General features: G+C 53.3%; 109 protein-coding genes, 1 rRNA gene and 1 riboswitch (1 of these 111 running past the window's edge). Of the genes, 54 read left to right on the top strand and 56 right to left on the bottom strand.

Features of this window, described 5'->3' with window-relative positions; genetic code table 11:
• The 5 genes in view from recG to gmk are tightly spaced (at most 54 nt apart) and all read right to left on the bottom strand, a layout consistent with a single transcriptional unit that may run on beyond the window.
• A protein-coding gene (gene recG, locus JWF83_RS23155; RefSeq protein WP_413653043.1) for an ATP-dependent DNA helicase RecG crosses the window boundary here: on the bottom strand, positions 1-463 show its beginning. Its footprint begins 1,619 nt before the window's first position; only the first 463 of its 2,082 coding nucleotides appear in the window; it begins with the start codon at positions 461-463; the stop codon falls past the left edge of the window.
• On the bottom strand, positions 460-1,155 hold the full coding sequence (trmH, locus tag JWF83_RS23150) for a tRNA (guanosine(18)-2'-O)-methyltransferase TrmH (RefSeq protein WP_413652861.1): 696 nt from the start codon (positions 1,153-1,155) through the stop codon (positions 460-462). The genes recG and trmH overlap by 4 nt, the downstream gene beginning before the upstream one ends.
• A gap of 8 nt (positions 1,156-1,163) precedes the next feature.
• Complete coding sequence (gene spoT / locus JWF83_RS23145) at positions 1,164-3,281, bottom strand: bifunctional GTP diphosphokinase/guanosine-3',5'-bis pyrophosphate 3'-pyrophosphohydrolase (protein ID WP_413652860.1); 2,118 nt, start codon at positions 3,279-3,281, stop codon at positions 1,164-1,166.
• Positions 3,282-3,302: 21 nt separating this feature from the next.
• Positions 3,303-3,578, bottom strand: coding sequence for a DNA-directed RNA polymerase subunit omega (gene rpoZ, locus JWF83_RS23140; RefSeq protein WP_413652859.1), 276 nt, complete (start codon positions 3,576-3,578; stop codon positions 3,303-3,305).
• A 54-nt stretch (positions 3,579-3,632) separates the two neighbouring features.
• The gene (gmk, locus tag JWF83_RS23135; protein WP_413652858.1) at positions 3,633-4,256 is read right to left on the bottom strand and encodes a guanylate kinase; all 624 of its coding nucleotides are present in this window, start codon (positions 4,254-4,256) and stop codon (positions 3,633-3,635) included.
• A 251-nt stretch (positions 4,257-4,507) separates the two neighbouring features.
• Here gmk and ligB point away from each other — a divergent pair, with 251 nt between their 5' ends.
• A complete protein-coding gene (ligB, locus tag JWF83_RS23130; RefSeq protein WP_413652857.1) occupies positions 4,508-6,184 on the top strand; it encodes an NAD-dependent DNA ligase LigB in 1,677 nt (558 codons plus the stop codon).
• A 14-nt stretch (positions 6,185-6,198) separates the two neighbouring features.
• Here the strand turns inward: ligB and JWF83_RS23125 are convergent, their stop codons facing one another.
• Complete coding sequence (locus JWF83_RS23125; RefSeq protein WP_413652856.1) at positions 6,199-6,816, bottom strand: trimeric intracellular cation channel family protein; 618 nt, start codon at positions 6,814-6,816, stop codon at positions 6,199-6,201.
• A 503-nt stretch (positions 6,817-7,319) separates the two neighbouring features.
• Between JWF83_RS23125 and JWF83_RS23120 the strand changes: the two genes are divergently transcribed.
• The gene (locus JWF83_RS23120) at positions 7,320-8,024 is read left to right on the top strand and encodes a helix-turn-helix transcriptional regulator (protein WP_413652855.1); all 705 of its coding nucleotides are present in this window, start codon (positions 7,320-7,322) and stop codon (positions 8,022-8,024) included.
• Between the two features lie 66 nt (positions 8,025-8,090).
• Here the strand turns inward: JWF83_RS23120 and JWF83_RS23115 are convergent, their stop codons facing one another.
• The 3 genes from JWF83_RS23115 to JWF83_RS23105 form a co-directional block, all read right to left on the bottom strand.
• Positions 8,091-9,581: an MOP flippase family protein gene (locus JWF83_RS23115; RefSeq protein ID WP_413652854.1), complete on the bottom strand. Its 1,491-nt coding sequence runs from the start codon at positions 9,579-9,581 to the stop codon at positions 8,091-8,093.
• Between the two features lie 123 nt (positions 9,582-9,704).
• Positions 9,705-9,980 (bottom strand): hypothetical protein, encoded by a 276-nt coding sequence (locus JWF83_RS23110; RefSeq protein WP_413652853.1) that lies wholly within the window; start codon positions 9,978-9,980, stop codon positions 9,705-9,707.
• A gap of 390 nt (positions 9,981-10,370) precedes the next feature.
• On the bottom strand, positions 10,371-10,766 hold the full coding sequence (locus JWF83_RS23105; RefSeq protein ID WP_413652852.1) for a polyketide cyclase: 396 nt from the start codon (positions 10,764-10,766) through the stop codon (positions 10,371-10,373).
• A 1,213-nt stretch (positions 10,767-11,979) separates the two neighbouring features.
• Between JWF83_RS23105 and JWF83_RS23100 the strand changes: the two genes are divergently transcribed.
• Positions 11,980-12,504, top strand: coding sequence for a hypothetical protein (locus tag JWF83_RS23100; RefSeq protein ID WP_413652851.1), 525 nt, complete (start codon positions 11,980-11,982; stop codon positions 12,502-12,504).
• A 79-nt stretch (positions 12,505-12,583) separates the two neighbouring features.
• Here JWF83_RS23100 and yiaJ read toward each other — a convergent pair whose 3' ends face one another.
• Positions 12,584-13,399 carry an IclR family transcriptional regulator YiaJ gene (gene yiaJ, locus JWF83_RS23095; protein ID WP_413652850.1) on the bottom strand — a complete coding sequence of 272 codons (816 nt, stop codon included), beginning with the start codon at positions 13,397-13,399 and terminating at the stop codon, positions 12,584-12,586.
• 230 nt (positions 13,400-13,629) lie between these two features.
• Between yiaJ and yiaK the strand changes: the two genes are divergently transcribed.
• The 8 genes from yiaK to araD are packed head-to-tail and all read left to right on the top strand — an operon-like array spanning position 13,630 to position 21,217.
• Positions 13,630-14,628 carry a 3-dehydro-L-gulonate 2-dehydrogenase gene (gene yiaK / locus JWF83_RS23090; RefSeq protein WP_413652849.1) on the top strand — a complete coding sequence of 333 codons (999 nt, stop codon included), beginning with the start codon at positions 13,630-13,632 and terminating at the stop codon, positions 14,626-14,628.
• An 11-nt stretch (positions 14,629-14,639) separates the two neighbouring features.
• Positions 14,640-15,107, top strand: a complete 468-nt coding sequence (locus JWF83_RS23085) for a YhcH/YjgK/YiaL family protein (protein WP_413652848.1) — start codon at positions 14,640-14,642, stop codon at positions 15,105-15,107.
• 43 nt (positions 15,108-15,150) lie between these two features.
• Positions 15,151-16,083, top strand: a complete 933-nt coding sequence (locus JWF83_RS23080) for a DUF4862 family protein (RefSeq protein WP_413652847.1) — start codon at positions 15,151-15,153, stop codon at positions 16,081-16,083.
• Positions 16,084-16,138: 55 nt separating this feature from the next.
• Positions 16,139-17,461, top strand: a complete 1,323-nt coding sequence (locus tag JWF83_RS23075; RefSeq protein ID WP_413652846.1) for an MFS transporter — start codon at positions 16,139-16,141, stop codon at positions 17,459-17,461.
• A gap of 48 nt (positions 17,462-17,509) precedes the next feature.
• Complete coding sequence (locus tag JWF83_RS23070) at positions 17,510-19,015, top strand: FGGY-family carbohydrate kinase (RefSeq protein ID WP_413652845.1); 1,506 nt, start codon at positions 17,510-17,512, stop codon at positions 19,013-19,015.
• The gene (gene ulaD / locus JWF83_RS23065) at positions 19,012-19,668 is read left to right on the top strand and encodes a 3-keto-L-gulonate-6-phosphate decarboxylase UlaD (RefSeq protein WP_413652844.1); all 657 of its coding nucleotides are present in this window, start codon (positions 19,012-19,014) and stop codon (positions 19,666-19,668) included. The genes JWF83_RS23070 and ulaD overlap by 4 nt, the downstream gene beginning before the upstream one ends.
• Positions 19,668-20,528, top strand: coding sequence for an L-ribulose-5-phosphate 3-epimerase (locus JWF83_RS23060; protein ID WP_413652843.1), 861 nt, complete (start codon positions 19,668-19,670; stop codon positions 20,526-20,528). Before ulaD ends, JWF83_RS23060 begins: the two co-directional genes overlap by 1 nt.
• On the top strand, positions 20,522-21,217 hold the full coding sequence (araD, locus tag JWF83_RS23055) for an L-ribulose-5-phosphate 4-epimerase (protein WP_413652842.1): 696 nt from the start codon (positions 20,522-20,524) through the stop codon (positions 21,215-21,217). Before JWF83_RS23060 ends, araD begins: the two co-directional genes overlap by 7 nt.
• Before the next feature lie 72 nt (positions 21,218-21,289).
• Here the strand turns inward: araD and JWF83_RS23050 are convergent, their stop codons facing one another.
• Entirely contained in the window at positions 21,290-22,663 is a 1,374-nt protein-coding gene (locus tag JWF83_RS23050; protein ID WP_413652841.1) for a glycoside hydrolase family 28 protein, read from the bottom strand.
• A 284-nt stretch (positions 22,664-22,947) separates the two neighbouring features.
• A complete protein-coding gene (locus JWF83_RS23045) occupies positions 22,948-25,677 on the bottom strand; it encodes a hypothetical protein (protein ID WP_413652840.1) in 2,730 nt (909 codons plus the stop codon).
• Positions 25,678-26,573: 896 nt separating this feature from the next.
• Between JWF83_RS23045 and JWF83_RS23040 the strand changes: the two genes are divergently transcribed.
• Positions 26,574-26,783: a YdgH/BhsA/McbA-like domain containing protein gene (locus JWF83_RS23040; protein ID WP_413652839.1), complete on the top strand. Its 210-nt coding sequence runs from the start codon at positions 26,574-26,576 to the stop codon at positions 26,781-26,783.
• Positions 26,784-26,903: 120 nt separating this feature from the next.
• On the opposite strand, the gene JWF83_RS23035 is transcribed toward JWF83_RS23040, so the two are convergent.
• Complete coding sequence (locus tag JWF83_RS23035; protein ID WP_413652838.1) at positions 26,904-27,359, bottom strand: lysozyme inhibitor LprI family protein; 456 nt, start codon at positions 27,357-27,359, stop codon at positions 26,904-26,906.
• Between the two features lie 611 nt (positions 27,360-27,970).
• Between JWF83_RS23035 and JWF83_RS23030 the strand changes: the two genes are divergently transcribed.
• A complete protein-coding gene (locus JWF83_RS23030) occupies positions 27,971-28,180 on the top strand; it encodes a YdgH/BhsA/McbA-like domain containing protein (protein ID WP_413652837.1) in 210 nt (69 codons plus the stop codon).
• A gap of 322 nt (positions 28,181-28,502) precedes the next feature.
• Here JWF83_RS23030 and JWF83_RS23025 read toward each other — a convergent pair whose 3' ends face one another.
• Positions 28,503-28,754 carry a hypothetical protein gene (locus JWF83_RS23025; RefSeq protein ID WP_413652836.1) on the bottom strand — a complete coding sequence of 84 codons (252 nt, stop codon included), beginning with the start codon at positions 28,752-28,754 and terminating at the stop codon, positions 28,503-28,505.
• A 367-nt stretch (positions 28,755-29,121) separates the two neighbouring features.
• On the opposite strand from JWF83_RS23025, the gene JWF83_RS23020 reads away from it, so the two are divergent.
• Positions 29,122-30,273: a Fic family protein gene (locus tag JWF83_RS23020; protein ID WP_413652835.1), complete on the top strand. Its 1,152-nt coding sequence runs from the start codon at positions 29,122-29,124 to the stop codon at positions 30,271-30,273.
• 133 nt (positions 30,274-30,406) lie between these two features.
• Here the strand turns inward: JWF83_RS23020 and JWF83_RS23015 are convergent, their stop codons facing one another.
• Positions 30,407-31,270 carry a YicC/YloC family endoribonuclease gene (locus JWF83_RS23015; RefSeq protein ID WP_413652834.1) on the bottom strand — a complete coding sequence of 288 codons (864 nt, stop codon included), beginning with the start codon at positions 31,268-31,270 and terminating at the stop codon, positions 30,407-30,409.
• 167 nt (positions 31,271-31,437) lie between these two features.
• Between JWF83_RS23015 and JWF83_RS23010 the strand changes: the two genes are divergently transcribed.
• Entirely contained in the window at positions 31,438-31,884 is a 447-nt protein-coding gene (locus JWF83_RS23010; protein WP_413652833.1) for a DUF3574 domain-containing protein, read from the top strand.
• A gap of 38 nt (positions 31,885-31,922) precedes the next feature.
• Here the strand turns inward: JWF83_RS23010 and JWF83_RS23005 are convergent, their stop codons facing one another.
• A complete protein-coding gene (locus JWF83_RS23005) occupies positions 31,923-33,107 on the bottom strand; it encodes a NupC/NupG family nucleoside CNT transporter (protein ID WP_413652832.1) in 1,185 nt (394 codons plus the stop codon).
• Positions 33,108-33,275: 168 nt separating this feature from the next.
• On the opposite strand from JWF83_RS23005, the gene rph reads away from it, so the two are divergent.
• From rph to JWF83_RS22985, 4 genes are read left to right on the top strand one after another with little or no spacing between them, the layout of a single operon-like run.
• Positions 33,276-33,992, top strand: coding sequence for a ribonuclease PH (rph, locus tag JWF83_RS23000; protein WP_413652831.1), 717 nt, complete (start codon positions 33,276-33,278; stop codon positions 33,990-33,992).
• Between the two features lie 57 nt (positions 33,993-34,049).
• A complete protein-coding gene (gene pyrE, locus JWF83_RS22995; protein ID WP_413652830.1) occupies positions 34,050-34,691 on the top strand; it encodes an orotate phosphoribosyltransferase in 642 nt (213 codons plus the stop codon).
• Positions 34,692-34,723: 32 nt separating this feature from the next.
• Positions 34,724-36,775, top strand: coding sequence for a DUF2157 domain-containing protein (locus tag JWF83_RS22990; RefSeq protein ID WP_413652829.1), 2,052 nt, complete (start codon positions 34,724-34,726; stop codon positions 36,773-36,775).
• Entirely contained in the window at positions 36,762-37,250 is a 489-nt protein-coding gene (locus JWF83_RS22985) for a GDYXXLXY domain-containing protein (protein WP_413652828.1), read from the top strand. The genes JWF83_RS22990 and JWF83_RS22985 overlap by 14 nt, the downstream gene beginning before the upstream one ends.
• A 3-nt stretch (positions 37,251-37,253) precedes the next feature.
• Here the strand turns inward: JWF83_RS22985 and slmA are convergent, their stop codons facing one another.
• The 3 genes from slmA to coaBC all read right to left on the bottom strand — a co-directional run bounded on the left by slmA (position 37,254) and on the right by coaBC (position 39,666).
• A complete protein-coding gene (slmA, locus tag JWF83_RS22980; RefSeq protein WP_413652827.1) occupies positions 37,254-37,850 on the bottom strand; it encodes a nucleoid occlusion factor SlmA in 597 nt (198 codons plus the stop codon).
• Positions 37,851-38,015: 165 nt separating this feature from the next.
• Positions 38,016-38,474, bottom strand: coding sequence for a dUTP diphosphatase (gene dut, locus JWF83_RS22975; RefSeq protein ID WP_413652826.1), 459 nt, complete (start codon positions 38,472-38,474; stop codon positions 38,016-38,018).
• Positions 38,452-39,666: a bifunctional phosphopantothenoylcysteine decarboxylase/phosphopantothenate--cysteine ligase CoaBC gene (gene coaBC / locus JWF83_RS22970; protein ID WP_413652825.1), complete on the bottom strand. Its 1,215-nt coding sequence runs from the start codon at positions 39,664-39,666 to the stop codon at positions 38,452-38,454. The genes dut and coaBC overlap by 23 nt, the downstream gene beginning before the upstream one ends.
• 195 nt (positions 39,667-39,861) lie before the next feature.
• Between coaBC and radC the strand changes: the two genes are divergently transcribed.
• The 4 genes from radC to mutM all read left to right on the top strand — a co-directional run bounded on the left by radC (position 39,862) and on the right by mutM (position 42,115).
• Positions 39,862-40,530 (top strand): RadC family protein, encoded by a 669-nt coding sequence (radC, locus tag JWF83_RS22965; RefSeq protein ID WP_413652824.1) that lies wholly within the window; start codon positions 39,862-39,864, stop codon positions 40,528-40,530.
• Between the two features lie 284 nt (positions 40,531-40,814).
• The gene (gene rpmB / locus JWF83_RS22960; protein WP_413652823.1) at positions 40,815-41,051 is read left to right on the top strand and encodes a 50S ribosomal protein L28; all 237 of its coding nucleotides are present in this window, start codon (positions 40,815-40,817) and stop codon (positions 41,049-41,051) included.
• An 11-nt stretch (positions 41,052-41,062) separates the two neighbouring features.
• On the top strand, positions 41,063-41,230 hold the full coding sequence (gene rpmG / locus JWF83_RS22955; protein ID WP_002208990.1) for a 50S ribosomal protein L33: 168 nt from the start codon (positions 41,063-41,065) through the stop codon (positions 41,228-41,230).
• A 75-nt stretch (positions 41,231-41,305) separates the two neighbouring features.
• The gene (gene mutM / locus JWF83_RS22950; RefSeq protein ID WP_413652822.1) at positions 41,306-42,115 is read left to right on the top strand and encodes a bifunctional DNA-formamidopyrimidine glycosylase/DNA-(apurinic or apyrimidinic site) lyase; all 810 of its coding nucleotides are present in this window, start codon (positions 41,306-41,308) and stop codon (positions 42,113-42,115) included.
• A 54-nt stretch (positions 42,116-42,169) separates the two neighbouring features.
• Here the strand turns inward: mutM and coaD are convergent, their stop codons facing one another.
• The 7 genes from coaD to JWF83_RS22915 all read right to left on the bottom strand — a co-directional run bounded on the left by coaD (position 42,170) and on the right by JWF83_RS22915 (position 49,307).
• Entirely contained in the window at positions 42,170-42,649 is a 480-nt protein-coding gene (gene coaD, locus JWF83_RS22945) for a pantetheine-phosphate adenylyltransferase (protein WP_413652821.1), read from the bottom strand.
• Positions 42,646-43,422: a glycosyltransferase family 2 protein gene (locus JWF83_RS22940; protein WP_413652820.1), complete on the bottom strand. Its 777-nt coding sequence runs from the start codon at positions 43,420-43,422 to the stop codon at positions 42,646-42,648. The genes coaD and JWF83_RS22940 overlap by 4 nt, the downstream gene beginning before the upstream one ends.
• Positions 43,423-44,697, bottom strand: a complete 1,275-nt coding sequence (gene waaA, locus JWF83_RS22935) for a lipid IV(A) 3-deoxy-D-manno-octulosonic acid transferase (RefSeq protein ID WP_413652819.1) — start codon at positions 44,695-44,697, stop codon at positions 43,423-43,425.
• An 89-nt stretch (positions 44,698-44,786) separates the two neighbouring features.
• The gene (locus JWF83_RS22930; RefSeq protein WP_413652818.1) at positions 44,787-45,923 is read right to left on the bottom strand and encodes a glycosyltransferase family 4 protein; all 1,137 of its coding nucleotides are present in this window, start codon (positions 45,921-45,923) and stop codon (positions 44,787-44,789) included.
• A complete protein-coding gene (gene rfaQ, locus JWF83_RS22925; RefSeq protein WP_413652817.1) occupies positions 45,916-46,989 on the bottom strand; it encodes a putative lipopolysaccharide heptosyltransferase III in 1,074 nt (357 codons plus the stop codon). The genes JWF83_RS22930 and rfaQ overlap by 8 nt, the downstream gene beginning before the upstream one ends.
• Before the next feature lie 167 nt (positions 46,990-47,156).
• On the bottom strand, positions 47,157-48,173 hold the full coding sequence (galE, locus tag JWF83_RS22920; protein ID WP_413652816.1) for a UDP-glucose 4-epimerase GalE: 1,017 nt from the start codon (positions 48,171-48,173) through the stop codon (positions 47,157-47,159).
• Positions 48,174-48,203: 30 nt separating this feature from the next.
• On the bottom strand, positions 48,204-49,307 hold the full coding sequence (locus JWF83_RS22915; protein ID WP_413652815.1) for a glycosyltransferase: 1,104 nt from the start codon (positions 49,305-49,307) through the stop codon (positions 48,204-48,206).
• A gap of 166 nt (positions 49,308-49,473) precedes the next feature.
• Between JWF83_RS22915 and JWF83_RS22910 the strand changes: the two genes are divergently transcribed.
• The 3 genes from JWF83_RS22910 to JWF83_RS22900 are packed head-to-tail and all read left to right on the top strand — an operon-like array spanning position 49,474 to position 52,813.
• A complete protein-coding gene (locus JWF83_RS22910) occupies positions 49,474-50,436 on the top strand; it encodes a polysaccharide deacetylase family protein (protein ID WP_413652814.1) in 963 nt (320 codons plus the stop codon).
• Positions 50,433-51,533 (top strand): glycosyltransferase family 9 protein, encoded by a 1,101-nt coding sequence (locus JWF83_RS22905; protein WP_413652813.1) that lies wholly within the window; start codon positions 50,433-50,435, stop codon positions 51,531-51,533. The genes JWF83_RS22910 and JWF83_RS22905 overlap by 4 nt, the downstream gene beginning before the upstream one ends.
• Before the next feature lie 32 nt (positions 51,534-51,565).
• Positions 51,566-52,813 carry an O-antigen ligase family protein gene (locus tag JWF83_RS22900; RefSeq protein WP_413652812.1) on the top strand — a complete coding sequence of 416 codons (1,248 nt, stop codon included), beginning with the start codon at positions 51,566-51,568 and terminating at the stop codon, positions 52,811-52,813.
• A 21-nt stretch (positions 52,814-52,834) separates the two neighbouring features.
• Here the strand turns inward: JWF83_RS22900 and JWF83_RS22895 are convergent, their stop codons facing one another.
• Genes JWF83_RS22895 through rfaD form a run of 4 tightly spaced genes read right to left on the bottom strand, consistent with a single transcriptional unit; the run spans position 52,835 to position 56,747 of the window.
• Entirely contained in the window at positions 52,835-53,758 is a 924-nt protein-coding gene (locus JWF83_RS22895) for a glycosyltransferase family 2 protein (RefSeq protein ID WP_413652811.1), read from the bottom strand.
• A 24-nt stretch (positions 53,759-53,782) separates the two neighbouring features.
• Positions 53,783-54,748, bottom strand: coding sequence for a lipopolysaccharide heptosyltransferase RfaC (gene rfaC, locus JWF83_RS22890; RefSeq protein WP_413652810.1), 966 nt, complete (start codon positions 54,746-54,748; stop codon positions 53,783-53,785).
• Positions 54,748-55,797 carry an ADP-heptose--LPS heptosyltransferase RfaF gene (gene rfaF, locus JWF83_RS22885; protein WP_413652809.1) on the bottom strand — a complete coding sequence of 350 codons (1,050 nt, stop codon included), beginning with the start codon at positions 55,795-55,797 and terminating at the stop codon, positions 54,748-54,750. Before rfaF ends, rfaC begins: the two co-directional genes overlap by 1 nt.
• A 17-nt stretch (positions 55,798-55,814) precedes the next feature.
• The gene (gene rfaD / locus JWF83_RS22880) at positions 55,815-56,747 is read right to left on the bottom strand and encodes an ADP-glyceromanno-heptose 6-epimerase (RefSeq protein ID WP_413652808.1); all 933 of its coding nucleotides are present in this window, start codon (positions 56,745-56,747) and stop codon (positions 55,815-55,817) included.
• A 235-nt stretch (positions 56,748-56,982) separates the two neighbouring features.
• On the opposite strand from rfaD, the gene JWF83_RS22875 reads away from it, so the two are divergent.
• Both JWF83_RS22875 and tdh read left to right on the top strand, forming a co-directional pair.
• Positions 56,983-58,179 (top strand): glycine C-acetyltransferase, encoded by a 1,197-nt coding sequence (locus JWF83_RS22875; RefSeq protein ID WP_413652807.1) that lies wholly within the window; start codon positions 56,983-56,985, stop codon positions 58,177-58,179.
• An 11-nt stretch (positions 58,180-58,190) separates the two neighbouring features.
• Complete coding sequence (gene tdh, locus JWF83_RS22870; RefSeq protein WP_413652806.1) at positions 58,191-59,216, top strand: L-threonine 3-dehydrogenase; 1,026 nt, start codon at positions 58,191-58,193, stop codon at positions 59,214-59,216.
• 48 nt (positions 59,217-59,264) lie between these two features.
• Here the strand turns inward: tdh and JWF83_RS22865 are convergent, their stop codons facing one another.
• From JWF83_RS22865 to gpmM, 3 genes are read right to left on the bottom strand one after another with little or no spacing between them, the layout of a single operon-like run.
• Positions 59,265-60,182 (bottom strand): divergent polysaccharide deacetylase family protein, encoded by a 918-nt coding sequence (locus JWF83_RS22865; protein WP_413652805.1) that lies wholly within the window; start codon positions 60,180-60,182, stop codon positions 59,265-59,267.
• A gap of 3 nt (positions 60,183-60,185) precedes the next feature.
• Positions 60,186-61,493, bottom strand: coding sequence for a murein hydrolase activator EnvC (envC, locus tag JWF83_RS22860; protein WP_413652804.1), 1,308 nt, complete (start codon positions 61,491-61,493; stop codon positions 60,186-60,188).
• 9 nt (positions 61,494-61,502) lie between these two features.
• A complete protein-coding gene (gpmM, locus tag JWF83_RS22855) occupies positions 61,503-63,047 on the bottom strand; it encodes a 2,3-bisphosphoglycerate-independent phosphoglycerate mutase (protein ID WP_413652803.1) in 1,545 nt (514 codons plus the stop codon).
• A gap of 249 nt (positions 63,048-63,296) precedes the next feature.
• On the opposite strand from gpmM, the gene JWF83_RS22850 reads away from it, so the two are divergent.
• From JWF83_RS22850 to cysE, 5 genes are all read left to right on the top strand, one after another.
• On the top strand, positions 63,297-63,728 hold the full coding sequence (locus tag JWF83_RS22850; protein WP_413652802.1) for a rhodanese-like domain-containing protein: 432 nt from the start codon (positions 63,297-63,299) through the stop codon (positions 63,726-63,728).
• 19 nt (positions 63,729-63,747) lie between these two features.
• Positions 63,748-63,999: a glutaredoxin 3 gene (grxC, locus tag JWF83_RS22845; protein ID WP_267142876.1), complete on the top strand. Its 252-nt coding sequence runs from the start codon at positions 63,748-63,750 to the stop codon at positions 63,997-63,999.
• 48 nt (positions 64,000-64,047) lie between these two features.
• A complete protein-coding gene (secB, locus tag JWF83_RS22840; protein ID WP_413652801.1) occupies positions 64,048-64,512 on the top strand; it encodes a protein-export chaperone SecB in 465 nt (154 codons plus the stop codon).
• Positions 64,512-65,531: an NAD(P)H-dependent glycerol-3-phosphate dehydrogenase gene (gene gpsA / locus JWF83_RS22835; protein WP_413652800.1), complete on the top strand. Its 1,020-nt coding sequence runs from the start codon at positions 64,512-64,514 to the stop codon at positions 65,529-65,531. Before secB ends, gpsA begins: the two co-directional genes overlap by 1 nt.
• Positions 65,532-65,604: 73 nt before the next feature.
• Positions 65,605-66,426: a serine O-acetyltransferase gene (gene cysE / locus JWF83_RS22830; protein ID WP_413652799.1), complete on the top strand. Its 822-nt coding sequence runs from the start codon at positions 65,605-65,607 to the stop codon at positions 66,424-66,426.
• Between the two features lie 41 nt (positions 66,427-66,467).
• Here the strand turns inward: cysE and trmL are convergent, their stop codons facing one another.
• Genes trmL through cpxR form a run of 3 tightly spaced genes read right to left on the bottom strand, consistent with a single transcriptional unit; the run spans position 66,468 to position 69,050 of the window.
• Positions 66,468-66,938 carry a tRNA (uridine(34)/cytosine(34)/5-carboxymethylaminomethyluridine(34)-2'-O)-methyltransferase TrmL gene (trmL, locus tag JWF83_RS22825; RefSeq protein ID WP_413652798.1) on the bottom strand — a complete coding sequence of 157 codons (471 nt, stop codon included), beginning with the start codon at positions 66,936-66,938 and terminating at the stop codon, positions 66,468-66,470.
• A 43-nt stretch (positions 66,939-66,981) separates the two neighbouring features.
• Entirely contained in the window at positions 66,982-68,355 is a 1,374-nt protein-coding gene (cpxA, locus tag JWF83_RS22820) for an envelope stress sensor histidine kinase CpxA (protein ID WP_413652797.1), read from the bottom strand.
• A complete protein-coding gene (cpxR, locus tag JWF83_RS22815) occupies positions 68,352-69,050 on the bottom strand; it encodes an envelope stress response regulator transcription factor CpxR (RefSeq protein ID WP_413652796.1) in 699 nt (232 codons plus the stop codon). Before cpxR ends, cpxA begins: the two co-directional genes overlap by 4 nt.
• Before the next feature lie 151 nt (positions 69,051-69,201).
• Between cpxR and cpxP the strand changes: the two genes are divergently transcribed.
• A complete protein-coding gene (gene cpxP / locus JWF83_RS22810) occupies positions 69,202-69,717 on the top strand; it encodes a cell-envelope stress modulator CpxP (RefSeq protein ID WP_413652795.1) in 516 nt (171 codons plus the stop codon).
• An 86-nt stretch (positions 69,718-69,803) separates the two neighbouring features.
• Here the strand turns inward: cpxP and JWF83_RS22805 are convergent, their stop codons facing one another.
• A complete protein-coding gene (locus JWF83_RS22805) occupies positions 69,804-70,922 on the bottom strand; it encodes a diguanylate cyclase (protein WP_413653042.1) in 1,119 nt (372 codons plus the stop codon).
• Positions 70,923-71,149: 227 nt separating this feature from the next.
• Here JWF83_RS22805 and fieF point away from each other — a divergent pair, with 227 nt between their 5' ends.
• The 4 genes from fieF to JWF83_RS22785 all read left to right on the top strand — a co-directional run bounded on the left by fieF (position 71,150) and on the right by JWF83_RS22785 (position 75,238).
• Positions 71,150-72,052, top strand: a complete 903-nt coding sequence (gene fieF, locus JWF83_RS22800; RefSeq protein WP_413652794.1) for a CDF family cation-efflux transporter FieF — start codon at positions 71,150-71,152, stop codon at positions 72,050-72,052.
• 218 nt (positions 72,053-72,270) lie between these two features.
• Positions 72,271-73,233 (top strand): 6-phosphofructokinase, encoded by a 963-nt coding sequence (gene pfkA, locus JWF83_RS22795; protein WP_413652793.1) that lies wholly within the window; start codon positions 72,271-72,273, stop codon positions 73,231-73,233.
• Positions 73,234-73,380: 147 nt separating this feature from the next.
• Positions 73,381-74,370, top strand: coding sequence for a sulfate ABC transporter substrate-binding protein (locus tag JWF83_RS22790; protein ID WP_413652792.1), 990 nt, complete (start codon positions 73,381-73,383; stop codon positions 74,368-74,370).
• Between the two features lie 115 nt (positions 74,371-74,485).
• Positions 74,486-75,238 (top strand): CDP-diacylglycerol diphosphatase, encoded by a 753-nt coding sequence (locus JWF83_RS22785; protein WP_413652791.1) that lies wholly within the window; start codon positions 74,486-74,488, stop codon positions 75,236-75,238.
• Between the two features lie 31 nt (positions 75,239-75,269).
• Here the strand turns inward: JWF83_RS22785 and tpiA are convergent, their stop codons facing one another.
• Positions 75,270-76,034, bottom strand: coding sequence for a triose-phosphate isomerase (tpiA, locus tag JWF83_RS22780; protein ID WP_413653041.1), 765 nt, complete (start codon positions 76,032-76,034; stop codon positions 75,270-75,272).
• Between the two features lie 123 nt (positions 76,035-76,157).
• Positions 76,158-76,748 carry a YiiQ family protein gene (locus JWF83_RS22775; protein ID WP_413652790.1) on the bottom strand — a complete coding sequence of 197 codons (591 nt, stop codon included), beginning with the start codon at positions 76,746-76,748 and terminating at the stop codon, positions 76,158-76,160.
• Positions 76,749-76,852: 104 nt separating this feature from the next.
• Between JWF83_RS22775 and JWF83_RS22770 the strand changes: the two genes are divergently transcribed.
• Complete coding sequence (locus JWF83_RS22770) at positions 76,853-77,290, top strand: DUF805 domain-containing protein (protein WP_413652789.1); 438 nt, start codon at positions 76,853-76,855, stop codon at positions 77,288-77,290.
• On the opposite strand, the gene fpr is transcribed toward JWF83_RS22770, so the two are convergent.
• The 4 genes from fpr to JWF83_RS22750 form a co-directional block, all read right to left on the bottom strand.
• Entirely contained in the window at positions 77,281-78,027 is a 747-nt protein-coding gene (fpr, locus tag JWF83_RS22765) for a ferredoxin--NADP(+) reductase (protein ID WP_413652788.1), read from the bottom strand. The genes JWF83_RS22770 and fpr overlap by 10 nt on opposite strands.
• A gap of 188 nt (positions 78,028-78,215) precedes the next feature.
• Positions 78,216-79,226 (bottom strand): class II fructose-bisphosphatase, encoded by a 1,011-nt coding sequence (glpX, locus tag JWF83_RS22760; protein ID WP_413652787.1) that lies wholly within the window; start codon positions 79,224-79,226, stop codon positions 78,216-78,218.
• Positions 79,227-79,380: 154 nt separating this feature from the next.
• Positions 79,381-80,892 carry a glycerol kinase GlpK gene (glpK, locus tag JWF83_RS22755; RefSeq protein ID WP_413652786.1) on the bottom strand — a complete coding sequence of 504 codons (1,512 nt, stop codon included), beginning with the start codon at positions 80,890-80,892 and terminating at the stop codon, positions 79,381-79,383.
• Positions 80,893-80,926: 34 nt separating this feature from the next.
• The gene (locus JWF83_RS22750) at positions 80,927-81,784 is read right to left on the bottom strand and encodes an MIP/aquaporin family protein (RefSeq protein ID WP_413652785.1); all 858 of its coding nucleotides are present in this window, start codon (positions 81,782-81,784) and stop codon (positions 80,927-80,929) included.
• A gap of 439 nt (positions 81,785-82,223) precedes the next feature.
• On the opposite strand from JWF83_RS22750, the gene zapB reads away from it, so the two are divergent.
• A complete protein-coding gene (gene zapB, locus JWF83_RS22745; protein WP_413652784.1) occupies positions 82,224-82,463 on the top strand; it encodes a cell division protein ZapB in 240 nt (79 codons plus the stop codon).
• 64 nt (positions 82,464-82,527) lie between these two features.
• On the opposite strand, the gene rraA is transcribed toward zapB, so the two are convergent.
• The 7 genes from rraA to priA all read right to left on the bottom strand — a co-directional run bounded on the left by rraA (position 82,528) and on the right by priA (position 90,841).
• Positions 82,528-83,013: a ribonuclease E activity regulator RraA gene (gene rraA / locus JWF83_RS22740; protein WP_413652783.1), complete on the bottom strand. Its 486-nt coding sequence runs from the start codon at positions 83,011-83,013 to the stop codon at positions 82,528-82,530.
• 105 nt (positions 83,014-83,118) lie between these two features.
• Positions 83,119-84,045: a 1,4-dihydroxy-2-naphthoate polyprenyltransferase gene (locus tag JWF83_RS22735; protein ID WP_413652782.1), complete on the bottom strand. Its 927-nt coding sequence runs from the start codon at positions 84,043-84,045 to the stop codon at positions 83,119-83,121.
• A gap of 238 nt (positions 84,046-84,283) precedes the next feature.
• Positions 84,284-85,615, bottom strand: coding sequence for an HslU--HslV peptidase ATPase subunit (gene hslU / locus JWF83_RS22730; RefSeq protein WP_413652781.1), 1,332 nt, complete (start codon positions 85,613-85,615; stop codon positions 84,284-84,286).
• An 11-nt stretch (positions 85,616-85,626) separates the two neighbouring features.
• Positions 85,627-86,157: an ATP-dependent protease subunit HslV gene (gene hslV / locus JWF83_RS22725; protein WP_004154863.1), complete on the bottom strand. Its 531-nt coding sequence runs from the start codon at positions 86,155-86,157 to the stop codon at positions 85,627-85,629.
• Positions 86,158-86,246: 89 nt separating this feature from the next.
• Positions 86,247-87,221, bottom strand: coding sequence for a cell division protein FtsN (ftsN, locus tag JWF83_RS22720; RefSeq protein ID WP_413652780.1), 975 nt, complete (start codon positions 87,219-87,221; stop codon positions 86,247-86,249).
• Positions 87,222-87,403: 182 nt separating this feature from the next.
• Positions 87,404-88,438, bottom strand: coding sequence for a DNA-binding transcriptional regulator CytR (gene cytR / locus JWF83_RS22715; protein WP_413652779.1), 1,035 nt, complete (start codon positions 88,436-88,438; stop codon positions 87,404-87,406).
• 207 nt (positions 88,439-88,645) lie between these two features.
• Positions 88,646-90,841, bottom strand: coding sequence for a primosomal protein N' (gene priA / locus JWF83_RS22710; RefSeq protein ID WP_413652778.1), 2,196 nt, complete (start codon positions 90,839-90,841; stop codon positions 88,646-88,648).
• A 217-nt stretch (positions 90,842-91,058) separates the two neighbouring features.
• On the opposite strand from priA, the gene rpmE reads away from it, so the two are divergent.
• Positions 91,059-91,274, top strand: coding sequence for a 50S ribosomal protein L31 (gene rpmE / locus JWF83_RS22705; protein ID WP_413652777.1), 216 nt, complete (start codon positions 91,059-91,061; stop codon positions 91,272-91,274).
• A gap of 162 nt (positions 91,275-91,436) precedes the next feature.
• Here rpmE and metJ read toward each other — a convergent pair whose 3' ends face one another.
• Positions 91,437-91,754: a met regulon transcriptional regulator MetJ gene (metJ, locus tag JWF83_RS22700; protein ID WP_013200201.1), complete on the bottom strand. Its 318-nt coding sequence runs from the start codon at positions 91,752-91,754 to the stop codon at positions 91,437-91,439.
• A 337-nt stretch (positions 91,755-92,091) separates the two neighbouring features.
• Between metJ and metB the strand changes: the two genes are divergently transcribed.
• From metB to metF, 3 genes are all read left to right on the top strand, one after another.
• Positions 92,092-93,252, top strand: a complete 1,161-nt coding sequence (gene metB / locus JWF83_RS22695) for a cystathionine gamma-synthase (RefSeq protein ID WP_413652776.1) — start codon at positions 92,092-92,094, stop codon at positions 93,250-93,252.
• A gap of 2 nt (positions 93,253-93,254) precedes the next feature.
• Positions 93,255-95,690 carry a bifunctional aspartate kinase/homoserine dehydrogenase II gene (locus JWF83_RS22690; RefSeq protein ID WP_413653040.1) on the top strand — a complete coding sequence of 812 codons (2,436 nt, stop codon included), beginning with the start codon at positions 93,255-93,257 and terminating at the stop codon, positions 95,688-95,690.
• Positions 95,691-95,904: 214 nt separating this feature from the next.
• Entirely contained in the window at positions 95,905-96,801 is an 897-nt protein-coding gene (gene metF / locus JWF83_RS22685; protein WP_413652775.1) for a methylenetetrahydrofolate reductase, read from the top strand.
• An 86-nt stretch (positions 96,802-96,887) separates the two neighbouring features.
• Here metF and ppc read toward each other — a convergent pair whose 3' ends face one another.
• A complete protein-coding gene (gene ppc, locus JWF83_RS22680) occupies positions 96,888-99,539 on the bottom strand; it encodes a phosphoenolpyruvate carboxylase (protein ID WP_413652774.1) in 2,652 nt (883 codons plus the stop codon).
• Positions 99,540-99,777: 238 nt separating this feature from the next.
• Positions 99,778-100,935 carry an acetylornithine deacetylase gene (gene argE / locus JWF83_RS22675; protein ID WP_413652773.1) on the bottom strand — a complete coding sequence of 386 codons (1,158 nt, stop codon included), beginning with the start codon at positions 100,933-100,935 and terminating at the stop codon, positions 99,778-99,780.
• Positions 100,936-101,120: 185 nt separating this feature from the next.
• Between argE and argC the strand changes: the two genes are divergently transcribed.
• From argC to argH, 4 genes are all read left to right on the top strand, one after another.
• Positions 101,121-102,125, top strand: coding sequence for an N-acetyl-gamma-glutamyl-phosphate reductase (gene argC, locus JWF83_RS22670; protein ID WP_413652772.1), 1,005 nt, complete (start codon positions 101,121-101,123; stop codon positions 102,123-102,125).
• A gap of 20 nt (positions 102,126-102,145) precedes the next feature.
• Positions 102,146-102,922: an acetylglutamate kinase gene (gene argB / locus JWF83_RS22665; protein WP_413652771.1), complete on the top strand. Its 777-nt coding sequence runs from the start codon at positions 102,146-102,148 to the stop codon at positions 102,920-102,922.
• Positions 102,923-102,951: 29 nt separating this feature from the next.
• Positions 102,952-104,166: an argininosuccinate synthase gene (locus tag JWF83_RS22660; protein WP_413652770.1), complete on the top strand. Its 1,215-nt coding sequence runs from the start codon at positions 102,952-102,954 to the stop codon at positions 104,164-104,166.
• Between the two features lie 109 nt (positions 104,167-104,275).
• Positions 104,276-105,646 (top strand): argininosuccinate lyase, encoded by a 1,371-nt coding sequence (gene argH / locus JWF83_RS22655; RefSeq protein WP_413652769.1) that lies wholly within the window; start codon positions 104,276-104,278, stop codon positions 105,644-105,646.
• 64 nt (positions 105,647-105,710) lie between these two features.
• Here the strand turns inward: argH and JWF83_RS22650 are convergent, their stop codons facing one another.
• Complete coding sequence (locus tag JWF83_RS22650; protein WP_413652768.1) at positions 105,711-106,445, bottom strand: glutathione peroxidase; 735 nt, start codon at positions 106,443-106,445, stop codon at positions 105,711-105,713.
• 136 nt (positions 106,446-106,581) lie between these two features.
• Between JWF83_RS22650 and oxyR the strand changes: the two genes are divergently transcribed.
• Positions 106,582-107,499 (top strand): DNA-binding transcriptional regulator OxyR, encoded by a 918-nt coding sequence (oxyR, locus tag JWF83_RS22645; protein WP_413652767.1) that lies wholly within the window; start codon positions 106,582-106,584, stop codon positions 107,497-107,499.
• On the opposite strand, the gene sthA is transcribed toward oxyR, so the two are convergent.
• On the bottom strand, positions 107,482-108,882 hold the full coding sequence (gene sthA / locus JWF83_RS22640; RefSeq protein WP_413652766.1) for a Si-specific NAD(P)(+) transhydrogenase: 1,401 nt from the start codon (positions 108,880-108,882) through the stop codon (positions 107,482-107,484). The genes oxyR and sthA overlap by 18 nt on opposite strands.
• A gap of 196 nt (positions 108,883-109,078) precedes the next feature.
• Here sthA and fabR point away from each other — a divergent pair, with 196 nt between their 5' ends.
• Positions 109,079-109,720 carry an HTH-type transcriptional repressor FabR gene (fabR, locus tag JWF83_RS22635; RefSeq protein ID WP_413652765.1) on the top strand — a complete coding sequence of 214 codons (642 nt, stop codon included), beginning with the start codon at positions 109,079-109,081 and terminating at the stop codon, positions 109,718-109,720.
• A gap of 22 nt (positions 109,721-109,742) precedes the next feature.
• Positions 109,743-110,096 (top strand): YijD family membrane protein, encoded by a 354-nt coding sequence (locus JWF83_RS22630; RefSeq protein WP_413652764.1) that lies wholly within the window; start codon positions 109,743-109,745, stop codon positions 110,094-110,096.
• A gap of 91 nt (positions 110,097-110,187) precedes the next feature.
• Here JWF83_RS22630 and trmA read toward each other — a convergent pair whose 3' ends face one another.
• Positions 110,188-111,291 (bottom strand): tRNA (uridine(54)-C5)-methyltransferase TrmA, encoded by a 1,104-nt coding sequence (gene trmA, locus JWF83_RS22625; protein WP_413652763.1) that lies wholly within the window; start codon positions 111,289-111,291, stop codon positions 110,188-110,190.
• Between the two features lie 123 nt (positions 111,292-111,414).
• Positions 111,415-111,596: riboswitch (cobalamin riboswitch) on the top strand.
• 71 nt (positions 111,597-111,667) lie between these two features.
• On the opposite strand from trmA, the gene btuB reads away from it, so the two are divergent.
• The 3 genes from btuB to JWF83_RS22610 all read left to right on the top strand — a co-directional run.
• Complete coding sequence (btuB, locus tag JWF83_RS22620) at positions 111,668-113,551, top strand: TonB-dependent vitamin B12 receptor BtuB (RefSeq protein ID WP_413652762.1); 1,884 nt, start codon at positions 111,668-111,670, stop codon at positions 113,549-113,551.
• The gene (gene murI, locus JWF83_RS22615; protein WP_413652761.1) at positions 113,496-114,347 is read left to right on the top strand and encodes a glutamate racemase; all 852 of its coding nucleotides are present in this window, start codon (positions 113,496-113,498) and stop codon (positions 114,345-114,347) included. Before btuB ends, murI begins: the two co-directional genes overlap by 56 nt.
• A gap of 352 nt (positions 114,348-114,699) precedes the next feature.
• Positions 114,700-114,890 (top strand): 16S ribosomal RNA (locus JWF83_RS22610); the annotation flags it as partial.

Genomic DNA, 114,890 nt, shown 5'->3' with positions numbered 1-114,890 from the left:
TGGTGGAATAGACCGGCGTCAGCGTCTCCTGTAACTCGGTAACACTGTTTTCGCCCTGAACACGGTATTCCGGGTGGATAATCTCTGCGCCGCGCTGGCCGCGTTTAATCTCGCCATAGGCGGTCACGCGGCTACCCGCGGCAAGACTGTTTTTCATCCCGGCATTGAAATTGAAAAAGCGCATGGTCAGTACGCCGCTGCCATCACTGATCTGACAGGTCAGCATGCGTCGACGGCCAAAGCTGATCTCGCTATGCAACACTTCGCCTTCTACCGTGGCATAGATCCCTGGCAGCAGATCGTTTATGGCATAGAGTTGGGTGCGGTCTTCATAACGCATTGGCAGATGAAGCAACAAATCCTGCACGGTATGCAGACCGAGCCTGGCCAGTTTGCCAGCCTGACTGGCGCCAACGCCGGAAAGCGTACTGAGGGGTACGGCATCCAGCAGGCGGCCTTTCATTTTTTCACCGAAGATTGCATGGTCGTCCACCATGCGTCGTCAGCGACTACCTCGCCACTGTCATTGATCCGTGGGTAAGGCAGGCCCTTATGTTTGGCGACGCGAGCCAGTACCGGGTAACCCCCTTCAAACAACAGACGCTGTTGTTCTGCCTCGTCAAGGGTGCTGCTGGTGCGGTTGTACATGCCGGCATTCTGACGCTGGCGCTGCGCTTCATACAGAATTAATGCTGAGGCGACAGAGACATTCAGTGACTGCACCATGCCGATCATGGGAATAATAATGTCCTGATCGGCCAGATCCAGTGCCTGCTGCGTAATGCCGGTTTTCTCCTGACCCATCAGAATGCAGGTGGGGCGCGTGTAATCAATCTCGCGAAAATCCACGGCTTTGTCAGACAGATGTGTTGCCAGGATTTGCATGCCCTGCTGTTTAAGCTGACTGACGGCCTCAGCGATAGTGCGATGGGTTTGCACCTGCACCCAGCTATTGCTGCCCGCTGCGGCAGAGACCATAGTGCGCATGCGGTGGCCGGGCCAGACGGCATGGACTTCATGCACGCCAACGGCGTCTGCCGTACGGATCACGGCAGAGACGTTATGCGGCTTATGAACTTGTTCCATGCAGACGGTCAGATCGTGCTGCCGCGCGGCAAGCATCTCGCGAATACGAGCAAAGCGTTGAGCATTCATATCAGGCGCTAATTACGGTTACGGTGAACTTTAATAACATCCGGCATAACGCGGATTTTACGCATAATATTTGCCAGATGAACGCGGTCACGTGCGGTCAGACGAATAAACGCGCTATACACACGACCATCTTTCTCTTCGGTATTCAGACTCTGAATATTGGAAGCGGCAGTATTGATAGCGGCGGTCAGGTTGGCCAGTGCGCCCTGATGGTTAAACATATCCACCTTAATCTCGGCGACAAACTCCTGCTCGGTCTCTTTATCCCACTCTACCGCCATAAATTTTTCCGGCTCTTTCTGGTAGCCACGGATATTACGGCAGGATTCGTGGTGCACCACCAGCCCTTTGCCCGGGCTGACATGCGCGACAATCGGGTCACCCGGGATCGGTCGGCAGCATTTGGCGAAGGTAATCAACACCCCGTCGGCGCCTTTAATCGGCAGCTTACTGCGCGAGTGGCCGCTGGTGGACGGCACTGGCGCGACCTGCTCATTCTGCTGCAGATTTTTCGCCACCACGACGCTCATCGCGTTACCGAGGCCGATTTCTGCCAGCAGATCGTCCAGAGTGGCGAGTTTCATCCGCTCAAGTTCTTGCTGAACATTTTCCGGCGGGATCTCAGCCAGTTTACGGCTGCCGCCCAGCGCATGGTTCAGCAGGCGACGCCCGAGGCTTACCGAGTCATCACGCTTTAGGTTTTTCAGCAGCTGACGAATTTTCGCCCGCGCCTTCGAGCTGACGACAAAGTTAAGCCATGCGGCATTGGGACGCGCGCCCGGTGCGGTAATGATTTCGACCGTCTGGCCGCTGGTGAGCGGCTGAGACAGGGGATAAGGCTGGCGATCGACGCGCGCGCCTACGCAGGCATGACCGATATCGGTATGCACCGCATAGGCAAAATCGACCGGCGTTGCGCCCGCAGGCAGCTCGACGATGCGGCCTTCCGGGGTGAAAACGTAAATCTCATCCGGGAACAGATCGGATTTCACGCTCTCAATAAATTCAAAGGAACTACCGGCACTCTGCTGCAGCTCCAGCAGGCTCTGTAGCCAGCGCTGGGCGCGAATCTGTGCGGTAGTGCTGCTTTCGCCCTGTTCTTTATAAGCCCAGTGTGCGGCAACACCCATTTCCGCCATCTGATCCATATCTTCCGTGCGGATCTGCACTTCGACCGGCACGCCATGCGGGCCGATCATGGAAGTGTGCAGCGACTGATAGCCGTTGGCTTTGGGAATGGCAATATAGTCTTTCACCCGTCCGGGACGGGGTTTATACAAGCTATGCATCTGACCCAGCACGCGATAACAGGTATCGACATCGCTGACGATCACGCGAAATGCGTAGATATCCATGATCGAGTGAAAGCGCTGCTCTTTCAGATGCATTTTGCAGTAGATCGAGTAGAGGTGTTTTTCCCGACCGCTGACGCGACAGGGAATGCCGGCTTCCTGCAGGCGACCGTCAATTTCTGAGAGGATCTTTTGAATCATCTCTTTACGGTTGCCGCGTGCGGCCTTCACCACTTCTTTGATTACCCGGTAGCGATTAGGGTAGAGCGCTTCAAAACCGAGCTCTTCAAGCTCGGTTTTCAGGTGATGAATACCCAGCCGGTGGGCCAGAGGACTGTAAATCTCCAGCGTTTCCAGCGCAATACGGCGGCGTTTATCCGGGCGCAGTGAGCCCAGGGTGCGCATATTGTGGGTACGGTCGGCCAGCTTGATCAAAATGACGCGGATATCCTGCACCATCGCCATGATCATCTTGCGGAAGTTCTCTGCCTGGGCCTCTTTCTTGTCGCGGAATTTCAGCTTATCCAGTTTGGATACGCCCTCAACCAGTTCGGCAACGCTTTTGCCAAACAGCTGTTCCATATCCTGATAAGTGGCCGGCGTGTCTTCAATGACGTCATGCAGAAGCGCGGCCATCAGTGTCTCATGGTCGAGCTTCATTTCAGCGAGAATGCAGGCGACAGCGACCGGATGGGTGATATAAGGCTCACCACTGGAGCGTGTCTGTCCCTCGTGAGCATCACGTGCGACAAGGTAAGCTTGCTTGAGGCGCTTAATTTGGTCCTCAGGCAAGTATTTTTCAATCAGCTGATTGAGGCTTTCAAACAGATACAAGGCGAGCCTTCCGGCAGCTAATTAACGACGACCTTCAGCGATAGCGGTGACTGCCTGTAATTCAGCGGCTTCCTGCTCTTGCTGTTCCTGACGATCACGCACATCCAGAATCTGGTTAGTGATCAGGCCTTCTTCGATTTCACGAAGAGCGATAACGGTAGCTTTATCGTTTTCTTCGGGAACCAGTGCATCTTTACCGCCAACCTGCATCTGACGTGCGCGACGAGCAGCGACCAGAACCAGGTCAAAGCGGTTGCCAATTTTCTCTACTGCGTCCTGTACGGTTACGCGTGCCATAAATGTGATACTCCACGGGTGACGAAATGACTCGGCATCATACTGAAAGTGTCTTCAGTCTGCCAATAGTTTGCTGATTAAAGCATCATGCCGGGCTTTTTGACGGCCCATGCGCAGACGTTCTGCGCGAATAATGGTTTTCAGGTCTGAAAGTGCCAGATCAAAATCATCATTCACAATTAAATAGTCGTACTCGGCGTAATGGCTCATTTCCGCGACGGCTTGCGCCATACGCTTCGCGATTACCTCTTCGCTGTCCTGCCCGCGACCGCGTAAACGGCGATCGAGTTCATCTTTCGACGGCGGCAGCACGAAAATACTGCGCGCCTGCGGCATCCTCTGACGGATCTGCTGGGCGCCTTGCCAGTCGATATCGAGGAAGACATCCACGCCGGTAGACAGTATCTGCTCTATGGCCTTGCGGGATGTGCCGTAATAATTACCAAAAACTTCAGCATGCTCAAGGAAAGCATCTTCCTGAATCATCGTTTCAAACTCTGCTTTAGAAACGAAGTAGTAGTGCTCACCGTGATGCTCACCCGGCCGGACATTACGCGTGGTATGTGAAATGGACACCTGCGTATCGTACAGCGGCTGCGTTTTCAACAGTGCCTGAATCAGACTGGATTTACCCGCGCCACTTGGGGCGGAAACAATAAAAAGCGTGCCTTGAGCCATGATTATTCTTGAAGTGTCTTAAAGTGCGGAGTCTGTTTCCTGCACAGTATACACAGCTTCAGCCCGCCATGCAGCGTTTGCGCCTTTCCGCTGCGCTTTTTCTTTATTAAGGGAACCGATTACGCAGATTTTTTCGCCGTTTTCATCGTTGCAGTAAAACTTCTGACGCGGCTTTCCGGACTTTCAGCTTGCCGCTGGTGTTTGCTGCCGGGTCGGCATTAACTGACCGCAGGCTAACAGAGGGATTAAACATGGCAGGGATGCGCTGGCTGGTTATCCTGGCATTGCTGTATTGCGCCAGCGGGCAGGCGATCTGTCCGGTCTGGACACCGGCAACCGCCAACGAAGAGATTAAGCAACTGCAAACGCAATTAAACCAATGGGATCAGGCCTATTACCAACAGGGAGAAAGCCCGATCGAAGATACGCTATATGATAGCCTGCACCAGCGGCTACAGCAGTGGCAGCGCTGTTTCCAGCCGGCTGCCGGGCCGCGTGAGCCGCAAAGCGGAGCGGGAAATCTCCCTCATCCGGTGGCGCATACCGGCGTAAAAAAACTGGCGGACAGGCAAGCCGTGGCAAACTGGATGCAGGGTAAAGCGCCTCTCTGGCTACAGCCAAAGGTCGATGGTGTGGCGGTAACGCTGGTCTATCAGCATGGTCAACTGAGTGAAGCCATTAGTCGTGGTAATGGACTGCGGGGTAATGACTGGCTGGATAAAGTGCGCCAAATCAGGGCGGTGCCGCAACAGATTGCCACCGACCTTGATCGGGTGGTACTTCAGGGGGAGCTCTATTTGCCGATGACCGGTCATCAGCAGGCAACCATGGGCGGCGCCAATGCGCGTGCGCAGGTTGCCGGGGCGCTAATGCGCCATCATCACTCGCCATTACTGGAAACGCTGGGCATTTTTATCTGGGCATGGCCGGATGGTCCGGCGTCGATGTCGCAGCGATTAAGCCAGTTAACCGCCTTTGGCTTTGGTGTTTCAGCTCACTGGACGCAAGCGGTGAAGGCGGTAGAAGAGGTGGCGTACTGGCGTGAGCGCTGGTTCCACCAGCCGCTGCCGTTTGTCACCGATGGCGTGGTGATGCAGCGTGAGCAGCGCCCGGCGGGGAAGTACTGGTTGCCAGGGCAGAGTACTGAGGTTGCAGCATGGAAATTTACGCCGCCGCTGGTCAGCAGTGAAGTCCTGTCGGTCGATTTTCCGATTGGCCGCACCGGTAAAATTGCGGTGGTACTCAATCTGGTGCCGGTACAGCTGGATGACAAAGTTGTCCGGCGGGTGAGCCTTGGTTCGCTGCGGCGCTGGCAGGAAGCGAACATTGTGCCGGGGGATCAGGTGGCGATCAGTCTGGCGGGTCAGGGAGTGCCGCGTTTTGAACGGGTGGTCTGGCGGGTAAAACAACGCACGGTTCCGCTGGCGCCCGCCGCACATCAGTACCATTACCTCAGTTGTTTCAGTATGACGCCGGCGTGTCGTGAGCAGTTTCTGGCGCGTCTGAGCTGGCTGAGTCAGAAGCCCGTACTGGATATGGCGGGCATTCAGCGGCGCAACTGGCAGCGACTTCTGCAAATGGATGATTTCAGCCACCTGTTTTCCTGGCTGAATTTTACCCCGCAACAGTTGCAGACGTTACCGGATATCAGTGCGGCAAAAGCGCAGCAGCTCTGGCATCACTTCCAGCTGAGCCGTCAGCAACCTTTTAAACGCTGGGTAACAGCGCTGGGCGTACCGGTGCCGCTGGCGGCGCTGGATGCCTTGCCGGATAGCGACTGGCAGCAGCTCATGGCGCGTGATGAAAAGAGCTGGCAAACGCTTCCCGGCATTGGCGAAGCGCTGGCGACGCGCATCACGCAATTTCTGCGTGATGAACAGGTCAAACAACTGATTACCTTTCTGCAGCAGCAACTGAAGATGCCCTGAACCCGGCCCGGCGATCAGTGTTCAGGGTGAGGATAATTAAAGATTGGCAGACCCAGTTTAAAACGCAGTGCCAGTAATCTGGCAACAAAGCCAGTCAGCAGGGTAATGATAATAATCACTTCATGGGACAAGGGCGTTTTCAGCAACAGGATATAAATCCAGCTGGAAGCGAAGGCGATACCGGCATAAAGCTCTTTCTGGAACACTAAAGGAATGCGGTTACAAAACATATCGCGCAGTACCCCGCCAAAAACGCCGGTGATCACCGCACTGATGGCGGCAATAATTGAGGCATGCCCCATATCCAGCGCCACTTTGGCGCCGATAATGGAGAATACCACCAGGCCTAAGGCATCCAGAACCAGAAAGACTTTACGCAAGTGAGTCATCAGCGGCGCCACCAGCGTTGTGACGACCGCAGCGGCGGCGACAATAATGATGTATTCGGGATGTTTCACCCACCCAAGCGGGTAATGACCCAGCAGCATATCGCGTACCGATCCGCCACCGATAGCGGTAACCGAAGCGATAATGATGACGCCAAACATATCCATTTTGCGGCGTCCTGCCGCCAGGGCTCCGGTCATCGCTTCTGCGGTAATACCAATGATATAGAGAACGGTAAGTAACATGGTTAACTCCTGAAAAACCGCCGGCAAGACTAAGTGCTTTATGCCGCTCAGACGACTGAAATTTTCTAAGGCTAATCAATTAAGATTAGATAAAATAATGTCATTATGGTTATTACATTATAAATAACAATGAGTTGTATGTTGGTCACCCTGAATTATCTATTATTTTATCAGGTTGTTCTTAATGCCTGCCGTTATAGCCGACTGGCAGGTGGAAGGGCTGTGCGTGAGAAGTGGAAGCAGAGTAATACGCAACCTGCTGGCTGACTATGGCTGGGTACACAAAATTATAAAATATCTCATCACCCATTTAGATTCTGTTGAAAAGTGTCGCGTTAATTATATACCACACGGCTGCAGTATTTATCATCCGTAGAAGGTGAGAAACATAATTACCTAATTATTAATATCTTATCATTAATAATTTCATTAGGAGCCGCTGGAGAAGTGGCTCTTTTTATCTTTAGTTTAATCAGGACGATACGCGGGTATTAACAGCGCATATGAAAAACCAAAAATATGACATCATTTTTTTCTCTTCCGATGTCCTGGCGGCGACAGGTCTGAACCAGATCTTGCAGCGTTTACCTGTAAGCCTGAGCGCGCTTGAAGCGAGTACCATGCATGACCTTGCTTTCTATTGTGAAAAATATCGACCCAAACTGGTGGTTTACTTATTTCATGAGAACATGGTGCTCAGCGGTATTCTGCACAGTATCTACATGCACCAGCAAAACTATCCTGATATCCGCCAGCTGGTTATCACCAGCAAATTGATGCCGGTGTTTAGTGCGCTCAGAGAGTATTTAACTTCCATCAACGTTGCTTCGCTGAAGACGCCGCTGGCAGAGCTATCGTGGATAATCACTGCCGAATTGATGGGGGTACGTAGCCAGCTGTTAAAGAGAAGTGATGCTGATGTGATGTTACCCGACAGGCAACTTAAGGTGTTATTGATGCTCTCATGGTCTTACAGTGCCGGGCAGATTGCGCATCGGTTGGGTATCACGGCAAAAACGGTCTATGCGCATAAGCTGAATGCCTTATCGCGCCTGCAGGTCCACAGCAGGCAGGATATTGCCGATCTCTATGCGGTGATTGATGAATTAAGAATGATCGTTACCATGTTACGCCATCAACGCAAAGATAAAGGCATGGAGGAGTTGCATGCTCAACACAGTATGCCGACGCTTACCTGGAAAATATAAAAAAAGCGTGTCGTTAATTTGACACGCTAAATGTAACATTAGAAGTTCCATCAGCAGACTGCATTGTTATAATACCTGATTCCCCTTATTGATTTCGTTGTGCAGTTTGATTCTGCGAAACAGCATTGACTTCGCCTCGGTAATTACCGCTTCCCTGCTGGTTGATATCATCAGAATAAATGCCACTGCGCCGCTGACGATCTGCAAAGCAAGGAGCGTCGTTTGCGGCATCAGCTGATCAAATAAAAAACCGGTCAGATAGCTGACAGCATAGATGGGTAACGTCAGTTTCAACGGCGTCCACAGGCTATACAGATACTGCTTACCACTTTTGCCCAATATTGGCTGCAGCAGATAGAAGTAATTAAGCACGCAAAACAGCACTTGTATGGCCAGGAAGCCGAATGCTGCTCCGATAATACCGTCAGACACTATGCCAAGCCAGAGTACAGGAATGGAGATTAACAGCCGCAGCATATTTAATGTAGCGCTGGCATCCACCAGGGCGGTTGCCATCGCTAAAGTGTTTGCGGGTTTACTGATGGTTTGCAGCAGGCCAGCCACACATAAAATTTGCAGTACCGGGGTAATAAACAGCCACTTTGCGCCGAACATAACAATGACGAAGTTATTCGCAACCGACATCAGCTCCAGCAGTACCGCGAAATTAATCAGCCCAGTCACCGCCAGTATCTTGTAGAAATTCTGGCGCAGGCGCGGTTGATCATCCTGAATTCGTGCGAGCGCCGGAAGCAGTACGCGCGTAAGGATCGGGTTAACCCGCGCGGGTGCTATCACCGCCATGTTGAGAGCCAGATTATAGCCACCGGTTATCACCGCCCCGAAAGCACGTGATAAAATGATGGTCGGCAGATGGATACTAATCTGACCCAATAATTTATCGGCAGTCAAAAAACCACCGTAGCGCAGTCTGGATTTCACACCATCAGGCTGGAAAACCGCTGTGGGCTGGTAAATATCACGACCAAACCAGCAGAACATCAGCATGCGCAGGGAAACAGCAGACAGAAATCCCCAGATAGCACAGAGCGCAACCGGTTTAAACCATGCGCATACCATCGTTACCAGAAAGCCGACCAGCGCTGCGCTAATTTCGACAATACTGATGTGCGTGAATGCCATCTCTTTTTGTAATAAGGCCCGGCATTGCTGCCCTTGCGGCATGATAATAAAAGCTACCGAAAGGGTTTCAATGATGATCGACAGCTCCGGCTGATGCAGCAGCCGGGCTATCGCATCGCTACCAAAGAACAGAAGAACGAAAATACCGATGCTGATAAAATTATTTATCCAGTAGAGTGTGGAAAGTTCTGTTTCGCTAATTTTTTTGCTCTGGATAATAATGTTCGACAAACCGAAGTCAGAATAAGTCTCGACCAGAATTAATATCATTAATGCAATCGTAAGCAAACCGAACTCTTTTGGTTCAATAAGTCTTGCTAACAGGGTTAACTGCAGAATGCTGATGCTAATAGTCGCTATTGATGATAGCGCCAGCCATTTTGTGCCGCTAGCGGTTCTTTCTTTTAGATTCATATCATGCTCCTAATGGCATGACGCCAACGTTCAGGAGTGTAATTTCACTCTATTGGTGTGTGAGGTTTCTTATTATATTCAGATAATAATTAATTTCCTGCTGTGCTAAATAAAATCCGGCTGTCAGCAGGCAACAGGTCGGTTAATTGCTCTATATCCCGGTAGTTCATGTTCTGGCCGCCAGAGTTGAATAATATCTACCATCCTGTTGCCGGTGTTAATATTAAACTCTTGCGGATAGCATATAACATCGGTAGCGACAGGGGGGCCGGAAGCCGGAGCAAGCAGCATTATCGACTTTAAGCGTTGATGAGTCGTCGGCAGTTCTGCTAATGATTTTTTTTCGGTTAATTCAGCAAGTGCTTTTTCAGGAAAATGGTGTACTGAGTTTTTTTCCATTTCGGTCAGTCCTGGAATTTATATTTGGGGAATGCTGTGTGCAAAATGAGTTATACCCCCTTTTATTTAAATGCACACCATAAGGAAACTCTGATATTTTTAATGCCAGGGCCAGTAATTGACAGAAGTTAACCGGGTTATTTCCTGATTAGAAATGGTGGTGTTATTTCTTTCTTCAGCCCGGCAGCATAAAAGGCCGGTTTTTCAGTTCATTTAGATCATCAATGATTATGCTGGCCGGGGGAATAGTCTCTTGCTTCAGCCGGTAGTGGATATGACTAAAATAAAACCTGGCCTTAATAAGACAATAAGGCCGTGAAAGTAGGTCCGCAACCGGAGGGGATTAACTGGCAGACCTGTTCTGGCGGCTGCCTGCGGATGACCGTAATATCAGGAGGTCATCAATGCATAGAGCGCCTGTAAATCGCGTGTTACCCATGCGACATCATGAGCAAACTTCTCATCCGACATCAAAGGCTGACGAAAGACGGTGATCACGACCTCCGCACCTTCCTGATTGGCTATCACCCGCATTGGCACATAGACCTCTTTGCCAAAACCGTTATCAATATAATGATCCATTACGCCCAGAGCGTTGTGCCCGGTGAAGCGGATTTTTACCGGGCCTTCTGGTCCTTTTGCCTTCCACCCGTTGCCTTCGGCTACCAGTGGCGCATGGCTGAGGCCGGAAGCCCATTTGGGGAAGAACTCAGGCTTCCAGATGGTTTCATAGAGATCCAGCCAGTTACGCGGGATAGCCAGGCTGATAGTACGTGATGGCAGCATGTTACCTCCTGAAATACGCCAAAAAAGCGATTTAACCATTGAAGCGTGACATAAGGAAACGGGATTGGCAGATTTAGCAATGAGTAGTGAGCTGGCGCAGATTTTTACCGCTGACCTGTCAATATTAGGCCGCTTTCAGACCTTGCGACCAGGGATGGTGGTCGCCCCGCCGATAAAATTTTGCCTTATTGCTCAAGTCCCGTCGCCGGAAGCCGATAACTTACGATGAAGCAGTGTTGCTGCCCGAACCCGTGGGCCGCCAGTTGATACGCGTTTTGTTGCCGGTGACCGGATGCTAACAGTGGCGTGATGGTTGTGGATCAGGCATCTGTTGAATCGTTAGTGGGCTAACTTCAGACAATGCCCCATTGCGTTGCATGGCGGACTTGAATCATCATTAATAAGTGAAAAACCTTTACATTAAACTGTAGATAATAGTCTGGTAGTCTGATTTTTAACCTATTGTATATGGTAATATTTTGCTTTTATGATTTAAGATGATAATTTATGCTGTGCTTATGGTGATTTTAAGGTTTTTATATAATTAACATCAGGTGTTTTATAGCTGCTTTATCGCCCTATTGTTAAATCTTGTATATGTATTGAAATAATAAATTCACTGTAACTTTACATAAAAAAACTAATGATTTAAGCGTTGTGGTTTAAGGTTTTATTGTTTTACCTGATGAAAAATAAGGTGTTTTTTTAATCTCCCTTCGCTCCACCTCCTTTCATTATAAAGATTTGTTAATGTGAAAAATAAGGTTATTCCTATTTACACAGTTTTGCACATTAACCGCTTTCGCCAGGGCTTGATAAATATTAGCGTGTTAAATATATTCTCACTCGCGATTCACAGCAGGGTAACCAAAATGCAACCATCAATTTTGTTATCATTAGTCATAGTGATGTTTTTGCTGGTTCTTTTCTGCTTCTTTAAGCACATCAGAAAAACAGCAGAAAAAAAGGTCGTGTTCAAAAGGAAAAACAAAGAGATGCGGAGTTAAGGACTGATGACGGTGGATTTGGAATTGTATATTAAAAAAAATATAATGGTGATATAGCTCTCTATGCAAGAATTCAGGGGGTTAGTGTCCTGCATGTTATAAATTTGATAAAAAATGGTGCAATCGTTATTAATGAGAAGGTTTACCTCCCGGTCAGACATGTTAATAATTAGGGATAATGAAATTAATTAGTTCGGGGCGTGAGAATGTATAGCATCTATTCTAATGATAATTTGCTTAAGTTATCTCTTACTTCAATCTTTTCATCATTAAGTTATAACGAAAAAAAACGCGGGTTTAAAAAAAGAATTTTCTTTACCGATCAGTACTATGAGCGTCTGGAAGACGTTGTTAGTGAGTCACTGGAAGATAAAAATGGCATTATCGTCATTTTTACCCACCAGTCACATACACCGATTAATATTGGTAGCCGTATTATTCTTATAAGTCTGAATACGTCATTGACCGCTATCTACCAGTTTTTATCGAATCTGGTAAAGAAAACGCTACTTTTATTGCAGGAAGTTACGCTTTCTAAAACTGAAATGCTGTTTTTATTTTTATATTATAAGAACTGGAGTGTGGAAATGATGTCGAGTTTTCTTGAGATACATGAGAAAACCGTCACCAACACTAAGCATTTTTTAAAGAAAAAATACGGTATTAAAGACGACATCATGTTTGTTACGCTATCGAAAAGTTACTCTTTTTATCTCAATAGCTTCGGCTAAAGCCATATTACCTTCGGTTTTCGCTTTTCCAGCCACTCCGTCCTCAGACAGGGCGAGTGGCTGGCCTTCTCTATCCATATCAGTCGCGTACCTTAAACCCCAGTTCACTGGAAATCGCCTGTGCTGTTTCGCGTAACGGTTTCAGCAGGTTTTTTTCACCGATCTGCTTCAGGCGGGAGGTGGAGAGTGAGATAGAAATCGCATAAGGCACCCGGTGGTGAATATCAAATACCGGTACGGCAATACATGACACTCCCAGTTCGTTCTCTTCTTTGTCCCTCGCCATGCTGCTTTCGCGGATCTGCGACAGTTCATTATACATTTCAGCTAACTCTACGATGGTATTACGGGTCAGTGATTGAATCTCGCTCTGGTGGCTTTCCCAGTAGCTTTCGACAAACTCCTGCTGCCCGTATGCCATATAGATCTTGCCCATTGCGGAACAATAGAGCGGCATATGCTGACCGATATAGGCGCGAGTGCGCAGCATCCCGGTGGTTGGTTCCAGCTTGTAGATCAGAATGGCGTGATCATCTTCACGGCTGGAGAAGTTCACCGTTTCGCCGGTGACGATGTTGAGCGTCTCCAGATGCGGAGCCGCAACATGAATGATATTCAGTGACGATAATGCTTTTTGCCCGACAGCAATAAATTTGGTCGTTAAGCGATAACTACCCGCCGCAGGAGCCGGGGTGACATACCCGCAAGATTGCAGCCCCTGCAGCAAGCGGTGCACGGTACTTTTGTTCAATCCCGCCAGCTCGGATAAATAGGCCAGCGGGCAGCCATTCGGGTAATTACTGAGGATTTCAATCAGCATTAAACCGCGAAACAAGCTCTGGCTGCCTGCGGGCCTCTCTTTATCTTGCGTCATCTCGCTCTCTTTCATGCTCATTGGACTGTTTCCTCCTTTTCGTCGCGTTCTGATGGTAGCGCAAAGTGTGTCTCAGTTCACGATCTCGACAGAAAATTTGTAATTATTTGATTTTAATCGTTTTTGAAAAAATGAGATCCCGTTGCTTTGTTAAAAATTGATCGCTATATTTGAAATCAGATTTCGCATAGTGAAATTTAGTGAGAAAAAAGCACTCAGGTAGTCCTCAAAAAATGAACAGGAGAACAGGGATGAAAGTGACTTTCGAGCAGTTAAAAGAGGCTTTTAATCGTGTGTTGCTGTCGCGCGGCGTGAAAGGAGAAACCGCCAGCGCCTGTGCGGAGATGTTTGCCCGCACCACGGAATCCGGCGTCTATTCCCATGGCGTAAACCGCTTTCCCCGCTTTATTCAGCAGCTGGATGCGGGCGACATCATTCCGGAGGCGCAGCCGAAACGGGTTACCACTCTGGGTGCGATCGAGCAGTGGGATGCACAGCGTTCAATCGGTAACCTGACGGCGAAAAAGATGATGGACCGGGCCATTGAACTGGCGTCGGACCATGGTATTGGTCTGGTGGCATTGCGTAACGCTAACCACTGGATGCGTGGTGGCAGCTATGGCTGGCAGGCGGCGGAGAGAGGCTATATTGGGATTTGCTGGACCAACTCCATCGCCGTGATGCCGCCGTGGGGGGCAAAAGAGTGCCGCATTGGCACCAACCCGCTGATTGTGGCGATTCCTGGCGACCCGATCACCATGGTGGATATGTCGATGTCGATGTTCTCTTACGGCATGCTGGAAGTGAATCGCCTTGCTGGCCGCGAGCTTCCGGTTGATGGTGGTTTTGATGATCGGGGTAACCTGACCAAAGAGCCGGGGGTTATCGAGAAGAATCGTCGTATTTTGCCAATGGGTTACTGGAAAGGTTCTGGTCTCTCAATCGTGCTGGATATGATCGCTACGCTGCTGTCAGACGGCGCGTCGGTGGCGGAAGTCACCCAGGATAATAGCGATGAATATGGTGTTTCACAGATTTTCATCGCCATTGAAGTGGACAAACTGATCGATGGCGCCACGCGTGATGCCAAACTACAGCGCATTATGGATTTTGTCACCACAGCGGAACGTTCTGATGAACAGGTGGCAGTTCGTTTACCTGGCCATGAATTTAAGCGTCTGCTGGAAGAGAACCGCCGCAATGGCATCACCATTGATGACAGTGTCTGGGCCAAAATTCAGGCCTTGTAAGGAGTGGAGTGATGATTTTTGGCCATATTTCTCAACCTGCCCCTTGCAGATTACCGGCAGCGATTGAAAAAGCGCTCGATTTTTTGCGTACCACCGATTTTCGCCAGCTTGAACCTGGCGTAGTCGAAATAGACGGACGTAAAATATTTGCTCAGATACTCGATCTCACAACCCGGCCACGGCAGCAGAATCGCCCGGAAGTCCATCGCCGTTATCTGGATATTCAATTCCTCGCCTGGGGCGAAGAGAAAATCGGTGTAGCGATAGATACCGGGAGAAATGTTATTAGCGAATCGTTACTGGAAGAACGCGATATTATTTTTTTCCAGCAAATGGAAAACGAATCCGTTATTGAAATGACGCCCGGCAGTTATGCCATATTTTTCCCGCAGGATGTCCACCGGCCGGCATGTAATAAAATAAAGGAACACCCTATCCGGAAGATTGTTGTCAAAGTGGCGATTAGCGAACTGAACTAATCTGATGTTTATTTATCTATGCGATAAATAACAGGAGCACAAAATGAAAACGAATAACGCCGGTTATATTATCGGTGCGTACCCCTGTGCACCCTCGTTTCACCAAAAAAGTGAACAGGAAGAGAAGGATTTTTGGCGATTACTCTCTGATACACCACAAATTCGTGGCCTGGAGCAACCCTGCCTGGAAGATTTGCATCCCTACGGTGATGAATGGTTTTTACGCCACACCCCTGGTGAATGGCAAATTGTGGTCACCGCCATTATGGAGACGATGCGTCGCCGCGGGCAACATCCGGGCTTTGGCCTCGCTTCCAGCGATGAAAGCCAGCGCCGCGCATGCGTTGAGTATTACCGTCATTTGCATAACAAAATTAGTGCGGTGAATACCCGCCAGCCCGGCAAAGTAATTGCGCTTGAACTGCAGGCTGCACCGCTGGCAGGTAACCCCTCCGTAGAGCAGGCGACGGATGCTTTTGCCCGCTCGGTCAAAGAGATTGCGGCATGGGACTGGAGCTGTGAGCTGGTGCTTGAACACTGCGACGCGATGACCTCTCCGGCGGCGCGCAAAGGTTTTTTACCGCTGGATCAGGTGCTGGCGGTGCTGGCCGGGTACGATATTAATCTGTGTATTAACTGGGCGCGATCCGCCATTGAAGGCCGTAATACAACGCTTCCGTTGACCCATACGCTGGCGGCAAAGCGGGCGGGAAAACTCAGTGCGCTGATGTTTTCCGGCACCACGCAGCATGGTCCTTACGGCGAATGGCAGGATCTTCATGCTCCTTTTTCTCCGTTCTGCGCGGAAAGCTTATTAACCATCGATCATGCCCAGGCATTATTTAATGTGGCTGATGCTAAAACATTAACTTTTTCAGGTATCAAACTGCTGGAAATTGATGCCAACGCCGATGTCAGCCAGCGTATTGCCATATTACATGATGGTATTGCGGCGATGACCAGGGCAACACAATAAAAATAACGCTTACCTTTAATAAAAGACCCGTTTCCTATTTAAAGAGAAGATAATTATGCATACTTCCTCTAACTCTGTAAGTGCGGATATTCCGCGCCAGCGCTGGTTAAGAATAATTCCCCCCATTCTTATAACCTGCATTATTTCTTATATGGATCGCGTGAATATTGCGTTCGCTATGCCGGGTGGTATGGATACGGAATTAGGTATCTCGGCAACTATGGCTGGCCTGGCGGGGGGGATCTTCTTTATCGGTTATCTCTTCTTACAGGTGCCCGGCGGTAAAATTGCGGTGCATGGTAGTGGCAAAAAATTCATTGGCTGGTCGCTGGTAGCATGGGTAATTATTTCGGTCCTGACGGGTTTTATCACTAATCAGTACCAGCTGTTGATATTACGTTTTTTACTGGGGGTTGCTGAGGGCGGTATGTTACCGGTGGTGCTGACGATGATCAGTAACTGGTTCCCGGATGCCGAACGGGGGCGCGCCAATGCGATTGTTATCATGTTTGTGCCGATTGCCGGCATCATTACCGCTCCGCTTTCCGGCTGGCTTATTACCGCTCTGGACTGGCGCTGGCTGTTTATTATTGAGGGCCTGCTGTCAGTCGCCGTCCTGGTGCTGTGGACGCAGACCATTTATGACCGGCCGCAGGAAGCGCGCTGGATAAGTGATGCTGAAAAGAACTGGCTGATTGATACGCTGGCCGCGGAACAGCAAGAGATAGCCGGAAAGGCGGTAAAAAATGCCTCACTGAGCGCAGTACTTGCTGACAAAACTATCTGGCAATTAATCGCCCTGAACTTCTTCTATCAGACCGGGATCTATGGCTATACCCTGTGGCTGCCCACTATCCTCAAAGAATTGACCCATACCAGTATGGGTCAGGTCGGGATGCTGGCAATTCTGCCCTATATCGGCGCTATCGCCGGAATGTTCCTGATCTCCTCCCTCTCTGACCGTACCGGCAAGCGCAAGCTGTTTGTCGCTCTGCCGCTGATTGGCTTTGCGCTGAGCATGTTCCTGTCTGTGCAGCTGAAAGAGCATATCTGGTTGTCCTATGCCGCGCTGGTTGGCTGCGGATTCTTTCTGCAATCCGCCGCCGGAGTGTTCTGGACGATCCCGGCACGCCTGTTCAGTGCCGAAATGGCTGGCGGCGCACGAGGTGTGATTAATGCACTCGGCAATCTGGGTGGCTTTTGCGGCCCCTACGCGGTAGGCGTGCTGATTACCCTCTACAGCAAGGATGCAGGGGTGTATTGCCTGGCGATTTCACTGGCGCTGGCGGCCCTGCTCGCTCTGTTGCTGCCCGCGAAATGCGATGCGGGTACTGCTCCGGTAAATAATAACCTCAGCGCACGTAAACACGCAGCCTGAGCGCTAAATCGCGCCCTGCGGGGCGCGTCAGCATTAAGAGGCATGAAGATGAGTGAAAAAGAGACCTTCTGGTTAGGTATCGATTGTGGCGGTACTTATCTGAAAGCCGGGTTATATAACCGCCAGGGCGAAGAGTACTGCATTGAACGGCAGTCGTTGCACACACTCAGTCCGCAGCCAGGCTATGCCGAACGTGATATGTCCTCTCTCTGGCGTCACTGCGCCGACACCATCGCCCGGCTGTTAGACCGCGCCGGGGTAAGCGGCTGTCAGGTGCAGGGTGTGGGGATTTCCGCTCAGGGTAAAGGGTTGTTTTTACTCGACAAAAAAGATACCCCGCTGGGCAATGCGATGCTCTCCTCTGACCGGCGCGCGCTGGATATTGTGCGGCGCTGGCAGCAGGATGGTATCCCGGAAAAGCTCTACCCACATACCCGCCAGACACTGTGGACCGGACACCCGGCATCACTTTTACGCTGGGTTAAAGAGAACGAACCCGCGCGTTATCAGCGTATTGGCTGCGTGATGATGGCGCACGATTACCTGCGTTGGTGCCTGACTGGGGTGAAGGGGTGTGAAGAGAGCAATATCTCTGAATCTAACCTCTACAACATGACCAGCGGCCAGTATGACCCGCAACTTACTCACTGGCTGGATATCAGTGAAATTGATGATGCCTTACCGCCGATCGTAGGTTCAGCAACGATTTGCGGGGAAATCACCGCTCAGGCAGCCGCCCTTACCGGTCTTGCGGCGGGCACTCCGGTAGTCGGGGGGTTGTTTGATGTGGTTTCGACCGCGATCTGTGCCGGGCTGCATGACGAGCACACCCTTAATGCGGTAATGGGCACCTGGGCGGTGACCAGTGGTATTGCGCACGGTATCCGTAAAAACGAACCCCATCCCTATGTCTATGGCCGTTATGTCAATGACGGGCAGTACATTGTCCATGAAGCCAGTCCGACCTCCTCCGGCAACCTTGAATGGCTGACCACGCAGTGGGGAAATATCTCGTTTACAGAGATTAATCAACTGGTTGCCAGTTTACCCAAAGCGGGAAGCGATCTCTTTTTCCTGCCGTTTCTCTATGGCAGCAATGCCGGGCTGGATATGACGGCGGGTTTTTATGGTATGCAGGCGTTGCATACCCGCGCTCATCTGTTGCAGGCGGTTTATGAGGGGGTGGTATTCAGCCATATGACCCACCTGACACGCATGCTGGAGCGCTTTACCGATGTCGATGCGCTGCGCGTGACCGGTGGTCCGACACAGTCTGAGGTCTGGATGCAGATGCTGGCGGACGTCAGCGGCATTGCCATCGAACTCCCACAGGTTGAGGAAACCGGCTGTTCAGGCGCGGCGCTTGCCGCTCTGGTCGGTACCGGCATCTACCGGGACTTCCGTCAGGCACAGCAGGTGATTAAACACCAGATGCGCACACTCACTCCGGATATGACGGCCCACGCCGCTTACCAGCGTAAATACCAACGCTACCAGTTATTGATTGCAGCATTACAGGGGTTTCACGCCCAAATTAAGGAGCAAAACGTATGAGCCGACCATTACTGCAACTGGCGCTCGACCACACCAGCCTTGCCGCAGCGCAACGTGATGTCGCGCGCTTACAGGACCATGTGGATATTGTCGAAGCCGGCACCATTCTTTGTCTGGCGGAGGGGCTGAACGCCATTAAGGCATTACGGGCGCAGTGCCCGGAAAAAATCCTTGTCGCCGACTGGAAAGTGGCGGATGCCGGCGAAACGCTGGCACAGCAGGCATTCAATGCCGGTGCTAACTGGATGACGATTATCTGCGCGGCACCGCTGGCTACGGTGGAGAAAGGTCATCAGGTGGCAAGGGCCTGTGGCGGTGAAATCCAGATGGAGTTATTCGGTAACTGGACCTTCGATGATGCCCGTGCCTGGTACCACACCGGGGTTCGTCAGGCCATTTACCATCGCGGGCGCGATGCCCAGGCCAGCGGCCAGCAGTGGGGCGATGCGGATCTGGCACGGATGAAAACCCTGTCAGATATCGGTCTTGCACTCTCCATCACCGGCGGTATCACGCCTGCGGATTTACCGCTGTTTAAACAGATCAATGTTAAAGCCTTTATCGCCGGACGCGCGCTGACTGACGCGGATCGGCCACAGCAGGTGGCGGCTGAGTTTCATGCGCAAATACGTGATATCTGGGGAGACAAATAATGCGGCGTCATCCACTGGGGATTTACGAGAAAGCGTTATCAAAAGATCTTAGCTGGCCGGAGCGTCTGGTTCTGGCGAAGAGCTGCGGGTTTGATTTTGTCGAGATGTCGGTTGATGAGAGCGACGAGCGTTTGTCGCGTCTGGAGTGGACGACCGCACAACGCGCTTCTCTGGTCAGCGCGATGCTGGAAACCGGCGTGTCGATCCCTTCGATGTGTCTGTCTGCCCATCGGCGTTTTCCGTTCGGTAGCCGTGACGAAGCGGTGCGTACTCGTGCGGGCGACATCATGACCAAAGCGATCCGACTGGCCAGAGATCTGGGGATCCGCACCATTCAGCTTGCTGGTTACGATGTCTATTACGAAGCCCATGACGCGGGTACGCAGCAACGTTTTGCGGCAGGACTGGCCTGGGCCGTGGAACAGGCGGCGGCGGCGCAGGTGATGCTGGCGGTGGAGATTATGGACACCGCGTTTATGAACTCCATCAGCAAGTGGAAAAAGTGGGATCAGATGCTCTCTTCACCCTGGTTCAGCGTTTATCCCGATGTCGGCAACCTGAGCGCCTGGGGCAATGATGTGCCCGCTGAATTAGCGCTGGGTATTGACCGCATCGCTGCCATTCATCTGAAAGATACGCAACGGGTTACCGAGCAAAGTCCCGGGCAGTTCCGTGATGTGCCGTTTGGCGAGGGTTGTGTGGACTTTACGGGTGTGTTCCGCACGCTGCAACAACTGAACTATCGTGGTGCATTTCTTATTGAGATGTGGACTGAAAAAGCCAAGGAGCCGGTGCTGGAAATCATCCAGGCCCGACGCTGGATTGAAGCACGTATGCAGGAAGGAGGATTGGTATGTTAGAACAACTTAAAGCTGAGGTATTGGCGGCAAACCTGGCACTGCCGGCACACCAACTGGTGACCTTTACCTGGGGGAATGTCAGTGCGGTGGCGAGAGACCTCGGGTTAATGGTGATTAAACCTTCCGGTGTGGAATACGGGGTAATGACCGCTGACGATATGGTGGTGGTGGATCTGGCTACCGGCAAGGTAGTGGAAGGCAGCAAGAAACCGTCATCCGATACCGCGACGCACCTGGCGCTCTATCGCCACTACTCTGATATCGGCGGTATTGTGCATACGCATTCACGCCATGCCACCATCTGGTCGCAGGCCGGGCTGGACCTGCCCGCCTGGGGCACCACTCATGCCGATTATTTTTATGGCGCTATTCCGTGTACGCGCCTGATGACGCTGGCTGAAATCAATGGCGATTACGAGTACCAGACTGGTGAAGTGATTATCAAAACCTTCGCGGAGCGTGACCTGGACCCGATGCAGATCCCGGCGGTGCTGGTGCATTCACATGGTCCGTTTGCGTGGGGAAAAAACGCCGCTGATGCGGTACATAACGCGGTGGTTCTGGAAGAGTGCGCTTATATGGGGCTGTTCTCGCGCCAGCTGGCGCCACAGTTGCCGTTGATGCAGCAAGAGCTGCTGGATAAACACTACCTGCGTAAGCACGGTGCGCATGCCTATTACGGACAATAGCCCGGCAGGCGCCCTGCTAAAAATGCCCTGGAAACAGGGCATTATGTGTTTTCTGCCGCAGATGGCGGATGATTAATCAATCATGGCTCCCCGATCGAGGATCATTGTCTGCCCCTGATCGATATGAAGTGTTAAGCCACTGGTTTTTAATTGTGCATTACGTATACGGATACCCTGTTGGGCATCAATACGAACATTTTCAAAAGTAAAACCACTCAGTGGTGCTTCCGGCACACCAATAATAAAGGCTGCCGCTTTACTGTTACCGGTTGAGGTCAGATTTGATACGGTAATATTGCTGAAGTGCGGGGTTTTCACGCTATCAAATGGTTGTCTGGCATCACTGTCAGGCGGGTAGATTTGCTCACCCAGAGTAAATCCTCCTTCAGCCACCATTTTATCCACTTCAGCCTGTACGATGGGGGCGGCCTGATAGTAGCCAGAAAAAACCAGCGGAACATCGACATCAACCATGGTTATATTGCGATAGATGATGTTCTTCACTTCTCCGCCTTTTCCACGGGGGGATTTTATCCGGATGCCATACATGGAACCGATAAACTGGTTATTTTCCACCAACACATTATTGACGCCGCCGGAGGTTTCACTGCCGATAGAGATACCCCGTCCCTGCAATAGTTTATTATTAGCTATATAGATATTGTCTGCTGTGCCATCAGGATAGCGGGGAGAGGGTTTTTCCGCTTTAATCGCGATATGGTCATCGTTGCAGTCAATGTAGTTATTGGTGATTCTGATATTCCGGCTGTCAATCGGGTCAATAGCATCGGTATTTGGCGCATGCCATGGAGAGGTGATTCTGGTGTTATTCACATCCACATTGCTGGCATCACGCATCACGATGTGAAAGCTGGGTGAGTTAGTCAGGTGAATACCGTCCACCAGAATATTGTTAGCCCGGGTGATATAGATCAGGCGTGGACGGTCGGTCCCTGCCTTTTTTCCTGTGGCCCGGATATTTTCCCGCCATCTTTCCCACCACACCGCCCCCTGGCCATCAATTGTGCCTTCACCGGTAATGGCGACATTGCTGGCATCGGCGATACTGATAAAGGGTAGCCAGCCATTTTCTGCTTCGGCATATCGGCTTTCCTGACTTGCCCGATATGCACTCACTTCACTGGACGCGACGATGGTTGCATTTTTAGCCAGGTTAAGGCGAATATTACTCTTCAAAAATAACGGATTAACCAGATAATTACCCGCAGGAACCTGTACAGTTCCGCCCCCGGCAGCAGCACAATCATTAATCGCTTGCTGGAATGAATCTGTATTTAACGCAATTTGTAAACGATGACCTTCAGCACCATATTGGGTGACATCGCAGACTTTAGCCGGGAACTGGGTTGCAGTGGCGGCAGAAACGCCCCCAATGCTGGCGAACAGGCAGGAGGCGATAGCAGGTAAGGTAAGGCGAGTAAACATGTTAATTCTTTGCTCCGTAAATTAATGAAACACTGTTTCATTAATTTACGGAGTTCAGCGCATGAGAAGAACTATCATGATCACAGTTCTGGATGACCGGTGATCATGACCAGCAAATTTCAGGCGAATGCCCAAAGAATGAGTGGCTATTGCAACAAGTCATTATCCCGTTAACGGTGTTCTTTTTCGTTAAAGTCGTCCCCTTAGAGCTAAAAGAGCTTCTCAGTAATCGTCCCGGGGGGTATTTCTGTCTGGACGGGACCCGTTTCGTCCAGACAGGCATATTAGCCATTAACCCGCTGCCTCGCTTTCGCTGAATCCAGCCCGTCAACGGGCGGATTGATATCCCTGGTGAAGATAAAAGGGCTATTGATCGGTGCGCTTACGGTCGCCCGGCCGGCAGCAATCCGCTGCAGCTCAGCCATACCTTCCTCACGTTCATGGATACCAAACGCCTGCGCCACTGCAAGGTATGACTCGCCGTTGCGCACGCGTTCCCCGGCCGGTCCGGCGACGGCAATCCTCTTCAGCTCGCGCATGGCTTCCTCATATTCGCGGATGCCAAACGCCCCGGCGACCGTCAGGCACGATTCACCGTTGCGCACGCGTTCGCCTGCGGGTCCGCGTGCGGCGATGCGTTTCAGTTCGCGCATCGCGTCTTCGCGCTCGCGGATGCCGTGCATGCGGGCGACGGTGAGACAGGACTCGCCGTTGCGCACGCGCTCAGCGGCCGGACCGCGGACGGCGATGCGCTTCAGTTCGGTCATGGCGTCCTCACGCTCGCGGATACCGCAGGCGAGGCCAACCGCAACACAGGATTCACCGTTGCGCACCCGTTCACCGGCGGGGCCGGCGACGGCAATTTTCTCCAGTTCGCGCATCGCCTGCTCGCGTTCGCGGATGCCAAACGCCTGGGCGACGGTGAGGCACGATTCACCATTGCGCACCCGTGCTCCGGCCGGCCCCCGCACGGCGATGCGCTTCAGCTCTGCCATCGCTTCATCATACTCGCGAAAGCCAAACGCCTGCGCGACCGTCAGGCATGACTCACCCTGGTTGACGCGTTCCCCGGCAGGCCCCTGCACAGCGATTCGCTTCAGCTCCGCCATGGCCTCCTCACGCTCGCGGATACCCTGTTCGCGGGCGACGGTGAGACAGGACTCGCCGCTGCGGACGCGTTCCCCGGCGGGCCCGGCGACGGCAATCATCTCCAGCTCGCACATCGCCTGTTCACGTTCACGAATGCCAAACGCCTGGGCGACGGTGAGGCATGATTCACCGTTGCGGACACGTTCTCCGGCGCGGCCGCGGACGGCGATGCGCTTCAGTTCGGCCATAACTTCCTCATGTTCGCGAATACCCTGTTCGCCAGCGACGGTGAGACAGGACTCACCGTTATGGACGCGCGCTCCAGCATGCCCGCGAACGGCGATGCGCTTCAGTTCGGTCATCGCCTCCTCACGCTCGCGGATGCCGCAGGCGAGACCAACAGCAATACAGGATTCGCCGTTGCGGACACGTTCCCCGGCGGGTCCGGCGACGGCAATTCTCTCCAGTTCACGCATCGCCTGTTCGCTTTCGCGGATGCCAAATGCCTGGGCGACCGTCAGGCATGACTCACCGTTGCGCACCCGTTCCCCGGCCGGCCCCTGTACGGCGATGCGCTTCAGTTCGGTCATCGCGTCCTCGCGTTCGCGGATGCCGGATGCGAGGCCAACCGTCAGGCATGACTCGCCGTTGCGCACCCGTTCCCCGGCCGGCCCGTAGACGGCGATGTGTTTCAGCGCGGTCATGGCGTCCTCGCGTTCGCGGATACCGGATACCAGGCCAACCGCAAGACATGATTCACCGCAGCGGACGCTTTCGCCGGCGTGGCTCTCTACGGCAATGTTTTCCAGTTCGCGCATCGCCTCTTCACGCTCGCGAATACCAAACGCCAGCGCCACGGCAAGGCATGACTCGCCGTTGCGCACCCGTTCCCCGGCCGGCCCCTGCACGGCGATACGCTTCAGTTCCGCCATGGCTTCCTCACGCTCACGAATGCCAAACGCCAGCGCGACAGTGAGGCAAGACTCGCCGTTGCGCACCCGTTCGCCAGCGGGGCCGGCGACGGCAATCATTTTCAGTGCGGTCATGGCGTCCTCGCGCTCGCGGATACCGGATGCCAGGCCAACGGTCAGGCATGACTCACCGTTGCGAACCCGTTCGCCGGCGGGTCCGGCGACGGCAATATTTTCCAGTTCACGCATCGCCTGCTCGCGCTCGCGGATACCAAACGCCTGGGCGACGCTCAGGCACGATTCGCCGTTGCGCACCCGTTCGCCGGCGGGACCGGCGACGGCAATCATTTTCAGTGCGGCCATCGCTTCTTCACGCTCGCGGATACCAAATGCGAGGCCAACCGTCAGGCATGACTCGCCGTTGCGGACGCGTTTGCCGGCCGGCCCGGCGACGGCAATCCGTTTAAGTGCGTCCATCGCCTGTTCGCGCTCGCGGATACCCTGTTCGCGGGCGACAGTGAGGCATGACTCGCCGTTGCTGACGCGTTTGCCGGCAAGACCGGCGACGGCGATTTTCTCCAGCTCGCGCATTGCCTCTGCGTATTCACCGATGCCATATGCCCGGGCAACGGTGAGACAGGACTCGCCGTTGCGGACACGTTCCCTGGCTGGTGCCGGGACGGTGATCGTTTTCAATCCGGTTATAGCGTCATCTTTTGCCAGGTAAACCGGGTCCTGTTGAAGGAAAAACGGTACCACTGTGTCCGGATCAGGGGGGGCAGGCAACAAGCGGGTACTGGCGCCCGCGGTTGCGGTAAGTGTCGCTACCTGCGGATGGAACCTGTGAACCTGACCTTCATTCCATATGGCGAGAGCCTTACCAATGATATGGCGCTCGGCGATGACATCGCGAATGAATAGTTGCTGCGCTAAAATCAGCCGCAGTTGGGACAGCAACTGATTACCCTGAGTGGACGAGAATCTGTCGTGCTGAGAATGTGCTGGGCGAACCATTTAATGTAGTCCTGAAAAAAACAATTATCGGAAATATGCGTTTTTCGCATCTTTTATCATCTGCCTCTGTTTACCGCGATCCCGCTGCTGTGAAGCGGTTACACCACGGACGGGCGACTGAGTTTTCTTTCTGCCGGCGGCGTGTCTTGTATCCGCAGACATCATCAGTAATCTGACTTTTTTCTGAGTTCTTCGGTTTTAGCGCGTGCTTCGGCGAGTGACGGGTCAGATGGTCGATTCCGAACTGCCCGGGAGAGGGGGTATCAGCTGATGTCCACTATGCTTCTCTGCGTTCGTCTGGCTCCTGCATCATCAGCGTGATAACCACGCCTGTTTGTTCTCTGAGATCACTGCACGGTTAAAACTCAGGCCCACCTTAGTCGGACTCTGTCCGGCATAAAGTCAAATTTTAGGTAGCATATCGCTTATAAAACTAAATTTTTGTTCTAAAAAATGCGATCGGCGCCAATGTACTACAAACCCTATGGTTATTGGGTCGTGGGTATGTAATTTTCCGGTAAAAAATTAATAAAAACAGTGTGTTATTGTATGTTTGTAGTTAATGAAATATTAATTTTATGTTGGGCTGTGTGGGCGGGTTCTTATGCATCCCTGCCTGGTGGCGGGATATATGCGAGGCACAGTTTGCGGGTTCTGCGGCAGGTGTCACCTTGTCATATTTTCCCCGATTCAGGGGGTATCGGAAAATTAGCGCTGGTGGTGGTTGCGCCGAATCCGGTCGTGGATTTCCCACCTGGCCTTATGCACTTATTATTCATATATTTTGAATGATAACAGCAAAATGTTCAGCTTTTCGCCAGCGAGTGACAGGTCTATTATTTATCACATCAGGGCGAGACGCCCTTTCCTGATAAAAATACCTGAGGATTATAACCATGAAATCAGTCAAAACTTTCGTTGTAGTTGCCGCACTCTCCCTGACCTCTTTCGGCAGTTTTGCCCAGAGCATCAGCGCCACCGGCAGCAGCCTGGACGCCGCTGAATCGGCTATTGCCGCCAAAGCTCAGGAAGCAGGCGCAAATTACAAGATCACCAGCGCGCTGGCGAATAATCGCGTGTATATGACGGCTGAACTGACCAAATAAATCTGACGACCTTCCGGAAGAGTCGGGAAAACGACTTTTCCGGGTCAGATGCGATGAAGACCGCCCTGTTAATAGCAGGGCGGTTTTGTTTTGTCAGGGTCAGGCCAGTGGCATGGTATGTCAGGATGCAGAAGGAAGATCCATCATGTTAATCTCCTCAATATGTCGTTGATTCAGGTTAATCTGGCACTGAGCAATATATAACTGGTAATCGTAAGCATCTTCGTCAAGTTCGGTTGCCACTGCGAGGCATAATTCATCCCGGTACTCTTTCCATTTGTTCTGTGCAGCCATAAATCGTCGGCTATAGACCTCTCCGGATGTTTCTTTGGCATCCGCTTTACCATTAAAGGGAGCGAGATTATTTGCTTTTATTCTTTTATTTGTTTCGGAAATTAATGAATCTATTTTTTTATCGCTTTCTTGCCTTTTTTTAAAAAGGCAGTCTTCTTGCGCATAACGGTCTGTGTTATTAAAAAAACAGTCCCTCGCTTCTTTTCCTTCATGTAAAGCAGCAGATCCGGCATCAGGAAAGAGTGAAGATAAGGCGATGGTGGTAATTAGCAAGCATCTCATTGCAGATACCTTATTCTTTTTCTGTGCGATTCAAATCTCATGTAGTACATGTCATTTGGTCTGTTGGTTTCCGGCGTCGATCATCAGATGCTGAAGTGTTTTTACCTCGTCAGGATTACTGGCGGCGCAGGCTCCCACACTGGAAGAAAGGCGGAAGACCCGTGGGGAAGGCGGATGTCGGTGAATCATTTTGCTCTCCTTTGCATTGGCCGCACGGACTTATGCGGCAGATGTCCTTACATCTCAGCGTTCACGCTTAATAAGGCGATAATTCCCCGGAATGATTAAATTAATAATAATTCTATTTATATGTATTTTTTGATGTTATGGCCTGTGCGGAACTATATTTCAGCGCGGTAATAAGTGCAGGCGAATTTTATTTTTTGGTGGCGATTTTGTGCCAGATATCACATTGTCATCTTCTCCCGGTGTCGGCGGTTGTGCGCTGCAGCTGGCCCAGTCTTTCAGTCTGGTGCCTGGTTATGTTTGTTCATATATTTTGAATGACAACAGCAAAATGTTCAGCTTTTCGCCAGCGAGCAACAGGTCTATTATTTATCACATCAGGGCGAAACGCCCTTTCCTGATAAAAATACCTGAGGATTATAACCATGAAATCAGTCAAAACTTTCGTTGTAGTTGCCGCGCTCTCCCTGGCCTCTTTCGGCAGTTTTGCCCAGAGCATCAGCGCCACCGGCAGCAGCCTGGACGCCGCTGAATCGGCTATTGCCGCCAAAGCGCAGGAAGCAGGCGCAAATTACAAGATCACCAGCGCGCTGGCGAATAATCGCGTGTATATGACGGCTGAACTGACCAAATAAATCTGACGACCTTCCGGAAGAGTCGGGAAAACGACTTTTCCGGGTCAGATGCGATGAAGACCGCCCTGTTAATAGCAGGGCGGTTTTGTTTTTTCAGAAACAGAGATACTTTGTTTTGCGCCTGGATGCTCAGGAAAGAGGTAATAAACTATCTGTTATCTACCGGCTAATTTACCGGTATGTACGACTATATTAGTTGCTTTGGTTATAGGCATACAGGCAAATGCTTTTGCCAGTCAGATCCTGAACTGGTCTAAATTCTTTTTCTCCATATACCCTCCGCCGCTGTGGTCAGAGTGTATTGCAATGAGCAAACAGTTGATCAGCCCAATAATTCCCGTAGGTGCTGTGCAAGCTGTTCAGCGGTTTTCTCTTCGGTAGCTGCATCCACAGTCAAATTTTCCAGAGTACGGTCATTATCCTGAATACGGATACCGTTGCGGTTGAGTTTCTTCATTGGCTGATGGTTATCCTGTTTCCAGCGTTCAGCATCTTCCTGAGAAGCTGGGTGGGTGCCAGCATGATCCTTCTCCATGCCAGTAGTCGTTTTATGACGATAGTCTGTTGCCGACATATTCATTTCCCCCATTCTTACATCAGCAGATGACAGTGGCCAATGAGATATGCGTTTTGGTGAGTGAGGAACAGGCCAGCAACTGGCGCTGGACACGCAGCAACCTGTCGGCTGAAAATTGCCTTCTGTGTTGTAAATCGTATTAATAATCATAACCTTATGTTGTGTATTAAGTGGGGGTTTAACAACGATGCCGACTGTTAAAAAGCGGTTTATTTAGCAAAAGCTTTATTAAAGACTTCTTTAATAACTTGTGCTGTATTAAAGTAAAGTTTAATACAGCTGGTTTTATTAAAGAGTTATTTAATAGCGGCAGGCATGATCAAGGGATGCTTTAACAGCATCTACGCCTGTTAAAGGAGTTTAAATGAGCCGTACTTGCGGAAAATTTATCGTGACACAAAGTCACGATGAGACGGTCAATGCGTTTGTACCTGCTCCCTTACCTCCGGCATCCCCCGTTCTGGATCCGGCTTCGTATGTGGAGCTGAATGAAAAAGCAGAAAAGGCGCTGGCAAGATTATCTGGTATGTCGGGACTTGTGGCTTCCAGTGAATGGCTCGTTTATAGCGCCATACGTAAGGAAGCATTGCTGACTTCCCAGCTCGAAGGAACTCAGGCCACCCTCACTGATATTTTCGATGAAGAGGCTGGTCTGGCCGTCACCAATGTTGATGATGTCGGGGAAGTCACAAACTACCTGCAGGCGTTTAAATTCGCTCGTGGTCATCTGAGTTCAGAAAAGGGGCTACCGGTTTGCGTTCGTCTGTTGATGGAGGCTCATCAGGTGCTACTATCCGGTGCCAGAGGGACAACTAAGCAACCAGGCGAAGTTCGGACAACCCAAAACTGGATAGGAGGGACAAGACCAGGTAACGCAGCATATGTTCCACCACCTGCCGACCTGCTGGGAGAACTGTTATCTGATCTCGAAAAATTTATCCATGAGCCGAATCCATCCTTGCCACCTTTGGTGCGAATTGCACTGGTGCATGCTCAGTTCGAAACTATTCACCCTTTCCTCAATGGGAACGGGCGGATTGGCCGCTTGTTGATAGCCATACTGCTGGAAGAGTGGCAGTTGTTGCGGGAACCACTGCTGTACGTTTCAGGGTACTTGAAACAACACCAGGTGCATTATTACCACTGTCTGACAGAAGTCAGGAGTAATGGGAACTGGGAGCAATGGGTTGAATTTTTCCTCGAAACCGTTCAGCTGTCCGCAGAGGAAGCAGAGCAAAACATCATCAGAATTGCCACACTGATTGCTGATGACAGGAAAAAGGCTCTTGCTATGCCTACAACATCACTCCATACCATGCGCCTGTTTGAGTTTTTGCCCACGATGCCAAAGCTGACTGTTGATCATGCCGCTGAATTATTAAGTGTTTCTTTCCCAACAGCTAATGCTGCTGTACAGGGTCTCGTTACTGCCGGAATTTTGCGTGAGACGACGGGAAGAACACGCGGGAGAAGCTACGTGTATCATCATTACGTGGAGATTCTACGTAACGATTAAAAAAACCATCAATGATTTTAGGGCATAGTGTAGTGATACACGATGAGACAATGTGATAAAGAAATAGCCCTATGATACGGGCTATTAGGAGTGATTTTAACTTTGATGAGACAACGCGAGATCGCGTGAAACGTTACTCAATATTCTGAATCTGCTCACGCATCTGCTCGATCAGCACCTTTAACTCGATAGCTGAAGTGGTGATATCGGCATTTATCGATTTAGACGCCAGAGTGTTCGACTCGCGGTTAAACTCCTGCATCATAAAGTCGAGACGACGGCCAACCGCTTCTTTCTTGCTCAGGATGTTATAGGTCTCTTTTACGTGCGCTTCCAGGCGATCCAGCTCTTCCGCCACATCGATGCGCTGCGCCATCATTACCAGTTCCTGCTCCAGACGGTTGTTTTCCAGCTGAACTTCCGCTTCTTCCAGTTTGGCGACCAGGCGTTCACGCTGCCATTTCACGACTTCCGGCATCAGCGCCCGTACTTTGGTCACTTCGCCGCTGACACCTTCCAGCCGCTGTACAATCATCGCTTTCAGCGCGGTACCTTCGCTTTCACGGGCGATGATAAATTCATCAATTGCGCCATCCAGCGCCTGCAGCAGTTCGGCGGTGATCGCATCCAGATCCTGCTCTTTGGCCGACATCACACCAGGCCAGCGCAGAATATCGAGCGGGTTAATCTCGCCTTCATCGCTCTGCATTTTCACCCAGTTGGCCGCCTGTACCAGCTGTTTAGCCAGCGGTTCATTCAGCAGCAGTGAGCTTTGTGCGCTCGGGTCAGCATCGAAACGCAGATTGCATTCGATTTTGCCACGCGTCAGGCGATTACGCAGACGTTCGCGGATCACCGGTTCCAGGCTGCGGAACTGCTCCGGTAAACGAATATAGGTTTCCAGGTAGCGCTGATTAACGGAACGGAGTTCCCAGGCGGCGCTGCCCCATTCGCCTTTGGTTTCACGCCGTGCATAGGCGGTCATACTGCGGATCATTTTGCGTACCTGTGTCAGAGAAATATGGGGGAATTATAGCGATGCCCGCGGATGCATGATAGGTATTCGTTCCTTTAGCGCAATGCCGGTCACTTTGGCTATGGCGTTTTTGCTGCCAGCTTTTATCATGGGTTGGTGATAGCAATTGATTCTAATAAGGGATGGCGATGAAAATAACAACTAATCCGCGTGGTGCAAAAGTGATGATGATTGCCGCCGCACTACTGTTGAGCGGCTGCGTGGCGTCACCAAAAAGCGTGACGGCGCCGCCGGCAGCAGCCTGTGTCAAAGGCGATGCCATGACGCAAACGACACTCTACTTCGGGCTTAATCGCCCATCCGGCCCGGTGATTAGCGCCGCCGAGTGGCAGGCATTTATTGATAATGATGTCACGCCAAAGTTTAAAGATGGATTGTCGGTATTTGAGGCGAAAGGACAATGGCTGGGTAATGATGGCAAACTGGCACGTGAAAACAGCAAAGCACTGCTATTGATTCACGCACCAGATAAAGAGAGCGAAACACGTATTGAACTACTGCGCAGCATCTACAAACAGCGTTTCACCCAGGATTCGGTGATGCGGGTTGATGCGCCGGTTTGCGTCGCGTTCTGATCCAGGCGGGCGGCATAAATGCCGCCCGTACAGACAGGTTACAGCATCAGTCCGGCAAAGGCCGCGGACAGCAGGCTGACCAGTGTGGCGCCGTAGACCAGTTTCAAGCCAAAGCGTGAAACCACGTTGCCTTGCTGCTCGTTCAGACCTTTGATCGCTCCCGCGACAATGCCGATGGATGCAAAGTTAGCAAAGGAGACGAGAAACACCGAAAGGATCCCTAAACCGCGCGGCGTCATTTCCGCAGCGACTTTTTTCAGTTCAATCATGGCGACAAATTCGTTGGCTACCAGCTTGGTTGCCATAATGCTGGCGGCCTGCAGGGCGTCCTGAGCAGGAATACCGACCAGCCAGGCAAACGGGTAAAACACATAGCCGAGAATTTGCTGGAAGCTAACGCCGAATACCGCCGCAAACAGCGCGTTTACCGCGGCGATCAGGGCAATAAAACCCACTAACATCGCCAGAATAATCATCGCTACTTTAAAACCGGCGAGGATATATTCGCCGAGCATTTCAAAGAAACTCTGATCTTCATGCAGCTTATCCAGCCGGATATCGGGTTCATCACCGGCGGGTGTCGGGTTAATTATCGACAGCACAATAAAGGTGCTGAACATATTCAGAATTAACGCCGCAACGACATATTTCGCATCAATCATCGTCATATAGGCGCCGACAATCGACAGGGAAACCGTCGACATCGCGGTGGCCGCCATTGAATAGAGACGACGTGGCGAGATATCCGCAAGAATACCTTTATAGGCGATAAAGTTCTCTGACTGCCCGAGGATCAGGGTGCTGACGGCGTTAAATGACTCCAGCTTACCCATGCCGTTAACCTTCGACAGCAAAGTACCCACCAGGCGAATCAACAGCGGCAGAATCCGCCAGTGCTGCAAAATCCCAATCAGCGCCGAAATAAAGATGATCGGGCAAAGTACGCCAAGGAAGATAAACGCCAGACCTTGTGCGCTCATACCGCCAAAAACGAAATCCGAACCCTGGGCGGCAAAAGTAAGCAGCGTTTCGAAGAAACCGGCAACATGCTGCACTACCCATAAGCCGCTGGCGGCGTGTAAAAAGAACCAGGCCAGCGCAGTTTCAATCACCAGCAGCTGCACGATATAGCGCAGGCGAATTTTTTTGCGGTCAGTGCTGACCAGTAACGCCAGGGCGAAAATAACCACCAGCGCCAGAATAAAATGTAAAAGGTTTGGCATATAAAGTTCAGATTGCGGGGGGAAAGACGCATTTATACATAGTTCGCGGCTTTTTTCATTAACTCTCTGTTTACGGAATTTAAAAAATATTGCGCTAAGCCGTTGGTAGGCAGCAGCGCATGAAGCCCGTATAATGCGCAGCCAATATAAGCAAGCCGGAGAGAAACCATGCGTCCAGCAGGCCGTAGCGCACAACAGGTGCGTCCCGTCACATTGACACGTCACTACACCAAACATGCAGAAGGTTCTGTGCTGGTTGAATTCGGCGATACAAAAGTATTGTGCACCGCCACCATTGAAGAAGGCGTGCCGCGTTTTCTGAAAGGTCAGGGGCAGGGGTGGGTCACCGCGGAATACGGTATGTTACCGCGCGCCACCCATAGCCGTAACGCACGTGAAGCCGCCAAAGGTAAGCAGGGCGGTCGCACCCTTGAGATTCAGCGTCTGATTGCCCGCTCACTGCGCGCAGCCATCGATCTGAAAGCACTGGGTGAATTCACCATCACTCTGGACTGCGATGTGTTGCAGGCCGACGGTGGTACCCGTACCGCATCGATTACCGGCGCCTGCGTTGCGCTGGCCGATGCGCTGAATCATCTGGTGGCGCAAGGCAAACTGAAAGCCAACCCGATGAAAGGGATGGTTGCGGCGATTTCCGTCGGGATTGTTAACGGTGAAGCGCTGTGCGACCTTGAGTATGTGGAAGACTCTGCCGCTGAAACCGATATGAATGTGGTGATGACCGAAGATGGTCGTATGATCGAAGTTCAGGGAACGGCCGAAGGCGAGCCGTTCAGCCACGACGAGCTGCTCAGGCTACTTGAGCTGGCGCGGGGCGGTATTGATAGCTTAATTCAGGCGCAAAAAGCGGCGCTGGCAAGCTGATTTCTACAGGCGACCTGAGAGTCGCCTTTTTTATGCAAAAATGTTGAGGAGAGAGCGATGAAACCCTGGCAGCGTCAATTTATCGAGTTTGCACTAAACAAACAGGTATTAAAGTTTGGTGAATTCACCCTGAAATCAGGCCGTAAAAGCCCTTATTTCTTCAACGCCGGACTGTTTAATACCGGACGCGATCTGGCCCTGCTGGGGCGTTTCTACGCACAGGCGCTGGTTGATGCAAAAATTGATTTTGACCTGCTATTTGGCCCGGCTTACAAAGGTATCCCGATAGCTACCACCACCGCTGTGGCGCTGGCCGATCATCATGAGCGTGATGTGCCATACTGCTTTAATCGTAAAGAAGCCAAAGATCACGGCGAAGGCGGCATGCTGGTTGGTAGCCCCCTGCAGGGCCGTATTATGCTGGTGGATGATGTGATTACCGCTGGCACGGCGATTCGTGAATCAATGGAGATTATTGCCGCCCATGGCGCGACGCTGGCGGGCGTGCTGATTTCACTGGACCGCCAGGAACGCGGACGTGGGGCGATCTCTGCGATTCAGGAAGTTGAGCGCGATTATCAGTGTCAGGTTATCTCCATTATCACCCTGAAGGATTTGATCGCCTATCTCGAAGAGAAGCCGGAAATGGCCGATCATCTGGCGGCGGTACGTGCTTATCAGAAAGAGTACGGTATCTGATCACCAGCCCTGACTGGCGCGGAGAATAACGCGTGGAAAACCATTTATATGCAGGAAAAGCAGCCACCGCAGTCGGTCGTGCGGTGCGACGGTTACAGTCTCAGGGCCTGATTTCCCCCGCGTCGCATCATGCCATTCTGCAGGCGGCAGGCGCGCGGCCGGATGCGCAGGGATGGCTGCTGTTTCTGCGCGCCACCTTTGCGCTGATAGGTACCCTGGCGCTGGTTTGCGGGGTGATGTTCTTTTTTGCCTGGAACTGGCATACGCTGCCGCGTCTGGTGAAATTTGCGCTGGTCGAGGGCATGATTATCGCGCTGGCGGTCGTGGTGTGGTGGCGTTGGGCGCAAAATAGCGCCCGGCTGGCGCTGATCGCCATTGGCATGCTGATCGGCGTACTGTTTGCTGTCTACGGACAGATCTACCAGACCGGGGCCGGGAGCTGGACACTATTCCGTGCCTGGGCGCTGGCGCTGTTTGCCTTAGCCTGTTTTGCCCGGGTCACCGCACTCTGGTTTCTCTGCTGGCTGGTGGCGAATGTCGCCTTCTTATTGCGGCTTGATGGCTGGCAGGATTTCCCTTTTAACGATAATTTCAGCCTGATTTATCAGCTCTTCCTGCTGACCGTTACCGCGGTCTGGTTTGCCCTCACCCGCCGCAACAACGGGTTGTTTCGGGTGATGGTGTTCTGGACGTTGCTCATCCTGACGCTGGCCACCGGCAGTGAACTGTTTGGCGATCGTCATTCCTCCGGGCTGCTTAGCCCGTTACTCTGGCTGGCACTGCTGGCGGCAGGGTATCTGCTGTTTTATCGTCGTCAGCGCGATCTGTTTATTCTCACCTGTGGCTTATTCAGCATCTGTTTTTTACTGGTGGCAGGCGTGATTCGGTTGTTTATTGAGGTCAATATTATTCTGACCTTAGTGGCGGCGCTGGTGGTGCTGTGTCTCTGCGCTGCGCAGGCCAGTCGCTGGATTATGAAGCTGCGTGCGGAAAATCCAGACCAATTGCAACCGGACGACCGTAGCGAGCAGCAGGCGATCTGGCTGCGGTTGCAGCAGCAGTCGTTACTGACGTCGCAACAGATTGAGCTGTTGCAGCAGGATAAAAATGACGAGTTACCCTGGTATGTTCGCGTCGCGCTGATATTAAGCGGCTGGTTTGCCGGCGTAATGGCTTTTGCGCTGCTGGTTGCGGCGTGCTTTCTCTATGGCGTGTTCGATCAGTTTAATGTGGTGACGTTTGTGGTTATCGCGCTGGTCAGCGGTATTCCCGGCTGGCTGTTTTTAGCTAAATCCGGCCTTGCGCAACAGCAGATCGGTCTCTCCTGGGCAATTGCCTGCACCTTTAGCAGCTGTGTGGCGGTGGCGCTGTGGATCGATGACCGCAACTGGATCAGCGGTCAGATGTGTCTGTCATTTGTGCCTGTGCTGGCGCTGCTGTTTATCCTGTTCCGTCATAACTTTTACCGCTTCCTTAATAGCGCGGCGCTGATATTTTTCCTCGTCAGTGGCTTAACCTGGTTTACCAGTAGTCTGCCGGTCGTGGGGACCGCGCTGATCATCCTTGGCGTGGTGCTGGTGGGGGTTGACGATCGCTACAGCTGGCGCTTTCGCCCCAGTCTGTTAGGGATAAGTAGTGGTCTGCTGGCGCTCTGTTTTTATGGTTCACTACCGATGGAAAGTCTGGCGTTGATCGAGGATGTGGCGCCGCGCGGCGGCGATTTTTCCACCCTCAATGAGGGGATTGCGGCCGGATTGCTGATTACCGCCCTGATCCTCGGCCGACGTGAAGGGATGCCGGGCGCCTGGCAGCTGTTGCTGATCGCCACGGTGCTGGCAGCGATGAGCCTGTTTGCCCCGGGTATCGCGCTGGCATGGTTGCTGCTGCTGCTGGCGCGCTATCAGAACAGCAAAGTGCTGATGCTGGTTTCCGCCGTGCTATTGGTGCTGTACACCCTCGACTGGTATTACTTCCTCGGTATTTCACTGCTGGATAAAGCGCTGATGCTGTTTGGCGCCGGGGCGCTGTTGCTGCTGATTGCCATGCTGGCGCACCGACGTTTACAGGCAGGTGACTATGCGTAAGGGGTTGCTGTTTGCCGTACTGCTGTTGACGTTACTGGCAACGAATCTGGCGATTTATCAGAAGGAGCAGCTATTAGCGCATGGCAGCGTGGTGCGGCTGGCACTGGCGCCGGTTGATCCGCGGGCGCTGATGCAGGGCGATTATATGGCGCTGAATTATGCGTTGAATAACCGCTTATCCGCTGATGCGCTGCCGGAAAATCGGCGTTTAATTATCACGCTCAATGGCCAGCAAGTGGCGACTGACGCCGTGTGGGATCACGGTCAGCCGCTCAACGCTGACCAGCATTACCTGCTGGCGCATCGGGGTAATCAGGGGCTCGGTATTGCCAGTGATGCGTGGTTTTTCGAAGAGGGGCATGCGGAGAATTTTGCCGTCGCCCGCTTTGGCGAATTGCGGGTGGCGCAGGATGGTACGGCGCTGCTGGTGGCATTACTGGATGACCAGTTACGCCCCTTACCGACAGCGCCGTAGCAATTACACCAGCTGAGCTGCCAGCAATGGCCAGCGTGCGTCAAAGTCGACGGTAGGGCGATAGCGAAATTCAGAACGGACAAAACGCAACAGCATACCTTCACAATATGCCAGCAGCTGGCTGGCCAGCAGGGTTTCATCGGTGGTGAAAGCCTCGCCTTCGCGCATTTTTCGTTCGCGCATGACCTGGCGTAACTGCACTTCAATCCGCTCAAACAGCTGATTAATGCGCCCCTGCAGGCGATCCTGTTCAAACATCAGCGCATGACCGGTCAGAATTCGGGTCAGACCAGGGTTGCGTTCGCCAAAACCGAGGATCAACTGCACTATCAGGCGCAGGCGCGGCAATGTCTCTTTTTCATCATTTAAGATCAGATTGATACGGGTGATCAGGCTGTCTTCAATAAACTCAATCAGACTGTCAAACATCCGCGTCTTGCTGGGAAAATGCCGGTAAAGCGCTGCTTCGGAGACACCGACATTGGCAGCCAGCTTGGCGGTGGTAATGCGCTGGCTTCCGTCACTGGATTCCAGCATCTGCGCCAGAGACTGCAATATTTCCTCGCGACGATTCCTTTTCGCACTCTTTTTTTCTGCCATGACTTAAAAGACCCCTGAAAATTCACCATAAACGGGCAAACACCCACGTAACATCCGTGAAAGAGCGTCTCACGGTATGGAAGAGTTAAACGGCTTTACCTTTCACACCTGACGCTATAGCGCCAGGTGCTTTGGCGATAAGTTACGAGGGATGTACGTTATGCGTTACTGGCGGCCGGAGTGGCCAAAGCCACCTTCACCACGTGCACTGGCATCAAAATCTTCGACCAGGTTGAACTCCGCCTGCACCACAGGCACAAAGACCATCTGCGCAATGCGTTCACCGGGTTGAATGGTGAAGTTATCCTGACCACGGTTCCAGACGGATACCATCAGTTGCCCCTGATAATCAGAGTCGATCAGGCCGACCAGATTGCCCAGTACCACACCGTGCTTATGACCCAGTCCGGAGCGCGGCAGGATCACTGCCGCCAGTTCAGGGTCAGCAATATGAATGGCTAATCCGGTAGGCACCAGCGTGGTAACGCCGGGCGCCAGTTCAATGGCCTCATCAAGGCAGGCGCGCAGGTCCAGACCGGCAGATCCCGAGGTGGCGTAAGTTGGCAGCGGAAATTCCTTGCCTACGCGCGCATCCATAATCTTAACGTCGATTTTTTTCATCATAACGGCTGACAATCTCGTCTATTAACTGTTGGCCAAGGAGTGACTTATCGCTAAGCGGTAAGGCTTTGTCTCCCTCCTGCCAAAAAAGGTGAAGAGCATTGGTGTCGCTATTGAAACCCTGCCCGGCTTTTGCAACATCATTGGCGCAGATTAAATCCAGATTCTTCCGCGCACGTTTTTGTTGGGCGTATTCTTCCACATTCTGGGTTTCAGCGGCAAATCCTACCACATAGGGCCGGCTGTCGGTCATCGCGCCGACGCCCGCCACAATGTCGGGGTTTTTTACCATGGTGAGCGTCACTTCATCACCCTGTTTTTTGATTTTTTCTGCGGAGATAGTGGCCGCGCGGTAGTCTGCCACGGCTGCGCTGCCAATGAAAATATGCTGACGCGTTATGTGCTCCATCACCGCTTTTTCCATCTCCAGGGCGGTGATGACATCAATGCGTTTCACCCACTGTGGGGTCGGCAGGTTTACCGGGCCGGCCACCAGCGTAACATTGGCACCGCGTGCGGCGGCGGCGGCGGCGATGGCAAAACCCATTTTCCCCGAACTGTGATTGCTGATATAGCGTACCGGATCCAGCGCTTCGCGCGTTGGCCCGGCGGTAATCATAATATTGAGATGTTGCAGGTCGTTGACCGGTGTCGACCATTGTACCGCGCGATCAACAATCGCCAGCGGGTCCAGCATACGTCCCGGGCCAATATCGCCGCAGGCCTGGCTGCCGCTATCCGGTCCCCAGAGCAGTACCCCGCGCCCGGCCAGCACTTTCAGATTGTGCTGAGTCGGTATCGCGCGATACATCTGCTGATTCATAGCCGGTGCAATGGCAATCGGGGCGGCCGTTGCCAGGCAGATGGTGGTCACCAGGTCATTCGCCATACCGGCGGCAAGACGGGCAATCAGATCGGCGGTGGCGGGAGCGAGGATCACTAAATCCGCCCATTTACCCAGCTCGATATGGCCCATTGCCGCTTCTGCCGCCGGGTCAAGCAGGTCATCAGAGACCGGAAAACCGGATACCGCCTGCAGGCTAAGCGGCGTGATAAAAGCTTTTGCCGCTGCGGTCATCACCACCCGCACTTCTGCGCCGCGATCGCGCAGGCGACGTACCAGTTCAGGTGCTTTATAAGCCGCGATACCGCCGCTAACGCCCAGTACGATGTGTTTACCGGTTAATCCCGTCATAGTGTTATCCGTCATCATTACCTTCAGCCAGACGCGCTGCTTCGCGTCACGATTTGCGTATTTTATCACACTCCGCGTGATGAACCCTTTAGCATCCCGCCACCTTTGCGAGGCAGCGCGAAAGCTGACAATTTGCCGCTACTCAGGACGCGCACCGCGAGGCATTCTGCTCCTTTTATCAGGGAGAGGTGTCATATGGAAGTGTCATGGCAGCAATTAATGCCGCGCGAGAAGTTGCAGCAGAGGGGAGCAGAGGCGCTGACCGATGCTGAGTTGTTAGCCATCTTTTTGCGCACCGGCTCCGTCGGGCAACCGGTGATGTCGCTGGCCAGCCAGCTACTGCTCCATTTTGGTTCGCTGTATCAGGTGATGACCGCAGATAAACAGGCGATGTCGGCGGTGAAGGGCGTAGGCGACGCCAAGCTGGCGCAGTTGCATGCGGTGGCTGAACTGGGGCGGCGCTTTTTCCGCGCCAAAATGGCGCGTGAAGATGTGCTGGCGAATCCGCAAGTGACGCATCAATATCTGCTGGGGATGCTGGCGCACCGGGAACGGGAAATTTTTATGGTGATTTTTCTCGATAACCAGCATCGGGTAATCGCCGCGCAGGAAATGTTTGCCGGCAGTATTAACAGCGTGGAGGTACATCCACGTGAAATTATACGTGAAGCGTTAAAAATCAATGCAGCGGCACTGATTCTGGCGCACAATCATCCCTCCGGGATGCCGGAGCCCAGTGCCGCCGATCGGGATATCACCCAACAGATAATCAATGCCGGTTTGTTATTTAATATCAGGATATTAGATCATCTGGTGGTCGGCCATGGCCAATATGTCTCTTTCGCTGAACGCGGTTGGTTATAAACTGTGCAACAATGCGGGGGGAATGGTCTGGATTGCGCTTTTTCTGAACAGTTTCCTGACCGGGTGCGGCTATTTTGCACGATCCGTCGGGATCTTTATCTGTTCGGGACTTGAGCACTGGCGCTACAGGGCGTATACTACGCCACCTTTGAGAATCTCGGGTTTGGCGTTTCGGCCTGCCAGCGGGTTCACATAGAACTCGCCTGGATGGGCTTAGAGCCTGACGAGGCGGCCAAGACCTTATTTTTAAAGCTCGAGCTGAATTTGATTTTTGGAGAATTGACATGTCACGAGTCTGCCAAGTAACTGGCAAGCGTCCGGTGAGCGGTAACAATCGTTCCCACGCAATGAACGCGACGAAACGCCGTTTCCTGCCGAACCTGCACTCTCACCGTTTTTGGGTTGAGAGCGAAAAGCGCTTTGTTACGCTACGTGTATCTGCTAAAGGTATGCGTGTTATTGATAAAAAGGGTATTGATACGGTTCTGGCCGATATCCGCACCCGTGGTGAGAAGTACTAAGGAACTGAATCATGGCTAAAGGTGTTCGCGAGAAAATCAAGCTGGTTTCTTCTGCTGGTACAGGTCATTTTTATACCACCACGAAGAACAAGCGCACTAAGCCGGAAAAACTGGAACTGAAGAAATTCGATCCAGTTGTCCGTCAACACGTGCTCTACAAAGAAGCTAAAATTAAGTAATTTTGGCGACTTAAGAAAAACCCGGCTTCGGCCGGGTTTTTTGTTTTATAAGACAGTAAAACACAAGGAGTTGGCATGCCTGAATTACCTGAGGTAGAAACCAGTCGGCGCGGTATCGAGCCGCATCTGGTGGGTGCAACCATTTTGCATGCAGTGGTGCGTAACAGCCGCCTGCGCTGGCCGGTATCACAGGAAATTCATGCACTGAGCGATCAGCCGGTATTAAGCGTACAGCGCCGCGCCAAGTACCTGCTGCTGGAGCTGCCGACCGGCTGGATTATCATTCACCTCGGGATGTCGGGCAGCCTGCGGGTGTTGCCGGAAGAGATCCCGGCGGCAAAACACGATCATGTCGATTTGGTGATGAGCAACGGCAAAGTGCTGCGCTATACCGATCCGCGCCGCTTTGGCGCCTGGTTATGGAGTGTCGACCCGCAGGCCAGTAATGTACTGGCGCATTTAGGGCCGGAGCCGCTTAGTGAAACCTTTAATGGCGACTATCTGTTTGCGAAGTCACGTGCGAAACGTACGGCGATCAAACCCTGGTTAATGGATAATAAACTGGTGGTTGGCGTCGGGAATATCTATGCCAGCGAATCGCTGTTTGCTGCGGGGATCCTGCCCGATCGTCCGGCAATGTCACTGACATCGGCTGAGTCTGCGCTGCTGGTCGCCACCATTAAGGCGGTGTTGCTGCGTTCGATTGAACAGGGCGGCACTACGCTGCGTGATTTTCTGCAGACCGATGGCAAACCGGGCTATTTTGCTCAGGAGTTGCAGGTCTATGGCCGCGCCGGTGAGGCGTGTCGGGTGTGCGGCACCTTAATTGAAAGCGCCAGACATGGTCAGCGTAGCACCTTCTTCTGTCGCACCTGTCAGAAATAATAGCCGACACGCCCTTCGCGGTGTGGTTGCGGAGCCACTGACGGCGCCGGGCTTCTACACCAGTTTGGCCATCAGCGCCTGATACACCGCCGGCGGCAGAAAGGCCTGCACATCGCCCTGATGGCGCGCCACCTCTTTCACCAGCGATGAAGAGATAAAAGAAAACTCTGCCGACGGCATCAGAAATACGCTTTCCAGCGTCGGCAGCAGATGGCGGTTCATATGCGCCAGCTGCAGTTCGTATTCAAAGTCCGATACCGCGCGTAATCCACGTACCAGCACACTGGCATTTTGCGCTTTAGCAAAGTTCGCCATCAGATCGCTGAACCCGACGACTTCAACATTATCGAGATGCGCAGTGACCTGTTGCGCCAGCGCCACACGCTCATCCAGCGTGAACATCGGTTGCTTACCTGGGCTGGCGGCAATCGCCAGCACGATGTGATCGAACATCAGCGCCGCACGGGTTACGATATCGAGATGACCATTAGTCATCGGGTCGAAAGTACCGGGATAGATCGCTTTCGTGCTCATAAGCTACCTTTCTCTGCTGCCTGATTAAGTGCCCATAGTGCGGCATATTTGTTAAAGGTGTACTGCGCATTGACCATAGCCAGGATCCAGCCCTGCCTGCCATCAAGAAAACCGGCGCGCAGCAGCAAGGTCTTGAGAAAGGCGCTGAAGGTATGGCTGAAGATGGAGAATAGCGAACAGCCTTTGCCCTGCTGATGGCGCTGCCTGGCCCAGGCTTCCGCATAAGCAAACTGCTTGCGCTGAAACGCGGAGAAGTCACGGCAGGTCAGATGTTGCAGATCGCCATGCAGCGCTATCACCTGCGCTTTACGGCTATCCAGTGACTCATGCACCTGATTATCATTGTAGTGGTAGTCGCGCGGATAGAGACGGGTAACGCGGTCAGGATACCAGCCGCTGTGGCGCATAAAGCGACCAAGGAACAGATTGCGTCGGGCGATACTGTAGACGGTATCGGGCTGCGGATGTTCCAGCACCTGTTCAATCGCCGCGCGCAGTTCGGGGGTTACCCGCTCATCGGCATCGATCATCAAAATCATATCGCCAGTGGCGTATTGCTGGGCATGCTGGCGTTGCAGGCCGTAACCGGGCCAGCCTTCAGAGTGATAAACCTGCGCATTATGCTGGCGGGCAATATCGGCGGTGTTATCGCTGCTGCCGGAATCAAGCAGGATGATTTCATCGGCCCAGCTCACTGACGCCAGACAGTCGGCTATTAGCCCGGCCTCATCTTTGGCGATCATCACCACCGAAAGTCGTTGGCGAACGGTCATTTAGTGATTCCGTGGTGGCAAATGGGGTTCGAGTAACTGTAGCAGACGCTGAAGCGCGCCCTGATTTTGATGCAGCACTTCTACCGCGTGACGGCCGTAATAGCGGCGATAATCATCGTCAGTGAGCAGGTTGCCGATCTCTTTATCCAGCGAAGCGACATCGGTCACCGTAATCAGGCCATCAGCCTGCTGGAGTTTGCTACAGATATCTTTGAAGTTGAAGGTATGCGGGCCCATCAGCACCGGAATGGCATGCGCGGCAGGCTCCAGCGGATTATGACCGCCGCGTTCAACCAGGCTGCCGCCGACAAACGCCAGATCGGCGATGCCGTACAACAGCATCAGCTCACCCATGGTGTCCGCAATCACAACTTGGGTGCTACCGGATGGGACTTCACCACTGCTGCGCAGGATATAGCTGAAGCCACCTTTTTGCGCCATATCGCGCGCGTCGGCAAAACGCTCCGGGTGACGTGGCGCCAGAATCAATAACAGATTGGGAAAGCGTTGCAGTAGCTGACGATGGGCAGCATAGATAATGCTCTCTTCGCCCTCATGGGTACTGGTGGCAATCCATACCGGACGACGCGGTGCCCACTGCGTACGCAGCGTGATGGCGCGTGCCGCCAGTTCTGGCGTTACGGAGATATCAAATTTCAGGCTGCCGGTTACCGCGAGGTGCGAACGTTTTAAGCCAAGGCTGACAAAACGTTCACCATCTTCCTGATTTTGTGAGGCAATCAGCGTGATGCGCTGCAGTAAATCGCGCATAAACTTACCCAGCTTCTTATAGCCGGCCGCTGAGCGTTCAGAGAGGCGCGCATTGGCAATAACCAGCGGGATCTTACGATCGTGCAGCGCTTTGATAATATTTGGCCACAGCTCGGTTTCCATAATAATCACCAGTTTCGGGCTGGTAGTATCAAGGAAGCGATGAATGGCGCCCGGCAGGTCGTACGGCAGGTAAACGTGATGGACATCTTTACCAAAGGCGGACTGTGCACGCTCGGAGCCGGTAGGGGTCATGGTGGTGACGGTAATCGGCAATGTCGGGTAGCGATGGCGCAGCGCGCGCACCAGCGGGACCGCCGCGAGGGTTTCGCCGACCGATACCGAGTGCAGTAAAATACCGTCTGGCTTTACTTTCCCTTCACAAAAACCATAGCGCTCCGCCCATCTTTTACGATAGGCAGGCGCTTTTCGACCGCGCAACCAGAGGCGCAGCCAAATCAGCGGCTGAATGAGGTAGAGCAAGGCGGTGTAAATTGTCGTCATACCGATTTTTTTACGACACGAATGCGTCAAATATTATCCCAGAGAACAATCCGGCATGTTAGCAGATAACTTGCCGGCGCTCATCTTACTTAATCATGCGGTTGTAATACTTGTTGATAAAGCGAATGCAATTCTGCGGCAAGACGTTGCGGCGTATAAGGCAGAATTCTGGCGCGCGCAGCCTCACTCATGGCTGAATCCACTACTTTCGCCGGAATGGCATTAACGGCATGCTGCAATGCCCTGATATCTAATGCGTCGCAGACAAAACCTTGCTGACCGTTGGTAATAAATTCCGCTCCGCCGCAACCAAAGCTGGTAATAACCGGCAATCCGCAGGCCATCGCTTCCAGAATCACATTTGGGAAAGGGTCATACAGCGTTGGCAGTATCAGACCGTCAGCGGCATGATAGAACGGGATGACATCCTGCTGAACCCCGACAAAACGGATACGATTCAGGCAATTAAGCTGATTGGCCAGTTGCTGATAGCGGCTCAGTTGCTTGTCCTGGCCGACGACAATCAGATAACGATCGCTACGCGCCACGGCGGTAATGGCGGCGCGCAGGCCTTTACGCTCAAAGCCTGAGCCAACATAGATCAGCGCGCAGGCCTGGTCCGGGATACGCAGTTGCTGGCGTGCAGCGTGACGGCTGGCTTCCGTTGCCGGCTGAAAACGTTGCGAGTCGATGGCGTTATAGATCACGGCAAATTTTGTTTCCGGCACCTGGAAGCAGCGGATGATGTCCTGTTTCACCATCTCAGAGTTACAGATGATTTTTTTCAGTGACGCAGAGCGAAACATCGCTTCTTCCGCCTGCATCACATAGCGATGATAAGGGCTTAAGCTGGTCGCAAGGCGTTGCAACGGTTTAATAATTCGTGCGCGCTGCTCCAGCCAGACCCGATGGACGCCATCGCCGGCGCGAAAAATATCGCAGCCTTCAATGCGCTCATGGCTCTGTACGATATCAAACTTCTCCTGCTGCCAGCAGGCCCGAGCGGCACGGGCAAAACCGCGTTCGCGAGAAATACGGCCCCATTTTTTCGGGTTGCAGATATGCAAATGCCAGTCCGGATTGGGCGTGCCCTGCCAGCTGCGGGTGATAATATTCAGATCGAGCTGGTCGCTCTCCAGCGCTTCCAGTGCGCGTGAGATAAAGCGTTCTGCGCCGCCGTCAGGGCGATATTTCTGTCTGACGATGGCGAGGCGGACTTTATTCATCCAGATAACTCCTTGCGGCTTTCACCACCTCGGTGACCGGAATGGCGGCAAGGTAGCGCTGTTTAGTGTTGGTGTTAATCGAGTCCGGATCGGGCAGCGGCGCGTAGTCGCCTGCCCAGATCACCTGATTATGGTCACCCCATGGCCGCCAGTGCTGCAGTTTGGTCGGACCAAACAGCGCGATACAGGGGGTATTGAGTGCCGCTGCCATATGCATCGGGGCGGAATCGACACCGATAAACAGCCGGGCCTGGGCGATAAGCGCCGCCAGCTGGGGCAGGGTTAATTTACCGGCGCAGGAAACCACATCGCGGCTGTTACACAGCGACAGAATATGATCGATCATCGCCAGTTCCTGGCTGTCCGGCGCGGCGGTTAACACCACTTTCAGATCGGGGCGTGCCAGTTGATCGATAACTGCGGCGACCTTTTCATCTTCCCAGCATTTAAATACCCAGCGCGAGGTAGGTTGGATCACCAGATAAGGTTGATCGAACTGCTGCGCGAGTAGCTGCTGAACCTGTTGCTGGTCAGCTGCGCTGTAATGCATCGACGCACGGATCCCTTTAACCGGAACATCCAGCGGTTGCAGCGCGGCAAGGTTTTGTTCGACGGTATGCAACTGATGGTGGTCGTCGGTTGAGACCAGATAGTTGTGGCAGAAGCGCCAGAGACGATTGCGGCGCTTTTTAAAATCAAAGCCAATGCGTATCGGCGCGCCGGAAAAGCGGGTGATCATGGCGCTGAGCCACTGGTCGGCAAGATTAATCACCACATCATAATGGCGTGAACCTAGCTGGCGGGTGAGGGCCATTTCACGCTTCAGACGTTGCCAGCCGCCCAGTTTTTTCCAGTTTCTGTCGATAGCATAAATTTCGCCAATGGCCGGATGTGCCTGCAACATTGGGCGGGTTTCCGCATACAACAACACATCAATAGTGGCGTGCGGATAACGCTGATGTAAGGCGTTGATCACCGGCGTCGTCAATAGCATGTCGCCATGATGGCGTAACTTGATCAGCAGAATATTACGTGGCGTAAACGTTGAGGGAATCGGGCTTGCCATACTTATGGTTTCTCAAGGTTAAGTAGAGCGATTGTAGGGGAAAGCCATGGCGGGTTAAAGCCACCCGCGCTGAATAAGCCGCAGGTGGTATGTTTTGCTCATACCGGTCAGCAGGCCTGGCAACATGCGCCGCAGTGGCATTACCGACCGCCAGGCTGACTGTTGCCTCAGGCGTTATAGCCGTTTGGATTGTTTGACTGCCAGCGCCAGGCATCACTCATCATGGTATCCAGATCGCGCTTCGCCTCCCACTCCAGCCCGCTTTTCGCCAGCGTTGGGTCGGACCAGCACTCACCGATATCGCCTTCACGTCGCGCCGCGATCTGGTAAGGAATTTTGCGACCGGATGCCCGTTCGAATGCCTGCAGCATCTCCAGTACCGAGTAGCCGATGCCGGTGCCCAGGTTGTACACCGCAACGCCATGATGGCGATCGATAAATTCAATCGCTTTCAAATGACCCTCTGCGAGATCCATCACGTGGATATAATCACGTACTCCGGTACCGTCTTTGGTCGGGTAGTCATCACCAAAGATCGCCACTTTCTCCAGCTTGCCAATTGCCACCTGGGCAATATAAGGCATCAGGTTATTAGGAATGCCATTCGGGTCTTCGCCAATCATGCCTGATGGATGGGCGCCGACCGGGTTAAAATAGCGCAGAATAATAATGGTAAACGTTGGTTCGGCACGCGCGAAGTCTTGCAGAATCTGCTCGATCATTAACTTGGAGGTACCGTAAGGATTCGTGGTGCCGCCAGTGCGTGATGCCTCGGTCAGTGGGATCTGTTCCGGCTGGCCATAGACCGTCGCCGATGAGCTGAAAATTAGCTTTGTCACGCCAGCCCGGCGCATTTCATTGAGTAGGACCAGGGTGCCGGCGAGGTTATTGTGATAGTACTCCAGCGGCTTACGCACCGATTCACCGACAGATTTTAGCCCGGCGAAATGGATCACCGCCGAGATTGTATGGCGGGCAAAAATATCCCTGACCTGTGCGGCATCGCATACATCACCCTGACAGAACGTGACGCTTTTGCCGCTCAGGGCCTCTACCCGGCTGAGGGCCTGCGGGGAGGAATTGACGAGGTTGTCCAGTACTACCACCTCTTCGCCTTGCTCCAGCAGTGTCAGCACCGTATGTGAACCGATGTAGCCTGCCCCTCCGGTGACCAGAATCGCCATATAAATCCCTTCTCTCAATAGGCTATGATGTTATTCGACCGCCAGTTTGAGGTAACGGTCAATAATTAAATTAATCTCGAATTTAGCATACATCGCGGCAGTAATAGTCGGCGGCGCTTGCCAGCCAAGACGCAGTTTTTCCGCCAGCGATGTGGCGCTCAGGTCTGCCTGATAAGCCGCCAGTTCACCCACCATGATTTCCCCTACGCCGCCAGGGCATGCGGTGCTGACAATCGGCGTACCGCAGATCAGTGATTCGATTAATACCCCAGGCAGCCCTTCACTGTCCGAACTTAATGCGAACAGGCGCGCGCCTTTGATCATCGGTAGCGGATTCCTGGCGAAACCGGCCAGAACCACCTGCTGCTGCAGATTCAGTTCGGCGATTTTTGCCTGCAGCTCAGCGGTAGCGGCCGCTTCACCCTGACCGACAATCACCAGTCTGGCCGGTATGCCAGACTGTGCAAAGGCTTCCAGCAGGCGGTCCTGGCGTTTAACCCGGTGAAAGCGCCCGACATGCAGAATATACTCTTCGCCGGCAAACGGGTTCTCTTCCTGCGCGCGCTGCCGTATCTGTGCGACATCAAACGGATTATAAATGGTGATCAGTTCGCGCGGGACAATGCCCATGACTTTTACTAAATCTTCGCCCACCGCGTCGGAGACAGTAATGATATTGCGTCCGCGATACACCTGCTGAATTTTGTTTTTTTTCAGCCAGCGCGCCAGCGGTTTTTTATTGCCAAGGTAGGAGCGCGAATAGATGCCATGAATGCAATGCCAGACATTACAATCGGCTAACTGCTGCGACCTTACGACAATGCGATCGGTTTTATGCAGGCTGGAAATGACCAGCACCGGGCGCCCTTTCTCGGCGAATAAGCGCTCCAGCTGGCGATCAAGGGAGCGGGCACGGCGTGAAAGCTCCGTCAGTTTACGCAGCGGACCGCGGTCATTGTCCTGATCCACACGGTAATCAATATTGGCCGGAATATCGTAATCCAGCCGCTTGCTCAGTGACAGCAGGGTGACAGCGTACCCACGGTCGGCAATACCTTGCGCCAGGGTTAGGGTGACATTTTCAGCCCCCCCGCCCGGTAACCCATCAATGATGAAAAGAATATGCCTGGTCATGGCATTAGCAGCCCTGGATAATAAGTCAGGGGTAAATTCTAATGGAGTCACTATGCTGTGGCTACTTTTGCAGATTTTTCCCTGGCCGGAGCAGACTAAATTTCTTTGCGCTGATAAGGCCTGCTGCGTAACATAACTGCTCAGTTTTTATGAGGTCAGAAAAGATATGGTAAGGCCGGCATTTCTCATCACGATTGACACTGAGGGCGACAACCTCTGGCAGAATCATGACAAAATCGATACGCGCAACGCGGCATTTTTACCGCGATTCCAGTCCCTGTGTGAGAAATATGGTTTTAAACCCACCTGGCTAACCAATTATGAAATGGCTATCGATCCGGCCTATATCGAGTTTGCCAAAGATGTGATTGCCCGTAATCAGGGCGAGGTGGGGATGCATCTCCACGCCTGGAATAGCCCGCCGTTGTACGATCTTACCGGTGACGACTGGCGGCATAAACCTTATCTGATTGAATATCCTGAGGATGTGATCAGAGATAAAGTTGTCTTTATGACCGAACTGCTGGAACAGACTTTTCAGACGAAAATGCTGAGTCACCGCGCGGGTCGCTGGGCGTTTAATGAGTACTACGCATCACTACTGATTGAACTGGGCTACCAGGTCGACTGTTCGGTTACCCCACGCGTCGACTGGCGCCAGTCGCCGGGCGACCCGAATGGGCAAGGCGGTACTGACTATCGCGATTTTCCGCGCCACGCCTACTTTATTGATCAACAAAACATTGCCAGACCCGGCAGTTCGCCGCTGCTGGAAGTGCCGATGAGTATTCAATACAAGTATTCATCACTGATGAATGGCTTTAAGCAGGGCGTGGATCGTCTGCGTGGTAAAAAGCGTGGTCCGTCGGTGAACTGGCTGCGTCCGGCGCGGGGTAATCTTGATAAGATGAAACGCGTGGCTGAACAGTCACTGGCGGAAGGCGCTGATTACGTAGAGTTTATGCTGCACTCCTCCGAATTTATGCCGGGCGGCAGCCCGACATTTAAACATGAAGCCGATATTGACCAGCTTTACGCCGACCTGGAGCAGCTATTTGACTGGTTGCAGTCGCGTACTTTGGGAATGACATTAGCCGGGTATCACCGGCAATTTAAGGACGCCAGATGAGGAAACGTTGGAAGTTCAGGGCAGTCGATCTCTTTCTGCGGCTGTATACCGGACGAAAAGGGTTGTTAGCATCACGCGACAGCTTCTTTCAGGAAAATCAGTTTGCCAACATTGTCATCTACTCCACCACCGCACTGGGGGATTTTATGATGAACACCCCGGCGATCCGCGCAGTACGTCAACGGTTTCCTGACGCCCTGATTACGCTGGTGGCACATCAGAAATTTCGTGATTTTCTGGAGGGGGGTGAAGACTGGGATCGTGTGGTGTACTGGAATAGTAAAGTTAACGCTCTGACGACGTTGCTTAAGCAGTTGAAAGAGAAGGGAAAGCCTGATCTGGCGTTAATTTTGCACTCTCATGAGCCGTATGACTATCTCAGTGCGGTGATGTCCGGGGCAAAATATATCTTCCGCGATAACTATTCCGATGATAATCCGTGGCGCGACCGCTGGCTGACCAATTTTACCTATGGTTTTAAAGGCCATCTGGTGCAGCGTAAGCTGGAATTGGTGGCGCCGCTGGGGTGCGACACCCATAATGGCGCGATGAAGGTGCCACGTCCGCCGACAGCGAAGGTTGCCAAGCCAGATAAGCAAAAGATCCTCGGTTTTCAGATGGGAGCATCCTCGGCTGAGCGTTGCTGGCCAGCGGAAAGTTTTGCCGATGTCGCCAATACTCTGCTGACGGAGAATCCACAGGCCAGCGTGGTGTTAATTGGCGGGCCAGGAGAAAAACATCTGGAAGCTCCGTTTATGGAGAAGATCGAGCCGGCGCTGCGTGCGCGTATTCACAGCCAGATTGGTAAGACCACGCTTCCCGGACTGGTTGAGACGATTAATACTTTCGATGCGATGCTGACCGGCGATACCGGACCTTTGCACGTGGCGATTGCGCTTCAGGTGCCGACGCTCAGTCTGTTTGTTACCGAAGAACCTTCGTCGAGCGGGCCTTATCAGGATCGTGAACTTCATCGGGTTTTATACGGCGTGCGTATGGCACTTAAACCCGGATCGTTGTCTAACGAGGCGATGAAAACTATTACATCAGCGCAAGTTATCGCATGTTTGCGTGCTGACTTTACCATTTTTCGCTGATTCAACGGCCATCGCTGCCAGGCAGGAAAAGAATGTCTTTACTCGTGCAGTTAAAGGATTATCGTCGGACGTTGTTTTACACCGTACTGATGCTGGTTTTACTGTCAAATCTGACCATGTTCTATAGTGTTAAATCAGCCAAAGTAATGTTTTACTGGGCTTTTTATGCTTCATTTTTTGGCGTTATTTATGATTTTCACTGGCTGCAAAAGCGCCACTGGTGGGTCATTGCGCCTATAGCCTTACTGGGGTGCAGCGACCTGATCTGGTTTTCCTGGATCTACATCGGCAGCCCGGATTATGACGAATTTAATGGGTATCTGAATACCGGGAAACGCTTAATCCTGGCAGCGGTGATTGGCTATTATCTGCTGAGCGTAATGCCAAAATATCATGAGATGAGCCGAACAGTGATTAAGGTCACTCTGATCCTGACCTTCGTGATTGCCAGTGGCGTCGGGATTTATCAGCATCTCTATCTGCCTGGTCGGGTAGACTTCTTTCTTGGGCGCGCCACCAATGCCGCCTATGATTACTCCATCCTCTCCGCCGCTTTGATTTTCCTGCTGGTTTACGAAAACGTAAATCGCAAAACCATGTTCTGCAGCCTGCTGATTTTCGCCGTCTCTTACTACATTATCTTCCAGACCGGGACGCGTAACGTGATGGCGACCTTTCCGCTGCTGATTATCTTTGTCGGCATTGTGAAGCTGCGTCATCTGGGCTTTAAGCCGCTTATTTTCGTGGTGTTATGCATTGGCGTGGTGATGGCGCTAAGTTATCAGCATGTGATTAAGCCCAAGTTTGATACCACAATAAACGAGTTCAATCGCTATGAGACCACCAACGGAAATCTTGATGGCTCACTAACCAGTCGTCTGGCGATGTGGAAAATTGGCAGCAGCCTGATTGCCAGACATCCTTTCGGTAATAGCCTGGAAGATCGCTGGCACTATGCGCAAGAGTACGTACAAAAGCATAATGAAGACCGCAGCGCGTTACGCTACATCAATGTGCATCTGCATAACGAAGTGATTGAAGTAGCCAGCCTGATGGGTGTACAGGGCGCAATAGTGCTGTTGTTCTTCTATTTCTCGCTGCTCGGATATGCTTACTACACGCGTAACCCGGCGCTGTTTGCCGTGATGATGGGGATTATTGTCTGTGGGCTGACGGATGTGCTGTTCGGCAGTCGCGAGCAGACCATTATGCTGAGTTTATTAATTATCTCGGTGGTGCTGTGGCATAAGGATCGACTGCCTTCGTCTCAGCGGGCGTGATTGTTGCCCGGGCTGGCGTAATTAGCGCGCCAGCCTGGCAACCTGCAGTAACTTCCGTTTATAGCTAAAACGAATACGCCTGTCGGCCAAAAACGCCAGCTTTCCTACCGCCCTGATCCGCTGCCTGGTGCTTTCCAGCTCTGCTGTTCCCGCCATGTCCTGACCGTAACGATTGAGCAGGTCAATCCAGTGGCAGGCAATAAGATGGCTAAAGCGGGCAGGAAATATGCGATCCATATTTTCCAGCGTCTGAAATAAGTAACGGATTTTATTAGCGTTGATGCGGGCGGAAAGACTGCCGTGGCGCTTGATATAGAGATAAAAACCGCTGCGGGAATAGAGTATTTTCTGACTGCGGGTAAGGAGTGACGGAAACACCCAGCTATCTTCGTAGCAGGTAAAATCAGGAAACGGCGTGGCGACCAGCAGTTCACGGCGGATAAACTGGCCGATAACGTGGGCCTGGAAATCGCGGTGGATCAGGAAACGCTCAATGGCGTTGTCTGATGACAGCGTTTCAGGCGCCGCATTACTCTGCGGCTCAGGGACCGGCGCGTTTTCTTCCATCTCAATCAACTTACAAATCAGCAGATCCGGCCGCTGCTGCTGCAAAATTTGCAGCTTATCTGCGAGCTTACCGGCTAACAGCAGATCATCACCATCCACCATCAGAATATATTCCCCCTGACAGTGGGCAATGGCGAAGTTACGCACTTTACCAATATTGGCGAACTGCGTGACAAAGGTTTTACTGACCGGATAGCTGGCAGCGAAGCGTTCAATGATCTCCTGCGTATTATCACTGGAGTTATCATTGGTAATGATAAATTCGCAGCGCGGCAGCGCGTTGCCGAGCGCATCAGCCACGCTTTGCAGGGTGGCTGATAAGTATGCCTCGCCATTATGCGCGGTGATAATAATGCTTAATAGCGGTGGCATTGGCATAGTTTGCTCTTAATCAGCAGGGAGTTATAAAAGACTATTTAATCTGGCGGCAACGACAGCGGCGGAGATATCACTGATTTCATTGCCGTTATCGGGCTTCAGCACAAACTGATTCTGACCATAGCCGCCAATCAGGCCGGGATCGGTTGGGCCATACAGCGTGATATTCGGGCGGTCGAGGGCGGCGGTTAAATGACTTAAACCGGTATCGACGGAAACCACCGCTTTGGCGCCGGCCAGGGTTCTGGCCACCTGTTCCAGCGTCAGTTTAGGCAGCACATCGGCGTAGTCAAACCCTTCCGCCAGGCGCTGAGCACGCTGGTGTTCATGTTCGGCTCCCCATGGCAATTTGATCCGCAGCCCGCGGTCGGACATCAACGAGATCAGCTCGCGCCAGTGCTCTTCCGGCCAGTGTTTGCTGGCGCGGGTTGTCGCATGCAGGAATACCAGATACGGATGCGTATCGACCGGTGGTTCGGCAAGGAAATGGGATGCGATCGCATAATCGCCCTGCGTGGCCGGTTTTTCGTAGCCCAGACTTTTGGCAAACAGTTCGCGGGTACGTTCTACCGCATGTTGCTGCTTATCGATCTCATGGCGCTTTTCATACCACCAGGTGGCCAGAGGCTCACGCGCACTGCGGCTGTCCAGCCCATGCTTCACCCCTTTGGCGAGACGGGTCACCAGCGCAGCGCTTTTAATCAAACCCTGCGCGTCGATAACCACATCGTAACTGCGCGACTGCAGCTCGCGTTTAAACTGTACGCGCTCTTCGCGCTGCTGGCTGCCAAACCAGTGTTTGCGCCAGCGACGAATTGCTATCGGCAATACGCGGTCCACCGCCGGATGCCATGACGGGATCTGGGCAAAGCCTTCTTCCACCGCCCAGTCAAAACGGATGCCGGGGATGGCATGCATCGCATCGGTCAGCGCGGGAAGCGTATGCAGAACATCGCCCATTGATGATGTTTTAACAATCAGAACCTGCATTAACTCTCCTGGCTCTGTGCGAGCAGGTTGTCCAGCTCGGCGAGGACGCGAGCGGGCTGAATATCAATCAGGCTTTGGTGATAGCCCTGATCGGCATCACCTTTGCGCACTTTGTGATAGCCGGTAATCAGGCGGATAACCCGCGCCTGCTGCGACAATGGCGGCGTAAAGTCCGGGCTGCTGGGACCATACAGCGCAACCAGTGGACGATTGAGTGCGGCGGCAATATGCATCAAACCAGAATCATTGCTGACTACCGCGCGGCAATGCGCTAACAGAATGACCGCCTGTTCCAGCTGCGTTTCACCGGCCAGGTTGCGGCAGAACGGACGTGCCGCTTCCGGCAGGGACTGGATAATCTGTTCGCCGGTGTCATGATCCTTGGCTGAGCCGAACAGGATAATTTGCCGGCCCTGCGCAATCAACTGCTGTGCCAGGGTGGCATAGTGGTAATGCGGCCAGCGCTTGGCCGGACCAAATTCGGCGCCGGGGCAAAAACCGACCGCCGGGCGTTCGCTGTTTAGCGAAAATGCCGCGGCGGTAGCCGTTTTTTCCTGTTCACTGACCTGCAGTTGCGGCCACAGCAGTGGCTGCGGCAGGTCGCGCGCCGACTTAATCCGCTGTTTATCATAAGCCAGCGCGACATAGCGCTCGACCATTAACGGGAAGGCCGGTTTATCCAGCACCCGCAGATCGTTCAGCAGGCCGTAACGCATTTCACCCCGCCAGCCGGTACGCTGTTTGATACCGGCAAAGAACGGCACTAACGCCGATTTAAACGAGTTTGGCAACACATAAGCACGGTCGTAACCCTGCGCGCTCAGCGCTTTGCCAAGGCGACGGCGCTCAGCAATCTCCAGCGCGCCGTGGCCCAGCGGCATCGCCAGCGCCTCGTTGACTTCCGGCATGCGGGACAGCAGGGGACGGCACCATGCAGGCGCCATCACGTCAATCACTGCCTCAGGATAAATGGCCTTCAGCGTGCGATACAGACTTTGCGACATCATCATGTCGCCGACCCATGACGGCCCGATCACCAGAATTTTCATCGACGAAATTGCCTTCCTTAAGCGTCGCGGTTCAGCCATGCCATATATTCAGCCACACCTTCGGCGACGGTTTTAAACGGCTTATCATAGCCCGCAGCGCGCAGTTTGGTCAGATCGGCGAGGGTGAATGCCTGGTAACGGCCTTTCAGTTTTTCCGGGAATGGCACGTACTCGATTTCACCTTTCTGGTGATAATTCAGTGCCGCATCTGCCACTTCCTGGAAGGATTCGGCCCGGCCGGTTCCGCAGTTGAAAATGCCGGAGACGCCATTTTTCCAGAACCACAGATTGACCGCCGCCACGTCTTCCACATACACGAAGTCGCGTTTAAAACTGTCGCTGCCTGCAAACAGTTTCGGGTTCTCGCCGTTATTCAGCTGGGTATTCAGATGAAACGCCACGCTGGCCATGCTGCCTTTATGACCTTCACGCGGACCATAGACGTTAAAGTAGCGGAACCCACAAATCTGCGAGTCGGCTTCCGGCAGGATCTGGCGCACATAGTGGTCAAAAATCATTTTGGAGTAGCCGTAAACGTTCAGCGGCTGCTCATACTGGCGTTCTTCAATAAAGTCGCGGTTGCGGCCGCCGTAAGTGGCGGCGGAAGACGCGTACAGGAACGGGATTTCACGTTCCAGGCAGTAGTGCAGCAGTTCTTTAGAGTACTGATAGTTGTTGTCCATCATGTACTTGCCATCCCACTCGGTGGTGGAGGAGCAGGCACCTTCATGGAATACCGCTTCAATGGTGCCGAAGTCATCACCGGCGACGATGCTGGCGATAAAATCTTCTTTATCCATATAGTCAGTGATATCTAAATCCACCAGATTGACGAACTTGGTGCCGTCTTTCAGGTTATCCACTACCAGGATGTCATTAAAGCCGTCGTTGTTGAGCGCCTTAACAATATTGCTGCCGATAAAGCCGGCGCCGCCAGTCACGATAATCATGAGCTTAACCTTAACCTTGAACAATGGGATGAAACGGGAGGTTTCATACGCTTATAACTCACATCATAACATTTCATTGCCGGGCAGACAGCCAGATGAGTCCGTAACGGAATGTAACTGCGATCTTATGGCGTGATATATGCTGCAAAATTGACAATTGGTATGGCGAAATATCGTTTAATAATTTTCTCTTCAGTAATATGTGCCAGAGAATGGCTGATTATGGAGGATAAACATGAGTGCGAATTTTTATCGTCAAATCAACGATCAACTGGCGCAAAGCCGTCAGGAAGGTCTGTTTAAAGAAGAGCGCATTATTACTTCGGCGCAGCAGGCTGAGATCGAAGTGGGCGAGGGCAATCATGTCATCAACTTTTGCGCCAATAACTATCTCGGGCTGGCAAATCATCCGGCTCTGATCCTGGCGGCAAAAGAGGGAATGGACAGCCACGGCTATGGTATGGCCTCGGTACGTTTTATCTGCGGCACCCAGGATAGCCATAAACAGCTGGAACAGCGGCTGGCGGAATTTCTCGGCATGGAAGATGCCATTCTTTACTCCTCCTGCTTTGATGCCAACGGCGGCCTGTTTGAGACGTTGCTGACGGCCGGGGATGCCATTATTTCTGATGCGCTAAATCACGCTTCGATTATCGACGGCGTGCGTTTATGCAAAGCCCGACGCTACCGCTACGCCAACAACGATATGGGTGAACTGAAAGCCCGGCTGGAGGAGGCGAAAGCCGCGGGGGCGCGCCATATTATGATCGCCACCGATGGCGTGTTTTCCATGGATGGCGTCATCGCCAATCTGCGTGGCGTATGCGATCTGGCCGGGCAGTATGGCGCGCTGGTGATGGTTGATGACTCCCATGCGGTCGGTTTTGTCGGCGCGAACGGTCGCGGCACTCATGAATACTGCGAGGTAATGGGCCGCGTCGACATTATCACCGGCACCTTGGGTAAAGCGCTGGGCGGCGCCTCCGGCGGCTATACCGCCGCAAAAAAAGAGGTCGTGGAGTGGCTGCGTCAGCGCTCACGACCTTATCTGTTCTCCAACTCGCTGGCGCCGGCGATTGTGGCCGCATCAATACGCGTGCTGGATATGCTGGCGGAAGGCGATGGTCTGCGCCAGCGCTTGTGGGATAACGCCCGTTTCTTCCGCGCAGAGATGACCAAAGCCGGCTTTACCCTCGCCGGTGCCGATCACGCCATTATTCCGGTGATGCTGGGCGAAGCGGCGGTGGCGCAGGAGTTTGCGCGCCTGCTGCAACAAGAGGGGATCTATGTCACCGGTTTCTTCTATCCGGTGGTGCCGAAAGGTCAGGCGCGAATTCGTACCCAGATCTCTGCCGGCCATAGCCAGCAGCAGCTGGTACGTGCGGTGGAAGCCTTCACGCGCATTGGTAAGCAACTTAATGTGATCGCCTGAGGGGTGAAACCATGAAAGCACTGGCGAAACTGAAAGCGGAAGCGGGGATCTGGATGACCGGGGCGCCGATTCCGCAGCCCGGGCATAACGATTTACTGATTAAAATTCGTAAAACCGCCATCTGCGGCACCGACGTGCATATCTACAACTGGGATGAATGGTCGCAGAAGACTATTCCGGTGCCGATGATTATCGGCCATGAGTATGTCGGCGAAGTTGTCGCCGTTGGCCAGGAAGTCAGCGGCTACCAGCCTGGTGACCGGGTATCGGGCGAAGGTCATATTACCTGTGGGCACTGCCGTAATTGTCGCGCAGGGCGCACCCATTTGTGCCGTAATAGCGTCGGCGTCGGCGTCAACCGCCAGGGCTGTTTTGCCGAGTATCTGGTGATCCCGGCATTTAACGCGTTTAAAATCCCCGACAATATTTCCGATGAGCTGGCGGCGATCTTCGATCCTTTCGGCAATGCGGTACACACCGCACTCTCTTTTGATTTAGTCGGCGAAGATGTGCTGGTGTCGGGCGCCGGACCAATAGGCATTATGGCGGCAGCGGTGTGTAAACATGTAGGTGCCCGTCATGTGGTGATCACCGACGTAAACGACTATCGTCTGGCGCTGGCGCGCAGTATGGGGGTCACGCGAGCGGTGAACGTTAATCATCAGAACCTCGATCAGGTGATGAGTGAGCTGGGGATGACCGAAGGTTTTGATGTCGGGCTGGAGATGTCCGGCGCGCCACCGGCATTCCGCACGCTGTTGGGCGCGATGAATCACGGCGGCCGTATTGCGTTGCTGGGCATCCCTCCCGCAGAGATGGCCATCGACTGGCATCAGGTAATCTTTAAAGGGCTGTTTATCAAAGGGATTTATGGCCGTGAGATGTTTGAAACCTGGTACAAGATGGCGGCGCTGATTCAGTCCGGCCTGGATTTAACGCCGATAATTACTCATCGCTACAGCATCGACCAGTTTCAGCAGGGTTTTGACGTGATGCGCTCCGGGCAGTCCGGGAAAGTGGTGCTGAGCTGGGATTGATTATTTTAACCGGTGGGCGGCATAGCGCGACATGCCGCCCGTGCCCGGTCAGAACAGGCTTCTCAGGGTTTTCACCACATAACTATTAGCGATACTGTCGCCAAGAATGCTCAGTGCGCGCGTAGCCGGTACCGGCTGCGGTGGGTGTTTCGTCACGCAAAGCTCGCTACCGTGGAATGGATTACGCGGCTTGTCTGGCTGCATCGGCTTACTTTCCGGCGGCAACGGCTGGTTGTTAAGGCGCTGTGGTTCGTTAAGTAGCTGGCTGGGGCGCACCAGCGTAATATCCCCCGGCAGCGTTGGCAGCATCTGCTGCAGCACTTTGACGGTGGTTGGATGCGGGTGGCCGATAGCGATGGCGGAACCATCACGCTGAGCCAGCCGCACCGCGCGGGTAAACTGCTGGCGGATCTCGGCTTCATTCTGGCTGTCATCAAGGAACACGCGGCGTTTAATCACCTTCACGCTGGTTCCCGTCGCCGCACGGGTGGACTGGCTGTTGCCGATGGTCATGCTGTCGAGGAAGTAAAAGTTGTAATGATCCAGTACCTGCATCACTTTCTGCATACCAGACAGGCTGGAGGTCATGGCGCTGCCCATATGATTGTTCAGACCCACCGCATACGGGACATCCTGCGTCGCGTCGCTGATGATCCGTTCAATTTCGGCACTGCTCATATCCGGACGTAGGGTATCTTTTTCCAGCGGTTGCTTGCTGAGCGGCGCCATCGGCAGATGGATCAGAACTTCATGGCCGCGCTGATGAGCTTTGGTCGCCATCTCACGGGCATGGGGGGCGTTAGGCAGCACGGCGACGGAAACTGCCGCCGGCATCTGCAAAACCTGATTTTCCTGAGCGGGTCGATAGCCGAAATCGTCAATAACGATTGCCAGTTTCCCGGCATGGACTGAGCAGGCAAACAGCAGACTGCTCAGCAGCCCGGTAAATTTTACGCGCTGAAACAAGACTTATCTTCCTAACCACGGCAGTGGATTGACGGCCTGTCCCTGTCGTCTGATTTCAAAATAGAGTGAAGGCGTGCCCCGGCCGCCGCTGGTACCGACCAGCGCGATTGGCTCTCCTGCCTTAACCTGGGTTCCCACGCTCACCAGTGCACTTTGGTTGTAACCATACAGGCTCATATCGCCTTTTCCGTGTTCGACCACCACCACCAGACCATAGCCCTGCAGCCAGTCGGCCATTAACACGCGACCATCAGCGATGGCTTTCACTTCGGTGCCTTCTGGTGCGTTAATCACCAGGCCTTTCCAGCGTAGTTCGCCCTGCAGCGTTTCGCCAAAGCGATGCTCAATCCTGCCACGAACCGGCCATATCGCCTGACCACCGGCGCGGCCCAGCCCACCGGTGCGCGATATCAGTGAGCGCTCGCTCTCTGTCGGTTTATAGGTGGTGCCTTTATTCTTCGCCTGCTCCTGACGGGCACGAACGCGTTCGGCTTCCTGCGCTTCACGTTCGGCGCGGGCGCGCGCTTCGCGTTCGGCTTTGGCGATCTTCTCCTGCAGACGGGCCTGGTTCTGACGCATTTCCACTAACTGGGCCTGATCTTTTTCCAGAGAAGACTCCAGCGTGGTAATGGTTTTTTGCCGCGCGACACGCGCCTGTTCGAGCTTCGTTTGCTGGCTTTGCTGCTCGCTGAGCAGTGATTTCTGTTGCGCCTGCTTATCGACCAGTGAGGCTTTCTGCGCCGTCAGTTCGCTGCGCGTTTGTTGCAACTCGTCGATATTTTTTTGCCGCGCCTCATTCAGATAACCGAAATAGGCAAGAATACGTTCGCTGCGCTGGCTCTCTTCGCCGCTCAGTACCAGTTGCAAACCACTATGTTGCCCCTGACGGAAGGCTGCATCCAGCTGTTGCGCCAGCAGTTTTTCCTGCTCAGTTTGTTGTTTCTGCAGTTTGCTAATCGACGCGTTAAGGGCGACGATCTCTGTATCCAGCGCGGTAAGGGAGGTTTGTGTGCTGCGCAGTTTACGGCTGGCCTCGGCGATGGCTTTTTCCTGACTCTGCAATTGAGTGAGCAACTGACTACGCTGCTGCTTTTGCAGTTTGACGCTCTTTTCCTTCTCGGCAATATCCTGCTGGATGGACTGGAGCTGGGATTTGTTATCGTCGGCGGCCTGGCTATAAACGGGCAGCAGTAAAACGCCAGCGCATAACACGCTGGCGGACAGAGTGGACAATCTTGAGTGCAACGGCATGCGTCTGGCTGATCCGTTACCCCGGGTCCTTAGATATGAAACTGCCGCTTTTTCCCTCATGGGAAAGGATTATTCCACGATGAACAGCGGCTTACCAGTCATCTCTGCGGGGATTTCCATTTCCATCAGTGACAACATTGTTGGTGCGATATCGGAGAGTTTGCCATCAGCAGCAGCCGTTACGCTTTTCGGGCCAATATAAATCAGGGGTACTGGCAGGCTGGTGTGTGCGGTATGTGCCTGGCCGGTGCTGGCATCACGCATCTGTTCGGCATTACCGTGATCGGCAGTAATCAGTAATTGACCGCCAACCAGTTTAACGGCGGTCACGATCTGCGACACACAGCCGTCGAGAGCTTCGACCGCGTGGACCGCAGCGTCATAGACCCCGGTATGGCCCACCATATCGCCATTTGGATAATTGCAGATAATGGTGTCGTAATTGCCGCTGGTGATCGCCGTGAGCAGTTTATCCGTCAGTTCTGCCGAGCTCATTTCTGGCTGTAGATCGTAGGTGGCAACGTTCGGCGATTTAATTAAAATACGATCTTCACCCTTAAATGGCTGCTCTACACCGCCGTTAAAGAAGAAGGTGACATGGGCATATTTTTCGGTTTCAGAAATGCGCAGCTGGGTTTTCTCGTGCAGCGTCAGCCACTCACCGAGGGTGTTTACTAATGCAGCGGGTGGGTAAGCGCAAGGGGCGGAAATATCCTCGGCGTACTCAGTTAACATAATAAAATCCGCGTTAACCACTTTTTCGCGCTTGAAAGCGTCGAAATCTTTACTTACAAATGCGCGGCTTATCTGGCGGGCACGGTCGGCGCGGAAGTTCATAAAAATCAGCGCATCGCCATCCTGTAATGCCGCATCACTCTGCTGGTCGTTGCCAATTACCGTCGGTTTCACAAACTCGTCGTTTTCTCCGCGGGCGTAAGCTGCCGCCAGCGCGCTCTGCGCATCAGCCATGCGGAATTCGCCTTTACCCTGGCTAATCAGATCATAGGCCAGCTGCACGCGATCCCAACGGTTGTCGCGATCCATGGCAAAGTAGCGGCCAATCACCGAAGCGATGCGGCCAGTCCCGAGGCGGGCAAACAGCTGGTCGATAGTCGCCAGCGAACTCTGCGCGCTGCGCGGCGGTGTATCACGGCCATCAAGGAAGGCATGCAGGTAAATCGCCGTGGCGCCGCGCGCCGCAGCCAGCTCAATCATTGCCGCGATATGAGCTTCATGGCTGTGCACGCCGCCCGCTGACAGTAATCCCATAATGTGCACCGCTTTACCGGCCTGCACCGCGCCGTCTACCGCCCTGACGAGGGTTGGATTGGTAAAGAAGTCGCCATCAATAATCGCTTTGTCGAGGCGGGTCAGATCCTGATAGACGATGCGTCCGGCGCCCAGATTGACATGACCGACTTCGGAATTGCCCATTTGTCCGTCTGGCAAACCCACATCCAGCCCGGAAGCCTTAATCAGCAGATGCGGTTTGGTTGCCCAGAGTGCATCCATGACCGGCGTATGGGCATTCAGAATGGCGTTATCTTCGCGCGCTTCGCGATAGCCATAACCGTCGAGAATCACTAAAACCAGTGGTTTTTTCTTACCTGACATTGCAACAACCTCTTCTCAGCAAACTAAAAAATTGGCGCGAGTTTACTATGAGGGCGTGCAACAAATAGCCGCTTAAGATCAAAGCAAGGTGGTCTGGAATAATAGTTTTCAGCGTGATGGCACTTTTTTTTGGAATCTACCGCATAAAACGTAACTCTGGCGGCTTCGCGACTGTACATGAGAAGTAGCGCAGGTATACTCAGAAACCTTGTTTTAGCTTATTAACCCTGTCGGGAGTTGTTACCCCTCATGCAAGAAATTATGCAATTCGCAAGCAATCACCCAGTACTCTGTATGGCGTGGGTTGTCTTGCTGGTTTTGGTGATCGTGACCACCGTTAAGGGCATGTTCTCCAATGTAAAAACTATTAGTCGTGGTGAAGCGACACGTCAGATCAACAAAGAAGATGCTGTTGTGGTCGACGTCCGTTCACGTGATGACTATCGTAAAGGTCATATCTCTGGCGCACTGAACGTGGTTGCGGCAGATATTAAGAAGGGCAACCTGGGTGAGCTGGAAAAGCATAAAGCTCAGCCTGTGATTGTCGTTTGTGCCACCGGAACCTCAGCGGCAGAGTCTGCAGCTCAGCTAAGTGCTGCCGGATTTGCGCAGGTATCGGTGCTTAAAGAAGGCGTGGCGGGCTGGAGCGGCGATAATCTGCCCCTCGTTCGTGGAAAATAACCTTTTCGAGGTACTGTAAATGGCTAACGTAGAGATCTATACCAAAGCGACCTGCCCGTTTTGCCATCGTGCAAAAGCACTGCTGAGCGAGAAAGGCGTGGCGTTTCAGGAAATCCCCATTGATGGCGACGCCGATAAGCGGGAAGAGATGATTAAACGTAGCGGCCGGACGACCGTACCTCAAATTTTTATCGATGCGCAGCACATTGGCGGCTGTGACGATTTATATGCGTTGGATGGACGCGCAGGGCTCGACCCGCTGTTGAAATGAAGCTCCGCCAGCGCGATGATGGATTATTAACGAATAGGATTGAGTAAAATGTCAGAACAAAGCTCCAGCGAAATGTCTTTCCAGATTCAGCGTATCTACACTAAAGATATCTCTTTTGAAGCGCCGAACGCACCGCAGGTTTTCCAGAAAGAGTGGGAACCGGAAGTGAAACTGGATCTGGACACGGCATCCAGCCAGCTGGCGGATGGTGTGTTTGAAGTCGTTCTGCGCGTTACCGTAACGGCTACTGTTGAAGAAGATGCGGCGTTCCTGTGTGAAGTACAGCAGGCCGGGATCTTTAGTATTTCCGGTATCGACGGTAATCAGATGGCGCATTGCCTTGGCGCATACTGCCCGAACATCCTGTTCCCGTATGCCCGCGAGTGCATCACCAGCCTGGTTTCTCGCGGTACTTTCCCGCAGTTGAACCTTGCGCCAGTAAACTTTGATGCGCTGTTTATGAACTATCTGCAGCAGCAGGGTGAAGGTGCAGAACCCCGTCAGGATGCCTGATGAAAAATCTTAACGTGTCTATGACCGTTATCGGTGCCGGCTCGTACGGCACCGCCCTGGCTATTACGCTGGCGCGTAATGGTCACCAGGTGTTGATGTGGGGCCATAACCCCCAACATCAGGCGCAGTTGCAAGCCGACCGCTGTAATGTCGCTTTTCTTCCCGATGTCCCTTTCCCCGATACTCTGCTGTTAGAGAGCGATCTCCGGCAGGCGATTGCTGCCAGCCGTGATTTGCTGGTGGTGGTGCCAAGCCATGTCTTCGGAGACGTGTTGCGTCAGATTAAGCCGCTGTTACGTGCTGATTCACGCATTGTCTGGGCGACTAAAGGGCTGGAAAAAGAGACCGGGCGTCTGTTGCAGGATGTGGCGCGTGAGATTCTGGGCGATGCGATTCCGCTGGCGGTGATCTCCGGCCCAACCTTTGCGAAAGAGCTGGCGGCCGGTTTACCCACCGCCATTGCTCTGGCGGCGACGGATCCGCAATTTGCCGAAGATCTGCAGCAGTTATTGCACTGTGGCAAAAGCTTTCGCGTTTATAACAACCCTGACTTTATCGGCGTGCAGCTTGGCGGCGCGGTGAAAAACGTGATTGCTATCGGCGCCGGCATTTCTGACGGTATCGGTTTTGGCGCCAATGCGCGTACTGCGCTAATTACCCGCGGGCTGTCTGAAATGACCCGACTGGGTAGCGCACTGGGTGCTGATCCCACTACCTTTATGGGAATGGCCGGGTTAGGCGATCTGGTGCTGACCTGTACCGACAACCAGTCACGTAACCGACGTTTTGGCATGATGCTGGGGCAGGGTGCGGATGTTGAAAGCGCTCAGACCACCATCGGCCAGGTGGTAGAAGGTTACCGCAATACAAAAGAAGTCAAAGCGTTAGCTGCTCGCTATGGCGTGGAAATGCCAATAACTGAGCAAATTTATCAGGTACTGTATTGCGGAAAAAGTGCCCGCGAGGCAGCATTGACCCTGCTGGGTCGTGCAAGGAAGGATGAAAACAGCCCGCGCTGAGGCAGGAAGCTCAGTACTTTTACCTGTAGCGTACCGGTTTTGCCGGGCGCTGTTTTTTTATCGGGAGAGAGCAATGCCGTCTGAAGAGTTAGAACTGGTCTGGAATAACATCAAAGCAGAAGCCCGTTCACTTGCGGACTGTGAGCCGATGCTGGCCAGTTTTTACCACGCGACATTGCTGAAGCATGAAAACCTCGGCAGTGCGCTGAGTTATATGCTGGCGAATAAACTCGCTAACCCGATTATGCCAGCCATCGCCATTCGCGAAATTATTGAAGAAGCGTACAGCCGGGACCCCTCGATGATCGCTTCGGCGGCCCTGGATATTCAGGCGGTGCGCCAGCGTGACCCGGCGGTGGATAAATACTCTACGCCATTGCTCTATCTGAAGGGTTTTCATGCGTTGCAGGCGTACCGTATTGGCCACTGGTTGTGGAATGAAGGGCGCCGTGCGCTGGCGGTCTATCTGCAAAATGAAATCTCAGTTTCGTTTGCAGTCGATATCCATCCTGCTGCGCGCATCGGCCACGGCATTATGCTCGACCACGCCACCGGTATTGTGATTGGTGAAACAGCGGTGGTGGAAAATGATGTCTCCATTCTGCAGTCGGTTACGCTGGGCGGTACCGGCAAAACCAGCGGCGACCGTCATCCGAAGATCCGTGAAGGGGTGATGATTGGCGCCGGCGCCAAAATTCTTGGCAATATTGAAGTCGGCCGCGGCGCGAAAATTGGCGCCGGTTCGGTAGTGCTACAACCGATCCCGCCGCATACTACCGCAGCCGGCGTACCCGCGCGGATTGTTGGCAAGCCGGGCAGTGAAAAACCATCGATGGAGATGGATCAGCATTTTAATGGTATGGTGTCCGGCTTCGAGTTCGGCGACGGCATCTGAACCTGCCTGTGTCAGTAACGCCCCGGAATTTTTGCGCACGATTATTTAATTAACGCCCCGGCATAGTCTAACTGCCGCCACGCTTCATACACCACCACTGACACTGCGTTCGACAAATTCATGCTGCGACTATCCGGCTGCATCGGGATACGGATTTTGTGTTGCGCCGGCAGGGCATCAAGAATCGTTGCCGGCAAGCCGCGCGTTTCGGGGCCAAACAGCAAATAATCCCCCGCCTGATAGCTTACCGCGCTGTGGGCGGGCGTGCCTTTAGTGGTTAGCGCAAACAGGCGCTGTGGCGCTTCTGCGGTGAGAAAAGCGCTGTAGTCGGCATGGCGTTTAATATGGGTGAACTCATGATAATCCAGACCTGCGCGACGCAGACGCTTATCATCCCAGGCGAAGCCCAGCGGTTCAATCAGATGCAGCAGAAAACCAGTATTGGCGCACAGGCGAATAATGTTGCCGGTATTGGGTGGGATTTCAGGTTCAAATAAAACAATATTTAACATCAGTAGCGACCCTCAAGAGCGAGGGCCGCAGGATAGCAAAATATCAGCGGCTGGAGTACAGCGGCAGCCAAATGGTCAGACGTAAACCACCTAACGGACTGTCATCAGCCTTCACCCAGCCGCGATGCTGCTGAATGGCGGTCTCAACAATTGCCAGACCCAGGCCGGTGCCGCCTGATTCACGATCGCGCGCTTCGTCGGTGCGGTAGAAGGGACGAAAAATTTGTTCGCGATCGTCGGCACTGACGCCCGGGCCGTCGTCGTCAACATGCACCGTAATTCCCTGGTTATCGACCGAGAAGCTGACGGAAATCTTCTCATGTGAGTAACGCAGCGCATTACGTACAATATTTTCCAGCGCGCTATCCAGTGCATTCGGATTACCGTACAGCGGCCAGGGTCCCGGTGGATAAGGGATCTCCAGCGTTTTGCCCATCTGCTCGGCCTCAAATTTCGCGTCGTCCAGCACACCAGCCCAGAGCTGATTAGCTTTCATCGCTTCACTGACCAGCGCATTTTTATGCTGAGTGCGCGACAACACCAGCAGATCATTGATCATGCCATCCAGACGCTGTGCTTCCATCTCAATGCGTTGTAGCTCCTTGCCTTCGCCGTGACGACGACGCATCAGGGCGGTTGCCAGCTGCAGGCGTGTCAGCGGGGTGCGTAACTCATGGGAAATATCGGAAAGCAGACGCTGCTGGGCGCTCATCATTCTTTCCAGCGCGCTCACCATCTGGTTAAAGCTCGATCCGGCAGCGAGGAACTCTTGTGGGCCTGCCTCCAGTTCCGGATGCTGGCGCAGATTGCCGCTGGCCACTTCATCCGCCGCATGTTTTAGCTTGCGCGCGGGTTTTGCCAGACTCCAGGCCAGCCACAGCAGTAACGGAGAGCTGATTAACATGGTGACAATCAGTAGCAGTAACGGACGATCAAACAGCAGATTGATAAAATCCAGTTGTGAACTGCCCGCCGGGCGGATCATATACAGCTGGTAATTATCTTCGCCGTCACGTACCGAAAAGGGACCAACCAGCTCAACGCGGCCATATTTCTTTTTCTGCGGATGATCGGCGTTGTCAGACTGACCGATAAAGTTACGGATAATCTGCATTTCATTGTGCTGGGCGCCAATCACGCGGCCTTCACTGGTGACCAGCAGCAGCCGCTGGCCGGGTGGGGCCCATTTATCAATGGCACGAAACAGCCGACGCCACCACATCAGGTCGTTCGGCGGATCGTGCCCCAGCTCGGCTTCAACATGCTGTTCAATCATGATCCCCTGGCGCTGCTCACTTTCGAGCAGCGAGGTCATCTGGCGGGAATCGAGTTTCGGAACCATCAGTACCAGCATCAACACCAGGGCCAGGGTCAGCCAGAAAATGGCGAAGATGCGGGTGGTCAAACTGCTTATCATGTTGCGGAAACCATTAAATACCCGCGTCCACGTAAGGTTTTAAACCACGGATGCCCGTCACGACGCTCAGGCAATTTGCGGCGAAGATTGGAAATATGCATATCAATGGCGCGATCAAATGGCGTCAGGCGCTTGCCAAGCACTTCCTGACTTAAATGTTCACGCGACACTACCTGACCGAGATGCTGTGCCAGTAAGTAAAGCAGGGTGAACTCCGTGCCGGTTAAATCGAGCGTCACGCCGTCGAAGCTGGCTTCCTGACGGCCTGGATTCAGGCGCAGAAAATCGACTTCCAGCGTCGGGGAGCTATTGTCATGCTGCTGTTGTTGTTCACTCCAGTTTGAACGCCGTAAAATGGCACGTATACGCGCCACCAGTTCACGATCGTTGAATGGCTTAGGCAGATAGTCATCTGCACCGAGCTCAAGCCCCAGAACGCGATCCAGCTCGCTACCGCGCGCGGTCAGCATAATGACCGGCGTTTGATGCTGCTGGCGTAATTCCTTCAACGTGTCGATACCGTTTTTCTTCGGCATCATGACATCAAGTAATAACAGGTCGATGGAGCTGTCCAGAATGTTGAGCGCCTGCTCGCCATCACTGGCAACCACGACTTCGAACCCTTCCATTTCCAGTAATTCTTTCAGTAGCGAAGTTAATTCGCGGTCATCGTCAACCAACAGGATTTTATTCATTTTTATTTCCCTCCGCAGGCAAAATACCTTGATCCCATGGCCTCAATCCATCGCTTTACGTAGTTTTACACCCCCTGACGCTAGTTTGCAGCCACACCCGTACACTGAACCTCGTTGAATCGAAATACGGAAACGTAACCGGGAGTGAACGATGCGCAACTTAACCGCCGTCGTCATTGTTTCAGCGATGGTAGTCAGTTTCTCCAGCGCATGGGCAGCAGACGTAACGACGATTGACGAGATGCATCAGGATGACGATGGATTGACGAATCGCAGTATGACGCAAAATTCGCAAAGTCACATGTTTGATGGCATCAACCTGACAGAACAGCAGCGTCAGCAAATGCGAGATCTGATGCAGCAAGCGCGTCATGAACGTTCTCCCATTAGTATTAGCGACTTAGAAACCATGCATGACTTAGTCATTGCAGACAAATTTAATGAAACGGCCGTCAAGGCTCTGGCAGAAAAGTTAGCACAAGCTCAGGTTGCGCGGCAGGTCGAAATGGCCCGTGTACGTAACCAGATGTATCACCTGCTAACGCCCGGCCAGCAGGACGTTTTAGAAAAGCAACATCAGCAGCGCATGGATGAAATGCGCAAGCTAACGAATATGCAGCAATCCGCACCGCTGCAGGCAGTGAGTAGTACCGGCAGTAACCAGTAACATAGTATCCCTGTTTTCCTTGCCATAGACACCATCCCTGTCTTCCCCCTCATGATGAGGGGTTTTTTTTTGCCGGTAAGAAATGGCTACGCTTCTGTCTCCGGCTCCTGCGTATTGTTTAAGCTGACAAGTCCATCGGACATGCTGAAACCGTTTTTACCCGCTCTTTTGGTTTCATACAGCGCGTGGTCGGCGTAGCGCAGCCATTCCGAAGCCGACGCGGCCGATTTTGCCGAGGTGATACCAATACTGACGGTACAGCGATAGGCCTCATCGCAGGGAAGGCGGATTTTTTCAACTCTTTTCAGTATCTTCCCGGCTAACTGGAAAATCTCGCGCGGATGGCCATTATTGACAATGACTGCCAGCTCATCTCCACCAAACCTTGCCGGAACGTCCTTCACATTGATCACATCCCGCAACGCCTCGGATATTTCTGCCAGCAGAAAATCACCAACTTCATGGCCGTAGGTATCATTCACCTGCTTAAAGTTGTCGACATCCAGCAGCATCAGCCAGGCCGTGAGGGCGCCGCGTTGCGATTGCAGCCAGGCACTGGACAGCCGTTGTTCAAACAACCGACGATTGGGGATATGCAGACGCGGATCCAGCAGCGCCACCCGTTCAAATTCGCGGCTTTTATCGCGTAGTCGCACCGTCAGCTGGCGCGAAAGGACGCTCAGCGCCACCAGGTACAGGGTTGCCAGTGGCAGGGTAAGCCAGACGGTTTGCGGGCTGAAGGTTAACCTGATCGGGTATCCGGTTATTGACCAGACGCTAATAAACGTCAGGGAAAAAGCCAACAGGGCCGGTCGTAGCTGTTTCCAGCCGCCAGCGGCATAGCGATCAGAAATTTGAATCGCAAGGATGATAAACGCGGGCATCGGGCTAATGCCCATCAGGGCGACCCAAAGCCCGCCCCAGACGGCATCGATAGTCAGGCTGCGCTGTTCAACCTTAATCAGATCCTTCGACCGGCTACTTACCAGATAGGCGACGGCCGGCCATAAAAAGGCATTCAGTGCCAGTATGGCTAAGGTTATTTTGGGGGCGCCGTTTTCCAGCAGAACCGACATTATGGGGAAAAAACACAGAAATGTTCCCAGCTGACGCATCAAAAACATGCGACGAACAAAGCGCAAACTGCGGATCCTTAAATATTCGTCATCAGTGGGAAGCAAGGGCATCACTTCAGCCTGCAGCATACGTAGAGTAATGGTCAATTTAGCAAAAAACCGCCGGGGATTGGCATTATTTCAGTTGTGAAACTATCTTATGCTGCTTTTCTCCGCCGGACCCGGCGTGCGATGCCGGTAGCGCGCCGATAAACCCCTCGTGATTATGTCACCTGGCTAAGGCTGGTATCAACGCCGGGGCTTTTTTTTGCCTCATTTTCAGTATACTGGCAGGCAAATATTCTGCGGAGTGCGGCATGAACCCTCAATATGCACGGCTGGTCAACGCGGCCGCTATCGCGGCAACGGTAATGGCTTCGCTGTTGTTAATCATTAAAATCTTTGCCTGGTGGTATACCGGTTCGGTGAGCGTACTTGCCGCGCTGGTGGATTCGCTGGTGGATATCGCCGCATCACTGACTAACCTGCTGGTGGTGCGCTATTCACTGCAGCCGGCAGATGAGGAGCATACTTTTGGCCATGGTAAAGCGGAGTCGCTGGCGGCCCTCGCGCAAAGTATGTTTATCTCGGGGTCGGCGCTGTTCCTGTTTCTTACCGGTATTCAGCATCTTGCGCGTCCTGAAGCCATGCATGCGCCGTTGGTGGGGGTTGTGGTTACCGTGGTTGCGCTGTTCTCCACGCTGGTGCTGGTGACCTTTCAGCGCTGGGTGGTGCGTAAAACCGGCAGTCAGGCGATCCGTGCCGATATGCTGCATTATCAATCTGACGTGATAATGAACGGTGCGATTTTGATTGCGCTGTGGCTAAGCTGGTATGGTTTTTCACGCGCTGATGCGCTGTTTGCGCTGGGTATCGGCGCCTGGATCCTCTACAGTGCGCTGCATATGGGGTATGAAGCAGTACAATCGTTATTAGATCGTGCTTTACCGGATGATGAGCGTAGTGAGATTATTGATATTGTCTCTTCATGGCCTGGGGTCGGCGGCGCCCATGAGCTGCGCACGCGGCAGTCGGGGCCGACCCGCTTTATCCAGCTTCATCTGGAGATGGACGACCGTTTGCCGCTGGTGCAGGCACATATGGTAGCCGAGCAGGTTGAGCAGGCGTTACTGCAACGCTTCCCCGGCGCGGATGTGATTATCCACCAGGACCCGTGCTCCGTGGTGCCCACCGAACAGCAGGGTTTTTTCAAGATATAATCCAGGATTATTAAGCAGATAGTGGGTGAATGGTTCACTGCGCAGAGCTCAGCAAAATTATTTGCCGAAAACTTGTCTGACCTGAATCAATTCAGCCTGAAGTGTTTGATATACTATGTGTCATTATCAGGCGATAAACTCGCTTTCTTTCTTTTACGCGTCGTGGCCTTCCGACGCACTGAATTCATCATTTTGCATCAACAAGTTCAGAGGTTGTCATGATCAAAAAAATCGGTGTACTGACAAGTGGCGGTGACGCCCCGGGAATGAACGCAGCTATCCGTGGGGTAGTCCGCGCGGCACTGAGTGAAGGCCTGGAAGTTTTTGGTATTTATGATGGCTATCTGGGCTTATACGAAGATCGCATGACCAGCCTGGACCGCTATAGCGTTTCCGATATGATCAACCGTGGTGGTACTTTCCTCGGCTCGGCGCGTTTCCCCGAGTTCCGTAATGAAGAAGTACGCGCCGCAGCGATTGATAATATGAAAAAACGTGGTATCGATGCGCTGGTGGTTATTGGCGGCGATGGCTCCTATATGGGTGCTAAACGCCTGACTGAAATGGGGTTCCCGTGTATTGGCCTGCCAGGCACCATTGATAATGACGTTGCCGGAACTGACTACACCATCGGTTATTTCACCGCGCTGGAAACCGTGGTGGAAGCCATTGACCGTCTGCGCGATACCTCATCATCGCACCAGCGTATCTCCATCGTTGAAGTGATGGGTCGTTATTGTGGCGATTTAACCCTGGCGGCAGCAATTGCCGGTGGTTGTGAATTTATCGTGCTGCCGGAAATTCCTTACACCCGTGAAGAGTTGGTGGAAGAGATTAAAGCGGGCATCGCGAAAGGTAAAAAGCATGCGATCGTAGCGATTACCGAGCATATCTGCGATATCGACGATCTGGCGAAATACATAGAAGCAGAAACTAAACGCGAAACCCGTGCTACGGTGCTGGGGCATATTCAGCGTGGCGGTGCGCCGGTGGCGTATGACCGTATTCTGGCCTCGCGGATGGGGGCTTACTCCATCGAACTGCTGCTGCAGGGCTACGGCGGCCGCTGCGTCGGTATTCAGAATGAGAAGATGGTGCATCATGACATCATCGATGCCATCGAGAATATGAAACGTCCGTTTAAAGGCGACTGGCTGGAAACGGCGAAGAAACTCTATTAATTTCTGCTTATCAAAGGCGCTGAACTGCCAGCGCCTTTCTTATGCAACTCTATATTCCTTTATCTTATAAAGGTTACTTTTTAATTCTTTAAATCACAGATGAGTTTGTGTCACGCTTCTCCCATAACAACTTTGGGAGTATGTGCGATGAATAAGTGGAGTGTGGGTTTTACGCTGTTACTGGCCTCAACCAGCGTGCTGGCTAAAGATATTCAGCTGCTGAACGTATCTTATGATCCAACGCGTGAACTGTATGAACAGTACAATAAAGCATTCAGCGCCCACTACAAACAGGAAACCGGCGACAATGTCGTGATCCGCCAGTCGCATGGTGGTTCAGGCAAACAGGCGACCTCAGTGATTAACGGTATTAAAGCCGATGTGGTTACCCTGGCGCTGGCCTCTGATGTTGATGCGATTGCCGAGCGCGGCCGCATTGATAAAAACTGGATCAAACGCCTGCCAGATAACTCCGCTCCTTATACTTCAACCATCGTTTTCCTCGTCCACAAAGGCAACCCAAAACAAATTCACGACTGGCCGGATTTGATTAAACCGGGAGTGTCGGTGATTACGCCAAACCCGAAAACGTCGGGCGGCGCACGCTGGAACTATCTGGCGGCGTGGGGCTATGCGCTGGATAAAAATCATGGCGATCAGGCGAAAGCGCAGGAGTTTGTCAAAGATCTGTTTAAGAATGTTGAGGTGCAGGATTCCGGCGCACGTGGCGCCACCAATACCTTTGTTGAGCGTGGTATCGGCGATGTGCTGATTGCCTGGGAGAACGAAGCTTACCTGGCAGTGAATAAACTGGGCAAAGATAAGTTTGAAATTGTCACGCCGAGTGAATCGATTCTGGCAGAACCCACCGTTTCTGTGGTGGATAAAGTGGTCGACGAGCGCGACTCACGCAAAGTGGCTGATGAATATCTGAAGTATCTCTATTCACCAGAGGGCCAGGAGATAGCGGCGCAGAACTACTATCGTCCGCGTGATGCCGCGGTGGCGAAGAAATATGCCGCGACGTTCCAGCCGGTAAATCTGTTTACCATTGACGGTAAATTCGGTGGCTGGACCGTGGCGCAGAAAACCCACTTTTCTGAAGGCGGCAGCTACGATCAGGTGATGAAGCGCTAATCATTGCCGGCCAGGCGGCAGTCACTGCCGCCTGGTGCGGTAACCCACAATGCGTGACTTTTATCGACACTTCGGCGAATATTTGTCCAGGTGAAAAGATAAAAGGGTGACGCTGATGCAAGGAAGAAATCGCGCGGTTACTATTATCGCGCTGGTGATAGCATTACTGGTGGTGGGGCTGGTTATCGCTGCCCTCCGCTTTCATCATAATGCCGATGCGCTGTGGAAAATTGTCAGCGAACAATGTATTCCCGGCCAGCAGAAAACCGGCAATCCCGCACCCTGTGAAAATGTTGATATCGCTCAGGGGTATGTCACTCTGAAAGATCGCGATGGGCCGCTGCAATATTTACTGATGCCGGTGGCAAAAATCAGCGGTATTGAAAGCCCGCTGGTGCTTAATCCCCGTACCCCCAACTTCTTTTTTCAATCCTGGCAGGAACGTCACTTGATGGCGGAAAAGCGCGGCGCGCCGGTGGCGGATAGTGCGATTTCGCTGGCGATTAATTCGGAATATGGCCGCACGCAGAATCAGCTGCATATCCATATTTCCTGCCTGCGTCCTGATGTGCGGCAGCAGCTGAATCAGCTGGCTCCGTCATTATCTGAGCACTGGCAGCCCGAAACCCTGTTAAATCACCCCTATCTGCTGAGGACACTGACGGTTGAGCAACTGGCACAGCAGAGCGTGTTTATCCGTCTGGCGGATGAAGTGCCAGAGGCGCATGCGGGGATGGGGAAATATGGTTTGTCGCTGGCAGCGCTGCCTGATGGCCGCCTGGTGCTGATGGCGATTGAACGCAACTGGCTGAAGTTAAATCGCGGCTCGGGAGAAGAGGTTCAGGATCATAGCTGTAAGATTTTGTAGGGGCAGCATACAGCCGCCCCTCGATAGCGAGTTATTTCTTAGCTGCAGCAGCTGCTTTCACGATAACGGCAAAAGCGTCCGCTTTCAGAGAAGCTCCGCCTACCAGTGCACCGTCGATGTCTGGCTGGGTAAACAGTTCTGCGGCATTCTTATCGTTAACAGAACCGCCGTACTGAATGATTACCTGATTAGCGATGGCAGCGTCTTTCTTCGCGATATGGTCACGAATAAATTTGTGTACTGCCTGTGCCTGCGCAGGGGTGGCTGATTTGCCGGTGCCGATAGCCCAGACCGGCTCGTAAGCAACTACCACGCCTTCGAACGCTGCTGCGCCCTGAGTTTCCAGCACGGCATCAAGCTGACGTGCGCAAACTTCTTCAGTTTTACCTGCTTCGTTCTCTGCTTCGGTTTCGCCGATGCACAGAACCGGGATCAGGCCAGCTGCTTTCAGCACCGCGAATTTTTTCGCGATAAATTCATCGCTTTCTTTGTGGTAAGTACGACGCTCAGAGTGGCCGATAATGATGTATTTAGCGCCGAGATCTTTCAGCATCTCAGCGGAAACTTCACCGGTGAATGCGCCTGACAGGTTAACGTCGACGTTCTGTGCGCCCAGAGCAATGTGGCTACCAGAAATGGCATGTTTAGCCTGATCCAGATACATCACCGGTGGCGCGATGGCGACGCCGCAACCATCAACGGTGCTGAGCTCTTTACGCAGACCTTCGATCAACTCGTTGACCATATGTTTGTTGCCGTTCAGTTTCCAGTTACCCATCACTAATGGATGTCGCATCATATCCTCCACGCTTAACGTGATACTTTGAAATGGCACTGCCGTGAGGCAGTGTTGTCTGCCAGACAGTATAGAGATCAAAACCCCGAAAGGCTTTGCTTTTCGTCATATTTGCCTGTGGTGCTATGGCGTTGCCAGCGACAGTTTTATCGGTTCAATGGCGAATGTCAGGCCTTTTTCACCATTATCGGCGACCACAAAGCGCAGGGCGCCCTCCGTTTGGGCAAAATAACGCGATCCTTTACCTTTGCTGAGTAAATTATTCAGCCGTTTAGTGGCATCTTCGGCAGAAATGCCCGGCTGAAAAAAGCGTAACATCGCCGTCATATAGGCCAGCGCCTTATCATGGGCGCTCTTCTCTTCCGGTCCCTGAATCGGCAGCCAGGTAATCTGTAACGTTTTTATTTTCCCCGTACCCTGTTCCAGTGCGGTAGAAGCATACAGATTCTCGTTAATTTTACTGGCGGCGCGCGTCAGGTTACTTTTGTCATCGCGGTTATCAATGGCACGGTATTCACTGATCGGTAACTCGGGATTGGCAAGATTATACTTTTCACGAAACTGGCCGATAGTCATATCGAAAGTCGGAGCGCCCGCCAGCAGGTAGGGAGCGGTGGGCATATGTTCGGCGCGATCCTGTGGCTGGGGATCGGCCCAGGCTGTTTGCCACAATAAACACCCTAATATTAACGCTGTGCCGCGCGCTTTCTTCATTTTGTCGACCCTAACCAGTAAACTTAGCCAATGATTAGAACGGTTTTTACCCGCCAAAGTCAAAAGCTGCGGCCTTTAATTCACGCTTTTTCCAGGACTGATTAATGACATTACAACAATGGTGCTTTTCTTATCGTGGCCGTTTGGGGCGGCGCGACTTCTGGATATGGCAGGGGGTGTGGCTGAGCGCGATGGTGCTGTTGTTTAGCCTGGCGGGCAATGGCTGGCTGGATACGCAGATGGCGGCTTTTTGCGTGGTGAGCCTGCTATGGCCGTCAAGCGCGGTAATGGTTAAGCGACTGCATGACCGCAATAAAAAAGGCTACTGGGCGCTGCTGGTGATTGTGGCGTGGATGCTGCTGGCTGGCAACTGGACCATGCTGAACGGCAGCTGGCAGTGGGCATTAGGCCGTTTTATCCCGACGCTGATTTTTATCATGATGCTGCTCGACCTCGGGGTATTTACCGGCACCGCTGGCGAAAACCGCTTTGGCAGCGCAGCGCAGTCGGTAAACTACCTCGGTAAACCTGATTACCAGTAATGCTCGCTGGTCATATGGCCCGGTTTGCGTCGCAGGTGTTTGCGCATCTGGCGGCTATCCTTCAGCAGTTGCTGGGTGTCGCGTACCATCTGCGGATTGCCGCACAGCATAATATGGCTGGTTTCCGCATCTATCTTCAGGCCAACGGCCGCTTCCAGCTGGCCGCTTTCAATCAGCGCAGGGACCCGACCGGTCAGTGAACCGGGCACCTCTTCACGGCTCACAACGGTCTGGATCTGTAGTTTGCCGTTATAGCGTTGCTGAAGTTGTTGCATCAGCGGCAGATAGCTGAGGTCGGCTGCGAAGCGCGCGGCATGCACCAGCACAATATGCCGGAACCGATCCAAACCTTTGCCTTCCTGCAGAATTGACAAATACGGGCCGATGGCGGTGCCGGTTGCCAGCATCCACAGCGTTTCACATTCGGGTATTTCGTCGAGCACAAAAAAACCCGCGGCATCTTTGGTGATCATTAATTCATCGCCTGGCCTTAAGGCAAACAGCCGCGGACTGAGTTTACCTTCCGGCACGGTGACCAGATAGAACTCCAGGTTTTCATCGCTGGGGGCATTTACATAAGAGTAAGCACGCTGTACTCGTTCGCCGTCGACTTCCAGCGCCAGTTTTGCATATTGACCGGCAGTAAACGCCGCCACAGGGGCATTTACCGTGAGACTGAACAAACTATCGGTCCAGTTAGTCACTTTGGTCACTTTACCGGTGATCCATTCAGCCATGCAGACTCCTTAATGGTTGATTTTGGACTGGCTATTTTTATCTGCTTTCATCTTCGCCAGGGTATGATGATTTTTCCAGCCCTGATCGGCGGCAAAGCTCATATCGACAAATTTGTACCGCCATGAAGGATAATGCGCAGGCTAAGCCTGGTTTAACGCGGACCAGGTCCACGTTAAACCCGATGTGGTCACAAAATATATTGATGCAGCTCGGTATCTTTGCGGTCGAGATAGTGGATTGACTGAATACGCCGGATGGTGCGCGATTTGCCGCGGATCAGCAGAGTTTCGGTGGTCGCCATATTGCCGTTACGGGTGATGCCTTTTAACAGGTCGCCGCTGGTAATACCGGTGGCGGCAAAAATGACATTATCATTACGCGCCATTTCACCCAGCTGCAGTACTTTACCGGCAGTAATCCCCATCTGCTGGCAACGCTCCAGCTCCTGTTCGCCGATCCGGCGATTCTCCGGAGTATCGCCTTTCACCACATGCCGCGCCAGTAGGCGGCCCTGCATATCACCATCCAGAGCGCGGATAACCGCCGCTGACACCACACCTTCCGGCGCGCCGCCAATGCCATACAGCACGTCTACTTCGCTGTCCGGCATACAGGTGAGAATTGAGGCGGCAACGTCGCCATCAGGGATGGCGAACACCCGCACGCCCAGCTGTTGCAACTGGCGGATAATCTCATCGTGACGGGGTTTTGCCAGAATAGTGACGGTCAGCGCCGCCAGCGGTTTACCGAGCGCCGCGGCGATGCGCTGTAAATTCTCTGCCATTGGCAGGTTCAGGTCGATGCTGCCTTTGGCGCCCGGACCGACAATCAGTTTTTCCATATACATATCTGGCGCATGCAGAAAAGAGCCTTTATCGCCGACTGCCAGCACCGCCAGCGCATTTGCCTGACCCATTGCCGTCATGCGGGTACCTTCAATCGGATCGACGGCGATATCTACCGCATCCCCATGGCCGGTACCGACCTTTTCACCGATATACAGCATTGGCGCTTCATCAATTTCACCTTCGCCAATCACGATTTGCCCGTCGATATCGACTTTATTCAATGTGATGCGCATGGCGTGTACCGCGGCACCATCTGCGGTGTTTTTATCACCGCGTCCTAACCACTTATAACCAGCCAGCGCGGCGGCTTCGGTAACGCGTGAAAATTCAATGGCGAGCTCTCGTTTCATGATTTGCCTCGGGGAATTGATTAGGCGAAAATTCTATCACAATAGCCTTCATCATTGACGCCGCAGCAGATCAATGAAGGCGGCATAAATGCCGCCTTCAGCCGGGGTATCGGCAACCACTCACGGGAGCCATTGATGACTCCCGTGAGCAATATTACTCTTCGTGATCTTCCCATGCTTTGGCGCGAGCAACCGCTTTCTGCCAGCCGGAGTAACGGTAGTTACGTTCGGTAGTTTCAATGCCTGGGCGGAATTCGCGTTCAATAACCGCTTTAGAGCGGACCTCATCCAGATCTTTCCAGAAGCCAACGGCCAGACCCGCCAGATACGCGGAGCCCAGAGCGGTAACTTCCCGTACTTCCGGGCGTTCCACGCGGGTGCCAAGGATATCGGACTGGAACTGCATCAGGAAGTCATTGGCGACCGCACCGCCATCAACACGCAGCGACTGTAAGCGTGTACCGGCATCCGCCTGCATCGCTTCCAGAACATCACGCGTCTGATAAGCAATAGATTCCAGGGTGGCGCGAATAATATGGTTGGCGTTGGCGCCGCGCGTCAGGCCAAAGATAGCGCCGCGTGCATACGGATCCCAGTATGGCGCGCCCAGACCGGTAAAGGCCGGAACGACATACACGCCATTGGTATCTTTTACTTTGGTGGCGAAATATTCGGAATCTTCAGACTCATTGATCAGTTTCATCTCGTCGCGCAGCCACTGAATCGATGCGCCACCGATAAATACCGCACCTTCCAGCGCATAGTTCACTTCGCCACGTGGGCCGCAGGCGATAGTGGTCAGCAGACCGTGAGTTGACGTCACCGCTTCAGTTCCGGTATTCATCAGCATAAAGCAGCCGGTGCCATAGGTATTTTTCGCCATACCGGCGCTGACACACAGCTGGCCATAGAGTGCCGCCTGCTGGTCACCGGCGATACCGGCGATAGGAATACGCGTACCGCCTTTGCCGCCAATATTGGTCTGGCCATACACTTCGGAAGATTTACGCACCTCAGGCAACATTTCACGCGGGATATCCAGAATATCCAGCATGCGCTGATCCCACTCCAGCTTATGGATGTTAAACATCATGGTCCGGGAGGCATTGGTGAAATCGGTAATATGAACCCGTCCCTGAGTCATTTTCCATACCAGCCAGGTATCCACGGTACCGAACAGCAATTCACCACGTTTTGCCCGCTCGCGCGCGCCTTCCACATGATCGAGGATCCACTTCACTTTCGTGCCGGAGAAGTACGGGTTGATCACCAGCCCGGTGGTGTGGCGGATATACTCTTCCAGACCTTCTTTCTTCAGCTTTTCACAATAGTCGGCGGTACGCGGACACTGCCAGACAATCGCGTTATAGATCGGCTTGCCGGTCTCTTTATCCCAGACAATGGCGGTTTCACGTTGGTTGGTGATACCAATCGCGGCGATTTGGTCAGAGTTGATATCCGCCTTCGCCAGCACTTCCACCAGAGTTGAGCTTTGCGATGCCCAAATTTCCATCGGATCGTGCTCAACCCAGCCAGCTTTAGGATAGATTTGCTGAAACTCGCGCTGCGAGACGGCGACGATATTGGCATCGTGATCCAGCACCACGGCACGTGAGCTGGTAGTGCCCTGGTCAAGCGCGACGATGTATTTTTTCTCTGTAGTCATAATTCAATTCCTGATGGTGTAAGGATGGGCACAATTACGCTTTACGTTGTTCAGTGCGCACGACGGGCTTTTCTGCCTTCTCGTCATCAGCTACGCAAACATCGCATGGCAGGTGACGACCAATCAAGGCACGATAGCCAAATGCGCCCAGGCTGGCGCCGACTAATGGCCCAAAGATCGGTACAAGGAAATAAGGGATATCACGGCCGCCGGTGAAGGCGACCTCACCCCAGCCCGCTAACCAGGCGAACACTTTGGGACCGAAGTCACGCGCCGGGTTCAGGGCAAAGCCGGTGAGTGGACCCATTGATGCGCCAATCACCGCAATCAGCAGGCCGATCAACAGCGGCGCCAGCGGGCCGCGTGGAATGCCGTTGCCATCATCGGTCAGCGCCATAATCAGCGCCATTAACACGGCGGTGATGACTGTTTCCACCAGGAACGCCTGGCCGACGCCAATATGCGGGTTCGGATAGGTGGAGAAAATCCCGGCAAGGTCGAGGCTCTCACTGCTGCCGCGTACCATCTGATGGGTTTGTTCAAAATCGATAAACAGATTGTAGTAAAGGCCATACACCAGGGCGGCGGCGCAGAAGGCGCCGGCGACCTGTGCGACGATATAGGGCAGAACTTTGCGGCGGTCAAAGCAGGCGAACAGCCACAGTGCGACGGTAACGGCCGGGTTGAGGTGGGCGCCGGAAATCGCCGCGCTCATATAGATCGCCATTGAGACGCCGAGGCCCCAGATGATACTGATCTCCCATTGGCCAAAACTGGCGCCTGCCAGTTTCAGTGCTGCGACACAGCCAGCGCCGAAGAAGATAATCAAACCGGTTCCGAGAAACTCGGCGATGCACTGACCTTTAAGCGTGCTAGTTGCTGTCTGGCTCATAGTGAAATTCCTGAGGGCGAGGTTAAATGTTATCTGTCTTTGTTTTCTTTCATTGATCACCCCGATCTAATGTAGGGCTGATGTTAATTTATCGTTAACGAGCATTTTCGAGAAATAGCGAAATCAAAAAATGTGTACCACGTCAAAAAAATGCGCGCTTTCGCGTCTTTTTGCTTTCCAAAAGCATCATGAAAGCGGTTAAAAAAGTTTCGATAAGGCTTTTTTGTTCGCATCCTCATAATGGCATCACTTTCCCTCTGCTATTTTAGGTATAAGCTGAAAATTGTTACAGACTGCGCGCGACAAGGGTTCGTTGCTGGACTTGGGGTGCCTGGCTACATACAATCGGGGAATAGCTGTTATCCGCGGAGTTTTCGACAAATCTCATTGTCTGCGGCTAGCATCATCAACGCCTTGCGATTAAGGAGAGGTCTTAAAGATGTCATTTGAAGTGTTCGAGAAACTGGAAGCGAAAGTACAGCAGGCGATTGATACCATCACCCTGTTGCAGATGGAAATTGAAGAGCTGAAAGAGCAAAACAATACGCTGAAGCAGGAAGTGAGCCAGGCTTCGGGTAACACCGAATCGTTGGTACGTGAAAACCAGCAGCTGAAAGAAGAGCAGCATATCTGGCAGGAACGTCTGCGCGCACTCCTGGGCAAAATGGAAGAAGTCTGATCAACGCGTAATGACAGAACTTAGAACGGGTGCCTCAGGCACCCGTTTTGCCTTGTGGGAAAGGCTATTCGATATCCAGCGGATCTTCCGAGAGGATAATACCGGTGTTGTCGGCATAGAGGTGATCGCCGGAGAAGAAGGTGACGCCGCCGAAATTCACACGAATATCGCTTTCGCCAATGCCTTCACCCGCAGCGCCCACCGGGATTGCGGCGATGGCCTGGATACCGATATCCAGCTCTTCCAGATCGTCGACCTGGCGCACGGAACCATAGACCACAATGCCTTCCCATTCGTTTTGCACCGCCAGACGCGCCAGCGCGGCATCAACCAGTGCACGACGCACCGAGCCGCCGCCATCAATCAGCAGTACACGCCCGCGGCCGTTCTCCTCCAGCAGATCGTAGAGCAGCCCGTTGTCCTCGAAACATTTCACCGTGATGATCTGGCCACCAAAGGAGGTGCGACCACCAAAGTTCGAAAATAGCGGTTCCACAACATTCACTTCTTCATGATAGATGTCGCAGAGTTCGGAAGTATCGTATTTCATAGGAGTTTCGTCTGTTTGCCACAGGAGCGCTAAGTATATCGCTTTATGGCTGATGTTGGCAAAACCATCAATTATTAGAAAATCAGGGACATCAGTCGCCTGCCGTTAACTCAGAATCAGGCCCAGCGCGAACAGGACATTGACCAGTAGCGCCATTTTCACCGTCTTCTCTAACATCGGACGCATCGCCAGCGGGCTGGTTTCCCGCAGGATATAGCGTGATTGTTGGTAAATCAGCGGAGCAGCTAACAGAAACAGCCAGCTACCAGCGGTTTGTGAAGCGAACAAAGCAAAGAGTGCGAAGCACAGCAGCGCCGAAGTTAACAATGCGGCATGATAGCGGCGCGCATTGATCGCGCCCAGTCTTACTGCCAGCGTATATTTACCATTCTGTCGGTCGCTGTCGATATCACGCAGATTATTGACATTCAGCACCGCCGCCGCCAGCAGACCACAGGCGGTGGCCGGCAACAGATCGATAAGATTCAGGCTGTGAGTTTGCAGATACTGGCTACCGTTCACCCCCAGCCAGCCGAAAAAGATCAGTACGGAAGCATCGCCTAACCCCAGATAGCCATAAGGCTTTTTACCGACGGTATAGGCAATCGCCGCCACCATCGCCAGCCCGCCGAGCGCGATAAAACCCAGCATATCGCTCAGGGTGGTACAGGCCAGCAGCACCAGCGCCAGGCCGGAGAAAATGGTGATAACCACGGTCAGCACCAGGGCCGAGCGCATCTGTAGCAGGCTAATAGCGCCTTTCTGCATCCCGCGTAATGGACCAATGCGCTCCGGGGTATCGCTACCTTTTTGCGCATCGCCGTAATCATTAGCCAGATTGGACAGAATTTGCAGCAGAGCGGTCGTCAGCAGCGTCAGCAGCGCGATGCCGGCGGTAAAACTCCCCTGCCAGTAAGCCAGCGCCGAACCGTTGATAATCGAAGCAAAAGCTAACGGCAGGGTACGCAGTCGTAAGCTTTCCAGCCAGGCACGCGATGCATTGAGGCGTGGCGCCAGTTGAACATTTTCCATAGATTTCACCGGATGGTCGCAAAATCGAATCAGGTTGGGGGACACCTGAAAGCTTACACTGAGTGTATCCGTGCGCAACCGGAGAAAAGTTAATCTCTGTCAATTCACGGTGAGAAAGGGCGCCGCGGCCTTAAAAAGCGGGCCGTAGCTTAGGGATGGCAGGGGGCTGAGCGGTACAGGCGGCATTACTGCCGCCTCTGCGCGCGAGCATCTTAAACACTGTCGCGATCGCGATCCGTTACAGAATAAAACGGCTCAGATCTTCGTCAGCAACCAGTTCATCCAGATGCTTACCGACATACTCGGCGTCGATAGTGATGGAATCACCATGGCGATCGCTGGCGTCATAGGAGATATCTTCCATCAGACGCTCCAGCACGGTATGCAGACGACGCGCACCGATATTTTCGGTGGATTCGTTAACCTGCCATGCCGCTTCGGCGATACGACGAATACCGTCGGCGGTAAAATCAACATTAACCCCTTCGGTGCCCATCAGCGCTTTGTACTGTACGGAGATCGAGGCGTTAGGCTCGGTCAGAATACGTTCAAAGTCATTGACGGTCAGCGCCTGCAATTCGACGCGAATCGGCAGACGACCCTGCAGTTCCGGAATCAAATCGGAAGGTTTGGCCACCTGGAAGGCGCCGGAGGCGATAAACAGAATATGATCGGTTTTCACCATGCCGTGTTTGGTCGACACGGTACAGCCTTCCACCAATGGCAGCAGGTCGCGCTGTACACCTTCACGCGAAACATCCGGACCGGAAGACTCACCGCGCTTACAGATTTTGTCGATCTCATCGATAAACACGATCCCGTGCTGTTCGACGGCGTCAATCGCCTCTTGCTTCAGCTCTTCCGGATTCACCAGTTTTGCCGCTTCTTCTTCCACCAATAGCTTCATGGCTTCTTTGATTTTCAGCTTGCGCGCCTTCTGCTTCTGGCCGCCCAGATTCTGAAACATCGACTGTAGCTGATTGGTCATCTCTTCCATACCCGGAGGCGCCATAATCTCTACGCCCATCGGTGAGGCCGCGAGATCGATTTCGATCTCTTTATCGTCCAGCTGGCCTTCGCGCAGCTTTTTACGGAACGACTGGCGCGCAGCGGAGGGTTCTGCTGCAGCTTCAGGCTGACCCCAGTTGTTTTTCGCCGGTGGGATCAGGGCGTCAAGTACGCGTTCTTCTGCCAGCTCTTCAGCACGATAGCGGTTTTTATCAATCGCCTGCATACGCACCATTTTCAGTGCGGCATCGGTCAGATCGCGGATGATCGAATCCACTTCTTTCCCGACATAGCCAACTTCGGTGAATTTGGTCGCTTCAACCTTAATAAAAGGCGCGTGCGCCAGTTTGGCCAGGCGGCGGGCGATTTCAGTTTTACCGACGCCGGTTGGGCCGATCATCAGAATATTTTTTGGCGTCACTTCATGACGTAACTCTTCGTCCAGTTGCATGCGACGCCAGCGGTTACGCAGGGCGATTGCCACAGCACGTTTAGCGCCGTCCTGGCCGATGATAAATCTGTTCAGTTCGCTGACGATTTCGCGCGGAGTCATTTCAGACATAGTTAGGATCCTTACGCTTTGGACGGTAGTTCTTCAATAGTGAGATTGTGGTTGGTGTAAATGCAGATATCACCTGCAATGCCCAACGCTTTTTCCACGATATCGCGTGCGCCAATATCGGTATTTTCCAGCAGCGCACGAGCAGCCGCCTGAGCGTAAGGACCACCTGAACCGATGGCAATAAGATCGTTTTCGGGCTGAATGACGTCGCCGTTACCGGTGATAATCAGTGAGGCGTTTTCGTCGGCGACGGCCAGTAAAGCTTCCAGTTTGCGAAGCATACGGTCGGTACGCCAGTCTTTCGCCAGTTCCACTGCGGCTTTTACCAGATGACCCTGGTGCATTTCCAGTTTACGTTCAAACAGTTCAAACAGGGTGAAGGCATCTGCAGTGCCGCCAGCAAAACCAGCGATGACCTTGTCGTTATAGAGACGACGCACTTTTTTAACGTTGCCTTTCATCACGGTATTGCCGAGAGTAGCCTGGCCATCGCCGCCAATCACTACCTGGCCGTTGCGTCGTACACTTACTATTGTTGTCACGGGCAGACCCCTTGTTGCAGTCGGAAGATGGCCCCGAACATGCGGTACGGGGCATTATGCAACAAGATATGGGGCGAGTTTGACGGGTTTCAACCCCCGATGGCGAGGGGAATACAGTTTGAGTGACCAGAACCACGCAGGCGTTTCAGCGTACTGTCGGCGCTGGCACGATTGTTATACGGACCAACCACCACGCGATTCCAGCCGCCACCGGTGGTTATCCGGCTCTCAAAGCCTTCAAACGCCAGTGCTGCGCGCGCGGACTCAGCCTGGTCGGTGCTTTTGAATGAACCACACTGCACCATCCAGCTTTGCGCTTTCGGTTTTTCTTCTTTCGCTTTCGCCGGTTCCTGCACTTTACTGGTCTGTACCGGCGGTGCCTGACGTACCGGTTCACGCGTGACCGGCGCGACCGGCGCAGCGGATTGCGTCTGTTGCTGTTGCTGCATACGCGACTGCTGCTGCAGTTGGTTTTGCTGCAACATATGTTGTTGCTGCGCCTGCTGTTGCAGCATATGCTGTTGCTGAACTTGTTGCTGTTGCTGCAGTAAACGTTGCTGCTGAACTTGTTGTTGCTGAACTTGTTGCTGTTGCTGATGCTGAATTGTCTGTTGACGTTGCGCCGGCGTTTGCTCGTTCCACGGCACTTCATTCAGCTGGGTTGGCTGCTGGCGCATATCGGCCTGCATCTGTTCCAGTAACTGACGCTGCTCATCGGTCAGCTGCGTTTGCGAATGCACTTCACCACCAGCAGAGGGTTCTGTTGGTGTCGGTACGCCAATCTGACGGTTTTCCAGTTCTTTGATATAGCGCCAGCGCTCTTCCGGTTTTGGCGGCAGGCCATTACCTACGGCTTTATGATCGGGAATAACCGGCGTATCGTCTTTCTTATGGTGAGCGAGAAACCACAGGCCACCGACAAAGCTGATCAATACGGCTGCTGCCAGTACCACCATTAATTTGGAAACACCTGAGCCACTGCTGCGTTTTTTGCTGCGGCTGTTGCTTTTTTTGCGCCGCGTCCCTGTCGAACGCCCGCGGCCTACATAATCTTTTTGTGCCACTATCGTTCCGCTAATATCAAATAAGAAAATGCACGCCGGGCAAAATTCTGCAATGCGCGCGAAAAGTCAGCACTTTATGAGCCCGGCTATTAGCCCGCCATGTTACTCAAGGGCTTGAAGTTTGACCAGCAGTGAGTCGTCCAGGAATAGGCTGAATCTTAAATCCGGCGGAAAGTTACCGGTTATTTCTGACGAGCGGCGCGTGCGCTACTGCCGCGGACTTTTAATTCAAAATCAAGCAGGCGCGAACCATTACTGACAACTTTCCCCTGCAGCTGCTCCAGCAACAGCAGCATCGCTTCACGGCCAATATTAAAACGCGGCTGTGCCACCGTGGTCAGTTGCGGGTCGCTGTAACGTGCCAGCTCGATATCGTCGAAGCCAACCAGCGACAGATCCTGGGGCACGCGCAGGCCGATACTCTTGGCTTGCGACATGGCGCCGAGCGCCATAATGTCGCTATGGCAGAATAGCGCCTCAGGAGGTTTCGGCAGCGCCATTAGCTGTTTTAATGCCGCAGCGCCTGCCTCAAAGGTGAAGTCCCCGCGCACAATATATTCCGGCTCAACCGCCAGACCGTTACGACGTAATGCCTGAATATAGCCTTGCAGGCGATACTGACAGAGCGGCATCTCTTCCGGCCCGGCAATACACGCGATGCGACGATGCCCCAGTTGATGCAGATGATTAACTGCTTCAAAAGCAGCCGTCAGGTTATCAATATGTACCGTCGGCAGTTCCAGCTCCGGGGCAAACTCGTTGGCCATCACCATTGGCGGCAGATTACGCTGCTCCTCGACCCCGGTATCAAAAGGCACCTGTGAGCCGAGCAGCACCATGCCATCGATTTGCCGCGTCAGCATCAGGTTTAAAAAGGAGGTTTCCTGCTGATTCTGATGGGCGCAGTCGCCAATCAAGACCAGATAGCCCTCATGTGCGGCAGTGACTTCAATACCACGGATGATTTCACTGAAAAAGGGATCGCAGATATCCGGTACAATGACCAGAATAGTACGCGATTCGCTGCGCCTGGCATTGCGTGCCAGCGCATGCGGCGAATAGCCGACCTCGATCACTGCCTGCTCCACTTTTTGTCGTGTTGCGGCTGAAACCTTCTCCGGGTTCATCAGTGCGCGTGACACGGTGGCCGTTGATACGCCTGCTCTTTCAGCCACGTCTTTCATGGTGGCTGCCGTTGTCTCTTGATTGTGCTCCAACGCTTCTCTCCTCACGCCAGCGAGGCTGACCTGACTAACTGGAATTTTCTTCGAACTATCATCGCAACGATCGGCGACATTTGCTGGTGGTCATCACATTCTTAACAGATTGTGTCGGGGTCCTGTTACTTAATTTGCATAAAAAGTGTGACTTGTGCGACTTTTTTCGATCCTGCTCGCACAACCCTTGCTGTTGTCTGCCAGCTCTCAGCTTTCAGTGGGATCCACATCGAGCGTCCATTTCACTTTGCGCGCCAGTGGCAGGGTGTTAACCAGCGGTAAACTGTGCTTCAACAGGCGCTGCAACAGCGCGCGCGAAGGGTGCTGCAGTAATAGCTGCCAGCGATAGCGCCCGCTACGTTTTGCCAGTAGCGCGGGTACCGGCCCCATGGCCCATAACGCCTCATCTTTTAGCGGACTGGCTTCAAACAGGTTGCGTAACTGATGCAGGAAGGCGGCGGCCTGTTGATTGTCGTGATCTTCGGCGCGGATCAGCACGTGACTGGTAAATGGCGGTAAAAATACCGTCTTGCGCTCCTGTAGCGCCTGGCTGGCAAACGCATCGTAGCCGAGATGCATTAAGGTCTGTAATAGCGGATGGTCGGGATGATGGGTCTGTAATAGCACCTCGCCCTGCTTGCCGGCACGGCCGGCGCGGCCCGCAACCTGGGTGTAGAGCTGGGCAAAGCGTTCGGCGGAGCGGAAATCGGCAGAAAACAGCGCGCCATCGACGTCAAGCAGTGACACCAGCGTAACATCCGGAAAGTGATGACCTTTGGCCAGCATTTGGGTGCCGATCAGAATGCGCGCGCCGCCGCGATGCACCTCATTCAGATGCTGCTCCAGCGCCCCTTTACGACTGGTAGTATCGCGATCGATACGCGACAGCGGCACCTGGGGAAAGAGCGCCGACAGATTATGCTCCAGCTGTTCTGTCCCCAGACCGACCGGCACCAAATGCGTCGAACCGCACTGCGGGCACTGATGCGGCACCGGCCGCTGGCTGTCGCAGTGGTGGCAGCGCAACTGGCGTTGATTCTGGTGCAGGGTGTAGTAGTGATCGCAGCGCTGGCATTCGGCAATCCAGCCGCACTCGTGACACAGCAATGCCGGGGAGAAGCCGCGGCGATTGAGGAACAGCAGCACCTGGTTATCCGCCTGCAGATGCTGGCGGATTTTCTGGATCAGGGCCGGCGCCAGGCCGCCTTCCAGCTTCACGCCTTTTAAATCGATCAGTTGCTGGGTGGCCTGACGGGCATTACCGGCGCGCTTACTGAGCTTCAGCTGGCGATATTTACCCATCTGCACATTTTGCAGGGTTTCCAGCGCCGGCGTTGCTGAACCCATGACAATCGGAATGTCCTCTTCACGGGCGCGAAACACCGCCAGATCTCGTGCCTGGTAGCGCCAGCCCTCTTGCTGCTTGTAAGAGCTGTCGTGCTCTTCATCAATAACAATGACCCCAAGGCGGGCAAACGGGGTAAACAGTGAAGAGCGGGTGCCAATCACAATGGCGGTCTGCCCGCTGCGCGCCCGCAGCCAGACGGCCATGCGTTCGCTGTCGTTCAGCGCCGAGTGCAATACGTCGATCGGGGCGTGAAAGCGCTCGCGAAAGCGGGCAATAGTTTGTGGCGTCAGGCCAATTTCCGGCACCATAATCAGTGCCTGGCGACCGCTGGCCAGCACATTTTCCAGGATGCTGAGATACACCTCGGTCTTACCGGAACCGGTGATCCCCGCCAGCAACCAGGCAGCATAGTGATCATCTTCACTGCGGATCGCGCCGATGGCGGTGGCCTGTTCGGTATTCAGGCGCAGACGTTCACCCTTGACGGCAAAAGTGGTACGCCAGTCCTCAGCGGCGCGCTGGTGTTCACGCAGTTCGCACAAGCCTTTGGCGCGCATCGCCTGCAGGGTGGCGTCGGTCATCTCCTGCTGCGTCACTTCATGGCGGTAGAGGGGACGCTGACGCAGGGCGGCCAGCGCCTGTTGCTGTTTTGGCGCGCGCTTCAGACTTTCAGGCGCGGTTTCCCGTCCCAGTTCGGTGATAAACCACTGCCACAGCGGCGCTTCCTGCGCCGGTTTGCCCTGGCGCAACAGCACCGGAAGGGCGTGGAATAGCACTTCGCCCAACGGGAAATGGTAATAGTCCGCTGCCCATAGCAGGATGCGCCACAGTGATGCCGGGAACAGCGAATGGTGATCGAGAACCTCATGCACTGCTTTTAACTGATCGACGGGAAAATCACTGTTTTCGCTGAGACCCACTACAATGCCGATCGCGTTGCGTTTGCCAAAAGGCACGCTGACCCGCCCCCCGACGACCACATGCAGGTGCTCGGGCAGCAGATAATCAAAATTGCGGGCAAGTGGAACGGGCAACGCGACCTGAACAACGGGCATGAATTCATCCGGATGAAAAAAATGACGAGATAGTGTACACTGTGTGGCCTGCAATGTGCGGATCCGATTGCAGTGGCTGGCGATTTTCTGTATAGTTCGCCGCCTTTGATACCGTGTTTCAGTATCAATGACACCTAATTTTTTTAATCTTCGTGTGGTGCCGGTGCAGGAAATTTCCTGGCACGGGAGAGCGACACGGCCTTAACTGAGGTTCTCCATGAAAAAAGGTATTCACCCAAATTACGTTGAAATTACTGCTAAATGTTCTTGCGGTAACGAAATCAAAACCCGCTCAACCGTGGGTCGCGACCTGAACCTGGACGTTTGTGGCCAGTGCCACCCGTTCTACACCGGTAAGCAGCGTGACGTTGCCAGCGGTGGTCGTGTTGACCGCTTTAACAAGCGTTTCAGCATCCCAGGCAGCAAAGCTTAATAGAACCCCGGCGGTTTTGTTAATAAGAAAAACCCGGCTTCGGCCGGGTTTTTTTATGGCTGACATTCAGCCCGCCAGCCGCAGCCGCTTAGCGGCGGGAAAAGGCAACGGGCGGACATCTTATTGGAAACAGATGCCCGCCCGTGGAGTACTGAAAGAGGATTAATATTCCCAGGTATCGGGGTCGACACCCATTTCCCGCATAATTGCTTTTGCTTCTTCGGGAATTTCATCGCTACGTTCTTTACGCAGATCGACATCATCCGGTAGCGGCTGACCAGTAAACGCGTGCAGGAACGCCTCGCACAGCAGCTCACTATTAGTCGCGTGACGTAAATTATTCACCTGACGACGTGTGCGCTCATCGGTTAAAATCTTCAGAACTTTCAAGGGAATAGAAACTGTGATTTTCTTAACCTGTTCGCTCTTCTTACCGTGCTCGGCGTAAGGGCTGATATATTCGCCGTTCCATTCAGCCATGGGTTACCTTAATCATTATCATTTAAAAGTGGAAATGCCGGAAATCAGATAATTATGCCCGATCTTGCCGCTGCTCACTAATAAATGTCAGCATTTTCTGCGTAACATCCAATGGTGAGGCGCGTGGATTTCAGACAACGTTGCCCTTAATCTTTCAAATTGCAGATGCGTTTTGCCAGCTATCGGGCATCATATATACCGCGTAATCTTAGCGGTTATTATGTCTTTGCTCAATCTATACGCAAAGACATTTAGATGTCCAGATGTATTGACGTCTATTTCTGTAATGCTATTCTGTCACTCTTCATTTATCTCCCAGTCAGGAACAGTGAGCACCATGACGCGTAAACAGGCAACCATCGCAGTACGCAGCGGTTTGAATGATGACGAGCAATATGGCTGCGTTGTCCCACCGATTCATCTCTCCAGTACTTATAATTTTACCGACTTTAATCAGCCGCGTGCCCATGACTATTCCCGTCGTGGCAATCCGACGCGCGATGTGGTGCAGCGCGCCCTGGCGGAGCTGGAAGGCGGCGCGGGCGCGGTGATGACCAACACCGGTATGTCGGCGATCCATCTGGTGTGCACGGTGTTCCTGAAACCTGGCGATCTGCTGGTTGCCCCGCATGACTGTTACGGCGGCAGCTATCGCCTGTTCGACAGCATGAGCAAACGCGGCGCTTATCGCGTGAAATTTGTCGACCAGAATGACGCTGCGGCCTTGCAGGCGGCGCTGGCGGAAAAACCGAAGCTGGTGCTGATTGAAAGCCCAAGCAACCCGCTGTTGCGCGTGGTGGATATCGCGGCGATTTGTCAGGCGGCACGGGAAGTGGGGGCGGTCAGCGTGGTGGATAACACCTTTATGAGTCCGGCACTGCAAAACCCGCTGGCGCTGGGGGCTGATTTGGTGTTGCACTCCTGTACCAAATACCTGAATGGCCACTCGGATGTGGTTGCCGGCGCCGTGATTGCCAGAGAGGCAGCAACCGCCACCGAACTGGCATGGTGGGCGAATAATATCGGCGTGACCGGCGCGGCTTTCGACAGCTACCTGTTGCTGCGCGGTATGCGCACGCTGGCGCCGCGTATGGCGGCGGCACAGCGTAATGCGCTGGCAATAGTTGATTACCTGAAGCAACAACCTTTAGTGAAAAAGTTGTATCATCCTTCGCTGCCGGAAAATACCGGGCATCAATACGCGGTACGTCAACAACGCGGCTTTGGCGCCATGTTAAGTTTTGAGCTGGATGGCGATGAGCAGAGGCTGCGTCGCTTTTTGAAAGCGCTGGAACTCTTTACCCTGGCAGAATCGCTGGGCGGCGTGGAAAGTCTGATCTCCCATACCGCAACCATGACGCATGCGGGCATGTCGGCGCAAGCGCGGGCTGAAGCGGGAATTTCAGAAACGCTGTTGCGAATTTCTGTCGGAATTGAGGATCACGAAGATTTAATAGCCGATCTGGATAATGCATTCCGGGTAGCGGCCGAGAGGTAATGATGAGTATTTCAGCAGTAGCAGGGACGCATAACGCGCGGCAATTGCATAAATTTGGCGGCAGCAGTCTGGCTGACGCCAAATGTTACCAGCGCGTAGCCGGTATTGTGGCGGATTACAGCCAGCCGGGTGATCTGATGGTGGTGTCAGCCGCCGGTAGCACCACTAACCAGCTGATTAGCTGGCTGAAACTCAGCCAGAGCGATCGTCTGTCAGCTCATCAGGTGCAACAGGCGTTGCGTCGTTATCAGAGTGAACTGATTACAGGTCTGCTGCCTGCTGAATTTGCTGAACCGATGATCGCCACATTTATTCAGGATCTGGAAAGGCTGGCGGTGTTGCTGGACGGTAAAGTCACCGATGCGGTGTACGCGGAAGTGGTGGGGCACGGTGAGATCTGGTCGGCGCGTTTGATGGCCGCCGTGCTGAATCAGCGCGATATCGAGGCCAGCTGGCTGGATGCGCGTGATTTTCTGCGCGCTGAACGCGCCGCGCAGCCGCAGGTGGATGAGGGTAAATCCTGGCCGCTGCTACAGCAGCTGATGGCGCAGCATCCGCATAAGCGTCTGGTGGTGACCGGTTTTATCTGCCGCAATGAGGCAGGGGAAACCGTGCTGCTGGGGCGTAATGGCTCCGACTACTCCGCCACGCAAATTGGCGCGCTGGCTGGCGCTTCCCGCGTCACTATCTGGAGTGATGTTGCCGGGGTTTACAGCGCTGATCCGCGTAAGGTCAAAGATGCCTGCCTGCTGCCGTTGCTGCGCCTGGATGAGGCCAGCGAGCTGGCGCGTTTAGCGGCACCGGTATTACATACCCGTACCCTGCAGCCGGTTTCCGGCAGTGATATCGATCTGCAACTGCGCTGTAGTTATCAGCCAGAGCAGGGCTCAACCCGTATCGAGCGCGTGCTGGCCTCCGGCACCGGCGCGCGGATTGTCACCAGCCATGATGATGTCTGTCTGATTGAGTTTCAGGTGCCGCCGCAGCATGATTTTGCCGCGCTGCATAAAGAGATCGACCTGCTGCTGAAACGCGCGCAGGTGCGTCCGCTGGCTACCGGGGTTCATCCGGATCGTAACCTGCTGCAGCTGTGCTATACCTCAGAAGTGGTGAACAGCGCGCTGGATATTTTGCAGGATGCCGGTTTACCGGGTCATTTGCAGTTGCGTGACGGTCTGGCGCTGGTGGCGCTGGTCGGCGCGGGCGTCAGCCGCAATCCGTTGCACAGTCACCGCTTCTGGCAGCAGATTAAAGATCAGCCGGTGGAGTTTGTCTGGCAATCGGAAGAGAGTATTAGCCTGGTGGCGGTACTGCGCGTCGGTCCGACGGAGCATCTGATTCAGGGGCTGCATCAGTCGCTGTTTCGCGCGGAGAAACGGATTGGCCTGATGCTGTTTGGCAAAGGTAATATCGGTTCGCGCTGGCTGGAACTGTTTGCGCGCGAGCGTGAAATTCTCTCGGCGCGCACCGGTTTTGAATTTCTGCTGGCTGGCGTGGTGGATAGTCGCCGCAGCCTGCTGAGCTATGACGGGCTGGATGCCAGCCGTGCGCTGGCATTCTTTGAAGATGAAGCCGTGGAGCAGGATGAAGAATCCCTGTTCCTGTGGATGCGCGCGCATCCGTTTGACGATTTAGTGGTGCTGGATGTGACTGCCAGCACGCCGCTGGCCGGGCAGTATCTTGATTTCGCCAGCTACGGTTTTCATGTGATTAGCGCCAACAAGGTGGCCGGCGCCTCAGATAGCCAGACTTACCGGCAGATCCGCGATGCCTTTGCTAAGACCGGCCGTCACTGGCTGTATAACGCGACGGTCGGCGCCGGGTTGCCGGTTAACCATACCGTGCGCGATCTGCGTGAAAGCGGCGACAGTATTCTGGCCATCAGTGGTATTTTCTCCGGCACGCTCTCCTGGCTATTCCTGCAGTTTGATGGCACGGTGCCTTTTACCGAGCTGGTGGATCAGGCATGGCAGCAGGGTTTAACCGAGCCGGATCCGCGCGTCGATCTCTCCGGCCAGGACGTGATGCGCAAGCTGGTGATTCTGGCGCGTGAAGCGGGCTATAACATCGAGCCGGATCAGGTGCGGGTAGAATCGCTGGTGCCAGCGGGCTGTGAAAGCGATTCAGTCGATCACTTTTTTGAAAATGGCGATGTGCTGAACGATCAAATGGTGCAGCGGCTGGAAGCGGCCCAGGAGCTGGGGCTGGTCCTGCGCTATGTCGCGCGTTTCGACGCCAACGGTAAAGCACGGGTTGGCGTCGAAGCGGTACGCCCGGAGCATCCGCTGGCTTCATTGCTGCCTTGTGATAATGTATTTGCTATTGAGAGCCGCTGGTACCGTGATAATCCGCTGGTTATCCGTGGTCCCGGAGCGGGGCGTGATGTCACCGCTGGCGCCATTCAGTCCGATATCAATCGCCTGGCGCAACTGCTGTAGCACTGATGATGACCGGACAATGTCCGGTCATTGCACATTCTGACTGCCATGATGAATTTCTTTCATCTTCAGTGAGAATTTGTCACGCATGTTGATCATTTTTCTGTTGACGAGTTAACCCGGATCCGTCATTTTGAGTGTCTGGACGTCTAAACGTATGGATGTTCAACTTACGCAGTCATAATTACATGAAGCGATTGATGAGGTATAGGGTATGAGTTTTTTTCACGCCAACCAGCGCGAAGCATTAAATCAAAGTCTGGCAGAGCTGAACGGGCAGATTAATGTCTCTTTTGAATTTTTTCCGCCGCGCACAAGTGAAATGGAACAGACGCTCTGGAGCTCAATCGATCGCTTAAGCAGCCTGAAACCCAAATTTGTGTCCGTGACCTACGGCGCGAACTCCGGCGAACGTGACCGTACCCATAGCATTATCAAAGGGATTAAAGAGCGTACCGGCCTTGAAGCCGCGCCGCATCTGACCTGTATCGACGCTACCCGTGATGAACTGCGTACCATCGCCCAGGATTACTGGAATAACGGTATTCGCCATATTGTGGCGCTGCGTGGTGATTTACCACCAGGCGGCGGCAAGCCGGAAATGTACGGTGCGGATTTGGTGGCGCTGTTAAAAGAGGTCGGTGACTTCGATATTTCCGTGGCGGCTTATCCGGAAGTACATCCGGAAGCGAAAAGCGCCCAGGCGGATCTGATCAACCTGAAGCGTAAAATCGATGCCGGCGCCAATCGCGCCATTACCCAGTTCTTCTTTGATGTCGAAAGCTATCTGCGTTTCCGCGACCGCTGTGTGTCGACGGGGATTGATGTGGAAATCGTGCCGGGGATCCTGCCGGTATCGAACTTTAAGCAGTTACAGCGTTTTGCCACCATGACCAATGTCCGGGTGCCGGGCTGGATGACCGCGATGTTTGAAGGGCTGGATGATGACCCGGAGACACGCAAAATGGTCGGGGCCAATGTGGCGATGGATATGGTGAAGATCCTCAGCCGTGAAGGGGTGAAGGATTTCCATTTCTATACCCTGAACCGTGCTGAAATGAGCTACGCGATTTGTCATACGCTGGGTGTGCGCCCGGCAGCAGCATCATAAATCGGACGGCGTAAAGACAACGGGCGGCATAAATGCCGCCCGTACAAAATGCCTGCAGGGGAGCCATTAATGGCTCCCTTTGGCTATTAACCGGTATTGCGCATCCCCGCCGCCACACCGGCGATGGTCACCATCAACGCCTGCTCGACATGGGCATCCGGTTCACCTCCCAGCTCCTCCTGCCGGCGCGAACGATGTAACAGTTCGGCCTGTAGTACGTTCAGCGGATCGGTATAGACGTTGCGCAGGGCAATGGATTCGGCAATCCACGGCTGGTCGGCCATCAGATGTGAATCATTGGCAATGGTCAGTACCGCTTTAATGTCGGAATCCAGCTGATCGCGCAGCTGTTTGCCCAGCGGCCACAGTGATTTATCCACCAGGCGCTGATCATAATATTCCGCCAGCCACAGGTCGGCTTTCGAGAACACCATTTCCAGCATGCCAAGACGAGTGGAAAAGAATGGCCAGTCACGGCACATGGTTTCCAGCTGATCCTGATGACCTTCCTCCATCGCTTTCTGCAACGCGGCGCCGGCACCCAGCCAGGCGGGCAGCATCAGACGGTTCTGCGTCCAGGCGAAAATCCATGGAATGGCGCGCAGTGACTCGACGCCGCCGGTTGGGCGGCGTTTTGCCGGGCGTGAACCGAGCGGCAGTTTACCCAGCTCCTGCTCCGGGGTCGCGGAACGGAAATAGGGCACAAAGTCCGCATTTTCGCGCACGTAACCACGGTACATGTCGCAGGAGACCTGCGACAGCTGGTCCATAATGTTGCGCCACTCTTTCTTCGGCTCCGGTGGTGGTAGCAGGTTTGCTTCCAGGATCGCCGCGGTATACAGCGAAAGACTGGAGATGGTGATTTCCGGCAATCCATATTTAAAGCGGATCATCTCACCCTGTTCGGTGACGCGCAGGCCGCCTTTCAGGCTGCCTGGGGGTTGTGACAGCAGTGCCGCCTGCGCAGGCGCGCCGCCACGGCCGATAGTGCCGCCACGTCCATGGAACAGCGTCAGGGCGATGCCCGCTTTCTCACAGGTTTTGATCAGTGCATCCTGCGCCTGATACTGTGCCCATGAGGCGGCCATCACACCGGCGTCTTTCGCCGAGTCAGAATAGCCAATCATCACCATCTGTTTGCCCTGAATAAAGCCGCGATACCAGTCAATACTTAACAACTGGCTCATCACGTCGTTAGCGTTGTTCAGGTCATCAAGGGTTTCAAACAGCGGCGCTACCGGTAACGCGAACGGAATACCGGCTTCTTTTAACAGCAGATGTACCGCCAGCACGTCAGACGGGGTTTTCGCCATGGAAATAACATAAGCGGCGATTGAGCCTTTTGGCGCCTGTGCGGCGACGCGGCAGGTTTCCAGCACTTCATGGGTGTTGGCGCTGGGTTCCCACTGACGTGGCAACAGCGGACGCTTGGAGTTCAGTTCGCGGATCAGGAAGGCCTGTTTATCGGCTTCTGACCAGCTTTCGTAATCGCCGAGACCGAGATAGCGTGTGACTTCGGCAATCGCTTCGGTATGACGGGTGCTCTCCTGGCGGATATCGATACGCACCAGCGGCACGCCGAAGCATTTTACGCGGCGCATGGTATCCAACAGCTGGCCGTTGGCGATAATGCCCATGCCGCACGCCTGCAGTGACTGATAACAGGTATACAGCGGATCCCACAGCTGGTCGTTGGAAACCAGCAGGTCAGCCGGACGGGTCGGGCGTTCGCCCTTCAGTTTCCCTTCCAGATAAGCCTGGGTATTGGTTAACTGGCTGCGCAGATGCTTCATAATTTCGCGGTACGGTTCCAGCGCTTCCGGATTGCCGCACAGCTCGCGTACTTCCGGGGTACATTCCGACATTGACAGCTCGGAAACCAGTACCGCGATATCGCGCAGGAACAGGTCGGTGGCTTTCCAGCGGCTCAGCTGCAGCACGTGACGGGTAATATCAGAGGTGACATTCGGGTTGCCGTCGCGGTCGCCGCCCATCCATGAGGTAAACTGCACCGGGACAAAGTCGACCGGCAGTTTGTAACCAAAGGCGGCTTCTACTTGCTCATTCAGCTCACGCAGAAAGTCAGGTACCCCTTCCCACAGGCTATTTTCCACCACGGCAAAGCCCCATTTGGCTTCGTCGACCGGCGACGGGCGATACTTACGGATCTCATCGGTATGCCAGGCCTGGGCGACCAGCTGACGCAGGCGGCGCATAATCTGGCTGTGGTCATAGTCCGAGAGGTCATTATGGTCGAGCTGCTTAAGGCAGGTATTGACTTCGACCAGTTTATGAATCAGGGTGCGGCGGGTGATTTCAGTCGGGTGTGCAGTCAGCACCAGTTCCAGTGATAGCGACTCAATGGCTTCACGGACAGCCTCTTCAGTGAGATCGGGCTGCAGTTTCAGGCGATCAAACACCCTGGCCAGCATCTCCGGATTATTGGCGCCTTCGCCTTTTGGCGAGATAGTGTGGTATTGCTCAGCGGTATTGGCCAGGTTCAAAAACTGACTGAAAGCCCTGGCGACCGGCAGTAATTCGTCATTCGACAGGTTTTGCAGCGTATTGAGCAATTCCTTACGATCGGCATCATTTCCCGCACGGGATGACTTGGAGAGTTTGCGGATGGTTTCCACCCGATCAAGGATGTTCTCTCCCAGCGCATCCTTTATAGTATCCCCGAGCAGTTTGCCGAGCATACTGACATTACTTCGCATTGCGGAATATTGTTCGTTCATATGACCCCTGACACCCTTATATTTTCTGTAACTTTATTTCACCCTTACGGGCATAACTTCGTCTTTTATCTAGCCATGTAACTATCCATTCGTCAAATGCCTTAAACATGCGGCATCCTGCCGCTAAATGACGGTAATTTATGAAATTTAATTACATCAAGGTGAGATAAGTTATTCTTATCGCCAAACACGGAATAAATCAGCGGTAAGTGGCTCTATAGCCAGACAAATACCCCGGTTATCTCTGATTGTGGCAAAAGTGTTGCACAACCTGAGCAATCAATTCACGGGTCGGTTTAATAAATGCCATATCAATAAATTCATCGGGCTGGTGGGCCTGATTTATTGAGCCTGGACCCAGTACCAGCGTCGGACAGACCTGCTGAATAAACGGCGCCTCCGTGCAGTAGTTAACTACTTCGGTTGGCGTACCCAACAATTTCTCAACGACCTGTACCAGCTGATGATCGGGCGGGCATTCATAGCCAGGAATCGGCGGATGCAGCTCGCCCACCGTCAGGCGACCCGGCCAGCGCGCGCTTACCGGCGCCAGCGCTTCGTTCAGCAGGCCATCAAGATCGCTCAGCGTCAGCCCTGGTAGCGGGCGGATATCCATATGCAGTTCACAGCAGGCGCAAATGCGGTTAGCCGCGTCGCCACCGTTAATATGACCAAAGTTCATGGTCGGATAGGGAATAGCGAAACCATCGTGATGATAGCGCTCTTTTAGGGTATTGCGCAGCTTCATCAGATGACTAATGGCATCGTGCATCAGTTCAATGGCATTGACCCCGCGGCCCGGATCGCTGGAGTGGCCAGACTGCCCCTGAATACGAATCGCCTGCGACAGATGGCCTTTATGGGCGCGAACCGGTTTCAGCGAGGTCGGTTCACCGATAATCGCACAGTCCGGGCGCAGCGTAGTGGATTGCGCAAAGTAATGCGCGCCCGCCATGGTGGTCTCTTCATCGGCGGTCGCGAGGATATATAGCGGTTTTTCCAGCGTGGAAATATCTGTGTCACGCAGGGTATCAAGAATAAACGCGAAGAAGCCTTTCATATCGGCGGTGCCAAGACCGTACAGCTTGTTATCGTGCTCGGTAAGGGTGAAAGGGTCGCGCGTCCAGCGTCCGTCATCATAAGGTACGGTGTCGCTGTGACCGGCTAACAACAGGCCTCCGGCGCCGAGTCCGCTCTTCGCCAGCATATTAAATTTATGACGTGTGCCGGGTACCGGCTGGACTTCAACACTGAAGCCAAGGTCGCGAAACCAACCGGCGAGTAAATTGATTAAAGTTTCATTACTCTGATCGAGCGCGCTGTCGGTAGCGCTGATTGACGGTATAGCGATCAACTGGCGGTAGAGTTCAATAAAAGGGGGTAATTTTGTCTTCACTGTTGACAGTCCTTGAGTTAGGATAGTATCAATATTCATGCAGTAATAGTGAATAAAAATACATTAACGTCAGGCTTAAGGGAACGGTTAAATGGTTCCTGATTAAAAAAAAGCCTGTCCTCGTGGGTGTGGAGCCTGAAGGCTGCAACCCGGAATTTTGTGACTGTAAAAAGGTATACAGCCTGATGTTGAATACGCTGATTGTAGGCGCCAGCGGATATGCTGGTGTAGAGCTTGCGACCTATCTGAATCGCCATCCGCATATGAACATAACCGCTTTAGCGGTTTCAGCGCAAAGTCCGGATGCAGGAAAATTACTTTCCGACCTTCACCCGCAGCTGAAGGGGGTGATCGATTTGCCACTGCAACCGCTTAGCGATGCGGCTGAGTATGCCGACAAAGTGGATGTGGTATTTCTCGCCACCGCGCATGAGGTGAGCCACGATCTGGCGCCGGAGTTCCTGAAAGCGGGCTGCGTGGTATTCGATCTGTCTGGCGCTTTTCGCGTCAACGACGCAAACTTTTTTACCCAATACTATGGCTTTACACATCAGCACCAGCAATGGCTGGAGAAAGCGGTGTATGGTCTGGCGGAGTGGCAGCACGACAAAATTAAAGAAGCACAGCTGGTTGCCGTACCGGGCTGCTATCCGACCGCGGCTCAGCTGGCGCTGAAGCCATTAATTGAAGCCGATTTGCTGAATAATGCACAGTGGCCGGTAATTAACGCCACCAGCGGCGTCAGCGGCGCCGGTCGTAAGGCCAGCCTGAACACCAGCTTCTGCGAAGTCAGCCTGAAAGCTTACAATATTTTTGCCCACCGCCATCAGCCGGAAATTGCCGCGCACCTTGGCGTCCCGGTGATTTTTACCCCGCACCTGGGTAACTTCCCGCGCGGTATTCTGGAGACCATCACCTGTCGTCTGAAAGCGGGCGTCAGCCGTGAGGATGTGGCGGAAGCCTTCCATAACGCTTATCACGATAAACCGCTGGTGCGTTTGTATGAGAAAGGCGTGCCGGAATTGAAATCGGTGGTGGGTCTGCCATTCTGCGATATCGGTTTTGCCGTGCAGGGCGAGCATTTGATCATCGTTGCGGTCGAAGATAACCTGCTGAAAGGCGCCTCATCGCAGGCGATTCAGTGTTTGAATATTCGTTTCGGTTTCCCGGAAACGCAGTCACTTATTTAACAGGCGAGTTTGAGCACACCATGACTAATCCATTAATTATCAAACTGGGCGGCGTGTTGTTAGATAGCGAAGAAGCGCTGGCACGTCTGTTTGACGCACTGGTGACCTACCGTCAGTCGCATCAGCGTCCGTTGCTGATCGTACACGGCGGCGGCTGCCTGGTTGATGAACTGATGAAAAAACTGGCGCTGCCAGTGGTGAAAAAGAATGGCCTGCGTGTTACCCCGGCCGATCAGATTGATATTATCACTGGCGCACTGGCGGGTACCGCGAACAAAACGCTGCTGGCATGGGCAAAGAAATATGCTATCAATGCTGTCGGTCTGTGCCTCGGCGACGGCAACAGCGTTAATGTGACCCAACTTGATGAAGCGCTGGGCCATGTTGGCAATGCCACGCCGGGCTCACCAGTATTGATTAATTCCCTGCTGGCTGGCGGTTTCCTGCCGGTGATCAGCTCGATTGGCATTACGGCGGAAGGCGAGCTGATGAACGTCAATGCTGACCAGGCTGCTACCGCACTGGCTGCTACGCTGGGCGCCGATCTGATTCTGCTGTCAGACGTCAGCGGGATCCTCGATGGTAAAGGTCAGCGCATTGCCGAGATGACGGCAGCAAAAGCTGAACAGCTGATCGCGCAGGGCATTATTACTGATGGCATGATTGTTAAAGTTAACGCCGCACTGGATGCTGCCCGGACGCTCGGTCGCCCGGTGGATATCGCCAGCTGGCGCAATGCTGAACAACTGCCGAATTTATTTAACGGTGTGTCCATTGGCACCCGGATTTTCGCATAACGAAACGCTTTAAATTCAAGGATTAAAAAATGCAAAACCAAGGCATTAAAAAAATCGTTCTGGCTTACTCCGGTGGTTTGGATACCTCAGCAATTATTCCATGGCTGAAAGAGAATTACGGTGGCTGTGAAGTGGTTGCCTTTGTGGCGGATATTGGCCAGGAACGTGGCGATCTGGAAGGCGTTGAGCAGAAAGCATTGCAGTCTGGCGCCTCTGAGTGCCACGTGGTCGATCTGCGTGAAGAGTTTATCCGTGATTACGTCTATCCGGTACTGCAGACCGGCGCGTTGTACGAAGGTACTTATCTGCTGGGTACCTCCATGGCGCGTCCAATTATCGCTAAAGCGCAGGTTGAGCTGGCGCTGAAAGTGGGCGCTGATGCCCTGTGCCACGGCGCAACCGGTAAAGGTAACGATCAGGTGCGTTTTGAAACCACCTATACCGCGCTGGCACCACAGCTGAAAGTGGTGGCGCCATGGCGTGAGTGGAACCTGCGTTCCCGTGAAGCACTGCTGGACTACCTGAAAGAGCGCAATATCCCGACCACCGCGTCGCTGGAAAAAATCTACAGCCGCGACGAAAACGCCTGGCATATCTCTACCGAAGGCGGCGTGCTGGAAAGCCCATGGAATGCCCCGAACAAAGATTGCTGGGTGTGGACCGTCGATCCGCTGGAAGCCCCGGATCAACCAGAGCAGGTGACGGTTACCGTTGAGAAAGGCCGGGTGGTTGCGGTTAACGGTGAAGCGCTGAGCCCGTACCAGTGCCTGGACAAACTGAATGCTATCGGCGCGAAACACGGCGTCGGGCGTATCGACATCGTAGAAAACCGTCTGGTGGGCATTAAGTCCCGCGGCTGCTATGAAACCCCGGGCGGCACCATTATGGTTACGGCTCTGCGTGCGGTTGAACAGCTGGTGCTGGATCGCGATAGCTTTAAATGGCGTGAGCAGCTGGGCCATGAAATGTCTTACGTCGTGTATGACGGACGCTGGTTCGCACCGCTGCGTAAATCTCTGCAGGCTTCCGCTGAAGCGCTGGCAGAAGAAGTGAACGGTGAAGTGGTGTTGCAGCTGTACAAAGGTCAGGTGACTGCGATTCAGAAAAAATCGCCTAACAGCCTGTACTCTGAAGAGTTCGCTACCTTCGGTGAAGACGAAGTGTACGATCACCGTCATGCGGGCGGCTTTATCCGTCTGTTCTCGCTCTCTGCACGTATTCGCGCATTGAACGAAAAGAAATAAGTTGCCGGTTTACTGACACGGCAAGACGCGCAGGGGCGGCATTAATGCCGCCCCTGCGCCAGCGTCATCAAAACTCACTGAACTCATTTTTATCTAACGGAGCACTAACATGGCACTTTGGGGTGGACGGTTTACTCAGGCGGCAGATCAACGTTTCAAGCTTTTTAACGACTCGCTGCGCTTTGACTATCGTCTGGCAGAACAGGATATCGTCGGTTCCGTCGCCTGGTCCAAAGCGCTGGTAACGGTTAATGTGCTGACCGCAGATGAACAGCAGCAATTAGAGCAGGCATTAACCGTGTTGCTGGAAGAAGTGCGTGCCAATCCGCAACTGATTCTGGCAAGCGACGCAGAAGATATTCACAGCTGGGTGGAAGGGCGTTTGATCGACAAAGTCGGCGCGCTGGGTAAAAAACTCCATACTGGCCGTAGCCGTAACGATCAGGTCGCTACCGATCTGAAACTCTGGTGTAAAGAGCAGGTGACTGAACTGCTTGGCGCCACCCGTCAGCTGCAGCAGGCGCTGGTCGCTACCGCCGAAGCTAACCAGGACGCGGTGATGCCGGGTTACACCCACCTGCAGCGCGCACAGCCAGTGACCTTTGCTCACTGGTGTCTGGCCTATGTGGAGATGCTGGCGCGTGATGAAAGCCGTCTGCAGGATACCCTGAAGCGTCTGGATGTCAGCCCGCTCGGTTGCGGCGCGCTGGCGGGTACTGCTTATGCTATCGATCGTGAGCAGCTGGCTGGCTGGTTAGGCTTTGCCTCCGCCACCCGTAACAGCCTGGATAGCGTATCCGATCGCGACCATGTGCTGGAGCTGCTTTCTGATGCTTCTATCGGTATGGTGCATCTGTCGCGCTTCGCTGAAGACCTGATTTTCTTTAACACTGGTGAATCAGGCTTTGTTGAGCTGTCAGATCGTGTCACCTCCGGCTCTTCACTGATGCCGCAGAAGAAAAACCCGGATGCGCTGGAACTGATTCGTGGTAAATGCGGCCGCGTACAGGGCGCACTGACCGGTATGATGATGACGCTGAAAGGCCTGCCGCTGGCGTATAACAAAGATATGCAGGAAGACAAGGAGGGGCTGTTTGATGCGCTCGATACCTGGTCCGACTGTTTGCATATGGCCGCGCTGGTGCTGGATGGTATTCAGGTGAAGCGTCAGCGTTGTAAGGAGGCGGCGGAGCAGGGTTATGCTAATGCGACTGAGCTGGCGGATTATCTGGTTGCCAAAGGCGTGCCATTCCGTGAAGCGCACCATATTGTTGGCGAAGCGGTAGTTGAAGCCATCCGTCAGGGTGTGGCGCTGGAAGCGCTGTCGCTGTCAGATCTGCAGAAATTCAACAGTGTGATCGGCGATGACGTCTATCCGTGCCTGGCGCTGCAGTCTTGCCTCGATCAGCGTAAAGCCAAAGGCGGCGTCTCCCCGCAACAGGTGGCCCTGGCAATTAGCGAAGCTAAAAAACGTTTGTAAATCGCAGGGCGCTGGCCCGGCTGGAACATCGTACGGGCGGCCTTGTGCCGCCCGGGTTAATTGATCAGGCCGTCACAAAGAACTGTTCCAAATCGTCGCTGCCGCCGATATGGCGACCGCCGATAAATACCTGGGGCACTGTCGCACGGCCAGTTATGGCGCGCAGGCTGACGCTGGTGGCATCCAGTCCCAGCACAATCTCTTCGTACTGAATACCGCGATCCAGCAGCATCTGCCTGGCTTTAGTGCAGAACGGGCAGCCAGGTTTTGTGAACAGCGCGACCGACTCCTGTAACTTAAAGTCGGGTGCCAGGTAGCGCAGCATGGTATCGGCGTCGGAAACTTCAAACGGGTCGCCCGGTTTATTGGGTTCAACAAACATTTTCTCTACCACGCCATTGCGCACCAGCATTGAGTAACGCCATGAGCGCGGGCCAAAGCCGAGATCGGCTTTCTCAACCAGCATTTCCATACCACGGGTAAAGTCGCCGTTACCGTCCGGAATAAAAGTGATGTTATTCGCCTGTTGATCGGCTTTCCAGGCGTTCATAACAAAGGTGTCGTTTACTGAGACACACAGAATGCTGTCAACGCCATGCAGGGCAAACACGCTGGCCAGCTCGTTGTAGCGCGGCAGATGACTGGATGAACAGGTCGGGGTAAATGCCCCTGGCAGAGAAAAGACCAGTACGGTTTTATCTTTAAACAGCTCATCAGTCGTAACGTCAACCCAGCGATCGCTCTGACGCGTATGAAAAGTGACTTGTGGGACCGACTTACCTTCCTGACTTGCAAACATAAAATACCTCATGGTTGAAATAACAAAATCTGGCGCTGGCCGAATGTTGGACATTATTGTCATATCAGCTTGATAGGGATAATCGTTGATTGCTATCCTATCTATCGCCACGGACTATCGTGGTTCGGAGGGTAAAATGAACATTCGTGATCTTGAATATCTGGTGGCGTTAGCCGAGCATCGTCACTTTCGACGTGCTGCTGATTCCTGCCATGTCAGTCAGCCGACGCTGAGCGGACAGATTCGTAAACTGGAAGATGAATTAGGCGTTATGCTGCTGGAACGCACCAGCCGCAAGGTTCTGTTCACGCAGGCGGGTTTGCTGCTGGTGGATCAGGCGCGTACGGTGTTACGTGAAGTGAAAGTGCTGAAAGAGATGGCGAGCCAGCAAGGCGAAGCAATGTCCGGGCCACTGCATATCGGCCTGATCCCGACCGTTGGGCCTTACCTGCTGCCGCAAATTATACCGATGCTGCACCAGACCTTTCCCAAGCTGGAGATGTATCTGCATGAGGCACAAACCCAGCAGCTGCTGGCGCAGCTTGACAGCGGTAAGCTGGATTGCGCGATTCTGGCGCTGGTGAAAGAGAGCGAAGCGTTTATTGAAGTGCCATTGTTCGACGAGCCAATGAAACTGGCGATCTATGCCGATCATCCATGGCACGACCGCGATCGTGTACCCATGTCTGAGCTGGCCGGTGAGAAACTGCTGATGCTGGAAGATGGCCACTGCCTGCGCGATCAGGCGATGGGTTTCTGTTTCCAGGCGGGCGCCGAGGAAGATACCCACTTCCGTGCCACCAGTTTAGAAACGCTGCGCAATATGGTGGCGGCAGGCAGTGGGATCACGCTGTTACCTGCGCTGGCGGTGCCGAATGAGCGCACCCGCGACGGCGTTTGCTATCTGTCCTGCTACAAACCGGAGCCGCAGCGCACCATCGCGCTGGTGTATCGTCCGGGATCGCCGCTGCGCAGCCGTTATGAACAGCTGGCAGAGGAGATTCGTACCCATATGCAGAATTATATGGGTAATAGCTTAAAACAGGCGGTTTAAGCCGTTCAGCGCCGCGACCCGATAGGCTTCGGCCATGGTCGGATAGTTAAAGGTGGTATTCACGAAGTATTCCAGCGTGTTGCCACCGTTTTTCTGCTCCATAATCGCCTGGCCGATATGAATAATTTCGGCAGCACGCTCGCCAAAGCAGTGGATGCCTAAAATCTCTTTGGTTTCGCGATGGAACAGAATCTTCAGGCTACCGACATTCATACCGACAATCTGCGCCCGCGCCAGATGCTTAAATTGCGCGCGACCCACTTCGTAAGGCACTTTCATCGCCGTCAGCTGCTGTTCGGTTTTACCAACCGAGCTGATTTCCGGAATGGTATAGATCCCGGTCGGGATATCTTCAATCAGATGGGCTGACGCTTCACCTTTGATTATTGCCTGCGCCGCGATACGTCCCTGATCGTAAGCCGCCGAAGCCAGACTTGGATAACCGATAACGTCGCCGACTGCGTAGATATGCGGCTGGGCGGTCTGATACATGCTGTTGACCTTCAACAGGCCACGGCTGTCCGCTTCAAGGCCGACATTTTTCAGCGTCAGCGAATCGGTGTTGCCGGTACGTCCGTTGGCGTACAGCAGACAATCGGCTTTTACTTTCTTGCCGGATTTCAGGTGAACAATCACTCCGTCATCGACGCCTTCAATCTTCTCAAACTCTTCGTTGTGACGAATCACTACGCCGCTATTCCAGAAGTGGTAAGAGAGTGAGTCGGACATCTCCTGATCGAGAAACGCCAGCAGACGATCGCGGGTGTTAATCAGATCCACTTTGACATTCAGACCCCGGAAGATCGACGCGTATTCACAACCGATCACCCCGGCGCCATAGATGATCACATGGCCGGGTTCATGATGCAGATTGAGGATCGAATCGGAGTCATAGATACGTGGGTGGGTAAAGTCGACATCAACCGGATGATAAGGGCGTGAACCGCAGGCGATAACAAACTTGCCCGCGGTCAGCTGCGCGGTGGTGCCATCGGGGGATTCGATCTCAACCGTGTTGGCATCGACAAAATGGGCATCACCCTGAAAGATTTCACAATGATTACGCTCATAAAAACCCTGACGCATCCGGGTTTGCTGGCTAATGACGTTTTCGGTGTGGTTAAGAATATCCGCAAATGAAGAGCGCAGCAGCAGACTGTGGTCACTGTATAGCGGGTTCTGATTGAACTCGATAATACGGCTTACAGCGTGGCGCAGTGCTTTTGACGGGATAGTTCCCCAGTGAGTACAGCCACCACCGATATTATGGTAGCGCTCGATCACCGCGATACGGGCTCCCTGTTTAACCAGACCCATTGCGGCACCTTCGCCGCCAGGACCTGAGCCAATAACAATGGCATCGTAATCGTAAGACTGTTGCATACCAGTACGTCCTATATTTTTATCTACATTTTTACAACGAGATTGTAACATCTCACCGCTCACATCCCAATCGTATCACTTATTTTTGCCGCGAATTGGCAAAGTAAAGGGGTTAACAGGCGTTCACAAAGTTGATCGGACTGTACGCTGAAAAGTTTGCTATAGTTCGGCTTCGGCAGGTCAAACAGGCAGAATAATGGGCGTCAGAGCACAACAAAAAGAACGTACACGACGTTCGCTCATTGAAGCGGCATTCAGCCAGCTGAGTGCCGAGAGAAGTTTCGCCAGTCTTAGCCTGCGTGAAGTTGCTCGGGAAGCCGGTATTGCGCCGACATCATTTTATCGTCATTTTCGTGATGTAGATGAGTTAGGGTTAACAATGGTCGATGAAAGCGGCCTGATGTTGCGTCAGCTGATGCGCCAGGCACGTCAGCGGATTGCGAAAGGTGGCAGTGTGATCCGGACTTCGGTCGCCACCTTTATGGAGTTTATCGGCAACAACCCTAACGCTTTTCGTCTGCTGTTACGTGAGCGATCAGGCACATCCGCCGCCTTCCGTGCGGCGGTTGCGCGCGAAATTCAGCACTTTATCGCGGAACTGGCGGATTACCTGGAGCTGGAAAACCGCATGCCGCGCAGCTTTACCGAAGCGCAGGCCGAAGCGATGGTGATTATCGTGTTTAACGCCGGCGCCGAGGCGCTGGATATTGATGTTGAACAGCGACGCCAACTGGAAGAGCGGCTGGTGTTGCAGCTGCGGATGATTTCGAAAGGGGCTTATTACTGGTATCGCCGTGAGCAAGAGAAGTTGGCGGTAACACTGGAATCAAATAATTAAGCGGGTTGCTAAGGATAATGACATGACTGAAACGATCCATCGGGACAAAGGAACCTTAGTGCTGGCGTTTATCACCGGCCTGTCGATAAACGGTTCTTTCTCCGTACTTTTTAGTTCTATCGTGCCGTTTTCAATCTTTCCGCTGATTGCGCTGGGCCTTGCGGCCTGGTGCCTGCATCAGCGTTATCTTAACCGGGCGATGCCGGAAGGGATGCCTTCGCTGGCGGCGGCGTTTTTTCTGCTGGGCATACTGCTGTATAGCGCAATTGTGCGGGCGGAATATCCCGATCTGGGATCGAACTTTATCCCGACCATTTTGATGGTGGCGCTGATTTTCTGGATTGGTCTGCGGATTAAGGCGCGGAAAAACGGCTAAAGGCAATAACGGCGAAGGTCGTTCGCCGTTATTGAGGTTTACTGAACCGTATTTGCGTAGCAACCGGGCATGGTTAATGGCCCCGCTGAATTTACTGCTTAAGCGTCAGTAACACACCGCATTCCATATGGTGGGTGTAAGGGAACTGATCGAATAGCGCCAGCCGCGTTACCTGATGGGTTTGCGCGAGGGTTTGCAAATTTTCGCTTAAGGTCTGCGGATTACAGGAGATATAGAGGATCTGCGGATAGGCCTGCACCATCTTCAGCGTTTCGGCATCCAGTCCGCTGCGCGGCGGATCGACAAAAATGGTCTCACACTGATAACTGCTGAGATCGATGCCCTGTAAACGGTTAAATTCACGCTCACCGTTCATCGCCTGAGTAAACTCTTCGGCTGACATACGGATAATCTGCACGTTATCGATCTGATTCGCGGCAATATTGTATTGCGCGGACGCCACCGACGGTTTGGCGATCTCTGTCGCCAGCACCCGGCGGAAATTACGCGCCAGCGCCAGCGAGAAGTTGCCATTACCGCAATAGAGTTCCAGTAAATCCCCCTGCGCATCTTTGGTCACATCCAGCGCCCACTCCAGCATCTGAATATTCATCGCCGCATTTGGTTGGGTAAAACTGTTTTCTACCTGACGGTAAATCAGCTCGCGGCCGCCGACCGGCAAACATTCATCGACAAAATCCTGATCGAGACAGATTTTGGTTTTGGTGGCGCGGCCAATCAGATGCAGATTAATGCCTTGCGCGCGCAGGGCATCACGCAGCACGGTCGCCGCCTGCTGCCACTCATCATCCAGGGCGCGGTGATACAGCAGTGAGACCACGATCTGCTCGCTGATGGTGGAGAGATAATCAATCTGGAACAGCTTGCGGCGCAACACGCGGTTATCGCGAATGGCAGCAATTAACAATGGCATCAGGCGATTAATCAACTGGCTGGCTGCCGGAAAGCTGTCGACGCGAATACGCTGGCGCGTCTGCTGGTCAAACATAATGTGATAGATATCGTCGCCGTCATGCCAGAGGCGGAACTCCGCACGCATGCGGTAATGACTCACCGGCGAACGAAATACCTCAACCTCAGGCGCAGCAAAGGGCGACATCATTCCCTGTAAACGGGTGACCTTTTCCGCCAGCTGGGCGTCGTAGTTTTCGATTGGTAATTGTTCCGGCGTCATGTGAGTTCCTGATTGAATGGCTGACTTGCCAGGCGATTGTAGGGATTCGATCGTCGATGTCCAGTATTGTCGCGAAAAGCGTTATTTTAGCACTCTGGAAGTCTGGACTTCCATTACTCTTGTCCGTAGTATGCGCTTTCCGGTCTCCTGAAGAGTTAAAAGGGAATCCAGTGCAAATCTGGAGCTGACGCGCAGCGGTAAGGATTGTCGTGGCGATTGCGAATGCAGACACTGTCATATGATGGGAAGTCTTCGCCAGTAAACGACGCCAAGCCCGAAGACCTGCCGGGGTACGTCGCACTTCGTACGATCATCGCGTGCTATCGATCGTATGCCTGCGGCATCCTGCTACATGTGTTTGGATGCTTGAATTCAAATGATGAAAACAACAACTCCGCTGCTGGCGTTTAGCGTCACAGCTATTTCTCTCTGGGCGCAAAATGGCTTTGCGCAGCAAAATGATGATGCGCTGGTGGTTACGGCTAACCGCTTTGCGCAGCCGGTCTCTTCGGTACTGGCGCCCACCACTGTCGTCACCAAAGAACAGATTGATCGCTGGCAGTCGAAAACGCTGATCGATGTGATGCGCCGCTTACCCGGTGTGGATATCGGCCAGAATGGTGGTATGGGCCAGCAAAGCTCTCTGTTTATTCGCGGCGCAAACTCCAGTCATGTGCTGGTGCTTATTGACGGTATTCGCCTTAATCAGGCGGGGATCAGCGGCGCTTCCGATCTCAGTCAGATTCCGGTCTCTTTAGTAAAACGCATTGAATATGTTCGTGGCGCGCGCTCTGCGGTATATGGTTCCGATGCTATTGGCGGCGTGGTAAACATTATTACCGGTCGTGATAAGCCCGGCACGACCCTGAACGCTGGCGTCGGCTCCAATGGCTATCAATCCTATGATGGTTCCACGCAGCAGCTACTGGGTGAGAACACGCGTCTGACCATGGCGGGCAATTATACTTATACTAAAGGCTATGATGTGGTAGCGGGCTATCCGGATGTGTATGGCGACCCCGCGCAGCCTGACCGCGACGGTTTTATGAGTAAAACCCTGTATGGTATGGTTGAACATCAGTTTAATGACCAGTTCAGCGGCTTTTTCCGTGGCTACGGTTTTGATAACCGCACCGCTTACGATGGCACCTATGTTTACGACGCCAACTATGCCATTACTGGCCTGCCAGATACCCGTCAGTTGTACAGCCAGAGCTGGGACACCGGCCTGCGCTTCCATGAAGGTATTTATTCGACACAGCTGATTGCCAGCTACAGCCACAGTAAAGATTACAACTACGATCCGGGTAAAGGCCGTTACGACACCTCCGCCACTCTTGATGATGTGCAGCAATATAACCTGCAGTGGGGCAATACGCTGGCAGCGGGTAATGGCACCGTCAGCGGCGGCGTTGACTGGCAACGGCAAACCTCCGAACCCGATACTAATTATGTCAGCGAAGGGCAGGAGCAGCGCAATACCGGCATCTATGCCACCACCCAACAGAAATTGGGCAGCGTGACGCTGGAAGGTGCGGTGCGCGGTGATGATAATAATGAATTTGGCTGGCATAACACCTGGCAAAGCAGCGCCGCATGGGAGTTTGTTGACGGTTATAGCCTGTTTGCTTCCTATGGCACGGCATTCAAAGCGCCAAATCTGAGCCAGGTTTATAGCCAGACCTATGGCAATCGCGATCTTGAACCGGAAAAGAGCAAGCAGTGGGAAGGGGGCTTTGAAGGTTTAACCGGTCCGGTTAACTGGCGTCTTTCCGGCTATCGCAATGACATTAAAGATTTGATCGGCAGCGACCCGGCGACTTATCGCTATTACAATATCGATAAGGCGAAGATCAAAGGGGTTGAGGCCACCGCCTCCTTTGATACCGGACCGCTTAGCCATCAGGTTTCCTATGACTATGTCGACCCGCGTAATGCGACGACTAATGAAGTACTGGCACGCCGGGCTAAACAGCAGGTTAAGTATCAGCTCGACTGGACCATCCACGACTTTGACTGGTCGGTAACTTATCAGTATCTGGGTGAGCGTTATGATAAAGATTACAACTCTTCCTATACTGCCCGGACAGTAAAACTGGCGGGAGTTAGTCTGTGGGATCTCGCCGTTTCGTATCCGGTCACATCTCAGCTCACCGTTCGTGGTAGAATTGCCAACCTGTTCGACAAAGATTACGAGACAGCGTATGGCTATCAAACCCCAGGACGGGAATACTTCGTTAACGGCAGTTACACCTTCTAAATTAAGACCCACCGTGCTGGTATTTGATTCCGGCGTCGGTGGGCTATCCGTCTATCAGGAGATGCGGCAATTGCTGCCGGATCTCCACTATCTCTACGCCTTCGATAATGTGGCTTTTCCCTATGGCGAGAAAAGCGAAGAATTCATTGTGGAACGCGTGGTGGATATTGTCACCGCGATTACCCGCGAAACACCGTTGTCGCTGGTGGTGATCGCCTGCAATTCCGCCAGTACGGTCACCTTACCTGCTTTGCGCGCGCGTTTTGATTTTCCGGTGGTGGGCGTGGTGCCGGCGATTAAGCCTGCGGCACGTTTAACCCGCAACGGTGTTGTCGGTTTGCTGGCAACCCGGGGAACGGTGCGTCGTCCTTATACTCATGAACTGGTGGCGCGTTTTGCCAGGGAGTGTAAGACCGAAATGTTAGGGTCGGCCGAACTGGTGGAGCTGGCTGAGGCGAAGCTGCATGGTAAGCCGGTGTCGTTAGATGAGATTAAACGTATCCTGCAGCCGTGGCTGCGTATGTCTGAGCCACCAGATACCGTGGTACTGGGCTGCACCCACTTTCCTTTATTAAGTGAAGAGTTGCAGCAGGTATTGCCGGAAGGCACGCGTTTAGTGGATTCGGGCGCGGCAATAGCGCGTCGTACCGCCTGGTTACTGGAACACGAGTCGCCGGTGGCGCTTTCGGCAGAATGCAATACTGCTTATTGCATGGCTTTTACTGAGGAAACAGCGCAATTAATGCCCGTTTTACAACGCTATGGCTTTGAAAAGCTCGAAAAACTGGCGTTTTGAGTAAAAAAACATCACTCGGAAAGTTTTTTGCAATTAGCACTTGTCAGCCGTCAGGAAGTCCCTATAATGCGCCTCCACTGACCCGGAACAACGACTTAACGGTCGCCGATTCAGGAAGAGAAAAGTGAATAAATCCTTGACTCTTTAGCGGTGAGGCGTAATATACGCAGCCCGCGCCACAGAAGATTGTGGCACTGCTCTTTAACAATTTATCAGACAATCTGTGTGGGCACTCGCAGGGTTGATATCGCAAACCATCTCCGGATGGAAAAAATTTGAAATATCAAGTCTCAAGAGTGACTACTATATTCATTACGAATAACAGTTTTAATTCTTTGAGCATCAAGCTTTTTAATTGAAGAGTTTGATCATGGCTCAGATTGAACGCTGGCGGCAGGCCTAACACATGCAAGTCGGGCGGCAGCGGGAAGTAGCTTGCTACTTTGCCGGCGAGCGGCGGACGGGTGAGTAATGTCTGGGGATCTGCCCGATGGAGGGGGATAACTACTGGAAACGGTAGCTAATACCGCATAACGTCGCAAG

The organism is Pantoea sp. B65, assembly GCF_047308185.1.
Lineage (GTDB): Bacteria > Pseudomonadota > Gammaproteobacteria > Enterobacterales > Enterobacteriaceae > Erwinia.
The sequence above is the reverse complement of the archived record's forward strand: the minus strand, read 5'-3'. Positions and strand labels throughout refer to the sequence as shown.

Excerpts from the sequence above, each read along its gene's own strand:
- dut (WP_413652826.1), bottom strand. The coding sequence starts at position 38,474 with ATGATGAAAAAAATCGACGTTAAGATTATGGATGCGCGCGTAGGCAAG.
- argH (WP_413652769.1), top strand. The coding sequence starts at position 104,276 with ATGGCACTTTGGGGTGGACGGTTTACTCAGGCGGCAGATCAACGTTTC.
- hslU (WP_413652781.1), bottom strand. The coding sequence starts at position 85,615 with ATGTCTGAAATGACTCCGCGCGAAATCGTCAGCGAACTGAACAGATTT.
- cpxR (WP_413652796.1), bottom strand. The coding sequence starts at position 69,050 with ATGAATAAAATCCTGTTGGTTGACGATGACCGCGAATTAACTTCGCTA.
- glpX (WP_413652787.1), bottom strand. The coding sequence starts at position 79,226 with ATGAAACGAGAGCTCGCCATTGAATTTTCACGCGTTACCGAAGCCGCC.
- envC (WP_413652804.1), bottom strand. The coding sequence starts at position 61,493 with ATGAGGGAAAAAGCGGCAGTTTCATATCTAAGGACCCGGGGTAACGGA.
- pfkA (WP_413652793.1), top strand. The coding sequence starts at position 72,271 with ATGATCAAAAAAATCGGTGTACTGACAAGTGGCGGTGACGCCCCGGGA.
- rpmG (WP_002208990.1), top strand. The coding sequence starts at position 41,063 with ATGGCTAAAGGTGTTCGCGAGAAAATCAAGCTGGTTTCTTCTGCTGGT.
- yiaK (WP_413652849.1), top strand. The coding sequence starts at position 13,630 with ATGAAAGTGACTTTCGAGCAGTTAAAAGAGGCTTTTAATCGTGTGTTG.
- pyrE (WP_413652830.1), top strand. The coding sequence starts at position 34,050 with ATGAAACCCTGGCAGCGTCAATTTATCGAGTTTGCACTAAACAAACAG.
- JWF83_RS23105 (WP_413652852.1), bottom strand. The coding sequence starts at position 10,766 with ATGCTGCCATCACGTACTATCAGCCTGGCTATCCCGCGTAACTGGCTG.
- tdh (WP_413652806.1), top strand. The coding sequence starts at position 58,191 with ATGAAAGCACTGGCGAAACTGAAAGCGGAAGCGGGGATCTGGATGACC.
- priA (WP_413652778.1), bottom strand. The coding sequence starts at position 90,841 with ATGCCCGTTGTTCAGGTCGCGTTGCCCGTTCCACTTGCCCGCAATTTT.
- JWF83_RS22630 (WP_413652764.1), top strand. The coding sequence starts at position 109,743 with ATGACTGAAACGATCCATCGGGACAAAGGAACCTTAGTGCTGGCGTTT.
- JWF83_RS22735 (WP_413652782.1), bottom strand. The coding sequence starts at position 84,045 with ATGGAAAATGTTCAACTGGCGCCACGCCTCAATGCATCGCGTGCCTGG.
- JWF83_RS23060 (WP_413652843.1), top strand. The coding sequence starts at position 19,668 with ATGCGGCGTCATCCACTGGGGATTTACGAGAAAGCGTTATCAAAAGAT.
- ulaD (WP_413652844.1), top strand. The coding sequence starts at position 19,012 with ATGAGCCGACCATTACTGCAACTGGCGCTCGACCACACCAGCCTTGCC.
- JWF83_RS23005 (WP_413652832.1), bottom strand. The coding sequence starts at position 33,107 with ATGCCAAACCTTTTACATTTTATTCTGGCGCTGGTGGTTATTTTCGCC.
- JWF83_RS23030 (WP_413652837.1), top strand. The coding sequence starts at position 27,971 with ATGAAATCAGTCAAAACTTTCGTTGTAGTTGCCGCGCTCTCCCTGGCC.
- ligB (WP_413652857.1), top strand. The coding sequence starts at position 4,508 with ATGGCAGGGATGCGCTGGCTGGTTATCCTGGCATTGCTGTATTGCGCC.
- JWF83_RS23035 (WP_413652838.1), bottom strand. The coding sequence starts at position 27,359 with ATGAGATGCTTGCTAATTACCACCATCGCCTTATCTTCACTCTTTCCT.
- ppc (WP_413652774.1), bottom strand. The coding sequence starts at position 99,539 with ATGAACGAACAATATTCCGCAATGCGAAGTAATGTCAGTATGCTCGGC.
- yiaJ (WP_413652850.1), bottom strand. The coding sequence starts at position 13,399 with ATGAGCATGAAAGAGAGCGAGATGACGCAAGATAAAGAGAGGCCCGCA.
- JWF83_RS22875 (WP_413652807.1), top strand. The coding sequence starts at position 56,983 with ATGAGTGCGAATTTTTATCGTCAAATCAACGATCAACTGGCGCAAAGC.
- fieF (WP_413652794.1), top strand. The coding sequence starts at position 71,150 with ATGAACCCTCAATATGCACGGCTGGTCAACGCGGCCGCTATCGCGGCA.
- cpxP (WP_413652795.1), top strand. The coding sequence starts at position 69,202 with ATGCGCAACTTAACCGCCGTCGTCATTGTTTCAGCGATGGTAGTCAGT.
- rph (WP_413652831.1), top strand. The coding sequence starts at position 33,276 with ATGCGTCCAGCAGGCCGTAGCGCACAACAGGTGCGTCCCGTCACATTG.
- secB (WP_413652801.1), top strand. The coding sequence starts at position 64,048 with ATGTCAGAACAAAGCTCCAGCGAAATGTCTTTCCAGATTCAGCGTATC.
- trmA (WP_413652763.1), bottom strand. The coding sequence starts at position 111,291 with ATGACGCCGGAACAATTACCAATCGAAAACTACGACGCCCAGCTGGCG.
- JWF83_RS23070 (WP_413652845.1), top strand. The coding sequence starts at position 17,510 with ATGAGTGAAAAAGAGACCTTCTGGTTAGGTATCGATTGTGGCGGTACT.
- JWF83_RS23115 (WP_413652854.1), bottom strand. The coding sequence starts at position 9,581 with ATGAATCTAAAAGAAAGAACCGCTAGCGGCACAAAATGGCTGGCGCTA.
- JWF83_RS23015 (WP_413652834.1), bottom strand. The coding sequence starts at position 31,270 with ATGATCCGCAGTATGACCGCCTATGCACGGCGTGAAACCAAAGGCGAA.
- gmk (WP_413652858.1), bottom strand. The coding sequence starts at position 4,256 with ATGGCTCAAGGCACGCTTTTTATTGTTTCCGCCCCAAGTGGCGCGGGT.
- JWF83_RS22930 (WP_413652818.1), bottom strand. The coding sequence starts at position 45,923 with ATGAATAAAGTCCGCCTCGCCATCGTCAGACAGAAATATCGCCCTGAC.
- JWF83_RS22660 (WP_413652770.1), top strand. The coding sequence starts at position 102,952 with ATGCAAAACCAAGGCATTAAAAAAATCGTTCTGGCTTACTCCGGTGGT.
- tpiA (WP_413653041.1), bottom strand. The coding sequence starts at position 76,034 with ATGCGACATCCATTAGTGATGGGTAACTGGAAACTGAACGGCAACAAA.
- JWF83_RS22910 (WP_413652814.1), top strand. The coding sequence starts at position 49,474 with ATGGTAAGGCCGGCATTTCTCATCACGATTGACACTGAGGGCGACAAC.
- radC (WP_413652824.1), top strand. The coding sequence starts at position 39,862 with ATGGAAGTGTCATGGCAGCAATTAATGCCGCGCGAGAAGTTGCAGCAG.
- rfaQ (WP_413652817.1), bottom strand. The coding sequence starts at position 46,989 with ATGGCAAGCCCGATTCCCTCAACGTTTACGCCACGTAATATTCTGCTG.
- JWF83_RS23120 (WP_413652855.1), top strand. The coding sequence starts at position 7,320 with ATGAAAAACCAAAAATATGACATCATTTTTTTCTCTTCCGATGTCCTG.
- JWF83_RS22900 (WP_413652812.1), top strand. The coding sequence starts at position 51,566 with ATGTCTTTACTCGTGCAGTTAAAGGATTATCGTCGGACGTTGTTTTAC.
- cpxA (WP_413652797.1), bottom strand. The coding sequence starts at position 68,355 with ATGATAAGCAGTTTGACCACCCGCATCTTCGCCATTTTCTGGCTGACC.
- sthA (WP_413652766.1), bottom strand. The coding sequence starts at position 108,882 with ATGCAACAGTCTTACGATTACGATGCCATTGTTATTGGCTCAGGTCCT.
- cysE (WP_413652799.1), top strand. The coding sequence starts at position 65,605 with ATGCCGTCTGAAGAGTTAGAACTGGTCTGGAATAACATCAAAGCAGAA.
- metF (WP_413652775.1), top strand. The coding sequence starts at position 95,905 with ATGAGTTTTTTTCACGCCAACCAGCGCGAAGCATTAAATCAAAGTCTG.
- rpmE (WP_413652777.1), top strand. The coding sequence starts at position 91,059 with ATGAAAAAAGGTATTCACCCAAATTACGTTGAAATTACTGCTAAATGT.
- JWF83_RS22940 (WP_413652820.1), bottom strand. The coding sequence starts at position 43,422 with ATGACCGTTCGCCAACGACTTTCGGTGGTGATGATCGCCAAAGATGAG.
- metB (WP_413652776.1), top strand. The coding sequence starts at position 92,092 with ATGACGCGTAAACAGGCAACCATCGCAGTACGCAGCGGTTTGAATGAT.
- JWF83_RS22775 (WP_413652790.1), bottom strand. The coding sequence starts at position 76,748 with ATGAAGAAAGCGCGCGGCACAGCGTTAATATTAGGGTGTTTATTGTGG.
- JWF83_RS23020 (WP_413652835.1), top strand. The coding sequence starts at position 29,122 with ATGAGCCGTACTTGCGGAAAATTTATCGTGACACAAAGTCACGATGAG.
- coaD (WP_413652821.1), bottom strand. The coding sequence starts at position 42,649 with ATGAGCACGAAAGCGATCTATCCCGGTACTTTCGACCCGATGACTAAT.
- araD (WP_413652842.1), top strand. The coding sequence starts at position 20,522 with ATGTTAGAACAACTTAAAGCTGAGGTATTGGCGGCAAACCTGGCACTG.
- JWF83_RS22690 (WP_413653040.1), top strand. The coding sequence starts at position 93,255 with ATGAGTATTTCAGCAGTAGCAGGGACGCATAACGCGCGGCAATTGCAT.
- JWF83_RS23040 (WP_413652839.1), top strand. The coding sequence starts at position 26,574 with ATGAAATCAGTCAAAACTTTCGTTGTAGTTGCCGCACTCTCCCTGACC.
- gpmM (WP_413652803.1), bottom strand. The coding sequence starts at position 63,047 with ATGTCAGGTAAGAAAAAACCACTGGTTTTAGTGATTCTCGACGGTTAT.
- JWF83_RS22850 (WP_413652802.1), top strand. The coding sequence starts at position 63,297 with ATGCAAGAAATTATGCAATTCGCAAGCAATCACCCAGTACTCTGTATG.
- JWF83_RS23025 (WP_413652836.1), bottom strand. The coding sequence starts at position 28,754 with ATGTCGGCAACAGACTATCGTCATAAAACGACTACTGGCATGGAGAAG.
- rraA (WP_413652783.1), bottom strand. The coding sequence starts at position 83,013 with ATGAAATACGATACTTCCGAACTCTGCGACATCTATCATGAAGAAGTG.
- JWF83_RS23010 (WP_413652833.1), top strand. The coding sequence starts at position 31,438 with ATGAAAATAACAACTAATCCGCGTGGTGCAAAAGTGATGATGATTGCC.
- galE (WP_413652816.1), bottom strand. The coding sequence starts at position 48,173 with ATGGCGATTCTGGTCACCGGAGGGGCAGGCTACATCGGTTCACATACG.
- murI (WP_413652761.1), top strand. The coding sequence starts at position 113,496 with ATGGCTATCAAACCCCAGGACGGGAATACTTCGTTAACGGCAGTTACA.
- JWF83_RS22905 (WP_413652813.1), top strand. The coding sequence starts at position 50,433 with ATGAGGAAACGTTGGAAGTTCAGGGCAGTCGATCTCTTTCTGCGGCTG.
- JWF83_RS22915 (WP_413652815.1), bottom strand. The coding sequence starts at position 49,307 with ATGACCAGGCATATTCTTTTCATCATTGATGGGTTACCGGGCGGGGGG.
- JWF83_RS23100 (WP_413652851.1), top strand. The coding sequence starts at position 11,980 with ATGTATAGCATCTATTCTAATGATAATTTGCTTAAGTTATCTCTTACT.
- JWF83_RS23085 (WP_413652848.1), top strand. The coding sequence starts at position 14,640 with ATGATTTTTGGCCATATTTCTCAACCTGCCCCTTGCAGATTACCGGCA.
- JWF83_RS22770 (WP_413652789.1), top strand. The coding sequence starts at position 76,853 with ATGACATTACAACAATGGTGCTTTTCTTATCGTGGCCGTTTGGGGCGG.
- JWF83_RS23125 (WP_413652856.1), bottom strand. The coding sequence starts at position 6,816 with ATGTTACTTACCGTTCTCTATATCATTGGTATTACCGCAGAAGCGATG.
- coaBC (WP_413652825.1), bottom strand. The coding sequence starts at position 39,666 with ATGACGGGATTAACCGGTAAACACATCGTACTGGGCGTTAGCGGCGGT.
- btuB (WP_413652762.1), top strand. The coding sequence starts at position 111,668 with ATGATGAAAACAACAACTCCGCTGCTGGCGTTTAGCGTCACAGCTATT.
- mutM (WP_413652822.1), top strand. The coding sequence starts at position 41,306 with ATGCCTGAATTACCTGAGGTAGAAACCAGTCGGCGCGGTATCGAGCCG.
- fabR (WP_413652765.1), top strand. The coding sequence starts at position 109,079 with ATGGGCGTCAGAGCACAACAAAAAGAACGTACACGACGTTCGCTCATT.
- trmH (WP_413652861.1), bottom strand. The coding sequence starts at position 1,155 with ATGAATGCTCAACGCTTTGCTCGTATTCGCGAGATGCTTGCCGCGCGG.
- oxyR (WP_413652767.1), top strand. The coding sequence starts at position 106,582 with ATGAACATTCGTGATCTTGAATATCTGGTGGCGTTAGCCGAGCATCGT.
- JWF83_RS23110 (WP_413652853.1), bottom strand. The coding sequence starts at position 9,980 with ATGGAAAAAAACTCAGTACACCATTTTCCTGAAAAAGCACTTGCTGAA.
- rpmB (WP_413652823.1), top strand. The coding sequence starts at position 40,815 with ATGTCACGAGTCTGCCAAGTAACTGGCAAGCGTCCGGTGAGCGGTAAC.
- trmL (WP_413652798.1), bottom strand. The coding sequence starts at position 66,938 with ATGTTAAATATTGTTTTATTTGAACCTGAAATCCCACCCAATACCGGC.
- fpr (WP_413652788.1), bottom strand. The coding sequence starts at position 78,027 with ATGGCTGAATGGATCACCGGTAAAGTGACCAAAGTGACTAACTGGACC.
- rfaD (WP_413652808.1), bottom strand. The coding sequence starts at position 56,747 with ATGATTATCGTGACTGGCGGCGCCGGCTTTATCGGCAGCAATATTGTT.
- grxC (WP_267142876.1), top strand. The coding sequence starts at position 63,748 with ATGGCTAACGTAGAGATCTATACCAAAGCGACCTGCCCGTTTTGCCAT.
- rpoZ (WP_413652859.1), bottom strand. The coding sequence starts at position 3,578 with ATGGCACGCGTAACCGTACAGGACGCAGTAGAGAAAATTGGCAACCGC.
- JWF83_RS22790 (WP_413652792.1), top strand. The coding sequence starts at position 73,381 with ATGAATAAGTGGAGTGTGGGTTTTACGCTGTTACTGGCCTCAACCAGC.
- JWF83_RS23080 (WP_413652847.1), top strand. The coding sequence starts at position 15,151 with ATGAAAACGAATAACGCCGGTTATATTATCGGTGCGTACCCCTGTGCA.
- JWF83_RS22785 (WP_413652791.1), top strand. The coding sequence starts at position 74,486 with ATGCAAGGAAGAAATCGCGCGGTTACTATTATCGCGCTGGTGATAGCA.
- argB (WP_413652771.1), top strand. The coding sequence starts at position 102,146 with ATGACTAATCCATTAATTATCAAACTGGGCGGCGTGTTGTTAGATAGC.
- JWF83_RS23075 (WP_413652846.1), top strand. The coding sequence starts at position 16,139 with ATGCATACTTCCTCTAACTCTGTAAGTGCGGATATTCCGCGCCAGCGC.
- JWF83_RS22650 (WP_413652768.1), bottom strand. The coding sequence starts at position 106,445 with ATGTTTGCAAGTCAGGAAGGTAAGTCGGTCCCACAAGTCACTTTTCAT.
- JWF83_RS22750 (WP_413652785.1), bottom strand. The coding sequence starts at position 81,784 with ATGAGCCAGACAGCAACTAGCACGCTTAAAGGTCAGTGCATCGCCGAG.
- argC (WP_413652772.1), top strand. The coding sequence starts at position 101,121 with ATGTTGAATACGCTGATTGTAGGCGCCAGCGGATATGCTGGTGTAGAG.
- glpK (WP_413652786.1), bottom strand. The coding sequence starts at position 80,892 with ATGACTACAGAGAAAAAATACATCGTCGCGCTTGACCAGGGCACTACC.
- zapB (WP_413652784.1), top strand. The coding sequence starts at position 82,224 with ATGTCATTTGAAGTGTTCGAGAAACTGGAAGCGAAAGTACAGCAGGCG.
- JWF83_RS22805 (WP_413653042.1), bottom strand. The coding sequence starts at position 70,922 with ATGCTGCAGGCTGAAGTGATGCCCTTGCTTCCCACTGATGACGAATAT.
- slmA (WP_413652827.1), bottom strand. The coding sequence starts at position 37,850 with ATGGCAGAAAAAAAGAGTGCGAAAAGGAATCGTCGCGAGGAAATATTG.
- JWF83_RS23050 (WP_413652841.1), bottom strand. The coding sequence starts at position 22,663 with ATGTTTACTCGCCTTACCTTACCTGCTATCGCCTCCTGCCTGTTCGCC.
- metJ (WP_013200201.1), bottom strand. The coding sequence starts at position 91,754 with ATGGCTGAATGGAACGGCGAATATATCAGCCCTTACGCCGAGCACGGT.
- JWF83_RS23045 (WP_413652840.1), bottom strand. The coding sequence starts at position 25,677 with ATGGTTCGCCCAGCACATTCTCAGCACGACAGATTCTCGTCCACTCAG.
- waaA (WP_413652819.1), bottom strand. The coding sequence starts at position 44,697 with ATGACGACAATTTACACCGCCTTGCTCTACCTCATTCAGCCGCTGATT.
- rfaC (WP_413652810.1), bottom strand. The coding sequence starts at position 54,748 with ATGCAGGTTCTGATTGTTAAAACATCATCAATGGGCGATGTTCTGCAT.
- gpsA (WP_413652800.1), top strand. The coding sequence starts at position 64,512 with ATGAAAAATCTTAACGTGTCTATGACCGTTATCGGTGCCGGCTCGTAC.
- JWF83_RS22895 (WP_413652811.1), bottom strand. The coding sequence starts at position 53,758 with ATGCCAATGCCACCGCTATTAAGCATTATTATCACCGCGCATAATGGC.
- rfaF (WP_413652809.1), bottom strand. The coding sequence starts at position 55,797 with ATGAAAATTCTGGTGATCGGGCCGTCATGGGTCGGCGACATGATGATG.